Source organism: Burkholderia plantarii, from assembly GCF_001411805.1.
GTDB classification, from domain to species: Bacteria; Pseudomonadota; Gammaproteobacteria; order Burkholderiales; family Burkholderiaceae; genus Burkholderia; species Burkholderia plantarii.
In genome coordinates, this window is the sequence record NZ_CP007213.1 from 227030 (window position 1) to 342372 (window position 115343).

Genomic DNA, 115343 nt, shown 5'->3' on the forward strand with positions numbered 1-115343 from the left:
CAATGAAGATGCCGTCGCAGTGGTGATGCAGCTGGGTCGAATACGTGCGCAGCGCATCTCGTAGCGTTTCCTCTTCTCTCAACATAAGACTTACTAGTCCGTAGTCGGGAACGCCGCGGGCGATCGCGACGCGCGCGCCGAAATCGGTGCGGGCCGATGCGGCAACGGACAAATCCAGGAGCCTGATCCACGCATCTAACGGAATCAGGCTATCCGGACTTTCAGCGATGTCGCTGCTCAATCCGACCCGAGCCATGAGCGCTTTGCCGTCAATGCCGACGTCGCAGGCAGCCCGCAAATAGCCATGCAAGGTGGCGCTTCTGACAACTCGCTTGCGCATAACCGTTGTTCCTCGGAAGGGGAGGTGTGTCTCATATTGAAAAGTGTGAGGCACGGAATGTCAACTAAACAAAATCCCTAGGTTCCACAATAGTGACGGCTGACGGCGTTTCAAAGCTTTGCGCGAATTGCCGCCTCACATCGAGAAACGTCCAACATTGATGGGATTTTTAACAACAAACTGCGCGACGCGCAGATAGAGAGGCCGTGATGAGCGATCAAAATGGGATGCAACCTTGGCAATGGTCCGAGCAGGAGTGGCGACGAATCGTGACCCACGTTCGTGCGGGGCGCCGTCTGCGTCCGGACAAATGGAAAGGTGGCGCACGGGTTGCTGTCGCCCTTTCGTTCGATTCGGATCACGAAACCAACGAGCTGCGAGATGGAGGCAGTTCGGTTAACCGTCTTTCGTGGGGACAGTATGGAAATCGGGTCGGTGTACCGCGCATCCTGTCGCTCCTCGAAAAATACAGCGTTCCTGTCAGCTTCTATGTGCCTGCCGTCTCGGCGCTGCTGTACCCCGACGAGCAGCGTCGCATTGTGGACGCGGGACACGAGATCGGCGTGCACGGCTGGATTCACGAGCTCAACTCGAAGCTGGAGTTCGTCGACGAACGGGACTTGCTCGGCCGCTCGATGGACACCCTTGAAAAAATTACTGGCAAACGTCCGACGGGCTTTCGCTCGCCGTCGGGTGATTTTTCAAAAAATACGCTGCAGATTCTTCAGGAGCTCGGGTTTTCCTACGACTCATCCCTGAGCGCCGACGACGACTGCTATGAATTAGAGATGGATGGCGAGCCTACCGGGCTGGTCGAAATCCCGTTCGACTGGGTGCGCGACGATGCCGTTTATTTCCTGATGCATCGATTTCAGGGATTACGTCCCTATACGCCGCCTTCGGACGTATTCGACATTTTCCGGCGGGAACTGGACGCCGCGTATGCGGAGGGGGGACTGTTCGAGCTCACCATGCATCCGCACGTGATCACGAATCGCTCGCGCATCTGGATTGTCGAAGAACTGATCAGGTACGCGAAGAGCTTGCCTGACGGTGTATGGTTTGCCCGTCACGATGAAGTAGTGAACTATGTGCTGCAGAATGCGAAGCTTCGTTGACGACCGGAGGTGAGCTCAGGTAGCGTTGTACGTGCCGCGGCGGGGAGGCCTGCGGCACGAAGACTGAAGCGGACCGCCGATGCGACTGGGGATGCCAGTCGCTGCATCAGGGCAGTCTCCCCGGCGGGGCGACTCAGACGAACAGATCGCGCAACCGGTTGGGTTGAGAGCGGAGATACTGTTTCGGTGCCTTGATTTGAACCCCGAAGTGAGCGGCGGCATGCCAAGGCCATCGCGGGTCGTACAGCACGGCTCTCGCGAGCGCAATAAGATCGGCGTCCCCGGTGCTGAGGATAGCTTCGGCGTGCTCGAAGTCGGTGATCAGGCCAACGGCGATAACCGGCAGTGTGGTCGCCTGTTTTATCGCGCGTGCAAGAGGAACCTGATAGCCGGGTCCGATCGGGATTTGCTGTGCGGGGCTCGATCCGCCGCTCGAGACATTGATAGCGGCGCAGCCTCTCGCCTGCAATGCGTCGACAAAGGCGATCGTATCCTCGACGGACCAACCGCCTCCCACCCAATCGGTTGCGGACACCCGCATCGTCACGGGGCGGTCATGCGGAAACACATCCCGCACCGCCTCGAAGACTTCCAGCGGAAACCGCATTCTGTTTTCCAGTGAGCCGCCGTACTCGTCTGTTCTCTGATTCGAGAGAGGCGAGAGAAACTCATGGAGAAGATAGCCGTGCGCGCCAAGAATCTGGATGAAATCGAGGCCAAGCCGGGATGCGCGTCGCGCCGCGCTACCGAACGCGTTGCGTATTGCCGCGAGACCGTCGCGGTCCAGGGCGGTCGGCGGCATCTCGCCGGACGTAAACGCGAGCGGTGACGGCGCATAGGTCGTCCAGCCGTCCGGCTGCCCAGGCGGAACCTGTGCACCGCCTTCCCACGACTTTTGCCGCGACGCTTTTCGCCCGGCATGATTGAGCTGAATGCCGATCGGCATGTCTGACCAACGTCGGACGCCGCGCAGCACTCGCGCCATGGCAGCCTCGCAGTCGTCGGAATAGAGTCCTACGTCGCCACGGGTGTTGCGTCCGTCGGGCGTGACCGCTGTCGCCTCGATCGTCAGCAGTCCTGCACCCGAGCTTGCCAGTTGCCCAAGATGAATCAGGTGCCATTCGTTCATCTGCCCGTTTTCGGCCGAATATTGGGCCATCGGGGCGATCACGATGCGGTTGTCTAGTTTCAGGTTATCGATCTGGGTCGGTGTAAACAGAAGGGGGCGACTCATGAGAGCTCCGTGTGGCGCCCGCTGGGCGCCGTCCATACCCGTGGGGTAGGGTCGATTTCGAAGAAGTGCTTCAGGACGGACGGCGGCGAGACAAATCCCGTTGAACCGGAGCTCCTTGCAAGAGCGGTCGCCGCTCGACAGCCTCACGCATGCTTCAGCAATATCTCCGCAACCTCGCTTGCCTTGTCGATCATCAGATCGTGCCCGCCGTCCAATGAATAGACGTGAGTTTCAGGAAGATCGCGCTGCGCCTCGTACCAATCCGGGATAGGGCTTGGGATGCCGATGTCTTTCGAGTTGTAGATGAATACCTTCTTCGGTACTTTCTTGAAGTTGCCGGTGAGAGACAGTTGCTGCGTAAAGCAAGCCAATGGGTGCGACGTTAATTTCGAGTCGGCCCACGCCTGATGTTCCTCGCCGACACCGAATACTTTCGAAGGCCAGTTCGCAACCTGCGTACCGCCGAGCGACGCGCTGAGTTCGGTGAACGGCAATAGCAGATTGGGCAACAATGAAAAGAGCGAGTCGCCGCTTTTTTCCGGGAGCGGGCCGTCGAGATAAACGAGCGAGGCAATCCGGTCGTGCAACTGGTCGGCCACCCCGGTAATGACGAGACAACCGTATGAGTGGCCACAGAGCACGACATTATCTAGGTCTCGCCACGTGATGAGGTTGGCGATATCGAGGATGTGGGTGTCCAGATTGATCGGTCCCAACGCCGAAAGATGAGAGCGTTCCCCGACGCCCGTTAGCGTGGGTGTCAGCACACGGTGACCGGCAGCCTCCAGAGAAGGGCGGAGTTTATCGAAGCACCAACCCCCGTGGAAAGCGCCGTGAACGAAGACGAAATTTGTCATGCTGATAGACCTCTAGCGTTAACCATTCGGAACGCGCCGGTGTGCAGGCAATACATTGCGCCATGTTTCTCGGACATCCGACCCGCGTGCCACGCGGATCGGCGCCGGTACAGACTCGCGAATATGGCCAACCGGCATTGACACGACTTCACCTACGCGAAGTCCGGTGTGCCGCCAACGACGCACCTGCCCTCGGCTGTTCCGGTTCTATAGCTGTCCCGCCTGATGGGACGCGGCTCAGTCTACCGTCCCCGGTCTCTTTGGATTGATATTTTGGGACATGGATTTTGCATTCTGGGTCAACTTGACACGATGCAATCACCGATGTCACCCCGTGACGGCGAGTACGTGACCAGACCGTTCGCGATGAGCGAACTGGTCGCCCGGGTGCGCACGCTGATGCGCCGGCCGCCCACACCGGCGAAACTGGTTGTGTCGTTCGCCGACATCACCGTGGACCCGCAGCAGCGCGCGATGCGCCGCGGCGCCGAGACGGTCACGCTCGCGCAGGCCGAACTGTAGATCATGCTGTGCCTTGTCAAGGCCGGTGGCCGGACCGTGCGGCACGCGGCACTCGAGCATGCAGTCCGGGGCCTAGGCGAGGCGGTCACACCGAACGCGCTGGAAGTGACCTGCACCCGCTGCGCAAGAAGCTGACGGCGCTTGGTGCCGCAACGAGGCTCGCGAACATCCGTGGCGCGGGTTTGCGCTGCACGCCGCTAACGAAAACGGACTGGATGGTGTGCCCGACCAACCCTCTAACGCGAAAGAGGGGCGTATGAAACAACTGATTCGGTAGTCGAGCGCGATGCCGCGTGTCGCGACGCGCTGCGTATCTCATCGTATTCAAAGAGACGCTCGGCAGACTTGAAAACGGCTTCACGGTGCATGAAAAGTATCATGCTTCAGCTGCGTACGAACTGCAAACACCGATCACCTTGATCCGAGGTCAGATCGAGTTGCAACCGGGGAACGAGGGCAGGAACTGCTGTTTCGCGAGAGCGATCTGATGGCGCGCAGGTTCGGCAGTTGAGCACATCAACGCCGCGCAAGTCTCGCGATGCCCGACTTGCTGCACATCCGCCTCGAGATTAGCCTGTCAGCGGACGATGCCATCATCAAGACCCGGCCTGTGTTTACCAGCCCGCATTGGCCGCACCGACGATCGTCATCGACGTGCTCGCGCGCGGAGTTCGCATCCGAGCACCCGGGATCTCCGGGGCAGCACGGTTTTCTGTCGAAGAGAATTGTGTGAGATCCGTTAGTCTTACTGTGTCGATAAATCACTCTTGAACACTGAACAAAACGGACATCGCGGTAGCCGGCGCGCGATGTATGCAGCGATACGCCAGCGCATCTTGGCAACATGAACCATTCGTTCGAGCGTCGTGTCCGGGCCAGCGGGACAATTTTACTTCGAGCACGACCGGATTCCGTGGTAGGCGGCCGTTGTCTGCAGTGCACGCATACGCGACATCACATCGGTTGCCAGACTCGGCTTGTCGCTCTCCCCGCCGTCGCCGGTAGGATCGCCCCGCGGCGCGCGATCTCATCGACGTCGCGCGGGCTGCACGTTCCCCGGTGACCTTCCGCCCTTGCAGTCATGCCGACAGCGACACGACTGACGGAAGTTCGCAGTGCGCCGAGCCCTTTAGGCCTGCCCACCGCACTGAGAGCAACATATCCCCGTAGCCTCGCTACGCGTACAGTTCAACGATCGCCGCTGGCCGCGGCCGCCTGCTCGATGACCTTCGCGATTGCTTCGGGATGTGAAAGAAAGGCGACATGGCTCGAGTCGACTTCCGTCACTTTACTGCCGGCGCGCTTGGCCATCCAGCGCTCCAGGTCCGGATTGACAGTGCGGTCCGACGCCGCGACGACCGCCCAACTCGGCTTCGATTTCCACGCTGCCTGCATGACGGGCGCCACGAACGAGCCGACGGCGGGCATCACCTGGGAAGAAGCCATGAATGCGGCCTCTGGCTCCGGGACGTCGGATGCAAAGTCGGCATGGAACCGCGAAGGATCGATGTACAGATGACCGTCGCCCGTCTCCTTGATGCTTTTGATCGCGGCAGGCATTCTGGTGGTCAGATCCTTCAGGCTCTCACCGGCATCGGGTTCAAAGGCGGCAACGTAGACGAGTCCCGAGACGCGCGCATCGTTGCCGGCTTCTGTGATAACCGCTCCGCCGTAGCTGTGTCCGACGAGGATGCTGGGGCCGTCCTGCGCATCGACCACACGGGTGGTCGCCGCGACGTCGTCCTTGAACGACGTTTCCGGTTCCTGGACCACGGACACCTTGTAGCCGTCGCGGGTGAGAATGTTCGACACGGCCTGCCAGCCTGAACCGTCAGCAAAGAATCCATGGACCAGGACAACGTTCTTGACGGGCGCAGCGGTGGCGATCTGCGTGGAAAGTGCTGCCACGCCGAACGCGATGGCAGTGGCAAAACGGCGAACTCGGGTGGTCGTTTTCATGAAAAGCTCCAGATGGATCAGCAAAAAAGTTTGGGGTGTTGGTTGATGGATCTCGCGGTAAATCACGCGTCAACCACAGGCTCGCGGTGCATCTCGGGCCAGTCGGAATAGCCCGTCGAATCTCCCCCGTACCAGTATTCTCTTGGCGCCTCGGCGAGCGGACCACCGACTCGCACAAGCTCAGATTGATTGTGTCGATCCGGTGCTGTCAACCGTGCCCATCGGCGCCGAATCTCATGAGCCTACGCATCGGAATTGCCTCCCCCCGCAAGTCGCGGAAGGTAGGTCACGAGTGAGAGGTCTGGTCTCCCCGTCGGTGTCAGTGCAACGTATGTGAATTCGATGTGGCCGCCAGAAGGATGCCGAAGCCGTTTATCGCCCTCGTCGAATCCCTTTACGTTGGTGTCCTGCCACCAGTCGCGGAACTCGGCGCTTAGCTCCGTAAGTTCCCTCACCAGCTTGTCAAACGGAGCTTTGTCCGGTGCCTGCGCGCGCGCCGCACGAAAGGCCGAGATCATGCCCCGGGTCATCTGTTCCCAGTCGAGGATGAGCGTACGATACGGCTTGTAAAGGAATAGCAGACGCAACGTATTACGTTCGTGCGACTCGAGCGATCCGTAGTCGACAAACAGATCGCAGATCGCGTCGTTCCATGCAAGGATGTCCAGGCGCGTATTGCGAACATACGCCGGGACATTGATCGACCGTACGAGCAGTTCCAGCCCCTCGGTGACGCCGCTTCCAGTCGCGACCTGTGAAAGCTCCCGAGCGGAGAGCGCGAACAGGTGCGCGGCTTCGACGGCATCGAGCTTGAACACGGCCGACAGCCTGCGCAGCGCGTCAGCGGACGGCTGGATGTCGCGGCCCTGCTCAAGCCACGTGTACCAGCTCACGCTGACTCCGGCGAGCATGGCCACTTCTTCGCGCCGCAGACCGGGAGTGCGGCGCCCGCCTTCAGGCAGCTTGAAGTCAGCAGGCTGTAGACGGCTCCGGCGGCTAGACAGGAAAGAACCAAGCTCGCGGCGTTGGTCGGGAGAAGGTCGTCTGGACATTTTTTCAGTCAAAGTTGAGTGATTGTCAGGCGGCGCAACTTAGTGCATATCGTCTGTTAGAAGGAGCCCGGTTCGAACGATGGATGCGTTTTGGCCTCAATTGAGCGGCCAAGTGTGCCTGTCGCGCACCGCGAGTTCCCTGGCAACGCCAACTTCGCCGGTCATACTCCGCGCAGTCGCGGTCGCCAACGCGAGTCGTCGTCTGCATCCGTGAAGACTCGCTGGTGACATGACAACAACATCGCGGCGCGTCGTCGACATCAGGACACACGCAGATCAAAGCGATCGAGGTTCATAACCTTCGTCCATGCCGCAACGAAGTCGTGCACAAACTTGTCCTTGCCGTCCTCGCTTGCATACACTTCGCTGAGCGCCCGTAGCACAGAGTGTGATCCGAACACCAGATCAACACGCGTGCCCATCCACCTAAACTTGCCGGTGACGCGATCAGTACCGACAAACTCGTCGCCCGCAGCGGAGACTGGCTTCCACTGTGTGTCCATGCTGAGCAGATTAACGAAAAAATCATTGGTAAGCACGCCTGGACGGTCAGTGAACACACCGGGTGCGTCAGTGTCTGTCGAGACACCCAGCGCCCGCAAGCCACCGATCAGTGCCGTCATCTCGGGCGCAGTCAGTGTGAGCAGTTGCGCCTTGTCGATAAGCAGAGCCTCAGCGGGCACCGGCACGCCGCGCTTCCGGTAATTGCGGAATGCGTCCGCCAGGGGCTCCAGGGCGCTGAAAGACTCGACGTCTGTGTCTGCCTGCGACGCATCCGTGCGGCCCGCTACGAACGGAATCGAGACCGCGCGACCCGCCTTTTTCGCGGCCTCTTCAACGCCAACGCTTCCCGCCAGAACAATAAGGTCTGCAAACGATATCTTCCTGCCATCTTTCCCCGAGTCGTTGAAGGTGCGTTGAATGCCTCGCAAGATGTCCAACACTCGCCTTAACTGCTGTGGCCGATTTACTTCCCAATCCTTCTGGGGCGCAAGACGGATGCGTGCGCCGTTGGCACCGCCGCGCTTGTCCGACCCCCGGAACGTCGAGGCCGAAGCCCACGCAGTTGACACAAGCTCGGTCACGGAAAGCCTCGATCCGGCGATCTGCTGCTTGAGCGTGGCAATGTCCGCGTCGTTTACTAACGGATGATCGACCGGTGGAATCGGGTCTTGCCAGTCAAACTTTTCGGTGGGCACTTCCGGACCGAGGTATCGGGCGCGAGGGCCCATGTCGCGATGCGTCAGCTTGAACCAGGCGCGGGCGAACGCATCGGCGAACTGATCGGGATGCTCCAGAAAGCGGCGCGAGATTTTCTCGTATTCCGGATCGAACCGCAGGGAGAGATCCGTGGTCAGCATGCTGGGAAGGACCTTCTTCGATGAATCATGTGCATGCGGGATCGTCTCCGTAGCGTCTTTCGCAACCCACTGGTGGGCGCCGGCCGGGCTCCTGGTGAGCTCCCATTCGTGGCCGAACAGGTTTTCAAAAAATCCCATACCCCATTGGGTGGGTGTGCTGGTCCACGTCACTTCGAGCCCACTGGTGATCGTGTCGGCGCCCTTGCCAGTGCCGAACGTGCTTTGCCATCCAAGGCCCTGATTTTCAAGGCCAGCCGCTTCAGGCTCTGATCCCACGTGGTCGGCGGGGCCCGCACCATGCGTCTTGCCAAACGTGTGGCCGCCCGCGATCAGGGCGACCGTTTCTTCGTCGTTCATCGCCATGCGCGCGAACGTGTCACGAATGTCGTGCGCGGCGGCAAGTGGGTCGGGGTTGCCATCGGGGCCTTCGGGATTCACATAGATGAGGCCCATCTGCACGGCTGCAAGCGGGTTCTCAAGATCGCGGCCCGCATCCGTGCGGCTTTGCTCGACTCCGTGCAGTTCTTCATCGGCGACAATCACGCCTTCCCCGCCGTCAGCCGCCGCCTTTCCATAGCGAACATCGCCACCCAACCAGGTCTTTTCGTTGCCCCAATAGACGTCCTGATCCGGTTCCCACGTATCCTCCCGGCCTCCGGCGAAACCTAACGTCCTGAAGCCCATGCTTTCGAGCGCCACGTTGCCGGCGAGGACAAGCAGATCGGCCCACGAAATCTTCTGGCCATACTTCTGTTTGACCGGCCACAGGAGTCGGCGCGCCTTGTCGAGGCTCACATTGTCAGGCCAGCTGTTAAGCGGCGCGAATCGCTGCTGCCCTCGTCCCGCGCCGCCGCGTCCGTCACCCGTGCGGTAGGTGCCGGCGCTATGCCAGGCCATGCGAACGAAAAGCGGACCGTAGTGACCGAAGTCAGCAGGCCACCACTCCTTCGAGTCCGTCATGACGGCGGTCAGGTCCGTCTTGAGTGCAGCGAGGTCGAGCGTATTGAATGCCTGGGCATAGTTGAATTGCGGATCGAGCGGGTTCGACTTGCTGGAGTGCTGGCTCAGCAGGTCCAGTCGCAGCGCTTTGGGCCACCAGTCGCGATTGGTGGTGCCGCCGCCGGCCGTGTGATTGGCGTGATTGAATGGGCACTTCGAAGTATTAGACATCAGGTTGGTCCCGCTTTTTAAGGTTGTTTTCTATGCTGGGTCTTGCTGCCCCCGCACACTTTGCAGGAATAACAAGCATTGAAAAAAGGCAAATTCACTGCAGAGAGGCGTCGGAGACGTTGCCAGAGTCGAGCAGAACGTATCGCGCCATACCGGCTAAGGTACTCCCGTCGCCGGGCGAAGCCGCCAGGAAGCCAATGCGGGTTCAGTGTCCTTCGCTGCCAAGACTCAACCGGTTCGAGACCTCTGTCACCCCCGGAACTTGCCGCGCCCGCTGTTGTGCGAGGTCGATCTGCGATACCTCCGGCACCGTCCCAGCAAGTGTTATCGTCCCGGACTTCGCCAGAACAGACACGTGCGCCGTATCGATGCCGCCCCCCTTGACCAGCGACTTCCGTACGCTGGCGGCAAGATGGCGGTTCTCAACGCGGATCGCCTTTCTTAACGCCGCGCGCTGCACCTTTGCAGGGTCTTTCGGCGGCGCCACATACGGCTGAACCGCCGGCCGGTATGCGATATTCGCCTCGTCGGCAAATGCAACACCAGTGCCACTGACTAGCACGAGAAGCGCCATGCAGACGACGTACGGGAACGGCGCGTTCATGTTTTTCATGTGAATCTCCTGATTTGATGGCGGACACCATGTCCACCGCCGTTCGAATTTCGCTCTGCGCTCTGTGAAGAAATAGATGCGCTCACCTCGTCGCTGCCCAACTCAGCGAGCTCATATGCGACTTCACTTGCCAGGATCATTGCCTGACCGTTCGCTACTGTGCGACGAAGCGCCTGGGGCTTATAAACGACGTCACCCCGCCGGATGATTTCGCCGCGAAGAGCACAGACACCACGAACACGCGTCATGCAGCGGATCCATGTTTGATCGCTGTAATGACAGCGGGTCGCATCCTGCCAGAGGACAACGATCGTGTTTGCGCTCACGCGCTCCAAGACTCGGACGCGCGCGTGCCGTGACGACGCGTCATTCTTTTGAGTGTCGTCGTCGAACACCTGCCGGGGAAGCCCCAAAAGGTTCCGCATGACGTGATCCCAGATTGCCGAGGTCGATCGCGGCTGCTCTCTAGCCTGGAAATGGCGGTTGTTTTGCAAGGTGGTGATCCTCCGAATGACGCAGGACTTTGTACGTCAAGTCAAACGTGCGCTGCGCGCCAGAATTGCAGCGTGTCGGTGAATTGCTGGAAGCCGATAATCCTGTTGCTTCGGAGCCTCCAGACATGAACGAACTGAGCATCCAGCGGTTTCCCTGTCTTTAAATGGGTGCCGGTGGAACGACCGATCGACACGACGACGTCATGCGCAAAAAGATTCTCCGTGGCCGTAGCCCGATAGTCGAGCCATTCACTTGCAAGCCTGCCGAATACGCCTTCCGCCACCTCTACGGGAGTCAGGTATGGGTTTCGGTCCGAATAGAGAAAGCTTTCCGCCTCATTCCATTCAATCTCAGGCGCCATGTCGGCGAGCGCGGCAGTGGCATCCCGTCGCTCAAATGCGTCGTAGAGGCGTTGCACGATCGCCATGCACGCCGCTTCATTTTCGTTTGCATTGCTAACTTTATTCATGGTCACCTTTTCCTCTTTTCGACTTGGGGCATCACTCAGTAACGTTCCTGGCGCCGTAGCACCGACGGCCGTCACTCCGACTGACAAAACCCAAACTTACTTGCAATCATTGGCTATCTGGGGCTGATGGGCGTGCTCTTTTTCTCGGGACGAGACGCCACCACGGCGGAGCGGAGGACAGAATTGCGTATGCAATCTGGATCTCCATGTGATAAAACGGTTGAGTCAGAAGAATTGCGACGAGCCATCTCCTCGGGTTTGGCACGACAGCCTAGCCCGTTGCGCTATCGGTCTCGTCGTTACCAGCGACGAGGAGAACGCGCGAAACGCTGCCTTTGCGCCTGTGAGGCAGCGCAGCCTGGTACTCATGGCTACCGTACCAGGCACGCGCGGCCGACATGGTTGGAAAGGACAGAATCGCCACGCCTTCGGCTGGCGTCCCTTCAAGCACCGCGTGCTCGCCGTAGTACGCTAAAGGAGTCAAGGGATGCCTGTCTCGCGCAAGCGCTGCAAGGTTTCGATAGCGGCTGAGAGATGTTGAATCAATCGTCTGCTCCCGCACGATGACGAGATACGCCGTCATTTTCCGGCGCTCAATGCACTGATGAGGGCGCGCGCGGTTGCGGGTGAGGAACCAGGATTCTGCCCCGTGATGAGCAATCCATCCTCAACCACATAGGAGCCCCAATCAGGCCCCCGCGAATAGATGCCGCCTTTCGCCTTGAGTTCGTCTTCGACAAGAAACGGCACGATAGTGGTCAGGCCAACCGCCTCCTCCTCCGTGTTTGCAAAACCGGTAACGCGCTTGCCTTCTACCACGGGGCGACCGTCGCTGGTCTTTACATGGCGCAATACACCCGGAGCGTGACACACCAGAGCAACCGGCTTGCGGGCTGCAAGAAAAGCTTCGATCAGTGCGATGGACGCCGGATCCTCCGCGAGATCCCATAGCGGCCCGTGACCGCCAGGATAGAACAGCATGTCAAAGTCAGCCTCTTTGATATCCGCCAGACGCTCAGTGCTCGACAGGGCTCGCAACGCATATTCGTCGGTTTCGAATCGGCGGGTATCATCAGTCTGATTGGCAGGTTCGTTGCTCTTGGGGTCGAGAGGTGGCCGGCCGCCCTTGGGCGACGCCAAGGTAATCTGCGCGCCTGCTTTCTTGAATGTGTAATAAGGCGCAGCGAGTTCTTCAAGCCAGAAACCGGTCTTTCGGCCGGTGGTACCGAGTTCGTCGTGAGAAGTCAGCGCTATCAGTACTTTCATGCAACACTCCTTAAGGATTGCGGTCGAAAGGCGGCTTGGCGGAGACAAGCTTCGGTCCATAAGATCGACGATGCGCCCATGACGCCTCGCCATGTAGTCACAGGCCTTCATATTTCTTCAGCTAGCGGGAAAACGAATCAGCGACGCAAGGATTCGATGCTTGCGTTCGAAGCAGGCCGCCGAAAGAAGTACAGGCTGGAGCTCACTCTAGCGGACGACCTATCATTCAGAAAGTTAATTGTGGTAAAGCACCAGACTCGAACGACCCTGTTGCGACATCCGACTTGCGCCTACCGAGGGTCGAAGCGCCAACCTCGAACATCAGCTACATCGACGACGTGCAATGCACTCCGGCCCATGGCGGTTGTCGCTCAGCGCATGAGCCACTCAAGTATTGGCTTTCGACTTTACCCCCGGACACGACGCTCGAACGCATGGTTCATGTTGCCAAGATGCGCTGGCGTATCGAGCGGGACTATCAGGATCTCAAGCAGGAATTCGGCCTGGGACACTTCGAAGGGCGCGGTTGGCGTGGATTCCATCACCACGCATCGTTGTGTATTGCTGCCTACGGGTTTCTTGTTGCTCAACGCCTCGTTCAAGGCGACAGTAAAAAAAACTCCGCGATCCGCGACCCATTTGCCTTACCCTCGGATTGCGTGCCACGCGGGTCCCCAGTGCGCGCAACGCCACGTGGCTGATTTCATCACCACGCTGCGCTGGCGTATCGCTGCATACATCGCGCGCCGGCTACCGCGATGTCCGTTTTGTTCAGTGTTCAAGAGTGATTTATTGACACAGTAAGACTAGAAGAGACTGCTGCGCTGCCTTGCCGCGCGTCGCGGGACCCAAGCCATATCCGATATCCCAGTCGACCGAGTTGTCGCGCAGTTTCATAGCCGAACTTCCGCCTCGCGTGAGCGATACATCCGATTTCGGTGATGCCCAGCTCGAATCCGGCTTTGTACGCGCTGTAGTCGTCGCACACCAGCTTGCCGCGCCACTTGCCGAGGAACGCGCGAGCCTTTTCGCCAGCACGGCTGTCGGCAAACTCATAGATCACCGCAGGCGATAGTGCAACGCGACCGCTGCGATCGACACGTTCGGCTGCATCGCAGCGCGTATGACCTTCTCTTTGAACTCGCGGCTATGCCGACGTCGGTGCATCGGCTCGATCTGTTCCAATGCCTCAGCTTCGTTTCCGTCCATGGTGTACACGTGTCCACTAAAAATGAAGTGGACACGATCCTCCCGGTCGGGAAGCGGACGGACAAGATGACTTCACCGGGCGCTTACAAGCGAGCGCACCGCCAACGCAAAGTAACGCGCGGTTGCCTCGCGCATTTGACGCTGTGCATCGTCAGTAACATATGACACGCTGAGTGAAGACCGCCGGTAGCTTTCTCGCGTCTCTTAAATTCGTTGCAATTCCGACGGCCTCTAACCAGGCTGGATCCTTGCCTCGTGGAGGCAGCGTGGATTGCGAGGCTCCATGCGCAAAGATGGCAACCGTCGGCGCGGTCAGGATGACATTGTCACGGCTCGATCCATGTGATTGTGTGCCCCGGTAAGTTCGACAGTTCCACGCCAAATTATGATGGCCCGCCGCGTAGCCTGACAGCAGCTTCCATGAGTTTGGACACGAGCTTGGTATCAGTGTCACCCGAGGCCCATTCGATCGCCTCACGAAGGCCCTCACTACTGCTGAGAAGCTGGCAACGCCATGATTCAGGCTCGTCCCAGGGTTGTTCATTCCCTGGCCGTCGGATGAACTCAGATATCAGCCGCGCATGTATGGTGCGCGCGCGCCTGCAATCTTCCGACGCTTCCTTCAGCCGCGCTCGCGCAAAGAACCGTTCAGCGGCAAGGATACGATACGTGACAGACCCGCCGGTGATGTCGACCCACACCAGAGACTTGGAGATGAGATTGCTAAGCGCCATGAATGTCCGATGTGGGTCCCACCCAAGCGGATCGGTCATAGCAACAGCGTCTTCAAGCGAAAAACTGCCGCAGAAAACTGAAAGCGCTCTGAACAGTGCGGCTTCGTCCGACAACAATCGGCCGTATCCAAAATCTGTTTTTCCGGACATCAGGCATTGCGGGTCGTCCGGCTCTCCCGGCTGCGGGCCATGAAGGACACGCCTCGTCACAATGTCCAGCATTTCAACAAACGAAAAGTGAAACAGCAGGTTAGACAGGGCGCTCATTATCGAGCGGGGCCTGCCGTCGGTAATCTGCGTCAGGCCAATGATCGCTGGGAGGTCTTCGTCTGCCAGTTCATAGCCAGCCAGGTCGTGAGCTCGCTCAGCAAGCATAAGCACAGCTGGGTATCGAAGCGCTTCTTTCCTGGAAAGTCTCATTCTTTCCTGCTCGCCCGGGTACGGAAGCAACCCGATCCGGTGGACGCATTCTCCCGGTACACGCAGCGGTTCAAGACTGATTGCAAGGATTCTCGACCGGCTCGAAGAAGCAGCGAGGCGGGACATGAAAAGTCGCAAGGAAACGGTCACGCGCTCACAATGGTCCAGTACTAACAGCGCCTCCCGATGCTGCAGATAGTCTAGCAACGGTGCAGTCATATCTGCAGAAGATGCCCGAAGGCCCAGCGTCCCCGCGATATAATTCGCTGCGTCGCTTAGCTCAGCCATCATCGAAAAGTCGACAACCCATGAGCCCCCGCTGAATTTTGCTCCTACCGCCGCGGCTGCCGCTCGTGCAACGGAGGCTTTGCCGACCCCAACCGGTCCGACAAGCGTGACGACACGTTCGCAGTCAAGCGCACGCTTCACGCCCTGTATCTCGCTGTCACGTCCAACGATCTTCGCGCCGGGCGGAACGTCAGCCCTGTTCAAGCCGACCGTGAATTCGCCAGGCTCTCTCTCTCTCGTGATAAGAACCGGCGCCAAGAAACGATAGCCGCGGCCCGTCACCGTAGCGATGTATGTGACTTGAGAGCGGCTCTCTCCAAGAGATCGGCGCAGACTGCTGATGTGAACCTTAAGATTCGATTCGTCGACGAAGGTGCTGGGCCAGGTATGTGAAACCAACTCCTGTTTCGTAATCAGGTCGCCCGCGCGAGAGACAAGCAAATGAAGGATCGCCGCCGCGCGAGAGCCGATTCGAACTTGTTTCTGATCTTTCAGGAGCAACTGGCGATCGGGCAGAAACACGAAAGGTCCAAATACGAAAGATCCCTCATCGACAGTTTGCGATTGCATGTCGTTCACCAAGACAAGACGCCCTCATTTCGCTTTGCGTGCACGGAAATCATCCAAGCCGGAGGCCTGCCCAAGAGCGTCAGCAACCCGACGAGTCACCGATCCGCCGGGCCTGACAGAATCCTTACGGATGCAGGCGAGGCTGGATCGGCCCGCTCGGCAAGTAGATAAGGGAGACGGCGCTCATTCTACCTGTAACCCTGTCGGCGGCTAAAAATCGTCACGAGTGGTGTATGCGGGTCGGTTGGCATGATCAGGCGGCCAGCGCTTGAGGAGCCGGTGTGCTCTCTATCACCGGAGTGCCGTCCTTGAAGTGTAGAAGTCGCAACCCGATCCGACAGTTACCCGTTCCGACAGTGCGTGACTGTCAGATCAGATTCAGGTGGCTCACTTTCACGGGGGCCAACCGCCACGATTCGATGGCATTCGAGTCCACGCTCGATGCCATTCCTGCGGTACCCGGGCTGAACGGTCCGCCACGCAAGCGCCCGAGCAAACTGCACGTTGACAAAGGGTATGACTTCGGGCGTTGCCGACGTTCTCTGAGACAGCGCGGCATCAAGGCTCGTATCGCACGCCGCGGTATCGAAAGCAGCGAACGGCTGGGGAGGCATCGTTGGGTCGTCGAGCGCACGCATGCCTGGTTCGCCGGATTCGGCAAGCTTCGAATTCGCTTCGAACGACGCCTCGATATTCATACCGCTCTGCTTGTCCTGGCTGCCGCCGTCATCTGCTCCAGATTCGTGGATGACTTGTGTTGGCGACACTAATACCACAGCCGTAGATAGAACGAAGAGGGAGGTACGCCACCCCGTCGCCGGTAGCGGCATTGCTGTGCGCGATACTGGTGTCTTCGGCGCCATGTGGACCACGCCAGCACGTACTCGACGGAGTATGTGCCTCGCCATAGCAGCCGGCATAGCAGCCTACGTATCTCTTGTACGCTAAGCGGCACCGAACCTTCAGGTGTTTTTTTGCCATGTGCCCTCAGGGCTACGAGCACGGCATGCGCCAGTAGGGATAGCGTGATGTGGCGATACCAGCCATGCCACCGGCGCACCTCGTAGTGGTCAAGCCCACATTCGCCTTGGGTTGCCTCGAAGCCCGTTTCGATTTCCCAGCGCCGACCCGCGACGTTGACCAAGGTTTGCCTTGTCGCCTTGCTGCGCGGCGCGAACACGACGTAATACGCGTGTTCGCGTTTCTCATCGGGGCTGCGCCGTACCAACAGATCATGTCCGAAGCGACGCGCTTCGGCGGTGATCTGCAAACGCCACAGCGGTGTAAGTGCCCAGTCATACAGGCGCTCCCGCTTGGCACCTGCACTCGATGACAGGCGTCGCCACGCCCGTGCCGGCAGGGATTTGGCGATCTGCTCGGCACGTACGTAGTCGGGATCCTGCCACCACAGAGGTTCGTTCTTCGCGACGGCCAGCACGAATGACTGGCCTCGTGATTCGAGCCACAACCTGAGATGACGGTCGCCGCCGTAAGCTTCATCACCCGTAACCCAGCCACACGGCACGCCTGCATCCAGCGCCCGTTCAAGCATGCTGCGCGCGAGTTGCGGCTTCGTTGCAAACTCCGCCGATTCGGGAATGCCCGCTGCCTTGCAGCGCATACGGTCGTCGGTCCACGCCTTGGGCACATACAGCTCGCGATCAATACCCGAAGCGAAGAAAGGCTTCGTGCTTTTGCCACGACGCTGGGTGGTCGAGCGCAGCTTCGGCTCGCTCAATCGCTTTCGCAGGCTGGCGCGTGATTACGAGCGTCTGCCTGAAACGCTGGCCGGCTTGCACTTCGTCGTCTTTGTCTCCTTGATGCTCACTCGCGCGGCCCAGTATTTTTGAAAGTGCATAACACTCTCTAGGATCGTTTCGCACGTAATGCATTGGCCTTGTCCGAGTGCTCCAGCAGCAGCGCGCCGAATGCAAACAGGTAAAGCAGGGCTGCGACGAAAAACGGCAAGCCGAGATAGTGGGCCGGCGCCGCGCTGCGCTGCACGTAATGCAGCATGGCCGCCCCCAGCAAGGGCGCGATCGTGGCCGCAAGCTCCATCAGGCACACCATGGCGCCAAGATATTCACCCTGGCGGCTCGGTCCCGCCTCGATGGACACCAGTGCCCGAAGCGCCGGATCGTTGACGAGAGCCAGGGAGTGCATCGCGATCGCGATCGCCATCATCGTCACCGAGGCGGCGAAGCCGTATGCCATGTAGGCGCCGATAAACAGCAGATAACCAAGCAGCGCCGTGCGCCGCTCGCCGCAGCGGGCCACCACGTGGCGCATCAGGAAGGTCTGGGTGAGCGTGATGCCGAGCCCGAGCGCGCCGAGCGCGATGCCGTTCTCGCGAGAGCCCCAGCCGAAGCGCAACTCATTGCTGAGCACGAAGCAGGCGAGGAAGATCCCGTAGGCCGTCATGCCGAAGCAGGCGGCGATCACGATGCGTCTGAGCGTTGCGTTGTGTCGCAGCAGCTGCATGCTGCCGAGCGGGTTGGCCCGCGATACCGTGAACTGCACGCGCAACTCGGGCGGATGGCTTTCGGGCAGCCACAGCACGGCGCCCAGCACGTTGACGGCCGCCAACACGCTGGTGACGACAAAGGGCACGCTGGCGCCGAAGGTGCCGAGCAGGCCGCCGCAGGCGGGGCCGGCCACCAGCCCGAGCCCGACCATGCCGCCCATCAGCCCGAAACGGGCCGCGCGTCGCTCGGGCGTGGTGATGTCGGCCAGGTAGGCGGTGGCCACCGACGCGCTGGCGGCGGTCGCGCCGGCGCACAGGCGGCCGGCCAGCAGCCAGCCGAAGCCGGGTGCGAACGCCAGCATCAGATTGCTGGCGAGCGCGCCGCCCAGGGCAACCATCATGACGGGGCGCCTGCCCCATGCGTCGCTGGCGGCGCCGAGCAGCGGCGCGAACACGAACTGCATCAGCGAATAGCAGGCCACCAGCACGCCGAGAAACAGCGTGCCGGCCTCGCGCCCGCCCATCACGGCCGATACCTGGTCCGGCAGCACGGGGATCGCGATCCCGAAGCCGAGCGCATCGAGCGCCAGCGTGATCATGATCACCGAGACCGGGGCCATCTCGCGCGCGCCTTGCGCCGGCGCGGCCGGGATGGTGCGCTGCTCGACCGTCATCGCGCACCTCCCGCGTCGAGCGCCGCGCGCAGCGGCGTGGCGACGGCGCCGACCGATTGCTCCATCAGGCAGGAGAAGTGATCGCCCGGCACCGTGACGGCGCGCACCGGCTGCGTCGTGAAATGCTCCCAGCCCCAGCCTTCGGTGTCGCGCGTTTCGGGCAGGTTCATGCCCTCCGGCATCGGCTCGGCCGCCTTGAACAGCAGCACCGGCAACGGCAGCGGCAGCTTCGGCGGGTCGTACCTGGGCCCGAGGTCGGCAGCCGCGCGATACACGTTGAACAGGCCACGGATCGCCCCGCCGTCCGTCTGGGCGTGGATCACGCCATGCCGTTCGAGGCGCGCCTCGATCTCGGCGAGCTGCTGTTCGAGGCTGAGCTCGCGCAACTGCTCGGCGCTCGCGCCGGCCAGGATGTCCGGCTTGCCGGTGTAGTACGCGAAGATGCTGAGGATCACCTCGGTCACCACGCAATCATCGATGCGCGTGGTGGTGGTGTAGGGCGGTGCGGCGGAATCGAACAGCGCGAGCAGGCCGACCTGGTCGCCGGCGGCCAGCAGTTGACGCGCCATTTCATAGGCGACCTTGCCGCCCAGCGAGTGCCCGCCGAGATGATACGGCCCGTTCGCCTGGATCGATTTCATGCAGGCGATGTAGTGCGCCGCCATCTGTTCGACCGAGCCGTGAGGCTCGGCGATGCCATCGAGCCCCAGACATTGCAGCCCGATGAACGGCCGATCCTTGCCGAGCGCCTCGCTGAGCGGCAACAGCTGGGTGACGTTGCCGCCCATCCCGGGCACGCAGAAAAACGGCGGCTTCGATCCGGCGCGATTCAGCGGCACGATGCAGTAGCGGATCGCCGGGTCGTCCGAACGGGCGGGCTCCCTGGCATCCCGCGGCTGGTCCTGGGCGGCCTCGATCGACGCGGCGATGCGCGCGATGGTCGGCATGTCGAGGAACTCGGCGAGCGTGAGGCAGTGGTCGTAGCGTTCACGGATTCGCGAGATCAGCTGGGTGGCGAGCAAGGAGTGGCCGCCGAGCTCGAAGAAATCGTCGTCGGCCGTGAGGGCGTCGACGCCGAGCATGTCGCGCCAGAGCCGCGAGACAAACGCCTCGACCGTCTCGGCACCGCCGTCCTGGCGGCTCTCGCCCGCGCGTGCGCCGCTGTCCGCATGGCGTTGAGCCAGCTCACGCTCGATCAGGCGCTCGATCGAGCCATACTTGCTGACCGTGACCTGTGCCTCGCCGCCGGCGGCGGCCAGCGCGAAGAGCGCGCGGCCCTCCTGATTGGACAGCCCCCGGATCGGGGCCGCGGCGCCCTTGCCGGCCTTCGCGGCCCGCGCGGCGTAGGCCAGCGCCATGCCGGTCTCGGCCCAGGCATCCCAGTTCACCGACACGGCCCGGATGCCGCGCCGGCGCAGGTGGCGGGCGCTGGCGTCGAGGCTGGCATTGGCCGCGCTGTAGTCGGCCTGGCCGAGGCCGCCGAGCACCGAGGCGAGCGAGGAGCACAACAGCACGAAGTCAGGCCTGGTCTCGCCGAGTTGCGCGACCAGGTGCCGGGTGCCGTCGACCTTGGGGCCGAGCACGCGGCGCCATGCTTGCGGCGTGCCGCTTCCGAGCAGGCCGCTGGCTTCCAGCCCGGCCGAGTGGGCAATCCCGTTGATCTCGCCGAAACGGGCACGTACCGCGGAGAACGCCTGTGCGCTCTGCTGCGCGTCGCCGATGTCGGCCTGCAGCACCAGCACCTCGGCACCGGCCTGTTCGAGCGCGGCCACGCGCTGGCGCCGCGCATCCGTGCGGGTGTCGGTGGCGTGGCGGCCATCGAGGCCCGAGCGGCTGACGAGGCCGAGCTTCACCCCCCGTCCCGCCGTGGCGAGATGGTGGGCAATCTCGTAGCCGATCCCGTCCAGGCCCCCGGTGATCAGGTAGGTGCCGCCGTCGCGCACCGCCAGGCTTTCGCCCTCGCTCTCGATCGGCACATAGCGGAGCGTCTGACGACGCCCGGCCGCGAAGGCGAGGGTGCTCGCCGCGGCCTGCTCGCGCGGCACGGTGGCATGCGCGAGTTCGTCGGCTAGGGCCGTGAGCGTGGCGTCGCTGTCGTCGTCCCGATCCAGGTGGCGCACCAGCAGCTTCGGGAATTCCCAGTTGACGGCCTGCAACAGCCCGGCCATGGTGGCGGCGCCGTCGTCGGCGGCCTGCGCCGTGCGCCAGCCGCGCGTGACGAGCGTGAGCGTGGTCGCGAGGTGGCGCGCGCCGAGTGCCTGGACCAGCAGCGCCAGCCGTTCGAAGGCGTCGAGCGGATCGGCGGCCGACCAGCCGTAGACGATCTGCGAGGGCGCGATCGACGCTTGGCCGAGCCACTCGAGCAGACGCCGGTAGTCGTCGGCCGCATTGGCGCGCAGGGTGATGCAAGCGGCATCGGCGTGCGCGAAGCGCTCGCCCGGCACGATCGTGAGGCTGCCTGCCGGCGCGTGGGCCGCGAGTCGCCCGGCCACGGCCGTATCGTCGGCGAACACCAGCCACGGCGCATCGAGCCGCGCGCGCCCGGCGCTCGCCGCTTCGTCGCGCCAGCGCGGCACGCGGCACCAGTCCGCGAGATCGCGGCCGCGGCGCGCATCGGGGCCGCCCGGCAGCCGGCGCAGGCTATAGCCACGGACTTCGGCCAGCACCACGGGGGCGCCGTGATCGCCGTCGGCCGAGAAGATCGTCACGTCGTAGCGGCCCGGCGCGGTCTCGACCACGAAGCTGTAGCACTCGGCGGTGAGCGGCGCGTGGCACCTCAGTTCGCCATAGTGGAACGGGATCGCGCCGGCATCGGGCCGCGTGCAGACGTTCAGGAACGCGGTGGCGAGATCGAGCAGCGCCGGATGCAGGGCATGCTCGCGAAGGTCGCCGGCGAATGCCGAATCCAGGCGCAGTCGCGCCAGGCCGTGCTTCAGGCCCTGCCGCTCGCCGAGCCAGACGGCCTGCGCCGAGTGCCAGCGCGGGCCGTATTCGGCGAAGGCGGTCGCGAAGTGTTGGCGCGCCGCGTCGAGCGCGCCCATCGCGTGGCGGGCACGCAGCTCGGCGGGGCTGTCGATCGCGGCGGCAGGCGCCACCGAGGCGGCCACCGTGCCGGTGGCGTGCGGCAGCCATTCGTCGCCATGGCCATCGCCGCCTTCGTCAGGCTGGCGGCTTTCGAGCGTGAACTCGAGCGTCGCGCCGCGCGTGGCGAAGCGCACGCGCGCCTCGCGGCGGCCGCCGCGCGGCAGCACCAGCGCGGCAGGGAAATAAATGTCCGACAGCGTGAGCTCGGCCACGCCGCGCCAAGCGGCGAACGCGCGCCGTACCAGTTCGAGGCAGCCGGTGCCAGGCAGTACCGCATCGCCCTCGAAGATCCGGTGTTCGTCGAGGAACCAGAGCTGCTCGTGCAGTTCGCAGCGCATCACGCTGCTGCCGTTCGGCCCGTCGCCGCGCGTGAAGACCAGCGCGCCGTCGCGCGCCGCGCCATACATCGAGCCGCCCGCCGGGCGGTCGAGCCAGTGCCGCGTGCGTTCGAAGGGGTAGGTGGGCAACGCGATGCGTTTCGGCTCGTGACCGTCATGCAGGCGTGCCCAGTCGATCGACACGCCCTGGGTCCAGAGCGTGCCGAGACTCTTCAGGAGGACTTCTTGGTCCGTTCTGCGTTCCTGGGGGTGAGGCAGGCTGGTGAGCAGGCGCGCCGGCTCGAGGTCGGCGCGCCGCCGCAGCAGCGAACTCAGCGCGCGGCCGGGGCCGACCTCGATGAGGATCGGCTCGCGCAGGGTCGAGAGCAGGGTCTCGACGCCGCGGTGGAACTGCACCGGCTGGCGCGCGTGGTCGCCCCAGTAGCCGGCGTCGGCGCGGTCCGCCTCGTCGAACCAGCGGCCGCTGCGGTTCGAGATCAAGCGGATGCCGTTGCCCTTGGCCAGCGCCGGGCTGGCCAGGTTGATCGGCGTGATCGCCTGCTCCATCGACGCGCTGTGGAACGCGTGCGAGGTGGCGAGCCGGCGGCAGGCCAGGCCGGTGCGCGCGCAGCTGGCCTCGGCGGCCGCGATCGCGGCCTCGGGACCGGCCAGCACGTAGTATTCGACGCCGTTGACGGCGGCGATCTCGCAACCCGTCGCGAGCAGGTCGTCCAGCGCGGACTCGGGCGCTTCGACCGCCAGCATGGCGCCGGCCGGCTGGCGCTGCATCACGGCCGCTCGGCGCGCGACCAGGGCCAGCGCGTCGTCGAGATCGAGCATTTCCGCCACGCAGGCGCCCACCAGTTCGCCCAGGCTGTGGCCGATCACGGCCTTCGGCACCACGCCGTACTCGCGCAACTGGCAGGCCAGCGCGTAACTGAGCGCGAACAGGGCGGGCTGGGTATAGCGCGTTTCGTTCAATTCGCGGCGCAGCACGGCGTCGTCGGCCGGGCCGAGCACGAAATCGCGGAGGTCGCGATCGAGATGGCGCGCAAAGCCGTCCGCGCAGCGATCGAACGCGTCGCGGAACGCGCCGCCGGCGCGATAAAGATCGGCGCCCATGCCGAGGTACTGGCTGCCTTGTCCGGGGAACAGGAACACCACCGGCGGATTGGCGCGGCGCTGCGCGGCCGTGTTGCGCACCGCGAGCCGCAACGGCTCGACCAGCCGGCCGTTGCCGTCGCTCAACGCGAAGGCGCGATGCCGGTGGGCGCTGCGCCCGGTCTGCATCGTATAGGCGACATCGCGCGGCGCCGCGCCGTGGCCGCTCGCCTCGGCGGTGCTCGCCAGGTACTCGGCGAGCTGCTCGGCCTGCCGCGCGAGCGCCGCCGGGGTTCGGGCCGACAGCGGCACCAGCTGCACTGCGTCGGCGCCGGGATGCCGGCGCGCGTCGCCGGCCGGCGGCGCTTCCTCGACGATCAGGTGCGCATTGGTGCCGCCCACGCCGAACGCGCTGATCCCGGCGCGGCGCGGGCGATCCGCGCGGCGCGGCCAGGCGCGGGCCTGCGTCACCACCGAGAAGGGCGTGCGCTCGAAGCGGATTTCGGGGTTCGGCGTGCTGCAGTTGATGCTCGGCGGCAGCGTGCCGTTCTCCAGCGACAGCACGATCTTGATCAGGCCCGCCATGCCCGCGGCGGCGTCCAGATGGCCAATATTGCCCTTCACCGAGCCGAGCGCGCACGAACCCGCGGGCAGCGGCCCGTCGACGGCCAGCTCGGTGTAGGCGTCGGTCAGCGCGCGCACCTCGATCGGATCGCCGAGCCGCGTGCCGGTGCCGTGCGCCTCGACATAGTCGATCGTATCCGGCGTGACGCGCGCGGCACGCATCGCGTCGCGAATCGCGGCGGCCTGGCCGGCCACGCTCGGTGCCGTGTAGCTGACCTTGTCGGCGCCGTCGTTGTTGATCGCCGAGCCGCGGATCACGGCATGGATCGTGTCGCCGTCGCGCCGCGCGGCGGCCAGCGACTTCAGCAGCACCAGGCCGCCGCCGCTGCCGTTGGTGGTGCCGCCGGCGCTGGCGTCGAACGGGCGGCAGTGGCCGTCGGCCGACATGATGCCGCCCTCGGCATGCAGGTAGCCGATCGTATCCGGGTCGAGCGAGACCGCGCCGGCCAGCGCCATCTCGGTCTCGCCGTTGCGCACGCTCGCGCAGGCCTGGTGGATGGCGACCAGCGACGACGAGCAGGCGGTGCTGATGCTCAAGGCCGGCCCGCGCAGATTCAGCTTGTAGGCGGTGCGGGTGGCCAGGAAATCCTTGTCGTTGCCGAACTGCAGGTGGCTCGAATCGAGGTCGAGGCGGCCGAGGTTGGGCACCACGTTCTGCATCAGGTAGTGGCTGAAGCTGCAGCTCGCGAATACGCCGACCGGGCGCGAGCTGGCGTCGTTGCCGTAGCCGGCGCGTTCGAGCAGCTCGTGCGCCATTTCGAGGAACAGCCGCTGCTGCGGGTCCATCATCTGGGCTTCGCGCGGCGACAGGCCGAAATAGCCGGCGTCGAAATCGGGCGCGCCGTCGAGCGGCGAGACGTGCCGCACGAAATTCGGATTGCGCAGCAGCGCCGGGTCCACGCCCAGCGCGAGACATTCCTCCTCGCTGAGGAAACGCCCGCCCTCGTAGCCGGCGAGCAGCCCGCGCCAGAACGCGGGCAGGTCCGGCGCGCCGGGGAAGCGGCCGACCATGCCGATGATCGCGATGGCGTCATGATCGACCTCGGGCGCGGCCGCGGGTGTCGCCTCGAGTTCGTCCGGCAGCGCGTCGAGCAGCGACTCGGGCGGCAGCAGCGTGTCGATCTGCGCGGCGAGCGCCGCGATGGTCGGATACGCGAAGATGTCGGTCAGCGTGACGGCGGGACCGAATGCCTCGACCAGCTGGGCATGCAGGGCCACCGCGCGCAAGGAGTGGCCGCCCGCGTCGAAGAAGTTCTCGTCGTGCTCGATCGCGTCGCGCTCGAGCAGCTCGCACCACAGCGCGGCGACGCGTTCGGCGGTCGGCACGCGCGGGGCGCGCCGGGCGCCGGCGGCGCGAGGCGCCGGGGCGGCGGGCGTGAAGGGCGCGGCCATGGTGGACGAGCCGCCGGCGGGCGCCGCAACGGCGGCCGTGCCGGCATCATGCGACGGCCTGAGCGCGGCCAGCGCCTTCATGTCGATCTTGCCGGTGCGGCCGAGCGGCATGGCGTCGAGGAAGGTGAGACTGGAGGGCACCATCGCGGGCGGCACCTTGGCACGCAGCGCCGCCAGCAGCTCGGCCTTGCTGCAACTGGCCACCACGTAGGCCACCAGTTCCTTCTGGCCGTGCTGGTCGACGCGGGCCAGGGCCGCGGCCTGGCGAACGCCGGGGATCGCGCTCAGCGCGTCGGCCACGGCGTCGAGTTCGATCCGGTTGCCGCGGATCTTGACCTGCCGGTCGGCGCGGCCGACGAATTCGACGCGCCCGTTGGCAATGCGGCGCACGGTGTCGCCGGTGCGGTAGAGGCGCGCGCCGGGCGCGCCGAACGGATCGGCCACGAAGGTCTGCGCGGTGCGGCCCGGCAGTCCGAGATAGCCATGGCCGATACTGTCGCCGCCCAGGTACAGTTCGCCGGCGTCGCCGGGCGAGACCTCGGCCAGCGTCTCATCGAGCACGTGGAAACGCAGCCCGTCGAGCGGCGCGAGCACCATGGCCGCGTTTTCCTCCCAGTATTCGCACATCGACACGCAGATCGCGCATTCGGTCGGCCCATAACAATTCACCATCCTGCGTCCCGGCGCCCAGCGCCGCGCGGTCTCGGCAGGCGTCGCCTCGCCGGCCATCACGATGGTTTCCAGTTCGGGCAGCGACGCCTGGGGCATCAGGCCGAGCGCCGAGGGCACGATCGCGAGATGCGTGATGCGTTCGCGCGCGAGCCACTCGACCATCGCCGGCCCGGGCAGCAGTTGCATGCGCGAGCCGAACACCACCGTGCCGCCGGCCATCAGCGCGGGCAGCACCTCGGCCAGCACGCCGTCGAAGCTCGGCGCGAAGAACTGCGCGACGCGCGAGGCCGGCGTGGTGCGCATGGCCCGGCGGATGCCGACCGAGGTCGCGACCAGGTTGCGGTGCGAAAGCACGGCGCCCTTCGGTACGCCGGTCGAGCCGGAGGTGTAGATCACGCAGGCGCAGTCGTCGGGGCGCGGCGCGCGCAGGCGCGGCGCGGCCGCCGGCGCGGCGGTGTCGAGCCGGTCGAGGTCGATTACCGGCAGCCCGAGCGTGGCCGCCATCTCGGCGAGCTCGCCCCGGCTGACGACGGCCGCGAGCGCGGCGTCGGTCACGACATGCTGGTTCCAGCCGCGATCGAGCTGGGCCGGGTCCATCGGCACGAAGGCGGCGCCGGCACGCAGGATGCCGAGCATCGCGGTGACCATGTGCGGGTGGCTGCCGGTGAAGATGCCGACCCGCGCGCCGGCTGCGATGCCGAGCCCGGCGAGCCGCTGCGCCAGCGCGGCGGCCAGCGCGTCCATGCCGCGATAGCGGATCGCCATGCCGTCGCGTTCGAGCGCGACGCGCTCGGCATGTTCGGCGATGCCGGGTTCGAGCAGGCTCAGCAGGGTGAGCCCGCTGTCGGCCGGACGCAGCGAGGCGGGTAGCGTGTCGGCGTCGATCGCGAGCGCGTCCCAGTGCATGTCGGGATCGCCGACCACGGCCTGCGCGAGCGCCGCGAAATGCGCGCCGATGCGGGCCAGCTCGTCGCCGTCGCATCCCGGATGACGCGACAGCAGGCGGCACTGCACCGTGCCGCCGAGTTTCTCGACCGACATGTCGAGGTCGAGCTTGGCGTTGTCGGTGTCGATCGCGATACGGCTCGCCTGCAAGGCGGTCAGCCTTGGCGTGGCCGCATCGTCCAGGTCGCAGGTGAAGCTGGTCTGGAAGATCGGGTTGCGGCCCGGGGTGCGCGGCGGGTTCAATGCCTGCACCAGCGTCTCGAACGGCACCTCGGCATGAGCCAGCACCTCGAGGCTGAGCTGGCGAACGCGCTGCAGCAGCGCGCGGAAGTTGGGCAGCTCGTCGAAGCGCACGCGCAGCGGCAAGGTATTGACGAAGAAGCCCATCACGTGTTCGAGCGCCTCGTCATGGCGCGTCGATACCGGAATGCCGGTCACCACGTCGGTCTGCCCGCTTTCGCGTCGCAGCAGCAGCACGTATAGCGCCGTGTAGACCACGAATGGCGTGCAGCCGGCCTCGCGTGCCAGGGTTTCGATCGCCGCGGCGAGGTCGCGGCCGAGCGCGAATCGAGCCGTGCTCGACGCGGCGCGGCCCGCCTGCGCGGCCGCCAGCGCCGGCCGGCCGAGCGTGAGCGGCGCGGGTAATGCCGCCAGCCGTTCGCGCCAGAACGCGATCTGTCGCGCATGGGCGCTGCCGCCGACGAAGGCGCGCTCACGCGCCACGTGGGCCGCGTGACTGCCGCTCAACGGCGCGAGTGCCGGCGCGCGTCCGGCCGCATGCGCGTTGTAGCAGGATTCGAGATCCCGCCAGAACACCGCGAGCGACTGGCCGTCGACGGCGATGTGATGGAAGTTCATGCACAGCACGTGACGGCGCGCGCCAAGCACGAACAGCGTGGCGCGAAACACCGGCCCGGCCGTGAGATCGAACGCGCGCGCGGCTTCGGCGTGAAGCCGGCCGGTCAGTTCGTCGGGATCGATGCCGAACGCCTCGATCGTGTCGAGCGTGGCCGACATCTGCGCATGCAGCACCAGCGACGGTTCGTGGTCGATGCCGCCGCTGGCGTTCGGCAGGTTGCGCACCGACGACGAATAGGTCGTGCGCAGGATCGGGTGGCGCGCCACCACGTCCCGCAGCGCGGCGGCCAGCGCCGCGTGGTTGAGCTCGCCTTCGAGCCGCAGCGCGTCCGGCAGGTTGTAGTCGCTTGCGCCCTGGCGGCTCATCGCCACGAACCACAGGCTGCGCTGGCCGAACGACAGCAGGCTGGGGTCGGCGTTCGCCGCGAGATCGGCGGCAGGGGCGGCACCCTGGGCGGCGTCCGGCGCGGCCTCGAACTTCGCCGCCAGCATCTCCTCGATCGCCAGCGCCGCCAGCTCGGCGATGGTCGGCCGCTCGAACACCACGCTCATGTTCCAGCCGGTGCCGAACGCGCGGTTGATCTGTGAGACGAGCTTCGCGGCCGCCAGTGAATGGCCGCCGCAATGGAAGAAGTTGTCGTGCACGCCGAGCGGTGTGTCGCCGAGCACGGCCTGCCAGAGCGCCAGCATGCGCGTCTCGCCCGCGTTGCGCGGGGCGGTCCGTTCGGCCTGGGCTATCGAGAAATCGGGAATCGGCAGGCGCTTGCGGTCGATCTTGCCGCTCGGGGTGAGCGGCAGTTCGGGCAGCCGTTCGAGCGCCACCGGCACCATGTGCGCCGGCAGGCGGGCGCGCAGATAGTCCAGCAGCGCGACGGCCGACGTCGACGACACCGCGTAGCCGATCAACACCCGATCATCGGAATTGGTGCCATGCGCGATCACGGCGCTTTGCTCGACGTCGGGATGCTCGGCCAGCACGCCCTCGATCTCGCCGAGCTCGACCCGCAAACCGCGGATCTTGACCTGGTTGTCGCGACGGCCGAGGAACTCGATGGTGCCGTCGGCCAGCAAGCGGCAGACGTCGCCGGTCCGGTAGATCCGCATGCTACCCGCGCCGCTGCCCGGCACGAAGCGGCCGGCCTCGTCGAAGCCGCCCTCGATGAACTTCTCGGCGTTCAGCTCCGGGCGGTTCAGATAACCGTTGGCCACCGGCGTGCCGGCGATCAGCAACTCGCCAGGCAGGCCGACCGGCACCAGTTGCAGCAGCGAATCGGCGACATACAGCTCGCAACTGGATAGCGGCCGGCCGATCGGCACCACGCTCAAGGGCGCGAGCGCATGCTCGGCCGGGTCGAACACCGAGCTGTCGATGGCGGCTTCGGTCACGCCATAGGAGCCGAGCACGCGCGCGTGCGGGGCGCACAGGGCCTGGGCCGCCTGCAGTTCGTGGCCGAACCAGACGTCCGCGCCGCACACCAGGGTATCGAAGCTGTCGAGCCGCTTGCCGGCCTCGTTGCAATGGCGAATCAACTGGCGCAGCACGACCGGCGGGAAATCGGCGAAGGTCACGCGTTCGGTCTCGATCAGGCGATGCAGGGTCTCGGCTTCGAGCAGCCACTCGCGCGGGCACATCACGAGCCGCCCGCCGACGGCGAGCGCGCGGGCCACGTCGCCGACATACAGATCGAAGGTCGGCCCGGGCAATTGCAGCGATACCAGCTGGCCGCGCTCGCCGAAACGATAGGCGTCGCACCAGCCGAAGAACGAGGCGTGCAGGCTACCGTGGCTGACCTCCACGCCCTTGGGCTTGCCGGTCGAGCCCGAGGTGTAGATCACGTAGGCCGGGTCGTGCGCCTCGATCCGGACCGGCTCGAACACCGGCAGCGGGCCGGCATCGTCGTCGTCGATCAGCAGCACGGGCGGGGCCGGCTGGCCGGCCAGCGCCGGCGCGTCGGCGCGTCGGCTGACGATCAGGGCCGGCTGGCTGTCCGCGAGCTTGTCGGCCACGCGCTGGTCCGACGGCGCGAGTGGCAGGAACACCGCGCCCGCGCGCTCGACCGCGAGGTAGGCGATCACGTTGTCGGGCGAGTAGGACACGAAGGTCGCGACCCGCTGGCCGGGCGTGACGCCTGCCGCGCGGATGCGCGTGGCGAGCCGCTCGATGCGCGCGTCGAGTTCCCGGTAGGTGAGACGCTCGTCGACATGCACCAGCGCCACCACTTCGGGCGTGGCGCGCGCCTGGTCGCGAATGCGCTGTGGCAGCGAGACGAAGGGCACCTCGCCGAGCGGGCGGGCCGGCCTGGCATGGCGGCGAACCTCGGCTAGCTCGTCGGCCGACAGCAGCGCGGACTGCGCGATCGGCGCCTCGGGCGCACGCAGCACGCTCGCCAGCAGCCGCTCGAAATGGCCGACGAAGCGCTCGGCCGTCCCCGCGTCGAACAGGTCGGTATCGTATTCGAGCACGCCGGCGAAGCCGCTCGCGCGCTCCTCCAGCTCGAAGTTGAGATCGTATTTCGAGGTGCCGGTGTCGAGCAGGCTGGCCTCGACCTCGAGGCCGTCGAGCGCGAACGCGTGCAGCGAGCCGCCCACCATGTCGAACATCACCTGGAACAGCGGCGCGTGCGCGAGCGAGCGCGTCGGCCGGGCGCCATCGACGATTTCGTCGAACGACAGGTTGGCGTGGTCGAAGGCGTCGAGCACGGTGTCGCGCGTCTGGGCCAGCAGGGCGCTGAAGCTGGTCGCCGGCTCGAAGCTCAGGCGCAGCGGCAGCAGGTTGGAGTAGAAACCGATGCGCTCCTGGCCGAGCTTCGTGAAGCGGTTCGCGAACGGGCTGCCGATCACGATGTCGCCGGCCGACGAATAACGGTGGAGCAGGGCGCCGAACGCGGCAAGGCCCGCCATGTAGGGCGTCACGCCGGCCTCGCGGGTCAGCTTGCGAAACGGCTCGGCGAGCGCCGGATCGAGCGTGAAGCCTAGGCGCGCGCCCCGGTTGCGCGCCACGCGCGGGCGCGGCCGATCGGTCGGGATCGCGTGCAGGGCGGGCGCATCGTCCAGGCGGGCCCGCCAGTATTCGCGCTGGTAGGCGATCTCCGCCTCGTCGGGCGTCTCGTCTTCCAGCTGGTAGTCGAGCGGCGCGAATTCCGGTGCCTGGCCGAGACGGTACGCGTTGTAGGCGGTGGCCAGGTCGTCGAGAAGGATCCTCAGCGACCAGCTGTCGAAGACGACGTGGTGCACGTTCATCAGCAGCACGTGATGGACATCGTCGACCCGCATCAGCAGCGAGCGCATCGGCGCCTCGGTGCGCAGGTCGAAGGCATGCGTGGATTCGCGCTCGATCTGCTGGTCGATCGCCTGCTCGACGCCTTGCGCCGGCGTGGCCGCGAGATCCAGCCGACGCAGGGCAGGGCTGGCGTGCCCGGTCTCGATCACGAACTGCTCGCCCTCGCCGCGGAAGCGGGCACGCAGCGGGGGATGGCGCTGCGGCAGCGTCGCCAGGGCGCGTTCCAGCGCGTCGACGTCGAGCCGGCCGCGCAGGCGGATCACGAACGGCACGTTGTAGGTGGCGGAGGCGATGTCGTTGCCGGCCACCAGCCACAGACGCCGTTGCGCGTCGGTCGGCTGCAGGCGGTTGGCATGGGCCGCGCCATCAAGGGCGGTGGCGAAATGATGCTCTTCGAGGTTCATGGAAGTCTGGCGTGTCGGTCGACGGAAAACGGAGCCGCTTGCTGGCAGGCACCTGGCGCGGAATGGAAATTTTGCAGAACTACGAAACAGGCGTGAAATCGACGAGCAGGATGGTGCGCATGCCCGGCAGCGCCGGGTCGTCGCATGACACCGAGGTGACGTGGTGGCTGACCGCCTCGTCGTCGATCACGTAGCTGTCCAGTGCCTCGTGCAGGGTGAAGACCTGCAACTGATCGTCCGGCACGGCTTCGACGCGCCAGCCCGAAAACCTGGGCGGTGCGATGTAGTTGACGCCGCCTTTTGCGTTGTGGCGGCGGATCAGATGCGCGGCCGTGTAGGGCTGGCCGTCGCGATGCAAGCAGTCGGGGGTGATGCGCGCGGGCTCGGTGCCGATCGCCGTCATGCAGATCATGTGCAGGCCGCAGAGCAGCGTCTCGTGGCGTTCCGGCAGCGGCGTCAGGTCGAGGTCGTGCCAGATCAGCCGGTTGATCAGGCCGGTCTCGAGCACCTCCGAGCCCAGGCGGCGGAAACGGCGCACCACGCCGCCGTATTCGGGCTGGTAGATCTCGTCCTGCTGGTATTCGATCTCGATGCCGCCGTCCTCGGCGCGATGTCCGGGACGCCAGGCGATCTGACGGCTCGCCAGATCGACGATGCCCTCGCAGTAGGCGCGGCGACGCCCGTCGCCGCCGAAGCGGTCGAGTGGCAATGATTCGCCGTAGCGCGCGAGAAAGTCGAGTTCGTCGCGCTCATGTGCCGTCAAAGCGAAATCGTCGGCATCGAAACGCGCCCATCCAAGTTCGCTCAATCGATTCCGGATTCCAATTATCCCGAGATTATCGGTACTGAGACTTTCGTGAGAAACGACAATTTCTTGAGAAACGTTGTCCATAAAATTTTAAATTCCAAAATAAGGAACTCGGCGGGTTTTCGATCGAGGCGCATTGAATCATGGCGACAAAGTGAAGTCTGTAGAGGATTTTCGGGACATTCATGAAAAATGGATTTTGTAATTTATATGTATGCGAATTATAAAAACAACACTGTCCCGGAAATCATGGGCTGACAATGTGAATCGATATGGAGTCAAATTCGACGCAATTAGATTTAGGTTTTTTTATTTAAAAGGGAAATGCGTGATGCCGAATCCATTTGATAATGACGCTGCCGAATTCACGGTTCTGCGCAATGCCGAAGGCCAGCATTCGCTTTGGCCGGCTTTCGCCGCGCAACCGGCCGGCTGGGACCGCCGGCACGGACCGGCATCGCGTGCCGACTGCCTGCGTTTCGTCGAGACGCATTGGACCGATATCCGGCCGTTGAGCGGGCAACGCGATGCCGCCGGCGCGACCGCGCGCGGTGACAACCCGCGGAGCCGCTGACCGTGCGCGACGACCTCTCCGTGTTCTCCGGCGTCGCGACGCCGGCGCTCGCCGTTGCCGATCCGCTGGCGTTCTGGCGCGACGCGCTGGCCGGGCTGCCGGCCTGCCTGGCGCTGCCGACGGATCGCCCGCGCAGCGCGGCCAGGCCGGTGTCCGGGCAGCTAGGCTTTCATGTGGACGGCGCGCGCCATGCGAAGCTCTCGAGCTTGGCGCGAAGCCGTGACGTGACACTGTTCGACGTGGTGCATGCCGCCACGGCGATCGTCCTGGGCGCGCTCGCCGCCGAGACCGATCTGGCGATCGGCACATGCGCGAGCGATTCACGCGGCCTCGTCGAGCCGAACCTTGTCGCGCTGCGCCTGGACCTGGCCGGCAATCCGAGCGCCGTCGATCTGATCCAGCGCGCCGGTTCGGCCAATCGCCGGGCGCTCGCGCATGGCGATATCCGGTTCGATGAGGTGGTGCAGGCCGCAGGCATTGAACCCGCCGGCCACCACCCGGTATTCCAGGTCATGCTGGTCATCTCGGACAATCCGGCGCCGGAGCAGACGGCCTGGATCGAGCAGGGCGGCGACATCGCGCTCGCGCTTCACGACACGCGTCGCTCCCTGGCCGGCACCATCGCGTATGCGGCACAACTCTACGATCGCGCCACCATCGAGACGCTCGGCGAACGCCTGCTTGGCGTGCTCGACGCGATCGCGGCGAATCCCGCGGTTCGGCTTTCCGACTTGCCGCTGCTCACGCCCGCCGAACGCGATCGCTTGCGCGTCTGGGCGAACCCGGAGCGCGATCTCGGGGCGGCGACGCTGCCCGGGCTGTTCGAGGCACGGGTCGCGCTCACGCCCGTGGCCCCGGCTGTCAGCTTCGAAGGCGAGACGATCGACTATGCGCAACTGAACGCGCGCGCGAACCGGCTCGCCCACCACCTGATCGCGCAGGGCGTTGGCCCGGGCGATATCGTCGCGCTCGCCTTGCCGCGCTCGATCGCGATGATCGTCGCGATCGTTGCCGTCACCAAGACGGGCGCGGCATACCTGCCCCTCGATCCGGACTATCCGGCCGAGCGCCTGCAATACATGGTGGACGATGCGCGGCCCAAGGCCGTCGTCACCCTGTCCGGAGTCGCCGTCGCGGATGCGGCATGCGCCATCCGGATCACACTCGACGACCCGGCCACGGCAGCGGAACTCGCGAGCATGCCTCCCGACAATCCCGGCGCCGCCCGGCCCGACATCGGCCCGGTGCCGCACGACACCGCCTATGTGATCTACACCTCGGGCTCCACCGGCAAGCCCAAGGGCGTGATGGTCTCGCATCGCAACGTCGCGAGACTGTTCGCGGCGACGCACGCTGAGTTCGGCTTCGGCGCCGACGACGTCTGGACCATGTTCCACTCCTACGCGTTCGACTTCTCCGTCTGGGAGATCTGGGGAGCACTGCTGCACGGCGGGCGCCTCGTCGTGGTGCCCTATCTGCTCAGCCGTTCGCCGTCGGGCTTCCTGCAGTTGCTCGCGCAGGAGCGTGTCAGCGTGCTGAACCAGACGCCGTCGGCGTTTTACCAGCTGGCCGAGGAGATGCGCGCGCAGGGCGAACCGGCGCCGCCCGCGCTGCGCTACGTGGTGTTCGGCGGCGAGGCGCTCGAGACGGCCTTGCTGCGAGACTGGTACGAACGCCATGGCGACGGCGGCCCGCGGCTCGTCAACATGTACGGCATCACTGAAACGACCGTGCATGTGACCCACGTCGCGCTCGATGCCGGCCATCTCGATGCGGCCGGCAACAGCCCGGTGGGGCGGCCGATTGCCGACCTCAACGTGCATCTGCTCGACGCGCACCTGAATCCGGTGCCGCCCGGCACGATCGGCGAGCTGTATGTGTCCGGCGCCGGACTTGCGCATGGTTACCTGAATCGCCCGGGCATGAGCGCCGGACGCTTTATCGCCTGCCCGTTCGGCCCGGCGGGCAGCCGCATGTATCGCAGCGGCGACCTTGCCCGCTGGCGCGCCGACGGCACACTCGACTACCTTGGGCGTGCCGACGACCAGGTCAAGATTCGGGGTTTCCGCATCGAACTGGGCGAGATCGAGGCGGCGCTGGCCGGTGCGCCCGATGTTGCCCATGCGCGCGTCACGGTGCATGAGAGCGGCGACGGCGACCGGCGTCTGGTTGCCTACGTGGTGCCGAAGGACGCGGCGGTGCTCGACACGGCCGCGGTCGCTCGCCATGCCGCCGACCTGCTGCCGACGTTCATGCTGCCGGCCGCGGTGATCGGACTCGAGCGCCTGCCCCTGACCACCAATGGCAAGCTCGACCGCGCGCGTCTTCCGAAACCCGAGTTCGATGCCGGCGGCAAGCACACGCGCGAGCCGTGCGGCGAGGAGGAGCTCGCGATCGCCGCGCTGTTCTGCAAGGTGCTGGATCTGCCGCAGGTCGGTGCCGAGGTGAGTTTTTTCGACATCGGCGGCCACTCCCTGCTCGCGATGAAACTCGTCAGCCAGGTCCGGACGAGCTTGCGCAAGCGCATCTCGATGCGCGACGTATTCGACAAGCCGACGGTTGCACTGCTAGCGCCGCTGATATTCTCGTCCGGCGAGCCGGCGCGGGACAAGGCGGTGGGGCGCTGATGCAGACCGCTCATGATGTTCGCCCGCCGGACGCAGGCGCCGCCGGGCTCGGCCTCAATGACCTGTTCGATATCGAAGATGCGCTCGAGGCCGACCAGATTACCGCGGAGCAGAGCCCGAGCGTCCTGCTCGCGGCCTTGCGCGCGGTCGCGCCGAGCGTCGAATCGGTCACGCCGCTGGCGCCTTCGCAACGCGACTTGTACCTGCATGCCTGTCGCGATCCGGACAACCTGACTTACATCCTGGCTTATGCCCTTGCCTTGCGTGCCGATGTCGATGTCGACGCCTGGCGCGCGGCATTGCGTGTGGCGGAACGGCGTGCCCCGACGTTCCGCAGTCGGTATGTCGAGATCCGGCAGGCGCTGCTCCAGATCGTCGATACGCAGGCAATCGCGCCGCTCGAGGTGATCCGGGTGGCCGACGCGGCCGCGGCGGCAAGCGTGATCGAAGCCGCGCGCAGCCGGCCGTTCGAGCTGTTCGACGGGGCGGTTCGACATCTGCTGCTGCTCGGCGACGGGTTCGCGACGGCGGTGCTGGTGGCACACCATATTGCCATCGACACCATGTCGGCGGCGCTGTTCTTCGGCGAGGTGTTCGCGGCGTGGGCGGCGGCCGGGGCCGGCGGGGCAGGGAGCACCGGCGCCGTTGTCGACGAACGCTTCACCGAGTGGGCCGGGCGAGCGGCGGCGACGGTCGACAGCGCACCCGCGATAGCGGCGTGTCGCGATGCTTTTGTCGGCACGCGCGCGCTGCTGCCCGCGGCACTGGCGGGACACGAAACGCGCAACCATGTGCGGCTCGATACCGGCAGCGTCCGCGTCCTGGCGCGCTGGTGCGCGAAAAACAAGCTGCAACTGGCGGCGGGGCTGAAATATGCGGCAGCCCAGGTGCTGGCGGAGCGGTTCTCGCCGGCCGCGGATTTCGTGCTGTACGACGTGATCAGCGACCGCTCGTTGCGGCACATGACCAGCATTGGCTGCCATTACCGCATGCTGCCCCTGGTCCTGACCCGCGAGATGCTGGCCGGCACCGATCCATGCTCGGGCGCGGTCTCGTTTCAACAGTATCTGCGTGACGAGACGGCGCGATTGCCGGTATCGATGCTGGCCGTGTCGACCCTGCCGGGCGAGCGGGGCGCGCCGGTATTTTTCAACTATTTCGACTATGTCGGCATGGCGCCGCTGCTCGAATTGCCGGATACCGAGCACCCCGGCACGCGGCCGGCACGCTTCGATGTGTATGACCGCATCGATGACGGCGAGACGCATCTGCTGTTCTACCGCGAGCACGACGGCTTCGGCATCACCGTGCGCAGCCGGCATCCCGCGATGGCCGGCCAGGCGATAGCCGAGGCGATCGCGGCACGAGTCATGACCTGGGCCGGCGGCAGCGTACCCGCCTGAGACGGCCCGTTCGATCGAACCTTATAGGAATGCTATCGATGAAAGAAGCACTGAAACAGTATCTGCAGACGAACTTTCTTTTCGAGTTCGATGAGCAGGTCACCGAAGACAGCGATCTGTTCGAGGCTGGAATTCTCGATTCGTTCGGCTACATCCACCTGATCAGCCACCTTGAACGCGAGTACGGCGTGCGCTTCGACGAGGGGGAGAGCGAGATTCGCCATGCGGTATCGCTGACGCAACTGGTGACGCTTGTCGAATCGAAACGACGCGAACCGGTTCAAGGGGAGTCGTGACATGTGCGGAATTGTCGGGTTTTACCGCAGCGAGCTCTCTCCCGCGCACTATCCCCGGATCGTGCGCGACATGCTGGGACAGATCCAGCATCGCGGCCCGGATGAAGCCGGCTACTTCGTCGACGATCGCCTGGCGATGGGCACGGCCCGGCTGAGCATCATCGACCTGAAGTCGGGCACCCAGCCTATCGGCAGCGCGGACCATCGTTACTGGCTCTGCTATAACGGCGAGCTGTACAACTACCGCGAGATCCGCGACGAGCTGCACGCCGGCGGTTATTCGTTTCATACCGATTCGGATACCGAGGTCGTGCTCAATGCGTGGATCGCCTGGGGGCCGCGCTGCCTGCAGCGGTTCAACGGCGCATTCGCGTTCTCGATCTACGACAGCGCGAGCGGGCGCCTTCATCTGGTGCGCGACCGTTATGGCAAGCGCCCCCTGTTCGTCGCCCGGCGCGGCGGCGCCGTGCTGTTTGCCTCGGAGATGAAGGCGTTTCTCGCTTATCCCGAGTTTCGTTTTCAGTTCGATCGCGAGCAGCTCGCGTCGATCTTCGCCACCTGGACGCCCTTGCCGGGACAGAGCGCTTATGCCGGCATCGAGCAGTTGCCGATGGGCGAGTATCGGGTGATCGACGGCAACCAGATGGAGTCGGTATGCTGGGCCGAGCTCGAACTCGAGGGCGCGTCGCCGCCCGCCTCGCAGGACGAGGCGATCGAGCGAATCCGCGGCGAGCTCGATCGCGCGGTGGATCTTCGGCTTCGCAGCGATGTCGAGGTCGGTGTGTATGCCAGCGGCGGTCTCGATTCGTCGATCATCGCGCACATCGCGGCCGGCAAGACCACGCGCAAGCTGCGCACGTTCTCGGTGCAGTTCGAGGATGCGGAATTCGATGAATCGGCGGAGCAGCAGGCCCTGAGCGCCCATCTCGGGACGGAGCACACGGCCGTGCATATCAGGGATATCGACCTGGTCGACGCGTTCGGCGACGCGCTGCGCCACGCCGAGGTGCCGGCATTCCGTACCGCCTTCGTGCCGATGTATCTGCTGTCGCGCCGGGTGCGCGAAGCCGGCATCAAGGTGGTGCTCAGCGGCGAGGGCGCCGACGAGGCCTTCCTGGGCTACGGCATCTTCAAGGATACGCAGCTGCTTTCCAGATGGCATGAGCTCGACGATGCCACACGCATGCGCCGCATGGCCCAGCTCTATCCGTACCTCAGCCATTTCAGCGGAGACGACGGGCATCGCCGCATGATCGGGCTTTACCAGCAGTTCGCGGAGGAGCGGCTGCCGGGGCTGTTCTCGCACCAGATGCGCTACCAGAATGGGCGCTTTGCCGCGCGTCTGCTCAAGGGGCCGAGCGAGCCGTTCGCGGCACTGACCTCGCTGGTGGCCGACGAGCCGGGATATGCGCGGCTGTCGCCGGTGCAGAAGGCCCAGTGGCTCGAATTCCGTACCTTGTTGTCGGGTTATCTGCTGTCCACGCAGGGCGATCGCATGGCGCTCGCGCATGGGGTGGAAAATCGCTGCCCGTTCCTCGATCCGGCCGTGGTGGAACTGGCGGCCTCGGTCAACCTTCGCTTCGACGACGGCTTCGACGAGAAACGCTTGCTCAAGCTCGCCTACGCCGACGTGCTGCCGCCCAGCATCATCAACAAGGGGAAATTCCCCTATCGCGCGCCGGACAGCGCCGCCTTTGTGCGTTCAAGGCCGGATTATCGAGACCTGTTCGCCGACCGCGACGTGATCCAGGAAATCGACGTACTGGATCCGCGCTTCGTCGAGGGTCTGATCGCACGGATCTTCGACAGTCCGCCCGAGCAGATCGGCACCAAGGAGAATCAGGCTTTCGTGTTGCTCGCCTCGACGCTCTGGTTGCATCGATGGTTCGTGCGCGGCGAGGCGCGGGTACGGCAATGGCGCGAGATTCCCGTGCATGAAGTCGACAGGCGCAGCGTGATGGTCGAATGAGAATGCGGCAGGCGTCGGCCGGATGGGTATTGTCAGGTTCGACGTCCCCCCGCTCTTGAGTAGCACGACGCTTTAGAGTCCAATCACGTAGTCAGGAGATTGGGCATGAAGAAACGATTCACCGAAGAGCGGATCATTGGTTTCCTGCGCGAGGCGGAGGCCGGCTTGCCGATCAAGGAGCTTTGTCGGCAGCATGGCTTTTCCGAGGCAAGCTACTACCTGTGGCGCAGCAAGTTCGGCGGCATGAGCGTGTCCGACGCGAAGCGCCTGAAAGAACTGGAGGCCGAAAACAACCGGCTGAAGCAGTTGCTCGCGGAATCGATGCTGGAGAACGAAGTCACTCGCGAGGCGCTACGAAAAAAGTGGTGAGCGCACCGTCACGCCGAGACTTGGTGCGCCGGCGGCTTGAGCGAGCGACATGCGTTGCGGGTGATCGGCATGAGCGCCAGCGCTTATCGCTATCAGCCCGCGCCGGACCGCAATCTCACCTTGCGGGCGCAGATCGTCGCATTGGCGCAGCGGCACCGTCGCTATGGCTCGGGCATGATTTATCTGAAGCTGCGGCAGTCCGGCATGATCGTGAACCACAAGCGCGTGGAGCGGTTGTACGCGCAAGAGAAACTGCAGGTGCGCCGGCGCAAGCGCAAGAAGGTTCCGGTTGCGCAACGCCAGCCATTGGGCCGACCGTCGGCTGCCAATCAGGTGTGGTCAATGGATTTTGTGTTCGACCGCACGGCTGAAGGCCGCGTGATCAAGAACCTGACCGTGGTCGACGATGCCACGCACGAAGCCGTGGCCATTGTGCCGGAGCGGGCAATCGGTGGGCATGCATTGACGCGAATCCTCGATCGCGTTGCATTGCTTCGCGGCTTGCCGAAGGCGATTCGGACCGACAACGGCAAGGAGTTCTGCGGTTGGGCAATGTTGACCTGGGCGCATCGGCGAGGCGTAAAGCTGTTTCTGATCGAACCTGGCAAGCCGAACCAGAATGCCTATATCGAGTCATTCAACGGACGCTTCCGCAACGAATGCTTGAATGAGCACTGGTTTACCAGCCTGTCTCATGCCAAGGTGCTGATCGAGACATGGCGACGAGAATACAACGAAGAGCGGCCGAAGAAATCGCTGGGCGGGCTAACGCCTGCGACCTACGCTCGCCAACTGGCGGCAAAAACAGAGACTTCAACCCCGGATTCTAAAGTCGGGCGCTACTGAAAATGGGGGACGTCGGTGAAGCGGCGTCTCCGGAGCGCACACTGCCCCCGTTCCCTCGGACGTCATGCTGCCATTCAGAAGAGTGGCGACGATCGCATGGTCCCCCATCCGCTCGAACGTGAAACGGACTAGCTTCCCGGATTCGGCGCTGGAAAGGCAGGCCAAAAACTGGGCCAAACCCCACCGATCGCGCACGACCAGGGTCCAAACACCACGTCCTCGTAGACGCGAACGGCGTTCCTGTCAGTGCGATCCTGACCGGCGCGAACCGCAACGATGTCACGCAACTGCTGCCGTTGGTCGACGCGATCCCGCCGATTCGCGGCACTCGCGGCCGACCGCTTCGCAAGCCCAAGGTCATCTACGCCGACCGTGGCTACGATTCCGACTCGCATCGCCGCCGACTTCGCGAGCGCGGCATCAGACCGGTCATCGCCAGGCGCCGCACCGAACACGGCAGCGGCCTCGGCAAATTCCGTTGGGTCGTCGAACGGACTCATTCGTGGCTCCATGGTTTCCGTCGTCTTCGCACTCGCTTCGAACGCCGATCTGACATTCACGAAGCATTCCTCAAACTAGCCTGCTCGCTCGTCTACTGGAACATCTTCAGCCGATCTGAGCGGCCTTTTCGAACTGGCCTCTTAGAAGTCTTGCCGCGTGGGCCGCAACACGATCTCGTTAATGTCGACGTCGTCGGGCTGCTTGATCGCAAAAGCAATCGCACGTGCCACCGACTCGGTCGGAATTGCGAGCTTATAGAAGTCGAGCACGGTGTCCTTTGCGGTTCCGGACGTGCTGTGCTTCAGTTCACTTTCGACCGCACCGGGCTCGATCGAGGTGACTCGAACCGACCCGCCGACTTCCTGCCGAAGCCCTTCCGAGATCGCTCGCACAGCGAACTTGGTTCCCGAATACACCGTGCCGCCGGGTGCAAAGACCTTGATGCCGGCGACCGAACTCAGGTTGATGATGTGTCCGCCACCTTGCGCGGCGAAGCGCGGCAGCACGGCCGCAATGCCATACAGCGTGCCCTTGATGTTCACGTCGATCATCGCATCCCACTCGTCGGTGTTCACCTCGATCATTGGGCGAATGGGCATCAATCCCGCATTGTTCACGAGAACGTCGATTCGCCCAAAGTCAGCAACGGTGGCAGCGACCACGGCTTCAACCTCCGCTTTCGCGGTGACGTCCAGTGCATACGACCGCGCCGAGCCGCCGGACGAGACGATGCCGGCGACAAGCTGTTCGAGTCGATCTTTGCGGCGCGCCGCCACCGCGACTCGCGCACCGCGATCCGCGAGGTAGCGCGCTGTGACCGCACCGATGCCGCTGCTGGCGCCGGTGATGAGTACCACCTTGTTTTCAATATTGCTGTTCATACAGTGACCTCATCCGTTTGATTGTGAATGGTCGCAGTCGCGGCATATCTCGGATAGTCGGTGAAGCCGCGTTCCGCGCCGCCGTACAGGCTCGCGCTATCCAACGGGTTCAGTGGCCATCCGTTCGCAATGCGATCCGGCAGATCGGGATTCGCAATGAAGGGGCGGCCGAAAGCGATAAGGTCGGCCAGTCCGGACTCGACAAGCCGCGCCCCGCGTTCTGCGGTATATCGGCCCGCGTAAAGAATCCGTCCGCTGAAAGCCGCGCGGACGTCGCGGCGGAAGTCGTCCGGCAAGTCCGGCGCGTTATCCCAGTCGGCTTCAGCAATCGACAGGTACGCAACACCTTCGGCCTCAAGAATCTTGATAGCCTCCAGATACGTGCGATGCGGGTCCTCTTCGACCAGCCCGATATAAACCCGGTCCTGATCCGTACCGGTGAACAGAGGCGTGAACCGCACGCCAAGGCGACCCGGCCCGACGACTTCCATGACTGCATGCACGACTTCGCGCAGGAACCGCAGGCGATTGCTCAGCGAGCCGCCATATTCGTCGGCACGATGGTTCGAGTGTGCGGAAATGAACTGATTGATGAGATACCCGTTGGCCGCATGGATCTCGACGCCATCGAAGCCGGCTTCGAGCGCATTCCTCGCGGCCTGCGCATACAGGGCGACAAGCTCCCTGATTTCCGCCACGCGAAGTTCTCTTGGAACTGACGGTTCGATCAGGGTACCCGTATCGGGGCCAGTGGCGATGAACGCCTTGACCTTTTCGGCGCGAATCGCGGAAGGCGCAACTGGCAGGTCGCCGCCCGGTTGAAGCTCGGTGTGTGACACACGTCCAACATGCCACAGTTGCGCAAACATCACGCCGCCCGCTGCGTGCACGGCGTCGGTGACCTTGCGCCATCCCGCAATCTGCGCGCTACTGTGAATCCCTGGAGTCCATGCATAACCCTGCCCTCGGGGTTCGATCTGCGTCCCCTCGCTGACAATAAGACCTGCGCCGGCGCGCTGGCTGTAGTAGGCCGCCATCAGGTCGGTGGCAACATCGCCATCGCGGGCACTACGCTGTCGGGTGAGTGGCGGCAGGACGATGCGGTTTTTCAGCATATATTCGCCCAGCGGCACGGGTTCAAACAGTTTTTGGTGGTACATCGTAGACCTCGTTACGTGAATGTTTCCGGGCGGCTGGGTCCCCACCGTTGCGCCGCGCGCTCCTCGCACAAGCGCAGAGGCAGGACCCAGACCACGGTCATCGAATAAGGCGTTTGCCATTGCGCGCGCTTACACCTTCGCGCCCAGCGCGGGATGCTTGAGCAGGCGGGCGGCGGCAGGACCGGACGAAGCGGGGTTCTGGCCGGTGATCAGCAAGCCATCGACAACGACGTACGGTGCCCAGTCTTCCAGCTTCGAATAGCTGCCGCCATTGGCCTTCAACATGTCTTCGACGAGGAACGGTACGACGTCGGTCAGCCCGACAGCGTCTTCCTCTGAGTTGGTGAACCCGGTGACCTTCTTGCCCTCGACGAGCGGCCGCCCTTCCGCGGTGACCGTGTGCCGCAGAACGCCAGGCGCGTGGCAAACCAGCGCTGTCGGCTTGCCAGCAGCGATGAACGATTGGATCAACTGGATCGACGTCGCGTCCTCGGCCAGGTCCCACATCGGACCGTGGCCCCCGGGATAGAAGACGGCGTCGAAGTCGTCGGTCGAAACGCTGTCGAGGCGAACCGTGCTCGACAGTTCAGCCATGGCCTGTGCATCGCGCTCGAAGCGGCGTGTGAGATCCGTCTGGTTCGCCGGTTCATTGCTTTTCGGATCGAGCGGCGGCTGGCCGCCTTTGGGCGACGCCAGAACGATGTTGGCGCCCGCGTCCTTGAAGGTGTAGTAAGGCGCGGCAAGCTCTTCAAGCCAGAAGCCGGTCTTGCGGCCGGTGTTGCCGAGTTGATCGTGCGAAGTGAGAACCATCAGTACGTTCATGTCTTTCTCCGTAGGGTTGACGTATCGTCTAAAGCCAATGCAGCAGATGCGGCGATCCATTTGCAGCCTTGTTGCTGCGAGAACCGGAGCCAGTAACGCTGCAGTGGTTGTAGATTACGAAACGAGAACGAGGCTAGGAAGGCGTCTTGTGATCCTATGAGTGCGAGTCACATGTGCCAGCGCAGACGCTACATCCGCGCCCTCGCAGAAGCATGCCGATCTCCTCATTGACGTCAAACGGTCAGGCAAAACGAAAAGAAGCACGAGATAAAATGCGCCGGCGCGCAGATGTGTGAACGCGGTGAAGCGAAACGCGCAGTCAGCAGCTGGCGCACCCCGATGACCCGTCTGACCAGTTCTATGGCGTTAACATTCGCGGCTGCAACAGCTCCAAGTCGACCCTCAAAGCTGTCGTGCTCGCTTTTGCAAAGGAGCTCGCGCCACTCAGCATTAAGGTCGATGCGGTCGATCCAGGCAACACCGCCACCGATTCCAATAATCACTCGGGTTACCGCACGGTGGAACAGGCGGCCGCAGGCATGGTGTGGCTTGCGACCGAGCACTCCGCCGGTCAGTCGGGACGCTCTGACTTCGAACAGAATCAGGTCGCTTCGTGACAGGTTCTCTGCACGTCCGCTTGGCGCCTTCGCCCAACATCAGCGCCGCAGTGATCAGCAGGACTCAAGAGCACACTTGGATCGGGGATGGTCCTGGAGTTGAGAGCCGTTCCCCTCGGGGCGGGGCAAGTGCGCTAGCACTCGAAGACCAATCTCTAACCGAGCGGATCACGGCTGCGCGGAGCTTTGCAGACCGGCACGGATGCGACGATGAGGGCAACACCAATGGAAGTAAGTGCGGCAAGCATGCCTGGATTTTTCCGGGGAACGGCGCCGACCCTAACGGGTCGGTCCTTACTTAGACACGGTGCGCTCGCATGCAGCGGCCCAGTGCCTCGCAGTCTGCCGTCGACGTATGAAGCGAGGCACGCTTACTTACGCTACGTGATTGCCGATTCAGCGTTCCGTGGACTTGTCGCTCCACGGCGCCATGGCTTCGAACACGCCGTCGCGTCTCACCAGCGCGTGCAGCAACGCCGCCGCGAGATGCACCACGATCAGCGCGAAGAAACACAGCGCAAGAATTTCGTGCGCATTCCACAAAAGCGAGTGCAGGCTATTGCTGTGCGGCAGGATGGACGGCAAACGCACACCGAACACGATGACCGGATAATCAGCCGCGGACAGCATGCCCCAGCCGATCAGCGGCAAGCCAATCATCAGCAGATAGAACGCGAGATGCGACAGGCGCGCGGCGAGTTTCATCGGCTCGGGCATCGAAGCAGGCAATGGAGGTGCGCCCTTAACGAGTCTCACGACGAGACGTATCAGCGCAAGCACGAGAATCGTGATGCCCAGCGGCTTGTGAATCGATACGAGCGTCAGATAGTCCGGCCTCACCGTGGACACCATGCCCACGCCAATGAAGAGCATGGCCAGAATGCAGACGGCCATGAGCCAGTGCAGCGCGTGCTGCAGCGGAGAGAAGCGGTCGTGATCTGGCGTCATGGCGTGGCTCCTTCCACGGGATGGTGCGGATAATCTTTGTCCTCGGCGGTTCGTCGGTTGAAGGACACCGAATATGCAGCCGAACGCGCAGCCGGGAACGGATCGTCCGAAACATGCATGCCACGCGGCAGCACGGTCGGATCGAAGTTAACGTCTCGACATGGCCCGTTTGGCTCGGGTTCGATCGCGTTCACTACGAGCATGCCCGTGTCCACCTTGCGGCGATCCTCTGGCCACGCCTTGCTCGGATCCGCGGTAGGGTCGCCGGGATTCGCGACGGTGACAATCAGCCGCCAGCGTTGCGGTCCGCTTTGGACACGCTGCGTGACGTCCTGATCGAGGAAATCAGCGCCACGCTGTTTCAGCGCGTCAGGTGTAACGGCTACGGGCTTATCGACCGGCACGTACGACCAGCGCACGGTCGAATCCTGGCCCGACGCATTCGTGAAGACGAAGCTGTTCAGACTGTTGTACGGATCTTGTGTAAAGGAGCCCGTCCATGGGGCACTGCCCGCCCACTGAACGAACGCGCCTAACTCCGGATGCGCGGCAGCGAATTTCTTCATTGCGTCCCGGTCCGTCTTGTTCGCTGACGCCTCCAGCAGGCCATAAAACGCCCGTGGCGTCGCAACTGGAAACACCGGCGCGTCGATCATTGCAGAGCGCCATTCGCTGCCGTCCGGCGCAGCGATGCGCAAGCCCATGCCGCGGACGCGCACGGTAGCGTCAGGCGCATTGGGATCGGCTGTCGCAAGGTTGAAGCGGCCGACGACAGGATACGAACCCTGCGCGAACATCGGCGCTGAAGAGAGTGCGGCACCCTTCCCGTTCGATTCGAATGTACCCGTGAAGCAGATGCCTTTGGCATGGTTGCGACGGAAGCCGAGTGCCGGGCCTCCAGGTGGCGCGAGTCCGTTAACGAGCTTCGTCGGCGTGAGCCGAGCGGGCGTGAGCCAGCCCGCCGTATAGGCGAACGCCGCAACAAGCGCGACCACGACGACTGCGATAAGAACCAGAGAACGTGCTGCGGAGGTATGGGAAGTCTGTCTGCCGGCCATCGATCTCTCCCGATCAGCGATTGAGTTAATAGACATACTGTAGCGCGGCGGCAAGTGTGCCACCGATCGTCTGAACCTGCAGATTCGGTGCCGTTTGGCTACTGCCTGCATGTTCAACGCGTACCGTGGACCAGGGCCGAAGCCGCGCTCGCCGGCATCGACGCTCAGGTGCATCCGATGGACCTGCTCGACCCGGCCTCGATCGACGCGTTCGCCGCGTCGCTCGCGGCCCGCGTGCCGGCGCTGCATATGCTCGTCAACAGCGCCGGCATCATGGCCGTGCCCGAATGCACGCTCGACGCGCGAGGCCATGAACTGCAGTTCGCCACCAACCATCTCGGCCACTTCCAGCTGACCACGCGACTGCTGCCGCTGCTGCGCGCGGCGCGCGGCGGGCGGCGCGCGCGTGGTATCGGTGTCGTCGCTCGGCCACCGCTATTCGGACGTGTGGCTCGACGATCCGAACTTCGCGCGGCGCGACTATCACCCGTACACGGCCTACGGCCAGTCGAAGACGGCCAACATCCTGTTCGCGGTGGCGCTCGACCGCCGCGAGCAGATGCACGGCGTGCGCGCGTTCTCGCTGCATCCGGGCGCGATCGTGGAAACCGGGCTCGGCAAGCACGTCACGCGCGAGCAGCTGATCGAGGCCGGCGTGCTCGACGTCGACGGCAAGCCGGTACGCGATCCATCGCGGCAGTTGAAGACGGTCGAGCAGGGCGCGGCCACCCAGGTCTGGTGCGCGACGAGCCCGCGGCTCGACGGCCTGGGCGGCCTCTATTGCGAGAACGTGGATGTCGCGCCGCTGCGCGTCGAGCCGCCGGCCGGCATCGTGATGGCCGACGCGCTGCGTCTGACGGGCGTGGCGCCCTACGCGGTGGACGCGGAGCGGGCGGAGGCGCTGTGGACGCTGAGCGAGGCCATGTTGCGTGGGTGATGGCGGATTGCGCGGCGCGCGAATCCTCGGGTGATTCCCGGGAGCGAATTCCCGGGCGACTCGCGGACGGACTTCAGGGCGATTCCCGAGCACACTTCGGGACCGACTCCCGAGCGGATTTCCGGACGAACTTCCGAGCGAATTCCGAGCGAATCCCGAGCGAATCCCGAGCGAATCCCGAGTGAATCCCGAGTGAATCCCGAGCGAATCCCGAGTGAATCCCGAGTGAATCCCGAGTGAATCCCGAGTGAATCCCCGGGCGGATGCCCGGCGAAAATCCGGGCGATTTCGGAGCGATTTCGGGGCGATCCTCGGGCCAACTCCCGGGAGAATGCCCGAGCGAATTCCCGCGCGAGCTTCCAGGCAACGCCCCGACCGCCGGCGTCGCCCACACCATAACGCCGGCGCCCTTTACTTCACCGCGACCGCGCACCCGCCGCCGGTCCCGCCGCGGCATCCTGCCGGTTCGCGCGGTGCCGCGCCGTGCCGCTGCCCGCGCGCGGCCCGCCCAGCTCGTGCAGCGGCGTGCGGTAGGTTTCGCGCGCGGTCCACGCCGAGAGCGCGGCCAGCGCCGTGATCGCGAGCGTGACGGTGCCGATCAGAAGCGGGATGTGCTGCGTGCCCGGCGGCGCGATCGCCGCGAACAGCGAGGGCAGCAGCGCGGTGAGCGCCATGCCGATGTTCTGCCCGATCGACATCGCCGAGACGCGCGTGCGGGTGGGGAACAGCTCCGGCATGAAGCTCGGGAACACGGCGTTGAAGCCCTGGTAGATCACCCCCCACATCAGCACCGAGGTGACGATCGCCACCGGCGCGTCCTTCACGCTGATCGCGTAGAGATAGACGTAGGACAGCAGCCCCGCGCCGAGCGAGCCGACCACCACCGGGATGCGTCGTCCGATCCGGTCCGACAGCCGGCCGACATACGGGATCACGATCACGGCCACGATGTTGCCGATCAGCGGGATCGCCAGATAGGTGTTCGGATGGAAGCCGATGCCATACGAAGGCTGCACCGCGTAGGCCGCGCCGAAGATGGTGGCGACCATCGCGATCACGGCGGCGGTGGCCATCACGGCGATGCGGATCATGTCGCGCCAGCTCTCGCGCAGCGCGATGGTGACGGGCGAGGCGGGGATCGCGCCGTTGGCGTCCTCGTTCACGAACGCGGCCGATTCCGACACGTTGCGGCGGATCACGACGCCGGCCACCAGCACCAGCGCGCTGAGCAGGAACGGGATGCGCCAGCCCCAGGCCACCAGCGACGCGGTCGGCATCCAGTAGGCGAGCGGCATGAAGATCGCCGCCGCGAAGATCTGGCCGGCCTGCGTGCCCTGCAGCGCGAAGCTCGCGTAGTAGCCGCGCCGGCCGGGCGGTGCCTGTTCGAGGATCATCGAGCTGGCGCCCGAGATCTCGCCGGCCACCGCGAAGCCCTGGATCAGCCGCAGCAGCACCAGCAGGATCGGCGCGAGGATGCCGATCTGGTGGTAGGTGGGCAGCAGGCCCACCGCGAACGTCGAGCCGCCCATCAGGAACATGCAGAGCAGCAGCAGGTGCTTGCGGCCGTGCGTGTCGCCGCGCCGGCCCAGCAGGAAGCCGCCGATCGGGCGCGCCACGTAGCCCACCCCGTAGGTGGCGAGCGACGCCACGATCGCGAGCTTCGGGTTGCCGGCCGGGAAAAACAGCTGCGGGAACACCATCGCCGCGGCCTGCGCGTAGATGAAGAAATCGTAGTATTCGAGCGCCGAGCCGATCCAGCCGCTGGCGGTGGCGCGCCGCGTCTGCTGCGCGCTCGGGGTGGGGGTTGCCTGTCCGTCGTTCATCGATCGGGTCTCCTGAATAATATTGGAATGCCGTCCTCGCGGACGGGAACTGCCGCGCAGCGGTCCGGCCGCTGCGTCGATGCCGGTCTCCTGCACTTCTCGCTGCTCGCTTCGCGCGCGCCGTGCCTACACCTCCAGCGGCGTGACGTTCATGAACGCGCCCAGATTGCCGAACTGCGCTAACGCCATCTCGGCGCCGGTCTGGATCCGGCAGCCGGCGCTGCGCGCCAGTTCGAGGAAGCGCGTGACCTCGGGTGCCGTCACCACGTCGGCCGCGAGCGTGCCGCCGCGCAGCGTCGCGAGCATCGCCTCGGGCAGCGGCAGCGCGGCGTAGCCGGCCATGCCGGCCGGGCTCGCGTTGACCACCAGGTCGAACGGCGCGAGCGTGTCGAAATGCGGGTCGATCGCGGTGGCCGGGTAGCGCCGCGCCAGCAGCTCGCGCAGCCGCGCGGCGCGCGTGGCGTCGAGATCGGTGACGGTCAGCGCCGCGGCGCCCTGCTCGCAGAGCGCCCAGGCGATCGCGCTGCCCACGCCGCCCGCGCCCACTACCAGTGCGCGCGCGCCGGCGGCCGCGAAGCCGTGCTGGCGCGCCGCGTTCAGGAAGCCGTCGCCGTCGACGATGTCGCCCACCAGCCGGCCGTCGTGCTCGCGGCGGATCACGTTCACGCAGGCCAGCGCCTCGGCGCGTTCGCTGAGCGCGTCGAGCCGCGCGGCCATGCGCTGCTTGTAGGGCACCGTGACGACGCAGCCGCGCAGGTTGCGCCACGCGCGCAGCGCGTCGACGAACGGTTCCAGCGAATCGCCGTCGAGGTCGATCGGAATCATCGACGCGTCGCGGCCCTGGCGCTCGAACCAGTCGTTGAAGTTCTGCGGCGATTTCACCTGCGCGATGGGGGAGCCGACGATGGCCACCAGTTCGGTCGTACCGCGAATCATTGAGGCGCACCGGATGTCGTTGTGAACGTGGCCTTATGGTGCGACCGGGCCGGGCGGCGGACAACGCTAAAAAAATGAAAATGTTGCGATCAGCGGATCGGCATTGCGATAATCGCACTGCCACTGCGATTTCCGTGTTCCCCAATGATCCGATGAAAACCCCCGTCATCCACGACCGCGACCTGATCGCCGGCCTGCAGAAAGGGCTCGCGCTGATCCTGCTGTTCAACGACCAGACGCCGCGCCTGACCGTGCCCGAGGCGGCGCGGCTGGCGGGTCTCACGCCCAGCGCGGCGCGGCGCTTCCTGCTCACGCTGGTCCACGACGGCTACGCGGAGACCGACGGCCGCTACTACTGGCTGACCGCGAAGAACCTGCGGATCGGCCAGGCCTACGTGGAGTCGGCGCGGCTGCCGCGCATGATGCGGCCGATCGTCGAGAAGGTGGCGGCCGAGACGCGCGAGCATGTGTCGGTGGCCGTGCGCGACGGCGACGAGGTGGTCCACATCGTGCGCAGCCGCGTGATGAACGTGTCGTCGCTGTCGATGCGCCAGGGCTGGCGCCTGCCGATGTACTGCACGGGGAGCGGGCGGCTGTGGCTCGCCTCGCTGCCCGACGCCGAGGTGGACGCCTATCTCGCGCGGGTCGACCGCCAGGCGCTCACGCCCTACACCTGCACCGACGTGGCCGCGATCAAGGCGATCGTGGCGCGGATCCGCGAGCAGGGCTACGCGGAGCTGGATCAGGAGTACGAGGTGGGCATGCGCATCCTCGGCGTGCCGCTCACCGACCGTCACGGCCAGATGCGCGCGAGCCTGACCATCACCACGCAGGTGTCGGCGCTGTCGCTCGCCGAGATCCGCGAGCGCTACCTGCGTTTTCTCTACGAAGGCCAGGCGCTGCTGCGGCCGATCATGGATACCTAGGCGTGCGGCGCGCGCCAATGACCGGACGCATACATCGGCTGCGCGAACGGGTCTCGCGCGACGGAGCGGCGCATGACGCAGGTCGTCGATGTACGATCCGGCGCGCAGCGCAGTTTGGATGTTTACGTCAGGCCAGTGCGGTGACGTGTGACGGTAGCTCGGCGACATCGACGGTCAGATAGTCGACTACGTTCGTGAGCATTTCCGTGAGTCCAACCGATTGCTGCAACCGAGCCGTGGCAGTGCGCCGGTATTCCATGCTTGCCTGATCGTCCAACTGTCGCAACTGAGCGAGCTCGATCGTCGCCAGATTGCAGCACTTTTAGGCGTTGTCCCTATCCTCCGCGATTCAAGCTCGCGTTATGGACGATGGCGTATGAGGAGGGTGCTTCGGCATTTGTCGCGTGCTGTACCTGGTGATTCTCGTTGCGGCTCGCTGCAGTCCGGCTAACAAGGCGTTCTATCAACGTCTCAAAGTGCCCGCCCAATCGCGCAGCATTTACCGCGCGTCGATGATCACCGGTGCAATCTATTCGATCGTCTCACACCGGCGGCTGGTTGCCGCGGTGTTTGCGTGCAAAACATACTGCACGCTCCAGGATTTTCAGGAGGAAGCCTTCATTCTGGATTCGATTTCGCTGGCCTTGAAATCTCCAAAAAAAACCGAATCGATTCTATACGGGAAAAATGTGACATCGTGGCACAGATGGTGATGCAAAATAATTGAGTATTGTGATGTTGGTTTGTCTTCTTCCTGACCCGTCGCTCAAGGCTGTAATGCGGCAGATGAAAGTTCCTTGAATCAAAAAGACAGTCATGGCAGTTGATTCCGGCGTGGATTTTCTAAATTTATCAAGGCGAGTCAATAGATGATCAATTTTCATGAAGAAAAACCTAACTCCAGGCTCTCAACAACAAGGCGGGCTTTTATCAAAAACTCTGGTTTGCTACCGCTCATTGCCCTGTTGAATCCAAAAAAATCCTGGGGAGATATCAATCTGGCGCCGATCGATGTTAATGGGCAAACCAATTCATGTAATTTTTCGAACGATTGCCTTCAGTTTCCGTTTGGCATGGATCCTCTTGCCCAAGACTTACGCGTGCCAATACCAGCATTGCCGCTACTAACTGCAGGCATTACGGCCCCACTACTTCAGGTTGGCAATCTCTGGCTGGTAAATGGAGCGAAAATATTGACGGCTGCGGCGATGGACGACCCGATACAGGTACTTGTTGCATTTGCCGAAGGTTTAATCCAGGCAAGAGATGGTGCAATCCGGAGTCAAGCCATGATCTATGGAACATTCACAAGCTGGCTTGCTAACGGTGGGTATAAAACAGTAGACGGAACGGGTCCGTATGGGCTCACGGCAAGCAACCTGGGAAATATCACAAAGCTTTTTGGATTGTATGGTACCAAATATTGGTTGCAGGGTTTTTATCTTCCGGTGTCGGAATTCAAATTCTACGGGTCGCCGTTTACAACTCTATCTTCAATTTATTACTGGTTATTTGGTAATGGTGCGACAACGACTATGAATTTAAATGCAATGAATTTGGACGTGAACATCAATGATTTTGGTCCAGTCTTTGAAATTATCGGCAACCCGGATATGGGGCCGGGAACTTACAATATTAATGCAGAATTCAGCTTTAATTTATTTAATCATGCCAGTAATCTCTGGACTGCGCTCGTCAATGGGCGCGTATCAGGGCACGTCGTTGGTACCCTTGTCCTCAACGGAGATGAATCATATGCGTTCAATGGAGAGTGGACATTGAATCCGGACCGATATGAGGCATATCCATCCAATCGCACATTCACACAAGAGGTTCTCACATCCTTTCTTTCGAGAATTGGATCGCTAGGACATGTGGATTATGACATTCTGTTCACCGGCAGCAAGGAGGTGAACTTGTCCGGGCCAAGGCCTAGTAAATTTTTTGCCTCACCCGGAGCCAGGAGATCGACTGGAGGGTTATTCAGAAATCGCAACGTAGTGAATTACTGAAATTGAAGCGCAGTCAATGAAATCATTCAACGATTGGTAATATGCGCCATCTTTATTTTTTCTTTCTGCCATATCCATTTACATGTGAAATAAGATGCTGGTAGATCCATACGACGAGATGAAGCAGCGCCCCAACGCATCCCCAGATCACACCAGCAAAAACTATCAACATGGCCGACGAAGTTGTTGCTGGAAAATCTGACGCAGTTCGGATGGTCCAAATAGTAACAAGTGTTCCGCTTATAATTATAAAGAGGCATCCACCCCAAATGAGCTGCGCCATCCGAGGCTCGCTTGCGGATCGAGTCCAAAAAATCCGATAAATCGGATAGATGATGGATATTATGTAAAGAATATAATAGATTGTCATTGGCATTTGGTCTGGAAAATTAGATATCCTTTCTTCTGATTTTGGGTGTGTCGGCGATTCAAGGCGTGAGCGAGAGTAGGCGAGGAAATGGCTTCGAGGGTTTGAGGTTCCTTGGTTTTTGCCTTTAAGTGATCCTCGGTTGCTCAATCTTGCTCAATCACGCCCTAGTCTGCTGGTCTCCGGTCCGATGCTGAATGAAAAGCTGCAGGAAAAGCAAAACCAAGCGAAATATTGTGATGATCGCAGTTGCAAAATAAATCTGTATATTTGAACAGATTGTTGAGCAGATTGGCTTTCGAGTCACCTCGAGAGGAAGCTAAACTTGGAAGAGAGGCTACCTCATAATTTGAATGCTGTCCCGTGTCGAGTTTTCACAGGAGATCTGTCTGACCCAAAGCCTCCGTGGCGCGAGCGCATCGAGGTAACGCCTCAAGTGTGATCCTAGCGTGATCCTGAAATTATCGAGGCGGGCATTAGTCACGAACGCACGCGGCCCAAGAATGACAGTTCGAGCGAGGGAAGAATCTGTGCGGTCCCTCGGCAGTCGATGCAACACGCGCAGATCGATAATGGCGGTGAATTGTCTCGCCTCACTTCAGTCCGGAGTCGAGCCGCGAAACGTCGGCGCATCGACTGCTGCCACGACAAAATCAAAGAGGCGTGAGAACAGTTCCTCGGAGGCCAAAAGCAGAGGCGGAACCGCCAGCCAAACAACGGTCAACGATCATCGGGGGGGCCTGATCCAGACCGCGGCCGTCGGTCTGAAAGCTTGGAACCTTCATACATGGCCACGTGGCGCCGCTTGGTCCACGAAGACAGTCCCGGCTGTATGTTTAATCCGGGCGACAGCGGTTGCAAAGCACGTCCGAGCGTTTGCCCGCCAGTTTGCAGGCCATCATCGCCGCCATTCAGGCCCAGCTCGACGACATCGATGGTCAAATGGTCAGCCACGTTCGCGAACACTTTGGTGAACTCGACCGATTGCTGCAATCGACTCGCGGCATCGGCCAGGTATCCAGTGCCTGCCTGATTGCTCAACTGCCGGAACTGGGCAAGCTCAATCGTCGCCAGATTGCGGCACTCGTGGGCGTTGCCCCTGTCGCTTGCGATTCGGGCTCGCGCCAAGGACGACGACGTGTGCAGGGCGGGCGCTTTGAAATTCGCCGCGTGCTGTACATGGCGACGCTCACTGCAACCCGCCACAACCCGGCTATCAAGGCCTTCCATCAACGTCTCAAAGCAGCCGGCAAACTGCCCAAGGTCGCGCTGGTTGCCTGCATGCGCAAGCTCCTGACCATGCTCAATGCCATGGTCAAATCCAACACCCCCTGGGACGATTCGCTTCATCTCGCTTGACTCGAGACACGGTTACTCAGAACTGCGCGTCAATCTGCTTGCCCGGCAGCGTCGGCAGCCGCGCGAAGCTGCCGTCGAGCAGGCCCAGCGAGGCGTTCATGAAGCCGTCCCAGGCCGCGCGCGCAAGCGCCCCGCCCACGCTCACGCGGCGCACCCCGAACCCGGCAATCTCGGCCAGCGTGAATTCGCTCGGCGCGCCCACCAGCAGGTTGACCGGCTTCGGCGCGAGCGCGGCCACCACCGCCTCGATCTGCCCGCGCGTGCGGATCCCGGGCGCGTAGAGGCAGTCGGCGCCGGCCGCCGAATAGGCGCGCAGCCGCGCGATCGCGTCGTCGAGATCGGGGACGTTGGCCACGAAATTCTCGGCGCGGCCCACCAGCAGCGTGTCGCCGCCGGTCGCGTCGATCGCGCGGCGTGCGGCGGCGATCCGCTCCGCCGCCTCGTCGATCGGGTACAGCGGCGTGTCGGGGTCGCCCGTCGCGTCCTCGATCGAGAGCCCGGCGATGCCGGTCTCCACCGCCAGCCGCACGCTCTCGCCAACCTCGTCCGGGGTCGCGCCGAAGCCGTTCTCGAAATCGGCGTTCACGGGCAGATCGGTGGCACCGACGATGTCGCGCAGATGCGCGAGCACGGCGGCGCGCGACACCGTGTTGTCGGCGTGGCCGGTGGACCACGCGTAGCCCGAGCTGGTGGTGGCGAGCGCCTGGAAGCCGAGCGAGGCGAGGTAGCGCGCGCTGCCGACGTCCCACGGGTTCGGCAGCAGGAAGCAGCCGCTTTCGTGGAGCTGACGGAAGGCGGCGCGTTTTTCGGCGGGAGTGCGGGGCATGTCGTGTCCTTGGTGGTCCATGGTGGCGCGGGGCGCCGGGTTCGGGTTCGTGGGGCGAGGCATGGGCGGCAGCGCCGGCGCGCGATGCGGCGGGCACCGGAATTGCGTCCCGGCCCCGCCATGCGCCATGGCGACACCGCGCGGCGGGCCGGGACGCCGGCCGGCCCGTCAGTCTGCGGCAATTCCGGCGCGCCTGCCATCGCGGCGCGCGGGCCGGCCGGGGGCCGATGCATGGCACGTTTCGGCGCATCGCGGGCGGGCCTCGGCCGGCGGCACGGCGTGCATCGTGGTCGATGGTGCCGGCGCGGGCCGGAATGACGATGCAACCCCCGAATGATTAGAATCGAAGGCGCTCATTACCGCATGCAGAACGCAGCGTCCGGCCGGCCCGCGCAGCATGCGCGGCGTGGCAGCGTGCCATGCCGCACCGGCCGGCGATCCTCCCAGCCTCGCCAGAAAGGAACAGGTATCCGATGAGAGCGCTTTCCCTGCCCATGTCCCGCCCGGCTTCCCGCCTCACTGCCCGCCCCGCCCGCCGCGGTCTCGTCCCCGGCCTGAAGCTGGCCGCCTGCGCGCTCGCCGCCTCGGCCTGGCTGGCCGCCACGCCCGCCTGGTCGGCAACGATGACCGAGGCGCCCTACGGCACCACCCGGGACGGCAAGCCGGTAACCGAATACACGCTGAAGAACGCCCACGGCACCACCGTCAGGCTGATCAACTACGGCGGCTGCATCACCGCGATCGAGGTGCCCGACCGCCATGGCAAATTCGCCAACATCGTGCTCGGCTTCGCGTCGCTGAAGGACTACGAGACCTACAACGGCGACATTCATTTCGGCGCCCTGATCGGCCGCTACGCGAACCGCATCGCCGGCGGCAAGTTCACGCTCGACGGCAAGACCTACCAGCTGCCGGTCAACAACGCGCCGAACACGCTGCACGGCGGCCCCGACAGCTTCGATTCGAAGGTATGGAGCGCGAAGCCCGCGAGCGGCAAGGACGGCGCCGGCGTCGAGCTGACCTACGTGAGCCCCGACGGCGAGAACGGCTTTCCCGGCACGCTGACGGCGCGCGTCACCTACCTGCTGACCGACGACAACGCGCTGCACATCCGCTACGAGGCGACCACCGACAAGGACACGGTCGTCAACCTGACCAACCATACCTACTTCAACCTGGCCGGCGAGGGCAGCGGCAGCGTGGAGCAGCAGGAGATCCGGATCGCCGCCTCGCGCTACACGCCCACCGATCGCACCTCGATCCCCACCGGTGAACTGGCGCCGGTGGAAGGCACGCCGCTCGACCTGCGCCAGTTCACGCCGATCGGTAGGTACTTGCGCTCGAACTTCGAGCAGATGGTGTACGCGCGCGGCTACGACCACAACTGGGTGCTCGACCACGGCGGCCAGCGCGTGCCGGCGTTCGCGGCCAGCGTGCGCGACCCGCACGGCGGACGCGTGCTGAGCGTCGACACCACGCAGCCGGGCCTGCAGTTCTACTCGGCGAATTCGCTCGACGGCAGCGCGGTGGGCGCGAGCGGCCATGCCTACCGGCAGACCGACGCGTTCGCGCTCGAAGCCGAGCACTTCCCCGATTCGCCGAACCATCCGGCGTTCCCGACCACGGTGCTCAAGCCCGGTGACACGCTGCGCGAGGAAACCGTGCTGCGCTTCTCGGTGCGCTGAGCGAATCACCGGGCGCAGGTGCGGCGCAACGAGCGGACCCGATTCGCGAAGCCGCGCACCGGCGGCGTGGCGTTGTTCGCGCGGAACGAATTGAGATTTCATCCGTAGCCGCTGTTCAGCGCGACGTCGACCCGTTACGCTTGTCCCAACCCCTTACCTCCTCCCGTTGTTACCCCCGGGGGCCAGGGGCGCCGGCCACTTCGTGGCGGCGTCCCGCCTCTTTTTCGCCCCGCCGGCCTTCGCCTCCTCATGCCGGTTTCCGCCGTTTCCGCATGAATTCCGATATTGCCCGGGTGATATGGGTAAATCTTGACCGCCGCGATTAAAATCGTTGCGCGTGCAACCTCGAGGCGGAGGATGGGGCGTGACGTATCCGGATGAAAACGCGGCTCCATGCGATGCCCGGTTCCGCCAATGGTTGGACGGCAGGCGGATGGCGGCGAGCCTGCCCTCGACCGCACGGCATGCCCCGGCATCCGCTGCCGATATGGCGCGCTCGGCTCGTCGCGGTCGATGTGTCGGCACGAGCGCCTCCCGCCATCGCCGCGCTCAGGCCGGAAACAGCCGCCCCTGCCCCGAGATCACCGATTCGAAATCGTCCTTCAGGAACGGCAGGATCGCGTCGGCCACCGGTTGCAGCTGGCGGCTCAGGTAGAACGCGTAGTCGATCGGCGAGCGCATCGTCTCCAGCGGCTCGGGGCCGGCGGTGGTCATCACGTAGCTGATCCAGCCGCCGCGCTGGTATTGCTGCGGGCGGCCCTGCTCGCGGTTGAATTCGTCGGCGGTGCGCGCGGCGCGCACGTGCGGCGGCACGTTGCGCTGGTATTCGCTGAGCGGCCGGCGCACGCGCTTGCGGTACACCAGCAGCGCGTCGAGTTCGCCGGCCAGCGTCTTGCGCACCGTGTCGCGGATGAAGTCGCCGTAGGGTTCGCGGCGGAACACGCGCGTGTAGAGCTCGCGCTGGAACTGCTGCGCGAGCGGCGTCCAGTCGGTGCGCACCGTCTCCAGGCCCTTGAACACCACGTCGTCGCCGCCGTCGGCCGCGCGCGCAAGGCCCGCGTAGCGCTTCTTGCTGCCTTCCTCGGCGCCGCGCACGGTCGGCATCAGGAAGCGCAGGTAGTGCCGCTCGTACTGCAGCTCGAGCGCGCTGTCGAGGCCGAAGCGCTCGCGCAGGTGGGTGCGCCACCAGCCGTTGACGTGCTCGACGATGGCGCGGCCCTTGGCGGCGGCGTCCTCGTCGCGATGCGGCTCGCGCAGCCAGACGAAGGTCGAATCGGTATCGCCGTAGATCACCTCGTGGCCGAGTCCCTCGATCAGCTCGCGGGTGCGGTGCATGATCTCGTGGCCGCGCATGGTGATCGACGAGGCCAGGCGCGGATCGAAGAAGCGGCAGCCCGACGAGCCGAGCACGCCGTAGAACGCGTTCATGATGATCTTCAGCGCCTGCGAAAGCGGCGCGTTGCGCTGGCGCTTGGCGAGTTCGCGGCCTTCCCAGACGCGCCGCACGATGTCGGGCAGGCAGTGCTGCGTGCGCGAGAAGCGCGCGCCGAGGAAGCCGGGCACCGAGTGGGCGTCGTCGGGGCGCGCGAGGCCTTCGACGAGCCCGGCCGGATCGATCAGGAAGGTGCGGATGATCGACGGATAGAGGCTCTTGTAGTCGAGCACCAGCACCGAATCGTAGAGCCCCGGGCGCGAATCCATCACGAAGCCGCCGGGGCTGTTCTGGCCGGTCACGTCGCCGAGGTTCGGCGCGACGTAGCCGAGCCGGTGCATGCGCGGCAGGTACAGATGCGTGAACGCGGCCACCGAGCCGCCGGTGCGGTCGGCCGCGAGCCCGGTGACGGTCGCGCGCTCGAGCATGAACGACAGCAGGTCCGCCTTCGCGAAGATGCGCGTGACGAGCTCGCAGTCCTTCAGGTTGTAGTGCGCGAGCGCGGGCTTGTCGTGATCGAAGCGGCGCTGGATCTCGTCCATGCGTTGATACGGATTGTCGATGGCCTTGCCTTCGCCGAGCAGCGTCTGCGCCACGTATTCGAGGCTGAACGACGGAAAGCTCCAGGTGGCCGATTTCAGCGCGTCGATGCCGTCGATCACGAGCCGCCCGGCCGCGCCGGCGAAGAAGTGGTCGGGCTGCGCGCCGTGTGCGCGCCAGTCGAGCACGCTGCCGTCGCGGCCGAGCCGCAGCGGCACGCCGAGCTGCTGCGAATGCGCGTGCAGCACGCGCAGGTCGAACTGGATCAGGTTCCAGCCGATCAGCACGTCGGGATCGTGGCGCGCGAACCAGTCGTTCAGCTGCACGAGCAGCTCGGCGCGGCTTTCGCAGTAGACCAGCGTGAGGCCCGGGTCGGGCGTGCCGCCGTTGGCCGGGCCGAGCATGTAGACGTCGCGTTGGCCGCAGCCTTCGAGCGCGATCGAATAGAGTTCGCCGCGCGCGCTGGTCTCGATGTCGAGCGAGACGCAGCGCAGCGCGGGGCGGTAGGCGTCGTCGGGCTTGAGTTCGCCGTCGGTCAGGACGCCCGTGCCGGCCGGCTGGCCGCGAAAGCGCACCGGCGCCGTGATGAAGCGCTCCATCGTGTAGCGGTCGGGCGGGCTCACGTCGGCTTCGTAGACGTCGATGCCGGCCTGCGCGAGGCGCTTCTGCAGCGCCGCGAGATGGCGATGGCGGCGGCAATAGAGGCCCGCCACGGGGCGCTGGCGGAAATCGCGCAGCGCGAGCGGGCGCAGCTCGACGCCGGTTTCGCCCGCCAGCGCGCGCTCGGCGGCCTCGCGCTGCGCGGCCGGCACGAACGCGACCGATTCCTGCGGACGCAGCCGCACGCGGCGCGCGCCGGCGTCGGTCGCGAGCCAGAATTCGATCTCGACGCCGGCCGCGGTGTCCCGCCAGTGACGGGTCAGGATGAAACCCTGCTCGAAATCAGTCAAAACGTGTGCTCGCCGTGGGATGCCTCTGGCGGCGGATTTTAGCGCCTGCGCGGGGCGCGCGCCTGGTTGTCGGTGTGCCTGGTGTGATCGGGCGCGGGGGTGGAGGGCTGGTAGGGTGCAACTAACGGCGGATTGGAGCCGGGCGGTGGTGGTTCGGTTTCCTTTTGAGGGCGGTGTTGGCGGTGACGGATTGCGGGCGGCGATGCGTTGCCGATATCGCTTGCCGCGCATCCCGCCGAGCGCCGAGCGCCGAGCGCCGAGCGCCGAGCGCCGAGCGCCGAGCGCCGAGCGCCGAGCGCCGAGCGCCGAGCGCCGAGCGCCGAGCGCCGACCGCCGACCGCCGACCGCCGACCGCCGACCGCCGACCGCCGACCGCCGGGATCGATCGTTCTCCTGACTATCGGATCGCGTGCCCGGCCTGGAGTCGATCCCGCGTCAGGCCGCTTGCTGCGCCGCCAGCGCGAGCAGCGCCTCGGCGGTCTCGACGATGGTGCCTTCGATCGGCCGCGGCTGCCAGCCGAGCAGGCGCATCGCCTTCTCGCCCGACGAATCGAAGTTTTTGCCCATGTGCGGCACCAGCACCTTCACGCCCGGGTTCACGAGCGCCAGCACGCGCGCGACCCAGATCGGCAGCTCGCGCGTCGGCACGCGGCTCGCGCGCGCGCCGAGCCGCTCGCGCAGCAGCGCCGCGATCTCGCGAATCCACAGGCTGCGTCCCGATACGGCGAGGAAGCGCTCGCCGGCCGCGGCCGGATGGTCGATCGCGCGCAGATGCAGGTCGGCCACGTCGCGCACGTCGACGAAGCCGATCGCGAAGCGCGGGATGGCCGGCATCGAGCCGTCGAGCATGCGGCGGATCAGCGTCAGCGACGGCGAATAGTCCGGCCCGAGCAGCGGCCCGAGCACGCCGACCGGATTGATCGCCACCAGCTCCAGCCCGGGCGCCTCGTCGCGCACGAAGTCCCAGGCGGCGCGCTCGGCCAGCGTCTTCGACTTCTGGTACGGCGGGATGCCGGCGTCCACGTCGGTCCAGTCTGCCTCGGTGAACGGCGTCGCGCGCGGGGGATGCCCGTAGCCGACCGCGCCGAACGCCGAGGTCAGCACCACCCGGCGCACGCCGGCGCGGTGCGCGGCGCGCAGCACCCGCAGCACGCCGTCGCGCGCGGGCCGCACCATCTCGTCGTCGTCGCGCGGGATCCGCACGAGCGTGGGCGAGGCCACGTGCAGGATCGCGTCGCAGCCGGCCACGGCCGCGTCCCAGCCCGCGTCGTGTTCGAGATCGGCCGCGAAGAATCGCACCGAGCCCACGTCCGCGGCGCCGCCACGGCGTAACATCTCGCGTACCGACGGCGCGCGGGACAGATCGCGCACCGTCGTCCGCACCGTGTGACCGGCTGCGAGCAGGGCCAGCAGGCACCAGCTGCCGATGTAACCGGAACCGCCGGTCACCAGAATATTTGCCATCATTCGCCTTTAATCGGAGACATCTCCGTTTTTGGCGAACAATACGGAGAACTCTCCGTTTTGTCAACACAGGATGTCCATCGATGACCCGATCCGACGCCGCCCGCAATCGCGAGCGGCTGCTGGCGGTGGCGCGCGACGCATACGCGGCGTCCCCCGATGTCTCGCTGAACGCGATCGCGAAGGCCGCGGGCGTCGGCCCCGGCACGCTGTACCGGCATTTCCCCACGCGCGAGGCGCTGGTGCTGGCCGTCTACGAGGAACAGATCGCGCAGCTGGTGGCGCTCGCGCCGGCGCTGATCGAGGAACACGCCGACGCGCCGGTCGAGGCGATGCGCCACTGGCTCGAAGCACTCGGCCGCTACGGGCGGCTGAAGCACGGCATTGCCGAGGTGCTGCACGCGGCGATGACGGAGGCGATCTTCCGCAGCACCTATTTCCCGATGGTCGACGCGCTGCGCCGGCTGCTGCAGGCGGGCGAGCGGGCCGGCGCGTTTCGCCCCGGCACCGATCCCGACGACCTGCTGCTGCTGCTCGGTTTCCTCTGGCGCATGAAGCCGGGCGAGGCCAGCGAGGCGCAGGCCACGCGCTTGATCGGCTTCGTGCTGCGGGGGCTCGGCGCGACGGAGGCGGCCTGACCTGAACCCGATGGCCGCCGCGGCCGTTATCCGGGAATGCCCCGGGCTCGCCGAAGACGAGACCGGCGCAGGCAAGGCAACAACAAGGCCGGAACAAGGCACCAGGAATGACCAGAGGATTGCAGTGGAATTGAGACAACTACGCCATTTCGTCGCCGTCGCCGAGGAGGCGAACTTCACGCGGGCCGCCGAGCGCTGCCACATCGTGCAGTCCGCGCTGTCCACCTCGATCCGCCTGCTGGAGGAGGAACTCGGCGCGCGGCTGCTGGTGCGGACCACGCGCCGCGTGAGCCTGTCGGCGGCCGGCGCGGTGTTCCTCGACAGCGCGCGGCGCGCGCTCGACATCCTCGACCGGGCCGGGCTGGAGGTGGCCGACATCACCTCGGTGCGGCGCGGCAAGCTGTCGATCGGCACGGTGCAGAGCCTGCCGCAGTTCCTCGAACTGCCCGCGCTGCTGTCGCGTTTCTACCACGCGCATCCGGGCGTGGAGGTGCGGCTCGTACAGGGCGGCGCGACCGAACTGAACGAAAAAGTGAGCGCGCGCGAACTTGATCTGGCGATCCTGCCGATCGAGGAGCGCAACGAGCGGCTCGAATCGCATGTGATCGCCTGCGATGAGATGGTGCTCGCCTGTGGACGCGATCACCCGCTCGCCACGTCGGGGCCGGTGCCGCTGTCGCGGCTCACGAAGGAGGCGTTCGTCGATTTCGTGCCGGGGCAGGGCACGCGCCGGCTCGTCGATCGCGGCTTTGCCGAGGCCGGGCTGCAGCGGCGCGTGGCCTTCGAGATCGGCGATCTCGATACGCTGCTCGACCTGGTCTGCCAGGGGCTCGGCGTCGCGCTGCTGCCCGAGGACATCGTGGTGCGCCGCCCCGACATGCTCGCCTGCGTGCGGCTCGAACAGACCCAGCTGTGCTGGGAGCTGGTGGTCACGCACGCGGCCTCGGCGGCCGGCGACGCGCCCGATCTGCTCGACCCGGCGCCCATCGCGTTCCTCGACATGCTGATGGCGGAAACGGCCGACCAGCGCTGAGCGGCGCGGCGGCGCGGCGCCGCCGCCGGCCCGTTCCGCCCGCCCGCCGCTTGCGAAAACGGATCGCGTGGCAGCCACCTGCGGCCGGGCGGCGGGAGCGGGCCGGCCGGCCGGACATTGCAAAATGCTGTCGTAATAATTACGTAATGGTGTCAATCGTGCCGTAAGATGCCGGCGGCGTGCGCCGCCGGCGGTCCCGGTTCCCGCATCGATCCCCTTGTCAATCCCGTGAATGCTCGGCTGGTCTTTAACTGGTCGTACATCTCATGATTTGTCTGGTCAATGTTGAAAAGCCTGATTGTTGTCCGAGGACGGAGACCATCCGGTGCCGGGCACAGAAAGCTTTTGAAATTAAAACGAAAGAAATAAAATACTCATATAAATCAATAAGATGAAAAGTAGTGCCGGGCTGTCAAGGGATGGTTTCAACATAAATGACACAGAGATTTCCCTAATAATGGGCAATTGTTAATGCTGAATTTTGCAACATTGTTATAGGATGTCTGACTAGATGAGGTGCTCGGCGCGCAATACAAATCACACCTCACCTGGAGACCGGCCGGCGCGCAAAACGTCGGCTGATTGAAAACGGATCACTCATTGCCTGCGGGGTGCAGGCTTTGGAACAGGGGACGCAATGAAGAAACGCATCATGGTGGCGGCCGCCACGCTCACCGGCCTGACCGCCGGCGTCGCGAACGCACAAAGCAGCGTGACGCTGTACGGCATCGTCGATACCGGTATCGGCTACCAAAGCAGCCAGACCTCTCTCGGCTCGACCACCGGCGGCAAGTCGGTGACGAAGATGGTCAACGGCATTTGGGCCGGCAGCCGCTTCGGCCTGAAGGGCAGCGAGGATCTGGGCGGTGGCCTGAAGGCGATCTTCACGTTGGAAGAAGGCTACAACAGCTCGACCGGCGCGCAGTCGGTGTCGGGTCTGGCGTTCAACCGTCAGGCGTTCGTCGGTCTGCAGGACGCCCGCTTCGGCGCGCTGACGGCCGGCCGCCAGTACACCGCCTACTACACGCTGCTCTCACCGTACAGCCCGACCACGTGGCTGACGGGCGCCTACGGCGCGCACCCGGGTGATATCGACTCGCTGGATACGACGTACCGCGTCAACAACTCGCTGGTCTACATGTCGCCGACTTACGGCGGCTTCACGTTCGGCGGTTCGTATGCGTTCGGCGGCACGCCGGGCAGCGTCAACAACGGCTCGACCTGGAGCGTGGGCGGCCGTTACGCGGCAGGCCCGGCCGGCATCGCGGTGGGCTTCATGCGCTTGAACAACTCGACGGTGGGCGGCGGCGCGTGGGGTGCGAACTCGACGGCCTCGAACAACGGCTCGGAGCCGAGCGTGTCGGGCATCAACAACGGCTACCAGTTCGCGGCGGCGCAGCAGCGTCTCGCGACCACGGCCGGCTGGACGTTCAACTCGCAGTGGGACGTGACGGCGTCGTACTCGAACGTGCAATACATCCCGGGCACGGGTTCGAAGTTCGCGAACACGGCGATCTTCAACACGTTCGGCGGCGTGCTGCACTTCAAGCCGACCCCGACGCTGGATCTGGCGGCAGGCTACAGCTACACGCGCGCGACGCTCGCCAACGGCGTCCAGCATGCTGCGTACTACCATCAGTTCAACCTGTCGCAGTACTACAGCCTGTCGAAGCGCACCGGCCTCTACGCCCTCGAAGCGTACCAGCGCGCCGGCGGCCAGACGCTCGCGCTCGGCGGCAACATCATCAACGCCACGGCCGACATCGGCGACGGCCAGAACAGCGCACCGTCGTCGTCGCGCAGCCAGGTGGCTGTCGGCGCCGGTATCATCACGCGCTTCTGATGGCGCTTGCGGGCGCGGCGCGAGCCGCCGCCCGCACACGGTACGCGGTTCGGGCGGGTTTCACGCCGCCCGCCGCCTCGCCCCCCGCACCGCCCCTGCGGCTCGCAACGCACGGGGCGGTGTTTCGTTTACCTCCTCGCTTTTTCCCTCCTTTCCCCTTTGCCTGCCGGCACGAGCCTGCGGATTCGTCATCGCGGTGATGACGGGCGCGGCATGGTTGCGCCGGCGCGCCGCCTCGACAATCGACGGGTCGGCTGTCGGGCCGCCGCCGTGTCGTGAGGATCGTGAGGATCGCACGGCGCGTGCGGAGCGCGACAGCCTCGTTCGAATCCGGCGACGCGCCAGCGTCGCCCTGCATCGGGAGGGCATCAACATGACTTCGGAATCCACCGTACTGATCGTCGGCGCGTCGCGCGGGCTGGGGCTCGCGCTCGCCGGGGAATATTGCCGGCTCGGCTGGCGCGTGATCGCCACCGTGCGCGGCGAGTCGGCCGAGCTCGCGGCGCTGGCCGCTCGCCATCCGGGGCGGCTCGAGATCGAGACCGGCGTCGAGATCGCCGATCCGGCCGGGCTGCGCGCGCTGCACGACCGCCTCGCGGGCCGCACGCTCGACCTGCTGTTCGTGAACGCCGGCATCGCGCGCTCGATCGAACTGACGCCGGCCACGGCGCCCGAGCACGATTTCCTTGAGATGATGCGGGTCAACGCGTTCAGCCCGGTGCGGCTGGTCGAGATGTTCGAGGATCGCGTGGCGGCCGACGGCACGATCGCGATCATGTCGTCCGAACTCGCGAGCATCGCCGGCAACGAGGGCGCCTGGGACCTCTACGCGTCGAGCAAGGCGGCGCTCAACATGCTCGTCAAATGCCATCTCGCGCGCCGGCCCGACAATCGCCGCGCCGTGCTGCTGGTCGCGCCGGGCTGGGTGCGTACCGAGATGGGCGGCAGCGAGGCGAGCCTCTCGATCGAGGAGAGCATTCCGCGCGTGGTGGAGATGGTGGCGCGCCAGCAAGGCCGGGCGGGCCTGCGGTTCGTCGACCGCTTCGGCGCGACGCTGCCGTGGTGAGCGGCGGGACGAATGATTGATGCAACTAACGGTCTAGCTGGCCGGCGCCGTTGAAGATAGCGGCCGGCACGCGCGAGGCGTGCCGGCCGCTCAGCGACCAGCGCTCAGCGACCAGCGACCAGCGCTCAGTGATCCCGTGATCGATCCGCCGTCCCGCCATCCCGCCGACCTCACTCGGTCATCAGCCGGACCTTGACCTTCTTGCCCTTGATCTTGCCGCCGTTGAGGCGGCGCAGCGCGTCGCGCGCGATGCTGCGCTCCACGGCCACGTAGGTCGAGAACTCGGTCACGTTGATCTTGCCGATCTGCGTGCTCTGGAAGCCGGCGTCGCCGGTCAGCGCGCCGAGTACGTCGCCGGGGCGGATCTTCTCCTTGCGCCCGCCGAGGATCTGCAGCGTCTCCATCGGCGGCAGCAGCGGGCCGTCGCCGGTCGGCGCGAGCGCGGCGAGCGGCTGCCATTCGAGGTCGCGCCCCTGCGCCTGCTCGATCGCGCCCACCCGCCCCATCTCGTTCATGCTCGCGAGGCTCAGCGCCCAGCCTTCCTGGTCGGCGCGGCCGGTGCGGCCGATCCGGTGGACGTGGACTTCCGGGTCCGGCGTCACGTCCACGTTGATCACGGCCTCCAGCTGCGCGATGTCGAGCCCGCGCGCGGCGACGTCGGTCGCCACCAGCACCGAGCAACTGCGGTTCGCGAACTGGATCAGCACCTGGTCGCGCTCGCGCTGTTCGAGTTCGCCGTGCAGCGCGAGCGCGTGGAAGCCCTGCGCCGTCAGCACGTCGAGCAGGTCGCGGCACTGCTGCTTGGTGTTGCAGAACGCGATGGTGCTGGCCGGCCGGTAATGGTTCAGCAGCAGGCCCACCGCGTGCAGGCGCTCGTCCTCGGTCACCTCGTAGAAGCGCTGGCGGATCTTGCCGGCGTCGTGGGTTTCCTCCAGCCGGATTTCCTTCGGATTGCGCAGGAACTGGCGGCTCAGCTTCGTGATGCCTTCCGGGTAGGTGGCCGAGAACAGCATCGTGAGCCGATCGGTGGGGCACTGGCGCGCGACGGTGGCGATGTCGTCGAAGAAGCCCATGTCGAGCATGCGGTCCGCTTCGTCGAGCACCAGCGTGTTGAGCGCGCCGAGCGCGAGGCTGCCGCGTTCGAGGTGGTCCATGATGCGGCCCGGCGTGCCGACCACGATGTGCGCGCCGTGCTCGAGGCTGGCCGTCTGCGGACGCATCGGCGTGCCGCCGCAGAGCGTCAGCACCTTGACGTTTTCCTCGGCGCGCGCGAGGCGCCGGATTTCCTGCGTGACCTGGTCGGCGAGTTCGCGGGTCGGGCACAGGATCATCGCCTGCACGTCGAAGCGGCGCGCGTCGAGCCGCGCGAGCAGCGCGAGCGAGAACGCGGCGGTCTTGCCGCTGCCGGTCTTGGCCTGGGCGATCAGGTCCTGGCCGGCGAGCGCCACCGGCAGGCTGGCGGCCTGGATCGGCGTCATCTCGACATAGCCGAGCTGCGTGAGGTTGGCGAGCGCGGCGGGAGCGAGCGGCAGCGCGCTGAACGGCCGGGCGGGCGTGGGCTGGGTCATCGGGGCTCCGGGCTCAGAAGGGGCGGCCTTCGATCTGCTCGTAGACGACGTTGCCTTCGTCGTCCTCGAAGCGCTCGAGATAGTTGCGCGCGCCGCACACGGTGCAGCGGAACAGGTCGCCCTGTCCCTCGTCCTTGATGACGACTTCGCTCAGTTCCCACGGCGTGCCGCAGCTCTGGTTTTTGCAAATGAACACGTTCTTCTCCAACGGGATGGGGTGGCGCCCCGGGCCGGCCGGGGCGCTCGCGCGCCATGCGCCGCGGTGGGCGGCGTCCGGCTCGCGGCGCGGCCGGGCAGGGGGTAGGGGCGCGCAGGCGCGGGTGAGGTGGGGCGATCGGGGATCGCGCGTGACGCGATTCTAACGGATACGCGCGGCACGGCGGCGGATCGGGCGCGGAGCGGGGCCGCCATGCGGCGGCGGCGGCGGCGGGGCGCGGCACCGGGAACCCGGCACGGACGAACATCGGGCGCGAACAGGAAAAACCCCGGCCGCCGGTGTCGGCGCATGGAACAAGCCGCGGCGGCGCAGCGGCAGCTCGTGGCATGCGGCGTCGCGCATCGGCGCACGAGCGGCGTTATGCGATACGCGGCAGCGGCTGGCCGCTGCCGCGCGCGCGAACCCGCCGCCGAGTGCATAAGGTTCTGCCGAAAGCTTGGTTCGCCGCGTGTCGGCGCGCTGCTATCGTCAAAGCCGTCGATCGCGCCGTGCAAGCCGTGCCGCGCGCGATGTCAGTCAGCGCATCCGCATTCGCCATGAGCCCCACCTACGACATTCTCGATACCACGCCGCTCGATCCGATCGCGGCACCGCTGCTCGACGGGCTGGCCGTGGAGTACGCGACGCGCTACGCCGACGTGCGGCCCGGCGGCCTCGCCGAGGCGCGCGACGAGCTCGCCACCTATCCAGTCGCGCACTTCGCGCCGCCGGCGGGCGCGTTCGTGCTGCTGCTGCACGCGGGCACGGCGGTGGGCGGCGGCGCGTTCCAGCGCTACGACGCGCATACCGCCGAGCTGAAGCGGATCTGGACCCACGACGACTGGCGCCGGCGCGGCGTGGCGCGGCAGGTGCTCGACGCGCTGGAGACGCGGGCGCGCGCGCAGGGCTACCGGCGCGTCTACCTGACCACCGGCTTCCGGCAGCCCGAGGCCGCCGGGCTCTACGACGCGGCCGGTTACGCGCGGCTCTACGATCCGGCGATCCCGATCGAGGTGCATTGGCGGCTGCCGTTCGGCAAGGATCTGCTCTCGCCGCGGCGCACCGATTCGCTGGCCGACCTGCGGCGCGCCGGGCCGCTCGGCCGGCGCTGAACACGCGGCAAGGGCGGCAAGAGCGGCACGAACGGCAGGAACGGTACGAACCAGAAGGCACGGCACCCGCTGCCGGCCACCCACCGACGATGTTCACGAAACGAGAACCGATGAAATTCAGCATGACGAAACAATCGACATGGGCGGCATGGCTCCTCGCAGCCGCGGCCTGCCTTGCGACGGCGGCCCACGCGGCGGCGCCGGACCTGAACCTGAGCCCCGACCAGCACGACCGCGTGCGGGCCGCGCCGGACAGCGCGGCGATCGCGGCGATTCCGGCCAGCTATCCGTTCGTGTCGAAGGGCGAACTGGTGGTGGGCATGGCCGTGTCGTGGCCGCCGCTCGACACCTACGCCACCGACGCGAAAACACTGGTCGGCTACGACCCCGATCTCGCGCAGGTGGTGGCCGACGGGCTCGGCCGCAAGCTGCGCATCGTGCCGCTCGCCTGGGAGGACTGGCCGCTCGCGGTGGCCTCGGGCAAGGTGGACGCGGTGCTGTCGAACGTGACCGTCACCGAGGAGCGCAAGGAGAAGTTCGACTTCTCGACCTACCGCCGCGACGTGCTCGGCTTCTACGTGGCCAACGGCAGCCCGATCAAGGCGATCCGCGAGCCGAAGGACGTGGCCGGGCTGCGCGTGGTGACCGACTCGGGCACCAACCAGGAAGCGATCCTGATCGCCTGGGACAAGCAGAACGTCGCGAAAGGCCTGAAGCCCGTGAAGATCGTCTATTACGACGACATCGCGGTGCGCAACGTCGCGCTGCAATCGGGGCGCGTGGATGCGATCTTCAGCGTCAACGCGGGCCTCGCCTACCAGCAGTCGCGCACCCACGACACGCGGCTGGTGGGCACCGTGAGCGGCGGCTGGCCGGTCACCGCCGAGGTGGCGATCACCACCCGCAAGGGCAGCGGGCTCGCCGCGCCGATCACGCTGCTGCTCAACGACCTGATCCGCAACGGCAAGTACCGGCAGGTGCTCGACCGCTGGAACCTCGGCAGCGAGGCGATCGACGCGGCGCGCACCAATCCGCCGGGCCTGCCGAAGAGTTGAGCCATGCCGCGCCGATCGCCTCGCGCCCGCCGGGCGCACTGCCCCGGCCGATCTCGCCCCGCTGCCGCCCGCATCCGGCGCGTCGCCGCGCCGGGCCGCTTTCCTCACCGAGGCCCGCGCGCCGGCGCGGCCGACCGAGTCGAACCATGACCTATTCCGTTTCGCTGCTGGACAAGAGCCCCGTCGCCGACGGCACGACGGCCGCCGACGCGCTGCAGGCCACGCTGCGGCTCGCGCGCCGCGCCGAGGCGCTCGGCTACCGCCGCTTCTGGGTGGCCGAGCATCACGGCGCGCCGGGCCTCGCCAGCTCCGCGCCCGAGGTGCTGATCGCGCATCTGCTGGCCGTGACCTCGCACATCCGCGTCGGCTCGGGTGGCGTGATGCTGCAGCACTACAGCCCGTTCAAGGTGGCCGAGACGTTCCGGCTGCTCGCCGCGCTCGCGCCGGGCCGCGTCGATCTCGGCGTGGGCAAGGCGCCGGGCGGCCTGCCCGCCACGACGCGCGCCCTGCAGGCCCGCTACGCCGGCGCCGCGCAGCCGTCGTTCGACGCGCTGCTGGCCGAACTCGACGCGTTCGTCGCGCCGGCCGATGCCGCGGCGGTGACCGATGCCGCCGCGCCGCCCGCCGCGCGCGCGTTGCCCGAGCCGCCCGAGGCGCCGCAGCGCGTGCTGCTGGGCGGCAGCCCGGCGAGCGCGGCGCTGGCCGCGCGCCACGGCTGGCAGTTCTGCTACGCGGGCCACTTCAACGGCGACGTGTCGAACCTCGAGCGCTCGCTCGCGGCCTATCGCGACGCCACCGGCCGCGCGCCGCTGCTCGCGCTGTACGCGTTCGCGGCCGATTCGGCCGAGGCCGCGCGCCGCGAGGCGGGCGCGCTGCGCATCTTCCGGCTGCAACTGGCCAACGGGCAGGCCGTGAACCTCGGCAGCCCGGAGGCGGCGGCCGACTACGCGGCGCAGGTCGGCGCGACCGACTACCGGATCGAGGAGCTGCGCCCGCACGCGGTCGCGGGCAGCGGCGACGAGATCCGTGCGGAACTCGACGCGCTGCACCGGCGCTTCGGCGTCGAGGAATTCGTGATCGACACGCCGGTGGCCGACTACGCGAAACGGCTCGCCTCGATCGAGGCGATCGCCGGCGCGGCGCTCACGGAGCCGGCCTGACGCCGGTTCGAACCCGGCGCCGCGGTTGGCCGCGCCGGTCATTGCCCACTCTCTGGCGGATCTCGACATGACACGGAAAAACCTGAACTTCGGCATCATGCTGCAAGGCGCCGGCAGCCACATGAACGCCTGGCGGCACCCGGCCGGCCCGGCCGACGCGAGCGTCAACCTCGCGTTCATGACGCGCATCGCGCGCGAGGCGGAGGCGAACGGCATCGCGTTCGCGTTCGTCGCCGACGGCCTCTACATCAACGATCGCTCGATCCCGCATTTCCTGAACCGCTTCGAGCCGATCTCGCTGCTCTCGGCGCTGGCCGCGGCCACCAGCCGGATCGGCCTGGCCGGCACGCTGTCCACCTCGTACAGCCATCCGTTCACGGTGGCGCGCCAGTTCGCCTCGCTCGACCTGCTGAGCGGCGGGCGCGCCGGCTGGAACGTGGTGACCTCGCCGCTGGAGGGCTCGGCGAAGAACTACGGCGGCGCGCATCCCGAGCATGCGCTGCGCTACGAGATCGCCGACGAATACCTCGAGGTCGTGCAGGGCCTGTGGGACAGCTGGGACGACGACGCGTTCGTGCGCGACCGCGCGAGCGGCCGCTTCTTCGATCGCGACAAGCTGCACACGCTCGACCACAAGGGCCGCTTCTTCGAGGTGGCCGGCCCGCTCAACATCCAGCGTTCGCCGCAGGGCCAGCCGGTGATCTTCCAGGCCGGCTCGTCGGACGCCGGCATCGCGCTGGCCGGCAAGTATGCCGACGCGGTCTTCACGCATTCGCCGTCGCTCGACGAGACCCGCGAGTTCGCCGGGCGCGTGCGCGCGAGCGCGGTGGCGCACGGCCGCGCGCCCGACGCGGTGAAGCTGTTCCCCGGCATCGGGCCGATCGTCGGCGCCACGCGCGAGGAGGCCGAGGAGAAGTACCGCGTGATCCGCGAGCTGGTCACGATCGACGAGGCGCTCGCCTATCTCGGCCGCTTCTTCGACCATCACGATTTCCGCCAGTATCCGCTCGACGCGCCGTTTCCCGAGCTGGGCGAGATCGGCCGCAACAGCTTCCGCTCGACCACCGACCGCATCAAGGCGACCGCGAAGGCGAGCGGCGCGACGCTGCGCGAGGTGGCGCTCGACGTGACCACGCCGAAGACGCACTTCATCGGCACCGGCGAGGAGGTCGCCGACGCGCTGATCCACTGGCTCGACGTGGGCGCGGCCGACGGTTTCATCCTCGGTTTCCCGGTGCAGGCGCAGGGCTTCGACGATTTCGCCCGGTACGTGATTCCGGTGCTGGAGGCGCGCGGGCGCTACACGCGCCAGCTGGCCGGCACGACGCTGCGCGAGCACCTCGGCCTGCCGCGCCGCGAGAGCCGCCACACGCTCGCGCGCGCCGTGGCCTGAGGCGCGCCGCCCGCCGCCGGCCGGCATCGCCATGGCGATCCGGCGGGGCGTTTGGCCGCTTCATCGAGCCGCTTCATCAGTCAGCTTCGTGCAGGAGTCCAGATCATGAACGACACCACCCGTCTCGCCACCGCGCCGCTCGGCGCCGCCGGCGAGGCCGCGCCGGCCGACGACTACCGGCATCTGCGGATCGTCCCGGTCCGCCATCACGCGCGCACGGCCGGCACCGTGCTCGCGCTCGCGCTGATCGCGCTCGGGCTCGAGTCGGTGCTCGGCAACCCGCGCTGGGGCTGGGACGTGTTCGCGAAGTGGTTCCTCGCGGCGCCGGTGCTCGACGGCCTCGGCCAGACGCTGGTGCTGACGCTGCTGGGCGCCGTGTTCGGCTTCGCGCTGGCGCTGCCGGTCGCGCTCGCGCGGCTGTCGGCCTCGCCGCTGCTGCGCGCGCTCGCGTGGGGCTACATCTGGCTGTTCCGCTCGATTCCGCTGATCGTGCTGCTGCTGTTGCTGAACAACCTCGGCTATCTCTACGAGACGGTGCGGATCGGCGTGCCGTTCACGCAGCGCGTGCTGTTCGAGGCGCCCACCACGGGGCTGATCACGCCGTTCCTCGCGGCCGTGATCGGCCTGTCGCTGAGCCAGGCCGCGTTCTCGGCCGAGGCGATCCGCGGCGGGCTGCTGTCGGTCGATCACGGCCAGCGCGAGGCCGCCGCCGCGCTCGGGCTGCCACGCGGCCGGCAGATCCGCCGCATCGTGCTGCCGCAGGCAATGCGCGCGCTGCTGCCCGGCGCGTTCAACGACGTGATCGGGCTGGCCAAGAGCACCTCGGTGGTCTACATCCTCGCGATGCCGGACCTGTTCTACACGGTGCAGATCATCTATCACCGCAATCTCGAGGTGATCCCGCTGCTGATGGTCGCGACGGTCTGGTACCTGATCATCCTGACCGCGCTGTCGGCGCTGCAGGTCCACGTCGAGCGCCATTTCGCGCGCGGCGCGACGCGCGAGGGCGTCGCGCCGTCGCGGCTCGGCGCGTGGTGGCGCCGTGCGCGGCGCCGCGCGGAGGCGGACCCTGACGCGGCCCGGGACGCGGGCCCGGCCGAACCGGCGCATGCCGCCGGCGACGCGGGCTGGGCCGCTCGCCGCGCGGGCGGCGCGGTGCGGATCCACAACGTGACGAAGCGCTTCGGCGCGCACGTCGTGCTCGACCGCCTCTCGCTGGCGGCGGCGCCGGGCAGCGTGACGGTGATCCTCGGCCAGTCCGGCTCCGGCAAATCCACGCTGCTGCGCTCGATCAACCACTTCGAGCGCATCGACGACGGCTTCATCGAGGTCGACGGCGAGCTGGTCGGCTACCGTCGCGCGGGCCGCGCGCTCCACGAACTGAAGGAGGCGGAGATCCTGCGCCGGCGCGGCGACGTCGGCATGGTGTTCCAGAGCTTCAACCTGTTCCCGCACCTGACGGTGCTCGACAATCTGCTCGAGGCGCCGCTCGCGGCCGGCGTGCCGCGCGCGCGGGCGCGCGACGAGGCGCTCGCGCTGCTGGCGCGGGTGGGCCTGGCCGACAAGGCGCGGGCCTGGCCGCGCCAGCTGTCGGGCGGCCAGCAGCAGCGCGTGGCGATCGCGCGGGCGCTGGCGCTCAAGCCGAAGGTGCTGCTGTTCGACGAGCCGACTTCGGCGCTCGATCCCGAGCTCGTCAACGAGGTGCTCGACGTGATCCGCCAGCTCGCGCGCTCCGGCACCACGCTCGTGATCGTCACGCACGAGATCGGCTTCGCGCGCGAGGTGGCCGATACCATCGTGTTCATGGACCAGGGGCGTATCGTCGAATCGGGGCCGCCGTCGCGCGTGCTGGTCGATCCGGCCCATCCGCGCACGCGTGATTTCCTGTCGAAGGTGTTATGAGTTCACCGCTGTTGAAGCCGGCCGTGGCCGCCGCGCCCGACGTGTTCGTGTCGATCGTCGCCGACGATCCGCGCGCGCGTCCGCTGTTCGACGAGCTCGCGTTCGAATACCGCAGCCGCTACGCGGGCCTGATCGACGACGCCGCGCTGCGCGACGAGATGGTCCGCTATCCGGCCGCGCTGTTCGTGCCGCCCGCCGGCGCGTTCATCCTGCTGCTGCGCGGCGGCACGGCGATCGCGGGCGGCGCGTTCATGCCCCACGCAGACCCCGGCACGACCGAGTTCAAGCGCATCTGGGTGGACCGCGCGCACCGCCGGCAGGGCCTGTCGCGCCGCGTGCTGGCCGAACTGGAGCGGCGCGCGGCCGTGCAGGGCTATACGCGCGTCTATCTCGGCACCGGGCCGCGCCAGCCGGAGGCGATCTCGCTGTACCTGACGAGCGGCTATCGGCTGCTGGCCGCGCATGATTTCGGCGAGGACGCCGAGCCCGGTTATCGCTTCGACAAGCTGCTGGCGGGTGGCGCCTGAGCGTGCCGGCCCGAAAATGCCGCCGAAAATCCTCGTCCGGAATCGCTGTCCGTCGTGCTCGATGCAATCGGTGTCGGCCAATTGTTGCATTGGGAAAAATCTCAAGGTATTCTCTGCGCGATACTGATCTGTCTTGTCTCGCCGATATCAAAATGCTCCGTGAAATGACAACGGCGTGATTGATCTGGCGGCAAAAAAAGGCGGATCAAAATGATACCGATAGTCTATTGATACCGATGGTCTATCGCGGTGTACGTCCGAATTCGACATTCCGAAGGCGGGACGGATATTCAGAAAAAAATCATATCCGGTCGAATAACGAAGACCTGAGAGGCTGTCGAGCAAGGACGCGGATTCCAATATGCAAGGTATTGGAATCCGCCTGACGGCGATGTCCCCCGATTCGCGAAACTCCCCGCCCTGTCTGGCTTTCCGGCCATTTAACCCGGTTTCTTCCCTGCTCGCGAATGGATCGCTGCGGCCGCGAACGCGCCGCGAAAATCGATTGCTGCGTTTGCACATGATCGATATCCGCATTTCTATGAATGATTTTGATTGCTTCGATCATTGCGTGCGGGAAACGCGGCCCGGCAATTCGGCGCGGGTGCCGGTACACGGCCGGCGATTGCATTCGATCGGCTATTGATATGACACATGCGGGCCATGCCAATACGACAGCGATGCCCCTCCCGTATCGTCATTTCGATTATGTAGAATGCCGGCAAGTGCGTTGACGGATTCGGCGATGGGCGCCGCCGGACGCACTCCACAACGAAACAGTCAGGACAGCATGCGACACGAAATGGCAGCGGTGGCAAACGAGATCCCGTTTCGCGCGTTCGATCGCGATTCGGTCAATGAAACCCAGGTCAACGAAGCACTCGCGTCGATGCTGACGCTGCCGCTCGGGTCGGCGGTGGCGGCGCTGTGCGCCGAGCCCGAACTCGAGGCATGGCTCGACGTCGCGCCGGGCTGGAGCGAGGCGTTCCTCGCGAAGCTGCGCGAGACGGTGGCGCGCGCGTTCGGCGCGCGGGAGGCGGCGGCGCTGGCTGATGTCCACGCGGCGCTGTTCACGCTGTACGACCTGCACGTCGCCGACGGCACCGATCCGCGCGCGGTCAACCAGTTCAATCCGCTGCTCACGCAGGCGCGCCGCGTGATCGAGCGCGCCTGGCTCGGCAGCGAGCGCGAGCGGCTGTCGGTCGAGACCGGCGTGACCGACAGCGCGGCGGTGGTGAGCGCGCTGAAGGCGATCTGGTCCGGGCATCGCGCCGCGTCGCATCCGCTGTTCGATTTCCTGGAGAAGGACGCCACGCGCGAGCAGATCGTCGCGTTCTTCCGCAACGACAGCGCGCTGAACATCCGCTTCTTCGACCTGCTGCTGTATGCGCTGATCGGCTCGCGCGTCGAGGTGCGCCGCGAACTCGTGCAGAACCTGTGGGACGAATCGGGTCGCGGCAACCCGACCCTGAGCCACGTCAACCTGTTCCGCCGCCTGCTCGACGTGGCGGGCGTGGGCCAGTCGCCCGACAATCACGCGAACCAGCTCGAAGTGGACGGCCACGCGGGCTACAACCTGTTCATGCTGACGAGCCTGAACCGCACGCACTATTTCATGCTGCTGGGCGTGATGGCGATGACGGAACTGCTCGATCCCTCGCAGTACGAGAAGCTCGTGCGCGGCTGCAAGCGCGTGGGCTTCGGCGCGAGCGGCGAGCTTGCGTACTACGAGGAGCACGTGACGATCGACATCGTCCACGCGGAAGGATGGCTGGCCGACGTGATCGTGCCGGTGGTGGAGCAGACGCCGTCGGTGGGCGACGACATCCTGTTCGGCGCCGCGCTGCGCATGGCGACCTGCGAAGCGTATTACGACTCGCTTTACGCGAAGCTGACGGCGCTGCCGGCCAGCCACGCGTAAGGCGTCGACGAGTCAGCCGCGCGGCTCGCGGCTGACCGGGCCCTGCGGAGCCTGCGAGGCCGGGGGGTCAGGCCGCCGCGGCCTCGTGCTCGGCCGGCGCGCGGCGATAGGCGGCCAGCAGCCGCTCGGCCGCTTCCCATGCCTCGCCGGCCGCGTGATCGCGATCGCCGCTGGTGGCCGCGATGATCGCGCCGTCCAGGATCATCACGAGCTGCCGCGCCACCGGCTCGACCATGGTCGGCGAAACCAGGTCGCGCAGCAGGTTCTGCACGAACCCGCGCAGCCCCTGCTTCTGCGACACCGAGATGCGCACGATCTCGCCCGCGCCCGCATGAAACTCGGACAGCGCGCCGACGAACATGCAGCCGGAAAAGTCGCTCGACATGAACCAGCGGTGATGCCATTCGAACAGCTCGTGCAACTGCTCGTCGGGCGTGGGCCGCGTGGCGATCGCGTCGGCCATCGACTGCAGCGCCTGGCTGGCGCGCTGCGACAGCACTTCCGAGATCAGGTCGTTCTTGGTCGCGAAGTGACGGAACAAGGTCATCTTCGCGACGCCGGATTCCTTGATGATTCGATCGATGCCGACCGCGTGGTAGCCGTTCTCGGCGAACAGGCGTGTGGCGGTATCGACGATGTTCTGCTTCTTGGTACTCATGCGTCGGACTTCCTTTGTCCACCCGGGCCGGCGGACACCCCCCGCAATCGGAGGCCGCGTTTCATGGGCACATCTTCCGGCGGACGGGATATCCGTCGGACGATATGTCGGGATTCGGATCAGACGCACAGATTACCTTGAACCGGGCCGTTTTCGCTGATCGAATCGTGATCGTCGCAACGTCTCGTGCCGCGCGGGGCGTTGTTTTCATTGATATAACGGCGATTCCCGACGGCTGCGCACCGCGATGGGGCGCGATGGCTGCATGACGGTGCGAGTGTCAGCATTTCGTCAGCCGGCGAGGGGTGGGGGCCGCGCGCGGCGCGAGCGCGTCGTCACGGCGGCGCCGGTAGAGGAAAACATCCAGCGCGGTGCCCGAGCGGATCAATCTTCCCGTTCGGCGTTCTCGCCCTTTTTGCCCCGCCCGTCCTTCTCGTCCTTCCCGTCGTCGTCGCGCCGGGCCGTGTCGACGAACGGCGAATCGGTGTCGGATGCGCCGTTGCGCAGCGCGTGGCGCGCGCGTTCGGCCAGCGCTTCGTAATGCCTGCGAAAGCGTTCGAGTTCCTTTTCGTCGAGTTCCTCCAGATCGAGCAGCGCGTTGTGCGCGCCGTTGACGGCGCGGATCAGCTCGTCGAGCTTGATCTGCATGGCCGCGGTATCGCGGTTTTGCGTGTTCTGGATCAGGAACACCATCAGGAACGTGACGATGGTGGTGGAGGTGTTGATCACCAGCTGCCACGTGTCGCTGAAGTGGAACAGCGGGCCGGAGACGGCCCAGACGATCACGAGCGCGCCGGCGAGGATGAACGTGGCGGGACGGCCGGTGGCCGTCGACAGCATGCTGGAGAACCGCGAGAACCACTGGCCTTGCTTCATGGTGGGCGCCGCCTGTCGTGTCGGGGTGCCACGATGATGGCACAAACCCGTCGCGCGGACCGGCGGCTAGGCCACGGCCTGGGCGGGGGGCAGGTCGCCCTTCTTGTTGCGCTTGGCGTCGTACATCGCCGCGTCGGCGATGCGCAGCAGCGCGTCGATGTCGGTGTCCTCGCTCGACACGGGCGCGATGCCGACGCTCGCGCCCACATGCACGGAAATGCCGGGCGCGAGGTCGAACGGCCGCGCGATCTCGCGCGCGATCGCGTTGGCGAGTTCGCGCGCCGTCGCGCTGTCGCGGCAGTCGCCCACCACCACGAATTCGTCGCCGCCCATGCGCGCCACCAGCGCCTCGCTGCCCGCCAGCCGCAGCAGCCGCTCGGCCACCTGCACCAGCAGGCGGTCGCCGGCCTCGTGGCCGTAGGCGTCGTTGATCGGCTTGAAGCCGTCGAGATCGAGGTAGAGCAGCGTCATGCCCGCGCGGATGCGCGCGCGCGTGTCGCCGTTGGCCGCGTTGAACAGGCCCGCGCGATTGAGCAGGCCGGTCAGCATGTCGTGGCGCGCGCGATGGCTGTTCTCGCGCTCGGCCTTCATGGTCGAGATCAGCAGCGCGTTGAGCCGGCGCGCGGCGCCGCTCATCGCGAACAGGTAGAACGGGATCTGCACCAGCGTGAGCAGCAGCACGTACTCGCCCGAGAGCAGCGCGCCGATCGCGCAGGGGCCGAGCGAGAGCACGATCATCGCCGCCACCAGGCGCGGCGCCGCGAAGTTGCGAAAGCAGATGCCGCCCACCATCGCGGCGGCTGACAGGAACGACAGCGTGGCGGCCACCCAGTCGCCGCTGATCGCGCTGACGAACGCGCCGTAGCCCACCGTCGCGCCCCATAGCGGCGCGAGCGTGATGTAGAGATCGGTGGGCGTGGGGCGATGCTGCAGCGCGCGGCGGCGCGATATCACGAGCACGATCAGGCGCACGGTGCAGACCAGAATCTCGGCGATCAGCCAGAAGCGGAACATCGCCGTGGGATGGCGGGCCTCGAGCACCCAGGCCACGGCGATCGTGTTGAAGACGCCGCCGAAGAAGATCGGCAGCGTGCCGAACAGGGTGCCCACCAGCGCGACGCGAATTTCGTGCGGCGCATCCTGGCCCGGCGCGGTCAGCCACGTCGCCAGCCTGCCGCGAGGCAGCGAATAAACTTCGGTCCTGCTCTGCACTTGGCCTACCTTCGTCGAGTCGCGGCCGGCTCACGTCGCACGCCGGCGGCACTATTGGAATCGGGCAGGCATGATGCGGCGAACGGCATGGGCGGCACGCACGATGCGAGGCCCTGCGGTCGGGGCCTGTCGTCCTTGCGTTGCGGGACGGTTCCGACGTTCGCGCGGGTGCGACGCGCCTGGCCTGCGTGGCGCGGATCGCGCCGTGTGCGCAAGTCTACCAGCCTCGGGCGCGCCTAAAAATGCCTGATGGCGTTTATGTTGGCCGTGCGCGGGTCGGCCCTGCCATTTGTGGCAGTCGCGTGCCGGGGCGGGTGAATGGGCGGGTGAATGCGGCGATGCTCAGGACGGCGAACGGCGCGAGAACCGCGTCGCGTGGCAGGGCCGGTGCCGCGAGCTTGTGCGATCGCAGTCACGGGTGGCGAGGCCAGGGCGGCAAGCGCGTTGCGCCGCTTGGCGCGCACGATCGTGCGGTGTGAAGGGCGGCGTGAAGGGCGGCGTGAAGGGCGGTGTGCAGCGAGGTTTGGTCCGGGTGACCGTGACCGGGGCCGGGGTTCGCGTTGCCGCCGCCGCCGTCATTGCCATTGCCGCCGCTTGCCGAAGCGTTGCGCACTCCGGTATCCGCCGACGTGGCGTTGCGCGGTGGGCCGGCCGGCGCGTCGCGTGGCCGTTGCGCGTTCGTTTCGTGCCGGTCTCGCGGCCCGGCGCTAGAATGCCCGCTTCGATGGGCGAGCCGCCGGCGCGCCCGCTTGTCGGCCGTGCCCGACCGATTCCATGAACCGTATTCCCAAACCTCGCCGCCTGCCGCCGCTGAACGCCCTGCGCGCGTTCGAGGCCGCCGCGCGCCATCTCAACTTCCGGCTCGCCGCCGAGGAAATCGGCGTGACGCAGGGCGCGGTCGCGCAGCAGGTCCGACATCTCGAGGACATCCTGCAGCGCCCGCTGTTCGAGCGGCTGCCGCGCGGCCTCGCGCTCACGGCCGACGGCCGCGCCTACTTCCCGGCCGTGCAGCGCGCCTTCTCGATCGTTGCGGACGCAACCGACGCGCTGGACCGCCGGCCTTCCACGCTGACCATCAGCACCGCGCCGTCGTTCGCGTCGAAGTGGCTGATTCCGCGGCTCACGCAGTTGCGCGAGGCGCTGCCGCAGCTGGAGGTGCGCGTGATCGCCGACGAGCGGCTCGCGACGTTTCGCGGCGACGGCGTCGATATCGCGATCCGCTTCTGCAAGCCGCCGTTCGGCAAGGGGCTGACGGGCGAGCTGCTGTTCCCGCTCGACGTGTTCGCGGTGGCCGCGCCGGCGCTGCTCGACGGCGCGCGGCCGGTGCGCTGCGTCGCCGATCTCGCCGGGCACGCGCTGCTGCACGACGCGCACGACCTGTGGCCCGAGTTCCTGGAGGCCCTGCAGGCAGGCAGCGCCGTCGACCCGGCCAAGGGGCCGCGCTTCAACCAGTCGTCGCTGGCGATCGACGCGGCGATCGGCGGGCAGGGGATCGCGCTGATGAGCGAGCCGCTCGTCGAGCGCGACATCGCCGCCGGCCGGCTGCGTCGCGTGCTCGACTTCTCGTTTCCGCTGTCGATCGGCTATTACGTCGTGTATCCGCAGGGGGCGGTGGAGTCCGGCGCGCGGCGCACGCTGCGCGACTGGCTGTTCGCGCAGCGCGACGAGGACCGGCGCTTGCACGGGACCAGCGCGCTGCGGATGTGAGCGGCGTGACGGTCGATGCAGGGGCGGCGCGAAAGCGGAGCCGGGCAGGTTGCCGGTGTGGCTTGGCCCGCCGGTTCAGGGCGCGATCCAGCCGGCCTGCCAGCCGTTCGCGCCGAACACGAGCCGTGCGCGCTGGTGGCCCTCGCCCGAGAGATCGAGCCAGTCGATCGCGTTAACACACACGTCGATCACGGCGAAATGCGCGAAGCCGTCGAGCGGCGCGTCGTCCCCGGCGGCGGGCGGCTGCGCGTCGGCCGGGGTCGCGACCGGGGTGCCGGGCGGCAGCGGCGCACGATAGAGGATCAGCGTGCGCGGCCGGCTGGCCCGCCAGATCGCGAGGCGCCCGGCGCTGTCGGCGCGTGGTGTCGCCGTGCCTTCGACGCGGATCTGCAGGCCGTTCGCGAGATCGCAGCCCACCATCGCGATGCGTGCGTCGCGCGCCAGTTCGGCGACCTTCGCGGAGCGCGTGTCGGTATGGAACATCAGCGTGCGCGCCTGCCGGTCCGCGCCGCGCAGCACCACGGTGCGCACCTTCGGCGCGCCGTCGAGCCCGAGCGTGGCCGCTTGCAGCATCGTGAACGGCGAGCGCTCGCGGCCGGCGCCGGCGCCTTCTTCGAGCAGGGTCCAGATTCGGTCGCAGAGGTCGGTCATGGTCGCGGTCGCGGTCGATCCCGCCGGGGCCGACGGGATCGACCACGATAACGAGCGGCGTCGCGATGGTCAATCGCGCGCCCGGTGTGCGCCGGTCGCCGCGGCGCGCTCATGGCCTGCGGTCAGGCGCTCGGTGGAGCGTTGTCGAACGACTCCGGTGCGTCGTGGAAGACGTCGTCGTCGTCGTCCGTGTCGGGCGTTTCCTCCGCGCGGGGCGCGGTCGTCGTGCCGGCCGTGTCGAGCGGTGCGCGCGCGGGCGGGTTGCCGCCGCCCGGCACGGCGGATGTCGACGTGCTTCCGGTCCGGCCACGTTCCATTACCGACGCGATGCCCGGTTGCGCATCGCGCGCGAGCTGGCGATCGTCGAGCATGGCGTCGATCGAGCCGAAACGCGGCGTGCCGAGCGGCGCGCGCGGCGGCTGGCTTGCCGGTTGCGCGGGGCGCACGGGCCGACGGCCGTCGAGCGTCGTGGCAAGCGATGCGCGTTGCGGGGCCGGGGTGCGCGCGGCATCGAGCGTCGTCGGTGTTTGCCGGCCGCCGTCGAGGGCCGCGCCGAGCGAACCGAATTGCGGCGCGGGTGCCGGCTCACGCGCGGCATCGAGCGTCGTCGGTGTTTGCCGGCCGCCGTCGAGGGCCGCGCCGAGCGAGTCGAATTGCGGCGCGGGTGCCGGCTCACGCGCGGCATCGAGCGTCGTCGGTGTTTGCCGGCCGCCGTCGAGGGCCGCGCCGAGCGAGCCGAATTGTGGCGCTGGTGCCGGTTCGCGCGCGGCATCAAGCGTCGTCGTCGTTTGCCGGCCACCGTCGAGCGCCGCGCCGAGCGAGCCGAATTGCGACGCTGGTGCCGGTTCACGCAGCCTGTCGAGCGCCGCAAGGCCGCTCGCGCGCCGCGCGCCGCCGGCGGCATCGAGCGGCGTGGGCGTGGGCAACGGCAACGGTGCCCGGTCCGGCCTCGGCGGCCGGGGCTGCGGCCGGGGCCGGGGCTGAGGCGGCGGCGCGTGCGCCGTCACCGGGCGGCGCCCGTCGATCCCGGCATGGTTGCCCTCGATCGCCGCCCGGGCCGGCGGCCCGCCCGCATCGCGCACGGGCGCGGCGTCGGCCGGCATGACCGCCGTCTCCTCGTCCTCGTCGCCCACCTCCGCCTCATCCTCGACGCCAGCCGCCGCCGCGCGATCGGCCTGATACCGTTCGAGCGCGTCGAGCTGCGCGAAGTCGGCCGTCTCCGAGACGATCTCGTGCTCGCCCGACACCTGCGTGACGGCGGTCACGTGCAGCGCCACGTTGAGGCCGGCGCGCGAGGCGCTCGAATTGACTTCCTTGACCTTCAGATCCGACGCGATCCACGAGGCCGGATCCGACATGATCCGGTTGATCTCGCGCGCGACAGCCGGGTTCGGCCGTCCGCCCACCTCGCTGGCGGTGAGCGCGTTGATGCGCGTGGCCGCGTCGCCGCGCAGGCGGAACCGGTGGAAATACGTCTGGTTCGGCGCCGAGTTGCCGCGCACCTCGCCGAGCAGCCGGTCGATCTTCTCGTCGGCGCGCGCGTGCGCGGTGGCCCAATGCCCGGGGCCGGCCGTCTCGATCGTCACGCCCTGCTTCTTCAGCGAGTCGAGCGCGTAGAGATCGCGCCAGGCGCCGCGCTGCGCGTCGATCGCGCGCGTGAACATCCGCGGCGACTTGTATTCGACGTCGACGATGCACGAGCGCGGCATCAGCACGCCGTTGTCGCGTGCGATCTGCACACGCGATTCGATGCCGGTGTCGCGCAGCGCGAGATTGATGGAGGGCGTGTCCACCGACGTGGTGCCGAGCCCGACCGTGTGCGGCTTCGTGCCGATCGGCACCGAGCCGCTCAGGCCGGCGGTCAGGCGGCCCACCCACTGCGAGCCGCCGCCCGAGCGGTGCTGTTCGAGCTGCAGCGAGCCGCCGTGGTCGCGCTGCTCGCGGATGTGATGGTGGGTGGACGTGTAGCCGACGCCGACGCCCACGCCGGCCGACAGCGGCGTGTGCGGAATCCCGCCGTAGACGCCGACGTCGAAGGTCGCGCCGCTGCGCGAGGTCTTGTCGGTGCCGTCGGTCCAGCCCACCGAGATGTCCTCGTCCTCGAGGTACTGGTCGGCGAGGTGGTTCCAGGTGCCCTCGGCGCTCTTGTCGGGTGCCGCGGCCGAGCTGTCGACCAGATGCTTGAAGAGCCCGGCGTATTTCGTTTCGAGCGTCTTGTCGTCGAAGTTGCTGCCGTCTTCCTTGACGCGGCGCGTGACGCGCAGCGACACGCCGCGCGGGTTGTTGGTCTCGGACTGGTAGAGCATGCCCTGCGCGGTCACGCCGGCGCGCACGTAGGACAGGCCGACGTCGAAGTCGTAGCCCACCCGCACGCCGGCGCCGGCCTGCCAGCTGCTGCCGTCGGCGGTGCCGGCGAAGATCTCGGCGCCGTAGTTGCTGCGCGCGAACTCGACGAGCGCCGAGCGGTTCTTGTTGTAGCGCGCGTCCACGCGCGCGGTGAGCGGGATGCCGGTGGCGTTGAGCAGCTTGCCGAAGTTCGCCGACAGCCCGCGCGTGCTGATGCCGGCGCGGTTGCCGTCCTGCACGCGCAGCCGCGCGCCCGACGGCAGCTGCTTGACGACCTCGCCGAGCGCGTCCACCACGTGCTCGCGATCGGGCGTGCCGACCGCGCGCGGCAGGTTCTTCGCGCTGGCTTTCAGCGCGTCGAGTTCGGCGACGAAGGCGGGATCCTCCACCTGCGCGCGCTGCGCCCAGCCGGCCAGGCGATCGAGGTCGAACGGCACGTTGCCCACGCCCGCGAACGCGGCGTGGTCCTGCGCGTGCCGGCCGTCCCAGGCCTCGGTGTCGCGCAGGAACGCGTCGCGCGCGGGCGAGGCGGGCTGCCTGGCGATCTCGCCGCGCATCTGCCTGGCCTTCGCGACGATGGCCTTCCTCTGCGCGGCGTCGGGCTTGCCGGTCTTGAAGCCGCCGCTGTCGAACCAGACGTGCAGCGCGGCCAGCTCGACGAGCGAGTGGGCGGGCTGCGCGTGGCCGAGCGTGGCGGCCGGCTGCATCGCCGGCAGGCCGAGCAGCGCCTCGCGCCGGTCGGCGAGTTCGCCGAGCGCCTTCTTCTCCTTGGCGATGGTCAGCCGCGTGACGTCCTGCGTGCCGTTGCGCACCGCCGCGAGCGGCGAACGGTGCTTGCCGACCGCGCGCGCGGCGAAGGTCTTCCAGCGGTTCTCGCCGGCGCGATCGAGCGTCTTGCCGGTGAAGCGGTGCAGACGCTCGCGCGTCATCGCGAGCGGCGTGCCCGCGCCTTCGTCGCGGAAATGCTGGCGCCACGCGAAGAAATCGCCCTTCTGGTCGGGCCGCATCCGCGTCGCGCCGCCGGTGTTCGCGATCGCAGCCGCCGCGAACGCGCGCGCGGGCAGCTTCGCGGCGTCCGGGCCCGCCAGCAGCCGCGCCTGCACCGCGCCCGGCGCCGGATCGCCGGCGGCGGTGAGCGTGTCGTGCGGGCCGGGGTCGGCGTGGTCGGCGGCCTGCAGCATCATGCGCTGCGCCATCAGCTGGAGCGGCGGCTCGTGGCCCGGCCCGCGCAGCGTGCGCAGCGCGTCGAAGCCCTCGTCGGTGCGCGACAGCGTGCGCGCGACCAGCCAGGCCCGCGCGCGCGTGGCGTCGACTTCGCGCGCGGCGCCGGCCGGCAGCGCGCTGGTCTGCGTATCCATGCGCGCGAAGTCGAGCGCGGCGAGCGCGTCGAGCACGTCGCGCGCCTGCGCCGGATCGTGTACGCCGGCCTCGCGCAGCGCGCCGGCGGTGAGCACGCCGCGCAGCATCGCGGGCGCGCGCTCGGGCGCGCCGAGCCCCGCAAGGCGGTCGGCAAGCTGCCGGCTCGCCTGCGCGCCGGCGTGCGGATCGGGAAACCAGGTCTGTACCTGCACGCTCAGGCCGGCGCGGCTGTCGAGCGATTCGAGCTGCAGCGCGGCTTCGTCGGCGTCGGGAGGCTCGTCCTCGGGGATCGCGGGCATCGCCGCGCCGAGCGCGTCGTCCACGCGCTTGCGCTGCTTGCGCGCGAGCGCGGCCGCGTGCGAGGCCCTGGTGTCGGTGGCGTAGCGCGTGACGTCGGTGCGGTACTGCTGCGCGGAGAGCGGACGATGGCGGTCCGAGTGCTGCGAGAACGGCGTCGAGATGTCGGTGGCGGCCGCGTTGACGTGCGCGACGGCGTTGGCGAGGGTGCCCGGCGACTGGCTCGGCGGCTTCGGCGCGGTGCCGCGCGCGTCGGGCCTGGCGCGCGTGAACATCGCCTTCAGCCGGTCGGTGCCCTGCCGGCGCCGCGCCTCGGCGCCGGCCGCGCCGGTCTGGCCATGCGCCGGCGCGGGATGGGGCTGCGCGTGGCGCGTGGCGGGCGCGCCCGGATGCGTCGCGTCGCGCCGGGCCGGCAGCGGCGCCGCCGGTTGCGCGGCCGGGGCCGGCACCGCGTGCGTGACGCCGGGGATACCCCGGGCCTCGGCGGCCGGCCGCGCGTCGGCGCTGCCGCCGCCAACACGGGCGAGGACTGACTTGAACGACATCTGGGCTCCGGGATTCCGTGCGGGGCGTGCGTTTTCGGCGCACGCTCCCGACGGGCTGGACGGAGCCTCACATTAATTTCTGTGTGTGACACCCATCAGGTAAAACCCGAGGCGGTGGGCGAAGCGATGTCGTGCCATCCGAAGCGAATGGGCGGATATCGGTTCAATTGGGATCATTGCTTTCGATCGTTGCATCGAGTGCGTCGAGGTCCGCGCGAATCCGCTCGACGATGCGATAGGCGCCCTGTTGGGACGCGCAGCGCAGCGCATGCGCGAGGCCGCGCCGCGTGAACGCGGGCGGCTCGCCGCGCGCGCGCGACAGCACCCCTTGCAGGTGCAGCAGCCACGGCTTGGTCCAGCGCTCGCCGGTGCGATCGGCGCGCCGCACGGCCTGCGTGATGCCCTGCACGAGCGTGTCCGCGAGCGCGCCGTGGCGCGTGAAGTCGATCGACGGCATCAGCGTGGTCACGAACGCGAGATCGACGGGCGGCACGCGGTGCGATTCGAAGCGCTGCGCGATTTCCTCCACCAGCTGCAGGCCGGTGGCGTGGTCGCCCTGCCGGCCGAGCAGCCAGCGCTGCACGTCGAGGCCGGTGCGCAGCCAGCGGCGCGGCGCGGACGAGCTGGCCAGCTCGACCAGCGCGGCGGCGTAGGCCTCGGCGCGCGGCGCGTCGTCCTCGACCACGGCGAGCGCGCAGGCGTGGCGCAGCGCGACGCAGCACGACATCGGCTCGTTGTCGGTGGCGGCCAGCTCGGGAATCTCGCTGTCGCGCGGGGTGCCGCCCACCAGCCATTGCACGGTGGACAGCGCCGCGCTCGCGATCAGGTGCAGCGACAGGCCGTGGCGCGTGGCCAGCGCGCGCGCCTCGCGGATCACGTCGGGGTGCGTGCCGTTGGCGCCGCCGAGCAGCGGGATCGCCACGTGCAGGTCGCCGGTGTAGGCGCGCAGCAGCCCCTCGATCAGCCGCGCGTTGTGCTGCGCGGCGGGCCAGCGCGCGGCGTCGGCGATCTCGGTGTACTTGCGGGCCAGCTCGCGCGCGCGGTCGGTCTCGCCGCGGATCTGGGCGCGGAAGAACAGGTGCAGCAGCGCGCGCAGTCGCGTGGAATTGTCGGCGCAGGCGCTGGCGATCTCGTAGGCGCGCTGCCATTGCAGCGCCGCCTCGCTGGCGGCGTTGCGCTTGCAGGTGAGCGCGTTGGCGAGCGCGGCGGCCACCCGCATCTCGGGGCGGATCCGCCGGACCTCGCCGCCGTTGCCGCAGACGGCCACGCGCCGCGCCCAGCCCACGTATTCGTCGCCGAGCGAGAGCCGCACCCAGAGCGGTGCCGAGTGATCGAGCAGGTCCGCGCCGAGTTCCGGCTTGCCGGCGTCGATCGCCCATTCGAGCGCGGCGCGCAGGTCGGCCAGGTCGTGGCGCACGGTGGGCGGAGCAAGGAACGGGCCGGCGCCGAAGCGGCGCGCCACCATGCGCGCCACCAGCGCCGCGTGCAGCGCGCCGGGCGTGGCGCGCTCGGGCGTGCGCGCGAGCGTGGCCAGCGCGTAGCGGCGCACCGAGGGCGGCAGTTGCAGCCGCATCTCGCCGTCGCATTCGACGTCCTCGACGAGCCCGGCGCCGACCAACTGGCGCAGCCGCTGGCGGGTGGCCTCGGCGGGGGTGTCGTCGAGGCCGAGCGCGCGATCGAACGCCACCAGCAGCTCGGCCGCCGCGCCTTCCTCGAACGCGCCGTGGAACAGGCCGAGGCGGCGCAGCACGGTGCGGGTGCCCGCGTCGAGCCGGCCATAGACGAAATCGAGGCTGGCCAGCTGCAGGTCCGCGTGCGGCAGCAGCCGGCGCCGCGAGCCGGTGCGCTGGGCGAGGAAGCGGTCCAGCTCGGTCGCGCAGGCCACGAACGCCGCGCGCACGTCGCCGTTCGAGGCCAGCTTCGCGGCGATGTCGGCCGCCAGCAGCTCGACCGGATGCGGCATGCCGTCGAGGCTCGCGCAGATCGAGGCGGCCGCGGCCAGCGCATCGGCCGGCAGCCGCGCCGGCGCGGGGGTGCCGTCGCGGCGCTGGCGGCGCTCGAACGCCGCGAAGAACAGGGCGAGCGCGTCGCTGTTGCCGATGTCGTCGGGCTGGTGCGCGTCGGCCGACACGCCGAGCGGGGCCACCGCCATCGCGCGCTCGCCGCCGACCGCGAGCGCGGCGTCGCTGGTGATCAGCAGGTGGACGCCGGGCGTGGCGGCGGTGAGCCGCTCGGCCGCGCGCGCCACGGCGTGGCGCAGCGGCGCCGCGTGGTCGAGCAGGATCAGCAGGCGCCGTTCGCCGAGCGCCTCGGCGAGCTGGGCGGCGTCGATCTCGCCGCCGCGCGTGTCGATCTCGAGCGCGTCGGCGATCGCGTGGATCAGCCGGTCGGGCGCCGACAGCGTGGCGAGCGGCACGTAGGCCACGCCGTCCGGGAATTGCGGGGCGAGGCTGCGCGCGGCCTCGATCGCGAGCCGGGTCTTGCCGATCCCGGCCGCGCCGGTCAGCGTGAGGGTGCGCGCGGCGGGCACCGTCGCGAGCAGTTCGGCCAGCTCGGCGTGGCGGCCGACGAACGGCGCCGGGTCGTGCGGCTGGGCCTGCGCGAGCGTGTTGCGGGCGAGCGGCGCGGCGGCGGCCGGCGCGGGGTCGGGTGGGAGCGGATCGGCGGCCGGCGCGGCCGGGTCGGCGGCGTGCCCGGTGCCGTCGGCATCGGGATGCTCGACCACGCGCAGGTCGCCCGCGAAGCGGTAGCCGCGGGCCGGCACGGTCTCGATCAGGTCGCGGTCGTCGCCGAGCGCGCGGCGCAGCGCCGAGATCTGCGACTGGACGGTGTTGGCGTCGACCTCGAGCCCGGGCCAGACGGCCTCGCGCAGCGCGGCCACCGACACGGCCCGGCCGTTCGCGTCGATCAGCCGGATCAGGATCGCGAGGGGGCGCGCGCCGAGCGAGACGATCTCGCCGTCGGCGATCAGCAGGCCCGCGTCGCGCAGCAGCCAGAAGCGGGAAAAGGCGATCGTGCGGCCGCCCGGGGTGTCGGACGGCGCGGTGGCGTGCCGCCGGGTAGGCGCACGCGGAGAAGCGGATTTCGACATCGGGAACTGCGCGTGACGCCAGACTCGGGTTGATCGGCCGAGCGGCGCCTAGACGGTCATGCGCGCAGCCAGATGTATTCCCCGGAGGCGATGCCGTCGAACATGTCGTCGCTCGATTCCATGATGTTGCGCCGCCAGTAGCGGCCGTGTTCCGCGTAGTGGGCGAGCAGGTCGGCCAGTTCCGCACCGTCCACGCCGCTGTCGAACGGGATGCGCAGTATCAGTACCACGTTCCCGGTATCTGTGTCGATCCCCATTTGCGCCTGATCCTGCGCGTACACCAGCAGGTTCGCCTCCAGCATCAGGCGGAAGATCGTCAACGTACGGCCGGCCGTGACGGCGCCGTAGTGGAAATTCGCGTACATCGCGTCGATGTCGTTGTCGAAATAATCGAGGCGGACGTCGAAACCCTCGACCTCGATCGCGCGCGTGGTCAGCACGTGCTGGACGTCGGGCAGATCGATGACGGCACAGAGGTCCTCGATCAGCCAGGTATATCGGTCGGAGCTCATGCGATGCGCGGATCAAATACGAAGTGAATGAAACAGACGGGAACGGCGGCCGCCCGGGGATGGGCACGGCCCGCCGCGATGGCGCCGCGTGGCGCGACGCCGGATGGCGCCATTAGCCGCCTTGCGATGCGCTTTTGACGTTGCTCGCGCCGCTTTTCATGACGTTGGCGAGCGCCGCGGCCATGCTCTGTTGCAACTGCATCTGGGCCGATGCGAGCGTCATCTGGTTCATCTGATCGCTGATGCCTTGCATCTGCGATTGCGTCGAAGCAGCGCTCGCGCCGCCCGAAGCCGCGGCGGCCGCGCCGCCGATGGCGTTACCGGCCGTGCTGGCGATGCTGGAGGCGCCGCCCAGGACGCTGCTGGCGCTATTGACGGGATTTGTCATGCTATTACCTCGCGTTGTTTAAAAAAGCGGTTGCGATAGTCACGGATACTGCAACTGCGGATAGGTGCCGTCCCTTCCCGGGCACGTGCCCGTGGCGCGGAGCCGGCGGCTTTCGAAGGCGGCGGGCCGCCAGCGAATCGATTACGACTTGGTCGCGCGCTGCTCCTGGAGCTTCGCGATCGCGCGCGAGGTGGCCAGGAAGCCGCGATACAGCTTCGCGAGGTTGCTGCGGTCGAGTTCGTTGGTCGACGGGGTCGCGCCGATCTTTTCGGCGGTCGCGTCGAGTGCCGCGCGCAGCGCGTTCACGCGTGCCTGGCCGTCCGGCGCGTTCAGCAGCGCGCGGATGTCGTTGAAATCCTTGGCGTACGGGGCGAGCGATTCGTACATGACCTATCCCTGTGAATGACGTGCCGGGCTCAGCTCGCGATCGGCGAAGCCGGCGGCCGGGACGATGGTTCGGCCCGGCGCGCCTCGGGCGCGGCGGGAACGTTGGCCGATGCGAGCATCGGCGGATTCGGTGGTGCCGCGAACGCGTGCGGCAGCGGCACGAATTCGTCGGCGGTGTTGCGCGGCTGCGGCGCGGCGCGCTTCGCGGCGGCGCGGCTGCCGTTGCCATTCCCGTTACGGGCGCCGCCGGCCGGGTTGTCACCCGGGTTCGCCGTGGCGGCGGCGGTCGTTTCGGCGCCGCCGTTTCCGTCCGCCCCGTTCGGTGCGCTGTTCGCGGCGACGTTCGCCGGGGCCGCGACGCCGCGGTTCGCGCCGGTGCCGCCCGCGTTGTTGCCCGCCGCGGCCGCGTTCTGCGGTGCGCCGACAGCCGCCGCGCCGGAGGCGTCCGGCAGGTCCGACGCGTAGATGTGCTTCACGCCGTCGGGCGTCTGCGCGTACTGCACGCCGTCGGCCGAGAGCATTTCCGAGTAGGCGAGGCCGTCCGAGGCGTTCGCGCCGCCCGACGATTCCGACACGTCGGCGACGATGTCCTTCACGTTCGGATCGAGATCGGCGCGAATCCGCGCGATCGCCGAGTCGAGCGCGTTCTTGTTGCCCACCGAGCCCTTGATCACGAAGCGGCCCGCGCCGCCGTACTGCACGCGCGCGCCCGGCACGCCGAGCGAATCCTCGATGCTGCGCGCCACTTCGGGCGCCACGTCGTACTGGCGCGCGACCTGCGCGATCGCGAGGCGATTCAGCAGCTGGCGCACCGCCGAATCGTCGGCCGAGCTGGCCAGCATGCCGGTGACCACCACCGTGTCGCCCACCGCGTGCGCGTTCAGGCCGTCGATGTGCGCGGCGGCGAGCGCCTCGGTGACGCGGCGCGCGTGGTCGTCGCCGTTCGGCGGCAGCGCCGCGCGGCTCATCTGCGCGGTGGACAGCACCGAGATCGTGACGATCACCGCGCCGACGCAGAAGCAGGCCGCCGCGATGCCGAGATAGCGGCGGCGCAGCGGCGAGGCCTTCGCGGCCGGCTTGGCGGCCAGCAGCGTCGAGAGCAGTTCGTAGTCGGACGGCCACACGCCGTTCTCGTCGCCCACGCAGAGGATCGTGCCTTCGAACTGCATCGGCACGAAGTCCACCAGCAGGATCTGTTCGAGCGGGCCGCTGGTGGCGCCCGGGTCGACGGCGCCCGTGGGCGAGGCGACCGCCTGCGCCGACACCACGCCGGTATCGCTGACCGTCAGCCACAGATCCGCCCCGCGCCAGTCGGTCAGGCGAATGTCGGCCGCGTCGTCCGTGCCGATGCGGTGCGCGCCGGGCGCGAGCTGCAATTGCGCGCCTGCGTGGGTGCCGGTCAGAATCCGCAGCAGTTTCATGGGTCCGTCGATCTGGTCACAGCCTGAGCTTTCGTTGCGGCTACTGTAGGCGGTCGGCCCATGGCCGCGGGCGACGAATGCGAAGCGAGAACGCGGTATGCGAACGGAGATGCGGGGCGGCGGGGGAGGGGGGCGGAGCGTGGATTGGCGGGCCGTCGGACGCCGGCTGGCGGGGGCGAAGGGGGGGAAATGGGGATTGAAGTCTTGTCGAGACAGGGGGTGGGTGGGGGCAGGGGAAGGAGGCGCCGGGGACGCTCGCCCGGCACGACGGCGGGGCAAGGGCCGCCGACCCGGGCGAGATGGTGGATTCAACGGAACTCGTGGCGATCCGCCATGGCCGGAACCCGCTTCAAGCGTGATGTCCTGGCGGCGATTCATGGCGCCGCCGCCGGCCTGCATCGCGAAGGTCGTCGGCAGGACGACGAGGCGCGAATGCGACGTTTTCCATATCGGAAAGGCGCCGCAATCCGATCCGGCGGATATCGCCTGCATTCGCGAGGACGCGAACGTCAGCCGGAGCGTGTCCGCGCTTCATGTCGACACCCCCGTTTCCACGGTGCGGCGGCGGGAGCCGGGCGACGGGACACCGGGCGGCATCGCCGCGCGCATGCCGCAACCGGTACGGAAAAACAGCCTCGCGATCTGCGGGTGAGGGATCGGGGGCAGGCGGGGCCGGCCAGGCGGTCCGGCGCGACCCGGCCGCTCAAGGCTTCTTCCCCTGCGCCGCCTTCGCCATCCGCCCCGCGAGCCCCGCCCCCACGCTCTGCTGGATCGCCCCGCCGCGCTCACGCCTTGCCTTGCCGCGCAGCGGCGAGGCGCCGGGCTCCTCGCCGGGCCGCCCGCCGGCCTTGTACGAGGCGCGCAGCATCATCATCGGCAGGATCAGGTGGAACGACTCGCTGCCGCCGCCCTTGCCCAGATGCTGCAGCATCTCGCGCAGCACCTGCACGCCGCCGGCCCCCACCGGGCCGATCTTCATCTCGATCTGCTGCAGCGCCACCATCAGCGCGGAGAGGCGCATCGCCCACGGTCCGGCCTCGCTGTTGCCGGCGGTCTGGAACAGATCACGCACCATGTCGTGCCACGCGTTGCGCACGGCCTCGGCGCGCTGCGCCTCGTCGCCGGGGCCGAACTTCGCCGCGATCGCGTCGAGCTGGCTCGGCGGCGCGGCCTGCGCCGAGGCCGGCCGCACGTCCGACGCCGCGGCGTCGCCGCCCGCCGCGCCGATCTCGGGCTGATCGTTCTGCTCCTGCTGCTGGCGCCCGCCGCCACCGCCGCGGCCGCCGTTCAGCGCATCCATGTCGTCCTGCTTGACCTGCACGTCGCCGCCCTCGTCGTCCCCGGCGCCGCTCGCGGCGTTGCGCCTGGCGCGCGCCACGTTGGCGCGCTTCTTGTTGCGCGCGAGGCTCGCGAACTTGCGCTGCGCGGCCTGGTTGCCGTTCTGCGCCTGGTTGGTGTTGGTGAACAGCGTGCCGTTGTAGCTGGTGGCGCGCTGCGCCGCGCGCGCGCCTTCCTTGCCGGCGGCGTTCTGCTGCGCGTCGGCCAGGCGCGCCTGACCGGCGGCGTTGGCCTGCGCGTTGCTGCTCGGTGCGCGATTGATTGCCATCGAATCCTCCTTGCCGTTACAGCGGCACCGCGGTGCGCATCAACTGGTTCGCGAAGTGCAGCACGGCCGCGCAGCACACCGGCGCGGCGATCACGATCGTGATGGTCACGGCGATCAGCTTGAGCACCTGCGGCAGCGTCTGGTCCTGCAGCGACGTGATGGCCTGCACGAACGACACGCCGAGCCCGACCACGGCGGCGACGATCACGGGCGGCAGCGACACGGTCAGGCACAGCAGCATGCCCTCGGTGGTGAAGCGGATCAGCGAATCGACATCCATCGTCGAGGCTCCAGGTTACTTGTAGGTCATCACGAGGCCGTGGATCAGCGTCGACCAGCCGTCCATCACCACGAACAGCAGCAGCTTGAACGGGATCGCGACGTTGGTCGGCGTGACCTGGTTCAGCCCCAGCGCGAGCAGCACGTTGGCGATGATCAGGTCGACCACGATGAACGCGATGTAGAGCAGGAAGCCGATCTTGAACGCGTCGGTCAGCTCCGAGAGCGTGAACGACGGCGCGAGCACGATCAGGTCGTGCTCGGATAGCTGCTGGGCCTGCTCCTTGGGCCACACCACGGCGGCCGAGCGCAGGAAGAAGCGCTTCTCGCGCTCCTGGGTGTGTTTCTCGAGGAACGCGCGGAACGGCTCCTTGGCCGCGCCGAACGCCTGGATCAGCGCCTGCGACGGCTGCGAGGCGAGCTGCTGGCCTTCCAGCGACTTCGACGCCTGCATGCCGATCGGCGCCATCACGTACAGCGAGACCAGGATCGCGATGCCGTTGAGCACCATGTTGGGCGGCACCTGCTGCACGCCGAGCGCGTTGCGCAGCAGGCCGAGCACCACCACGATCTTCGCGTAGGAGGTGACCACCATCGCCACGAAGGGCAGCAGGCTGATCGCGATGACGACCAGCAGCAGCCCGGTAATGTCACTGAACTGAACCATGCCGATGGGCCATCCTGATGATGCGCACGCCAAGATGCTCGCCAACCGTCACGAGCTCCCCGAAACCGACCGTCTGGCCGTGTACCACGAGCCGCAGCTGCGCGTCGGCGGCCGGCACCGGCAGCTCGACCACGTAGCCCGGCCCGAGCGAGGACAGCTGGTCGAGCGGCAGCGCGACCGTGTCGATCTCGAACTGCACCGGTAGCTCGATGTTGCCGACGGTGATCGCTTCGTCGGGGCGATCCGTCGCTAGGCCGAGATCGGCGCGGGTCGAATCGAGTTCGTCGGACATGTACCACTCCTGATTTAAGGTAAGCGACCGCCCGTCGAGCACCGCCTGCGCGTGGACGCGCGCATGGCCGCGCGCGCCCCACGTCGCGACGACGCGCGGTCCCGCGCCGTCGCCGCGGCCGCCGGCCTGCAGCGACGCCGCGTCGAAGGTTGGGAACAGACAGCGCAGCAGCACGTCTCCGGGTTCGAGCGCGGCGAGCGTGTCGACCGCGAAGGTTCGCGTGCCGACGATCGCGCTGCCCGGTAGGGTCAGCGCGGGGAACGCCGTGCGCCAGGCGTCGCTCGGGGTGCGAGCGATCAGCGCGTCCACGGTGGCGAGCGCGGCGCTGCCGAGGGCCACGGTGCAATCGATGCGGGTCTCGCCGAAGCTGATCGACAGCGCCGCGGGCGGCACGTCGAAGGCGAGCTCGGCCACGCAGTCGGCCAGCGGGCGGCGCGTGACCGAGACCACGCGCGGCGCGTCGAAGCCGAGCCGCGCGAGCGCGGCGGCGAGCGGATCGAGCAGCACGCCGGCCACGGTCTGGCGCAGCGCGAGTTCGGCGCCGCCCGGCGCGAGCATGGCCGGGCCGCCCGGCGCGCCGGCGCGGTCGGGCCACGCGACGATCGCGAGCGCCGGATGCGCGTCGAGGTCGAGCTCGACGAACACCGGGCGCGGCGCGGCGCCCGGCGCGGCCACCGACAGCTCGATCACGGCCGGATCGCGCGCGGCCGGCCCCGCGCCCGGACGCCCCGCGGCGAGGCCGGCGAGCGGCGCCGCGTGCAGCACGGTGGCGCCGGTGGCGGCCAGCACCGCCGCGCCGAAGCGCGTGTCGTGCAGCGTCTGGGTCAGGCGCGCGGTGGCGCTGTCGATCCGGCGCGGCACCGCGCGCGCGATCGGCGCGCCGCCGGCGCGTGCATCGGGCACATCGGGCGCGCCGCCGGCGGGCATGGCCGGGCCCGCCGCGGGGGCGGCCGGCGCCGTCGGCACGCGGGCAGGAACTGCGCTCGCGTCGCCGTCGCGGGTCGTCGCGGTGAGAAAGTCGGCCATGCGGGAATCGGATTACCAGACGGTGAGTTCGATGTCGCGGAGTTCGCCCCACGCGCGCAGCGTGTCGGCGAGCTCGCGCTCAAGCATCGTGCTGTGGGTCAAGAGTAAGTCGCGCGAGGCCGGGTCCTGCGCGTCGAACCGAAGTCGGAGACTGAAACGCGAAAGCGACAGCGCGAGCCGCGTATGCGGCAGCAGCGCGGGATCCAGCGTCATCTGGGCTTCCCAGTTGCCGGCGTTGGCGATGGCCGGGTCGCCGCAGAACGCGGCGATCTCGCGCGTGAGCACGCCGAGCACCTTCAGGTATTGCTGCTGGTGCATGTAGACGGCCGACACCACCGGCACGGCGGCGCGCTCGACGCGCGAACTCAGGCTGTCCCGGGTGTCCTCGGACGGCGCCGGTGCCTCGGGCGGCTCGGGCGGCGCGGCGGCGCTCTCGTCGGGCGCCGTGCGCGGGTCGAAGTAGAGCGCGATCTCGGCCTGGCCGGCCGGTTCGTCGTCCGGCGCCTCGCGGCCGCCCTGCTGCGGCTGGCCGCGCGCGGGCAGGCGGTGCGGGGAACGGCGCGCGGCCAGCGACGCGTAGTCGAAGCGCCGCTCGCGCGCGCCGCCCGGCTCGTCGGCGGCGGTGCCGGGGATGATGCGCGCGGCGCGCGAATCGATGCTCGTCATGCGGTCAGCGTCACGCGGCCGACGGGCTTCAGCTCGACGTGCTCGCCGAGCTCCTGGTACGAATAGACCGACAGCCAGCCGAGCCGCGACTCGATCATGCGCCGCACGTAGCGGCGGATGTCCATCGAGGTGACCAGCACCACGCCCTCACGCGGCGCGGCGCCCGTGAACGACTGGATCCGGTCGATCAGGAACGCGGCGTCGTTGGGCGGCAGCGCGAGGAAGTTGCCGGTCGGCGTCTGCTTGATCGCGGCGCGGATGTGCTGCTCGGCCTGCATGTCGAACAGCACCGCCGAGAGCTGCCGCTCGCCCTTGGCGGCGCGATGCGCGAGGAAGCGCGAGAGGTCGCCGCGCACGTACTCGGTCAGCATCAGCATGTCCTTTTCCTTGGCGCCCCAGGCGATCAGGCTCTCCATGATCGAGCGCACGTTGCGGATCGACACCTGTTCCTCCAGCAGCCGGCGCAGCACGTCGGCGATCCGCTGCGGCGGCAGCACCTTCTGCACCTCGGCCACCAGGCCCGGCGCGTCGTGGCTCAGCTGGTCGAGGATCCACTGCACCTCCTGGATGCCGAGGAACAGCGTCGCGTGGCGCTGCATGGCGGCCACGCAGGCGTGTGCGATGACCTGCTCGGCGCGCCACACCGGCGTCTTGGCCGGCACGCCGCGCTCGTCGATCCAGCGCGTGGGGGTGCCCGCCGAGTCGAGCGACGGGCCGTCCTCGGTCTTCTCGGCCAGCGCCTGCAGCTTCTCCGCCGAGGCCGCCGCGACCTCGGCCGGCAGCAGGCGCGTGTCGGGCAGCATCGCCTTGCCGGTCGGGATCGTCACCATCAGGTGCGGCACGTCGTGGATCAGGATCTCGAAGGTGGCGATCGGCAGCGCCGCGTGGACCCACATCGTGATGCCGGGGAACGGCAGCCCGAGCGCCTCCTGCAGCGCCGCGCGCTCGGCCTCGAAGGCGGCGTCGAGGACCGGCATGGCCAGCTTCGCGGCCAGGTCCGGCGAGATCCGCACGCCCACCGCGCAGGCGAACTGCGGCGCGCGCGGCAGGATCGGCGGCACCTCGGTCTTGGCGCCCACGCGCTGCATCGAGGCGAGCGTCTCGGCGCCGCCGTGCTCGCCGTCGCGCGACGAGGGCTTCTTGACCGACAGCCGGTAGCCGGCGAACGACAGCGCCGCGGCCAGCAGCACGAACAGCAGCGACGGGAAGCCCGGCACGATCGCGAAGCCGAGCAGCAGCACCGCGGCGAAGAACAGCGCGCGGGCGCTCGAGCCGAGCTGGTGGCCGATCTCGTCGCCGAGCGAGCGCTGCTTGGTCTGGCGCTCGTCGGCCACCCGCGTGATCATCACGCCGGCGGCCACCGACAGCAGCAGCGAGGGGATCTGCGAGACCATCGCGTCACCGACCGACAGCACCGAGAAGCGGTTCGCCGCGTCGCCGGCCGACATGCCGTGGTAGGCCACGCCCACCGCGATACCGGCCAGGATGTTGATCATCGTGATGATGAGGCCGGCGATCGCGTCGCCCTTCACGAACTTCATCGCGCCGTCCATGCCGCCGTGCAGCTGGCTTTCCACCGCCAGCGTGGCGCGCTTGCGCTTGGCTTCCTCGGGCGTGAGCAGGTTCGCGCGCAGGTCGGCGTCGATGCTCATCTGCTTGCCGGGCAGCGCGTCGAGCGTGAAGCGCGCGCCCACCTCGGCCACCCGCTCCGAGCCCTTGGCGATCACGATGAACTGCACGGTGGTGATGATCGCGAACACCACGAGACCCACCACCAGGTTGCCGCCCACCACCAGCTTGCCGAAGCTCTCGATGATGTTGCCGGCCTCGGCGTGCAGCAGGATCGACTTGGTGGAGGCGATGTTCAGCGAGAGCCGGAACAGCGTGGTGAACAGCAGCAGCGACGGGAACGCCGAGAGCGCCGAGATGTCGGGCACGTACATCGTGATCATCAGCAGCGTCACGCTGATGGTGATGTTCAGGCCGAGCAGCATGTCGATCAGCAGCGGCGGCAGCGGCAGGATCATCAGCGAGATGATCGCCACCACCAGCGCGACGATTCCGATTTCGCCGCCGGCGGGGAGTTTCAGGGACTTCAGCATCGTGGCTCCGGCTCTCGGCGGTCAGTGTTGCGTGTCGCTGCGGGCCGCGCCGATCGAATCGACCCAGCGCAGGATCGCGGCGATGGTCTCGAACAGCGCGTCGGGGATCGGCTCGTCGAGCCCGACCTTGTAGAGCGCGCGCGCCACCGGCGGGTTGCCGACGATCGGCACCTCGGCCTCGGCGGCGGCGCGCCGGATCGCGGCGGCGGCCTCGTCCATGCCCTTGGCGATCACCACCGGCAGCGGGTGCTCGTCGGGCGCGTAGCGCAGCGCCACCGCGTAGTGGGTGGGGTTGACCACCACCACGTTGGCGCGCGCCATGCGCGGCGGCGGCGCGTTGGCCATCTCGCGCGCGATGCGGCGGCGCTCGCCCTTGATCATCGGGTCGCCCTCGTCGTTCTTGTGCTCGCGCTTGATCTCGTCCTTCGACATCTTCATCTGCTTCATGAACAGCATCTTCTGCAGCTTGACGTCGGCCGCGCCCACCAGCACGAAGATCACCGCGGCGATCATCATCAGCTTGAGCAGGATGCCCCAGTACATCGCCGAGATCTCGGCGAGCGGCTGGTAGATCGCGCCCGAGACGAGCGGGATCAGGCCGCGCACCACCACCCACATCACGGCGAAGATCAGCGAGGCCTTGACGACCATCTTGATCGTCTCGATCACCGTCTTCATCGAGAAGATCTTCTTGAGCCCCTCGCCCGGGTTCAGCGCGTTCAGGTTCGGCATCACCGGCTTGAACGCGATCTGCAGCCCGACCTGCATCGCCGAGCCCATCACGCCCGCGAGCGCGGCGGCCAGCGCGAGCGGCACCACCGCCAGCAGCGCGATGCCGCCGAAGCGGTAGAGCCGGTCGAACATGTCGGGCAGCGCGTGGTCGGTGGTGACGAAGTCGAGCGCGCTCACCACCAGCTGGCGCATCGAGTCGCGCAGGTGGGCGCTCGCGGCGATCACGAAGCCGATCGCGGCCAGCATCGAGATCGCGTCCGCCAGGTCCGAGCTCTTCGACGCCTGGCCGTCCTTGCGGGCGTCGCGCAGCTTCTTGTCGGTTGGCTCTTCGGTTTTTTCGTCGCTCATCGCTCGGTGCTTCGTCGCAGACGCGTCGGCCCGGGGGCGGACTGGGTGGCGGGGTGGCCGCTCGCGCGCGGCTGGGCGCGGCATGGAGCGGGCCGGTCGGACGAAGATAGCCGCGCGGGGGCGGCGGCAGGCCCCCCGACGCGAATCGGGCGCTGCGCATGCGAAGTCTCGCGCGGCGGCGCGGATGGGGGGCCCGATGGCGGGCCGCCCGGGACCGGCCGCGGCGCGGCAAAACCGTTGTCCGGCGCGGCTTTGCGCATTTCGTGCGGATTTTGTGCGGGCGGCGCGAGTGGCGCGCGCCGGCGCCCGCCCGGCGCCGCTCCTGCACCCTTCGGGAGGCTTCGTTTTCGGTGCGTTCGCTTCGCATCGCGCACCGCGCGGGTCACGGCCGGTTGCTAAGGTTCCGTCGTGCGTCCGATCGACCCCGAGCGCGGCGCGAAGAATACCGCCAGGAGAATGCGCGATGACCAACGCCACACCCGATTACCTGAACTGCAGCCCGGAGATCGTCGGAGGACTGATCGAGACGGCATCCGATGCACTGTTGCAGACCTTCCCGAAGGTGTCGGTCGATCCCTACGACATCGAGCTGATGCTCGACGCGCTGCGCGTGCTGCGCCCGAAGGTGCCGGAAATCCAGATGCTCGACGGCATCCTGCACATGGTGCGCAACCACTGGGACGACGCGATCCTGGTGCTGCGCGAGGTCAGCGAGAGCGCGCCGCGCTTCGCCTACGCGAAGGCGCTGCTGGCGTTCTGCCTGTCCACCAAGGGTGACGCGGACTGGAAGATGGTGGCCAACGAGGTGCTCGAAGGCAACCCGACGCGCGATACCGTCTCGCTGGTGAAGGCGCTGCATGCGCGCGAGGAACTCGTCAACGCGGTGCAGGCGAGCCGCAACGGCAGCACCTTCATCACGCCGGCCTCGGTCGAGGAACTGAACGAGGAACTGGCCGCCCGCGGCGACAAGCCCGACGTCGCGCCGGTCAGCCAGCCGCCGTCGGCCGGCATCGAATCGCTGCCGTTCGGCGTCGCGCTGCGCGCCTGAGCGCCTTTCCTTCCCCGCACGGAGAACGCCGATGACCGCCATCGACCATTCCGCGGCGCTGCGCGCGTCGCTCGAAGCCCTCTCGAAGCCGGAAGCCGCGAGCGGTTCGCCCGCCGCGGCCGACAAGTTCAAGGCGCTGATGGAAAAGCCGTCGATGGCGCCGCCGCATGCCGAGCAGAGCCATTCGCTGGAGGTCGCCTCGAAGCTGGTGGCGGCGCAGGACGCGGAACTGCAGCGCAGCGTCACCGACGCGGCCGAGTTCATGCAGCGCGCCCCCGAGATGAGCCTCAACGAGATGAACGCCGGTTCGATCCGCCTCACCTACGAGCTGGCCAGCACGCAGCTCGACATGGAAGCGAAGATGGGCGTCGTGAACGCGTCGAAGTCGTCGATCGAAACGCTGATGAAAAACCAGTGACCCGCGGCGCCCGCGGGCGCCGCGCGGTCACCCGCGGAAATTACGCCATGTCACAGTCACGGTCCGGATGGCGGCGCGCGTCCGTCGCGGGCGTGTTCGCGCTCTGCGCGCTGCTCGCCGGTTGCAAGAAGGAGCTGTACGGAAACCTGTCCGAGCAGGACGTCAACGAGATGGTCGTGGCGCTGCTCGAGAACGGGGTCGACGCGTCCAAGGAGACGCCCGACGCCGGCAAGACCTGGACGCTCGAGGTCGACGGCGACCAGATGGTGCGCGCGATGGAAGCGCTGCGCTCGCGCGGCCTGCCCAAGAGCCGCTTCGACAATCTCGGCGACCTGTTCAAGAAGGACGGCCTCGTCTCGACGCCGACCGAGGAGCGCGTGCGCTTCATCTACGGCATGTCGCAGGAGCTGTCGTCCACGCTCTCGAAGATCGACGGCGTGCTGGTGGCGCGCGTGCAGATCGTGCTGCCCAACAACGACCCGCTCGCGCAGACCATCAAGCCCTCGTCGGCGGCCGTGTTCATCAAGTACCGGCCCAATTCCGACGTCGGCGCGCTGGTGCCGCAGATCAAGACGCTCGTGATGCACAGCGTGGAAGGGCTCACCTACGACCAGGTCAGCGTGACGGCCGTGGCGGCCGATCCGTCCGACCTCGCGCGCCAGCCGAGCCAGCCGCAGGGCGGCCTGCCGGTGGTGTGGATCGTGAGCGGCGCGGCCGGCGTGGTGCTGATCGTCGCGGCGGCGCTGCTGGTGGTGCTGCGCCGGAAGCTGCCGCAAGGCGACGGCCAGGCCGGCGGGGCCGCGGGCGGCGACGCGCAGGAGCCGGCCGGCGGCCTGCGCGGCAAGCTCGGCGCGCTGACCTCGCGGCTGCGTCCGCGTCCCGCGAACTGAACGGCGCGCCGCGAACCGCATGGCGTCTGCCGCGTTCTATCCCCCACAGCGGGTGGCCGCCGCGTTGACCGGCTATCGCGACAACCTCGACAGCGCGGCCCTGTGGGCCGACGCGTCGTGGTCCGCGCTGCCCGACCACGGCTGGCGCGACGCGCTCGCGCGTGCCTCGGCCGCCGCGCGCCGCGCCTGCTCGCATGCGTTCGCGCGCGCGGCCGGCGTGCGCGAGCCGCCGTTCGGCGCGTTCGCCACGGCCGCCGTGCTGGGCCTGGCCGGCAGCGCGCCGGGCATCGGCCCGAAACCGAATCTGGCGCTGCTCGACGCGCTGCCGATGGCGCAGGCGCTGGCCGTGCTGCGCGTGCGCTCGCTGTCGTTCCGGCGCGCCGAGGTGCGCCGGCTGATCGACAGGCAGACGCGTTCGCGGCTGGCCGAGTGGACCGGCGTCCACCCCGACGCGATCGCGCAGGACCCGCACGCCGCCGACGCGCCCGACGTGGCGCACCTGACGATGAAGACCGGCCTGCCGCCGCTCGCGCGGCTCGACGCGACCGCGATGGCCGCCGAGGGCTGGCTGCTGCTCGCGCGTGACGCGGGCGGCGCGGCCGATACGCGTCCGCCGTCGCTGACGCGGCTCGCGCTGCCGCGCGCGTTCGCGCCGCCGGCCTCGCTGCCGGCCGCGAGCGGGCTGGACGCGGCCGGTTCCGTGCGCCTGTTCGCGCGGATGCCCGAACTGATGCCGGAGGTTGCATGGCTATTTGGTTGAGCCGTCCGCAGGACGCCCATCACCAGCCCGACGAGAGCGTGCTGCACGCGCGCCTGGGCGCGGCCGCCGACGTGCTGCCGCGCGAGATGTTCGGCGCGCTGGTGTCGCTCGAGGACGCCTACGCGGCGCTCGCCGCCGATCGCGCCGCGCTGATCGAGGCGGCCCACGACGAGGCCGAGCGGATCGTCGACGCGGGCCGCGAGCAGGCCGGCGAGATCCTCGACGCCGCCCAGCGCGAGCGTGACGACGCCGCGCGCGCCGGCTACCGCGACGGCTACGACCGCGCGCTCGGCGACTGGATGGACCGGCTCGCCGACGTCGCGCACGCGCAGAACCAGCTGCAGGTGCGCATGCGCGAGCGGCTCGCCGACATCGTCGCCTCGGCCGTCGAGCAGATCGTGCGCACCGAGAACCGCGCGGCGCTGTTCGAGCGCGCGCTGGCCTCGGTCGAGCGGATCGTGGACGGCGCGACCTACCTGCGCGTGGCCGTGCATCCCGACGATCTCGACAGCGCCAAGGACACCTTCGACCGGCTCGCCACGCGCTGGCGCGAGCTGGGCCGGCCGATCCCGATGTCGGTGGTGGGCGACAAGCGGCTCGCGCCCGGCAGCTGCATCTGCGAATCCGATTTCGGCGCCGTGGACGCGAGCCTCGACACGCAACTGCGCGCGATGCACGGCGCGGTATCGCGCGCGCTCAAGCGCACGCTGGTCGAGATCGAGGCCGCCGCGCCCGAGGACGACGCGGCTGGCGGCGATCCGTATGGCGCGCAGGGCGGCGCGTATCCGGCGGCCGGCGGCGATCCCTATGCGGCGGCGCCGGACGCCTATCCATCCGAGGGCGGCGCGGACCCGTATGCGGACCCTCATGCCGATCCGTATGCGGCGCAGGGCTACGTCCCCGACGAGCGCCACCGCGATCCGCAGCCTGCCGCGCAAGGCTACGTGCCCGACGAACGCCACCGCGATCCGCAGCCTGCCGCGCAGGGCTACGTGCCCGACGAGCGCCACCGCGATCCGCAGCCTGCCGCGCAAGGCTACGTGCCAGACGAACGCCACCGCGATCCGCAGCCGGCCCAGGCGCAAGACGATCCGTACTCGGCGCCGCGCGCGCCGGCCCACGGCGGAGGTGGCCGATGAACGTGTCCTGGCTGTCGCGCACCGACGATTTCGAGCGGCTGACCGACGCGATCGAGCGCGAGATCCTCGCCGTGCCCGCCGTGGCGCGCACCGGCAAGGTCATGGAAGTGGTCGGCACGGTGATCAAGGTGTCCGGCCTCGACGTCACGCTCGGCGAACTCTGCGAACTGCGCGCGCCCGACGGCACGCTGTTGCAGCGCGCCGAGGTGGTGGGCTTCACGCGCGACGTGGCGCTGCTCTCGCCGTTCGCGCGGCTCGAGAACGTGTCGCGCGCCACGCAGGTGATCGGCCTCGGCCGGCCGCTGTCGATCCAGGTCGGCGACCAGCTGCTCGGCCGCGTGCTCGACGGCCTCGGCGACCCGATCGACGGCGGCCCGCCGCTCGATTCCGACGACTGGCGCCCGGTGATCGTGCAGCCGCCCGACCCGATGAAGCGGCGCATGGTGGATACGCCGATGCCCACCGGCGTGCGCGTGGTCGACGCGATGATGACGCTCGGCGAAGGGCAGCGGATGGGCATCTTCGCGCCGGCCGGCGTCGGTAAATCGACGCTGATGGGCATGTTCGCGCGCGGCGCGGCGTGCGACATCAACGTGATCGCGCTAATTGGCGAACGGGGTCGCGAAGTGCGCGAATTCATCGAGCTGATCCTCGGCCCGGAGGGCATGGCGCGCTCGGTGGTGGTGTGCGCGACTTCGGACCGTTCGTCGATGGAGCGCGCCAAGGCCGCGCACACGGCCACCGCGATCGCCGAATACTTCCGCGACCGCGGCCTGCGCGTGCTGCTGATGATGGACTCGCTGACGCGTTTCGCGCGCGCGGGCCGTGAGATCGGCCTGGCCGCGGGCGAGCCGCCGGCGCGGCGCGGCTTCCCGCCCTCGGTGTTCGCCGAGCTGCCGCGCCTTCTGGAGCGCACCGGGATGGGCGCGACCGGTTCGATCACGGCGCTCTACACGGTGCTGGCCGAGGACGAGACGGGCGGCGACCCGGTGGCCGAGGAAGTGCGAGGCATCCTGGACGGCCACATGATCCTGTCGCGCGAGATCGCGGCGAAGAACCAGTATCCGGCGATCGACGTGCTCGGCAGCCTGTCGCGCGTGATGTCGCTGGTGGTACCCGACGCGCACACGCGCGCGGCCTCGCGGATTCGCGAGCTGATGGCCAAGCATCGCGAGGTGGAAGTGCTGCTGCAGGTGGGCGAATATCAGCCGGGCCAGAACCCGCTCGCCGACGAGGCGATCCAGAAGGCCGACGCGATCCGCGCCTTCCTGTGCCAGCGCACCAGCGACTACGCGCCCTACGAGGAAACCGGCGCGTATCTGCACGAGCTGTCCGGGGTGAACGCATGAGCGCCGACGCCCGCCTCGCGCGCGACCGCCGCGCGATCGCGCTGAACCGCGCGAGCGACCGCCGCCGCAAGCAGAACGACGCGCTGCGTGCGCAGCTCGTCACGCAGCGCGCCGCGCTCGCGCAGCGCGAGTCCGAACTCGTGGCCGCGCGCGAGCAGGTGGAGCGCGATCTGGCCGCCGTGCAGTCGATCAACGACCAGATCGACGCGATGATGACGGGCGCGGCGCCGTTCGTGCTCGACGATTTCAACGCCTGCCGGATCGTGCTCGGGATCGCCACCGAGCGGCTCTACGCGAGCGAGGAGCAGGTGGAGGTGGCGCGTCAGGCGGTGGACGACGCGGCCAGCGCGATCACCGAGACCAACCGCACGATCGCGCGCAATCTCGGCAGCGTGGACGCCTGCCAGCAGCGCATCGCGGTGATGCGGCGCGGCTACCAGCGCGCCGAGGACGACGCGGCCGACGACGAGGCCGAGGACGGCGTGCTGGCGCGCCGCGCGCGCGACAAGGCGGCCGCTTGAGCCCGACGCTGCAGGTCCTGCCCGACATGACCCGTCTGGTGATGGGTTACCTGACGCTGATCGGCGTCTCGTCGGTGCGTCTGTTCGTGATCATGACGATCTTCCCGCCCTCGGCCGACGGCGTGCTGCAAGGCCCGGTGCGCAACGCCATCGTGCTGCTGTTCAGCACCTTCGTGGCCTACGGCCAGCCGCTCGCGTTCGCCGACGGGCTGCACGGCGCGGCGCTCGTCGAGATCGGCCTGCGCGAGGGGATGATCGGGCTCGTGCTCGGCTTCGCGGCGTCGTCGGTGTTCTGGGTGGCCGAATGCGCGGGCTACTACATCGACGACCTGACCGGCTACAACAACGCGCAGGTGCAGAACCCGCTGCGCAACGAGCAGGCCACGCCCACCTCCACGCTGCTGCAGCAGGTGGCCACGGTGGCGTTCTGGAGCCTCGGCGGCATGACCTTCCTGCTCGGCACGCTCTACCAGTCATATCAGTGGTGGCCGCTCAATTCGCCCAGCATCGACGTGTCGAACGTGCTCGAGGCGTTCGCGATGAAGGAGACCGACACGCTGATGCAGCAGGTGGCCAAGCTCGCCGCGCCGGCCGTGATGATTCTGTTATTGATCGACTTCGCGTTCGCGTTCGCGGCGAAGTCGGCCAGCAAGCTCGAACTGATGGGCCTGAGCCAGCCCGTGAAGGGCGCGGTGGCGGTGCTGCTGCTCGCGCTGTTCGTCGGCGTGTTCGTCGACCAGGTGCGCGACCAGCTCACGCTGACCGCGTTCACCTCGCAGTTCCAGGCCTGGGCCGATGCCGCGCGCGACGGCACCGCTCACACAAAATGAGTTTTCACGCGCCAAAAATACCGCGCGCGTTCGGCACGCCGGCAAGAACTTCGCCTGAGCAATCATGAGACTCGCACGGGGCCGCGCCACGCCGTGCGCGAATCTCAAATCGGCATCATTGCTGAAGATTGCTCAGCCAAACTGAGAGTTTGAAAACGAGGCCACGACTACATTGCTCGAACTGCGCCGCGATCCGGTGCCCAGGCAACAGCAAGGAGAGTCGCTTCATGTTTTCGATGCTCTATTTCCCGGTCGTGTCCGCGCTTGCCGCGTCCGACGAGGATGCCGGTTCCGGCATCGCGGCCCGTGCGGTCGATTCGATCCTCGACGGCGAATTCGCCGCCGCCGTGCAGCAGTCGGGCCGCCGTCTCGATGATTCGGCGGCGGGCGTGAGCGCGCAGGATCTGCAGTGGCACGCCGATCTGCAACTGGTGCTCGGCTTCGATGCCGAGGCCGAGGATGCCTACCGCCGCGCGCAGCGCCGGATGCGTGCCTCGAAGGCCGAGATCCGCGTCGCGACCTGCCGCAACGCCGCGTGGCAGGCGCTGTTCCGCCATCGCATCGGCACCGCGCTGGCCTGCTTCGCACGCGCCGCCGACGAGGCCGAGGCGCACCCGGCGCGCCGCATCGAGGCGCGCATCGGCATCGCCTGCGCGTTGCACGAACTGGGCCGCACGCGGGAAGCGCTCGACGCGCTCGACGAAGTGGTGGCCACCAGCACGCGCTGGCGCGAGCTGGTCACCGCGCTGCGCTTCGACCTGGTCGCGCAGCACGAGCTGCGCTGCGCCAACGCGCTGCAGGATCACGTCTACTGGCGCTCGGCCGCGCTGGCGAGCCCGGCCGCCTACGTGCCGGCGCCGCGCATCGGCTTCGCCGAGGCGCTGCAGGCCGCGGCCGGCGTGCGCGCGCCGCTGCTGGCCGCACGCGTGGCCTACCTGCGCGACCTGCGCAACGTGACGGGCGGCGACCGCGACGCGATCGCCAACGTCTGCGCCTATCTCGAACGGATCCGCGAGCAGGGCTTCGTCGACTACCAGCGCGCGGTGCGCCTGGAGATCGCGCTGGCCACCTTCGTCGGCGACGCGCCGCACGTCGCGCAGAGCATCGTCGAGCCGCTGCACCAGGGCGTGCGCGGCTCCGACACCGGCCACCGCCAGCTCGAATATCTCTACTGCGCGGCCAAGCTGCGCGAGACCCAGGGCCGCGCGCAGGAATCGCTGCAGTGGTACAGCCGCTACGCGCTGGTGGCGATGCAGTGCCTGCGCGAGGATTCGCACGTGCGCACGCCGGCGCTCGACCGCCAGCCGAAGGCCGCCCCCGACGACGTCAGCGCGCGGCTGCCGGCCAAGTACCGGCGCGCTTATCGCTACGTGCTCGACAACCTCGACCGCGCCGACCTGTCGGTACGCGAGATCGCCACCCAGATCGGCGTGACCGAGCGCGCGCTGCAGAGCGCGTTCAAGAGCTGCCTGGGCCTCTCGCCGAGCGAGCTGATCCGCACGCGCCGCATGGAGCGCATCCGCGAGGCGCTGATCGACCACGCCGACGCGGGCGACCAGCGCGTGCTCGAAACCGCGCGCCGCTGGGGCGTGCAAAGCCGCTCGACGCTCGTCACCGGCTACCGCAAGCAATTCCGCGAAGCGCCCTCCGAGACGCTCGAGCGCTGACCCCGCTTCCCCACCTTTCTTCCTGATTCGACACCATGAGAGTGAAGCAGCTTGCTGCCGCCGCGTGCCTCGCGGCGGCGATCCTCGCCTGCCTGCCCGGCGCGGCCGACGCGGCTCCCGTGCGCTGGCGCAGCGCCACCGTCCACGTCCAGCTCGACGGCAAGGATCTGAAGGACGTGCTGCGCGATTTCGCGGCCAGCCAGGGCATCGCGGCCTCGATCGCGCAGAACGTGCAGGGCACCGTGACGGGGCGCTTCGACCTGTCGCCGCAGCGGTTCCTCGATACGCTCGCCTCGACTTTCGGCTTCATCTGGTTCTACGACGGCAACGTGCTGTCGATCAGCAGTTCCAATGACGTGACGCGGCAGGTGCTGCAGCTCGACCACAGCGAGATCGGCGCGCTGCGCTCGACGCTCAAGCAGATCGGCCTCGACGATCCGCGCTTCCCGCTCAGCTACGATTCGACCTCGGGCACCGTGCTGGTGAGCGGCCCCGCGCAATACGTGCAGATGATCGCCGACGTGGCCGCGCGGCTCGACGCCACCACCGGCCATCGCTCGGGCTCGGTGATCCGCATCTACAAGCTCAAGAACGCCTGGGCCACCGACCACAGCGTGCAGGTGGACGGCAGCAGCGTGAGCGTGCCGGGCGTGGCCACCATCCTCGCCAACATGTACAGCGTGAAGTCGGGCTCCGGCGGCGGCCAGCCGAGCAGCGCGCCGAACATGCAGCGCGTGCAGTCGATGAACGACGTGTCGGGCTCGTCGACCGGTTCGATCGGCGGCGGCGGCAACGGCTCGCAGCCGCCGCCGCTGCCGCCCTCGATGATGGGCTCGCAATCGGTGGGCAGCGCGGGCCAGGCGTTCGGCGGCGCCTATGACAACAGCGGCGGCGGCGGTTACACGCGGCGCCGGCGCGGCGGTGGCGGCGGCGGCTTCGGCGACCTGAACAGCAACGACGTGGCGGTGACCGACGGCAGCGACGGCCTGCCGGTGATCCAGCCGGACCCGATCACCAACTCGGTGCTGATCCGCGACACGCCGGACCGCGTCGGCCAGTACGAGGACCTGATCCGGCAGCTCGACGTGCGCCCGCAGATCGTCGAGATCCAGGCGCACATCATCGAGATGGACGACACCACGCTGCAGCAGATCGGGGTGGACTGGCACGCGCACAGCAGCCATCTCGACTTCCAGACCGGCAACGGGCAGACCGCGCAGAATTCGTTCTCCACCGGCCAGCTGAACCCGACCTTCGGCTCGGCGCAGCAGGCCGGCCCGGGCAACACCATCGTCAGCGCCACGCCCACCGGCGCCGCGATCTCGGCCGTGGTGGGCGGTGCCGGGCGCTACCTGCTGGCCAGCGTGAACGCGCTGCAGTCCAACTCGAAGGCGAAGATCGACGCGACCCCGCTGGTCGCGACGCTCGACAACGTCGAGGCCACCATGGACAACACCACCAAGTTCTACGTGCGGGTGCAGGGCTACACCTCGGCGGACCTCTACAGCGTGTCCACCGGCGTGTCGCTGCGCGTGCTGCCGCTGATCGTGCGTGACAAGGACGGCACGCGCATCAAGCTCAGCGTCCATATCGAGAACGGTTCGCTGACCCAGCAGCAGGTGGACAACATCCCGGTGATCACGACCAGCCAGATCAACACGCAGGCCTTCGTCGGCGAGGGCGACAGCCTGCTGATCGCCGGCTTCACGACCGACAAGACCACCAACGGCGTGACGGGCGTGCCGTTCCTGTCGAAGATCCCGCTGCTCGGCGCGCTGTTCCGCGACAACAGCAACGAGCACGATCACAACGAAACCGTGTTCCTGCTGACGCCGCGCATCATCGACGCCGGCAGCTGAGCGCGCGGCGGGGCAGGGCGGCGGGCAGGCGGCTCCGGCCCATCGAGCAGGGCCGCGCGCGCGGCCCGTGTTCGTTTCGCATCGCCGGTGCCGGCTTCGCACCGCTCGCGGGCAGCTTGCACCGGCTTCCCTATAGTGCGATGAGTCGGCAAAACCGCCGTTCCAACCAGGAGTCGCTCATGTCGGTGATGATTTCAAACGCCACCCAACCGCCGGGGCTCGACGCGCTTTCGTCGAGCGATCCGCTGGGTGGTGCGGATAGCGCCAGCAGTTCGCAGATGAACCAGATCATGCAGATGATCATGCAGATCATCCAGGAGATGGCCCAGATGGCCCAGCTGCTGAAGATGGCCGCGGATCAGGGCAATGGCTCCGGGCTTGGCAATGGTGGCGGTGGAGGCGGCGGAGGCGGCGGTTTCCCGATGGCGCAGAACCTGGCGGCGGCCCCGGCCGGTGGCGGAGGCGGCGGTGGTGGCGGCGGTATTCCGGCGGCCGCCGGCGCGGGTGCCGGCGCCGGCGCCGGTTCGCCGGTCGACGCCTCGTCGGGCACCACGGGCGCCGGCAGCGGCACGCCGATCACGAGCCTCGGCGGCGACAACGCGAACCAGATCGCCAGCGCGCTGAAGGACGCGGGCTACAACAACACCGCGATCGCCGGGATCCTCGGCAACCTGCAGCAGGAAAGCGGCCTGCAGCCCGACATCAACCAGGGCGGAGCGACCGGCGGCCCGTCGTCGAACAACGCCGACGACAACGCGCACGGCTACGGCCTCGCGCAGTGGGGCGGCTCGCGCAAGGAAGCGCTCGAGCAGTTCGCGCAGCAGCAGGGCAAGCCGGTCACCGATCTCGGCACCCAGGTGCAGTTCATGATCCAGGAAGCCAACAACATGCCGGGTCTGAAGGACGCGATGAACAGCGCCGGCTCCCCGCAGGCCGCCGCGGCGACCTGGTGCCGGCAGTTCGAAGGCGCGACCGATCCGGAAATGCAGAACCGCAACCAGTACGCGGCGCAGTTCGCGCAGCAGCTGGGCGCGTAGGTCGGACCGTAGGCGGCACGTCACCCGCCGCCGTAAACGAAAACATCCCGCCGGCGGCGGGATGCTTGCAGGCGGCGAGACGACGGGGCCGGCGGCCCCGCCCGTTGCGGACTCAACCGTCGCCGCGCGAGCCAGACAGCGTCGGCATGCGGATCTGGTGATCGGCCGCGGCGCCGTCGTCGTGAACGGCCTTCGCGATCATGGTGGCGCCGATGTGCCACGGGTTGGCATACGAGGCCCAGGGCTGCGCGAGCGAGGCCGTGAGGCTGTGGCGCGCATGCACCGTGGCCCCCGCGCCGGGCGCGACAACGTTTGCGCGATCGGCGGGCAAAGTCAGCCCCGTGCTGCGCGCTTGCGGTGCGCAGGTGGCGGGCGCTTCGGCGCGCACGCCCAGACTGTCGAGCTGCGTGTCGGCGAGCTCGTGCGGACCGGCTCCTGCGTCGATCGCCATGCCGTCGGTCTGTTCGATCCGGTAGCCGTGCGCATACATCGTGCGAAGCGCGACGCCGGACTCTCCCGTCAGTTCCAGCTTGCGGCGCAGCTTGTAGATATGCTGCTCCAGCCGCCGGCCGACGATATCCTCCGTGCTGCCCCAGATCGCGCCCGCCAGCTGGCGGCGCGTGACGTATTCACCGGCCCGCGAGAACAGCAGCCAGGCGATCGCGAACTCGCGCGTGGTCACGCGCACGGTGCGGCCCGCGATCTGCACGGTGCTGGCCTGCTGGTCGAGCGTATAGGCGCCGAGCGTGACGCGCTGCTCGTCGCGCGGGGCGGGTTCGGCCTCCACGCGGCGCATGGCGCGGAACGCGCGGGCCGCCAGCTCGTTGCGGTCGAACGGGGCGAGCACCACGTCGTCGGCGCCCGCGTCGAAGGCGCGCTCCAGGCTGTCGCGATCGGTAAACGTACCGACCACCAGCAGCGGCGCCCGTCGGCCGCCGTAGAACGCGCGGCGCGCGAATACGGTGCGCGTGCCGTCGATGCCGGTGGCGGCGTCGACCAGGATCACGCGGTAATCATCTCGGTAAAGGCCACGCGCCAATGCGACGTCATCCTCGAATTGAATGCATTCGACGGAAGCATCGAGAAAATGCTGGCGCAGTCGTTCAAACATGCTGACGTTGGGCGTTAATACGGCGAACTTCAACCTGAACCTCCTCTACTTGTCCCGACGTGAAATGAACCGGCAGGCTACTGGCACGGAGCGAAAGTACAGGCATCGAAAATCCAAGGGTGTAACTTATTGTTAACCGCCGGAAAGAAATTGCCATGATTCCGGTGCCATTGAGGCATGTTTTTCGAATCATGGAATGCAATGTTTAGTTTTTAACCTAAACAGAATGTTGCGATATGTATTTGTAAGCTTCGGGCGCGTTGCGGCAGACAAGTTTGTAAGGATTTCGTCAGATACCTGGAAACAGGTAAAAGTCGATGTCATCCAGGAACTTTTCAGTTTGTAATGTTTGCTGATATTTGGTGAGTAATGAAATGCCATTGAAGAAACGGCAATACCGATGGTCACTCACAGGCAGATGGAAATTTAAATCCGGGATTGCGCCGATTTAACCGGGAAAACAAAAAGACGTGTTATTGGGCGAGCGCGGCGCGGCGATATAACAGATAGGTCGCGAAGTACGGCACATACAGCGTGGCGCCTTCGAGGCGGCAGCGGTCGCTGGCCGGCAGGCCGCCGCGCGTGTTGATGCGCACCACCGTGCTGATGTTCGTCATGCGGCCACCGCTGCCGTCGCGCGCGTTGGTGCTGGCGTGGACCTGGTAGCGCACCCACGGCAGCGCGTTCGCGTCGACGATGGTGGCGGTCTCGGTGCCGGCGACGGCGAAGCTGCCGTCGTAGGAGAGGAAGTAGCGGCCCGGCACGATCGAGCCGACGTTGTGGCCGTGGGCATCCACCAGCGTGGCTTCGGGGCCGTAGGCGCGCCAGCGCAATGTCTGGCCGGCCGCTTCGCCCGGCGCGCCGGCGTCGAGCGCCGCCACGCGGCGGCAGCGGTAGACCTCGTCGCCGCCGGCGTTCAGCGTTTCCTGCCATTGCTCGGGCGTCGCGCCGCGCAGCGCGTCGGGCACGGCCGCGTCGGGCGGGCCGGGCGGCGGCGTGGCGCAGCCGGCCAGCGCGGCCAGCAGCGCGAGCGCGCCGGCGCCGAGCGCCGCGCGCGAACGCGGGCCACGGGGGGCTCCACCATGAAGCGCGGCATCGCGCGTCATCGGCGCGCCGCCGTCGGGCGTGCGCGCGCAAGGCGCTTTCCACCGGAAGGCAAGCCGGTCGGCGAACGAAAACACGTGCATGGCCGCGAGACGCAGAGTCGGTAAACCCACATCAGACCGTAACCGGATGGTGCCCGCGCGCAGCGATACGAAGCGCTGCGCGGCGAGGCGCAGCGACCCGGGGCGCCGCGCCGCCGATCGCGGCGCGTGGCTCGCATCCGCTTCGCATTTCCGGCAAGCGATTCGGATCGGCGAAGTTTCGAAATGCGGCGCTTGTCTAGTATTGGCAACGGCATTGCGCCTCCTATGACGGGCGGCGTATGGAGAGTCATTCGGGACGTCGTTTCTTGGAACACACCATAGGAGGCCATACATGAATTTTCCCAGCGGTCTTGGCATCAGCCAGCCGATCCAGCAAACGCTCGGCAGCCTGGGCGGGGTGTCGGGCATGGCATCGCAGATCGAGTCGTCGATGCAGCAGGTCCAGAGCCAGGTGGAGCAGGCGGTCAGCTCGCTGATGCAAGGGTACATGTCGCAGATCCAGAGCCTGATGCAGCAGCTGGAAAGCGCGTTCCCCAACACGGGCGAGCAGGCCGGCGGCGCCGGCGCGCCGACGGGCGGCGCGGGACTGCCGAACACGGCCGGCACCGGCGAGGGCGTGGCCGGCAACGGCGCGATCGGCGCGGGCGGGGTCGGCCAGATCGACACCTCGGGCATGACCACGCAATCGGCGGCGGGCGCGCTTTCGGCGTACATGCAGCAGAACGGCATCGACCCGATCACGCCGAACCAGCTCTATCAGCTGGCGGTCAACCCGCCGCCGGGTACGCCGCCGGACGTGTCGAAGGCCGCTGCCTTCATGTTGCAGAACCCCGACGTGTTCCAGGCGATCGAGACGCACGACGATCCGAGCACGGACGGCAAAGCCGGCATCGGCGACATGCAGTGGGCCGCGCAGGGCGGCCTCGACAGCATGCAGAGCGCGCAGTCCGCGCCGACCATGTCGGACGGCTCGCCGATGACGATGCAGTCGGCTGCCGGCGCGCTGTCGGCCTACTTCCAGCAACAGGGCACGCAGACCGTCGACCCGAACGCGATGTACCAGCTGGCGATGAACCCGCCGGCCGGCACGCCGCCGGATGTGCAGAACGCCGCCAAGGCGCTGCTCTCCAGCCCGGAAGCCTACAAGGCCATCGAGACCGCCGACGTGGCGGGCGCGGACGGCCTGTCCGCCGCCTCGAACTTCGGCAAGGCCGCGCAGGGCGAAGTGCAGATGCCGGCCTCGACGGCCACCGCGTCCGAGTCGCCGGTGCTCGAGGGCTTCCATCCGCAGATGCTGATGAACATGCAGGGCCTGGCCATGAACCCGTTCGGTTCGACGGGCGGCTTCGGCATGGG

At 67.4% G+C, this 115343-nt stretch carries 86 protein-coding genes and 9 pseudogenes (2 of these 95 running past the window's edge); 46 read left to right on the forward strand and 49 right to left on the reverse strand.

Annotated features, from left to right (window positions below):
• A protein-coding gene (locus bpln_RS18710) for an AraC family transcriptional regulator (protein ID WP_082465351.1) crosses the window boundary here: on the reverse strand, positions 1–340 show its beginning. The gene continues 665 nt to the left of window position 1, outside the view; only the first 340 of its 1005 coding nucleotides appear in the window; the start codon lies at positions 338–340; its stop codon lies beyond the left edge, outside the window.
• Between the two features lie 209 nt (positions 341–549).
• Between bpln_RS18710 and bpln_RS18715 the strand changes: the two genes are divergently transcribed.
• On the forward strand, positions 550–1458 hold the full coding sequence (locus bpln_RS18715; protein ID WP_055141127.1) for a polysaccharide deacetylase family protein: 909 nt from the start codon (positions 550–552) through the stop codon (positions 1456–1458).
• 133 nt (positions 1459–1591) lie between these two features.
• On the opposite strand, the gene bpln_RS18720 is transcribed toward bpln_RS18715, so the two are convergent.
• Positions 1592–2692: an NADH:flavin oxidoreductase/NADH oxidase gene (locus bpln_RS18720; protein WP_055141128.1), complete on the reverse strand. Its 1101-nt coding sequence runs from the start codon at positions 2690–2692 to the stop codon at positions 1592–1594.
• Between the two features lie 143 nt (positions 2693–2835).
• Positions 2836–3549 (reverse strand): alpha/beta fold hydrolase, encoded by a 714-nt coding sequence (locus bpln_RS18725; RefSeq protein WP_063891298.1) that lies wholly within the window; start codon positions 3547–3549, stop codon positions 2836–2838.
• Positions 3550–3873: 324 nt separating this feature from the next.
• Between bpln_RS18725 and bpln_RS37840 the strand changes: the two genes are divergently transcribed.
• Positions 3874–4071: a response regulator transcription factor gene (locus tag bpln_RS37840; RefSeq protein WP_244132045.1), complete on the forward strand. Its 198-nt coding sequence runs from the start codon at positions 3874–3876 to the stop codon at positions 4069–4071.
• Positions 4072–5259: 1188 nt separating this feature from the next.
• On the opposite strand, the gene bpln_RS18735 is transcribed toward bpln_RS37840, so the two are convergent.
• The 8 genes from bpln_RS18735 to bpln_RS18765 form a co-directional block, all read right to left on the reverse strand.
• Positions 5260–6030, reverse strand: coding sequence for an alpha/beta hydrolase (locus bpln_RS18735; RefSeq protein ID WP_055141129.1), 771 nt, complete (start codon positions 6028–6030; stop codon positions 5260–5262).
• A gap of 242 nt (positions 6031–6272) precedes the next feature.
• Positions 6273–7082 carry a helix-turn-helix transcriptional regulator gene (locus bpln_RS18740; RefSeq protein WP_055139660.1) on the reverse strand — a complete coding sequence of 270 codons (810 nt, stop codon included), beginning with the start codon at positions 7080–7082 and terminating at the stop codon, positions 6273–6275.
• A gap of 260 nt (positions 7083–7342) precedes the next feature.
• Positions 7343–9613, reverse strand: a complete 2271-nt coding sequence (gene katG, locus bpln_RS18745; RefSeq protein WP_055139661.1) for a catalase/peroxidase HPI — start codon at positions 9611–9613, stop codon at positions 7343–7345.
• 205 nt (positions 9614–9818) lie between these two features.
• Positions 9819–10226, reverse strand: a complete 408-nt coding sequence (locus bpln_RS18750; protein ID WP_244132046.1) for a BON domain-containing protein — start codon at positions 10224–10226, stop codon at positions 9819–9821.
• Positions 10223–10720 carry a DUF3331 domain-containing protein gene (locus bpln_RS34170; protein WP_148654086.1) on the reverse strand — a complete coding sequence of 166 codons (498 nt, stop codon included), beginning with the start codon at positions 10718–10720 and terminating at the stop codon, positions 10223–10225. Before bpln_RS34170 ends, bpln_RS18750 begins: the two co-directional genes overlap by 4 nt.
• 41 nt (positions 10721–10761) lie before the next feature.
• Positions 10762–11190 carry a nuclear transport factor 2 family protein gene (locus tag bpln_RS18755; RefSeq protein WP_082465353.1) on the reverse strand — a complete coding sequence of 143 codons (429 nt, stop codon included), beginning with the start codon at positions 11188–11190 and terminating at the stop codon, positions 10762–10764.
• Between the two features lie 271 nt (positions 11191–11461).
• Positions 11462–11773, reverse strand: coding sequence for a DUF1330 domain-containing protein (locus bpln_RS18760; protein WP_055139663.1), 312 nt, complete (start codon positions 11771–11773; stop codon positions 11462–11464).
• Positions 11770–12456, reverse strand: coding sequence for a type 1 glutamine amidotransferase domain-containing protein (locus tag bpln_RS18765; protein WP_055139664.1), 687 nt, complete (start codon positions 12454–12456; stop codon positions 11770–11772). The genes bpln_RS18760 and bpln_RS18765 overlap by 4 nt, the downstream gene beginning before the upstream one ends.
• 380 nt (positions 12457–12836) lie before the next feature.
• Between bpln_RS18765 and bpln_RS34175 the strand changes: the two are divergent.
• Positions 12837–13244, forward strand: a pseudogene (locus bpln_RS34175) (transposase); the annotation flags it as partial.
• A 113-nt stretch (positions 13245–13357) separates the two neighbouring features.
• Here the strand turns inward: bpln_RS34175 and bpln_RS34180 are convergent.
• The 3 genes and pseudogenes from bpln_RS34180 to bpln_RS34190 all read right to left on the reverse strand — a co-directional run.
• Positions 13358–13522 (reverse strand): annotated as a pseudogene (locus bpln_RS34180) (IS66 family transposase); the annotation flags it as partial.
• Positions 13516–13665, reverse strand: coding sequence for a hypothetical protein (locus bpln_RS34185; protein ID WP_244132047.1), 150 nt, complete (start codon positions 13663–13665; stop codon positions 13516–13518). The gene bpln_RS34185 and the pseudogene bpln_RS34180, both read right to left, overlap by 7 nt.
• 383 nt (positions 13666–14048) lie before the next feature.
• A complete protein-coding gene (locus tag bpln_RS34190) occupies positions 14049–15677 on the reverse strand; it encodes an ATP-binding protein (RefSeq protein WP_148654087.1) in 1629 nt (542 codons plus the stop codon).
• 386 nt (positions 15678–16063) lie between these two features.
• Here bpln_RS34190 and bpln_RS18770 point away from each other — a divergent pair.
• Positions 16064–16447, forward strand: a pseudogene (locus bpln_RS18770) (transposase); the annotation flags it as partial.
• A gap of 200 nt (positions 16448–16647) precedes the next feature.
• On the opposite strand, the pseudogene bpln_RS18775 reads toward bpln_RS18770, so the two are convergent.
• Positions 16648–17343, reverse strand: a pseudogene (locus tag bpln_RS18775) (IS701 family transposase); the annotation flags it as partial.
• Between the two features lies 1 nt (position 17344).
• On the opposite strand from bpln_RS18775, the pseudogene bpln_RS34195 reads away from it, so the two are divergent.
• Positions 17345–17527: pseudogene (locus bpln_RS34195) on the forward strand (transposase); the annotation flags it as partial.
• A 16-nt stretch (positions 17528–17543) separates the two neighbouring features.
• Here the strand turns inward: bpln_RS34195 and bpln_RS18780 are convergent.
• The 3 genes from bpln_RS18780 to bpln_RS18790 all read right to left on the reverse strand — a co-directional run bounded on the left by bpln_RS18780 (position 17544) and on the right by bpln_RS18790 (position 32384).
• Entirely contained in the window at positions 17544–18815 is a 1272-nt protein-coding gene (locus tag bpln_RS18780) for an MFS transporter (RefSeq protein WP_055139666.1), read from the reverse strand.
• The gene (locus tag bpln_RS18785) at positions 18812–31492 is read right to left on the reverse strand and encodes a hybrid non-ribosomal peptide synthetase/type I polyketide synthase (RefSeq protein ID WP_055139667.1); all 12681 of its coding nucleotides are present in this window, start codon (positions 31490–31492) and stop codon (positions 18812–18814) included. Before bpln_RS18785 ends, bpln_RS18780 begins: the two co-directional genes overlap by 4 nt.
• Before the next feature lie 79 nt (positions 31493–31571).
• On the reverse strand, positions 31572–32384 hold the full coding sequence (locus bpln_RS18790) for a 2OG-Fe dioxygenase family protein (protein ID WP_042624919.1): 813 nt from the start codon (positions 32382–32384) through the stop codon (positions 31572–31574).
• Positions 32385–32631: 247 nt separating this feature from the next.
• Between bpln_RS18790 and bpln_RS18795 the strand changes: the two genes are divergently transcribed.
• From bpln_RS18795 to bpln_RS34200, 7 genes and pseudogenes are all read left to right on the forward strand, one after another.
• Positions 32632–32874, forward strand: coding sequence for an MbtH family protein (locus bpln_RS18795; RefSeq protein ID WP_042624918.1), 243 nt, complete (start codon positions 32632–32634; stop codon positions 32872–32874).
• 2 nt (positions 32875–32876) lie between these two features.
• Positions 32877–35501 carry a non-ribosomal peptide synthetase gene (locus tag bpln_RS18800; RefSeq protein ID WP_055139668.1) on the forward strand — a complete coding sequence of 875 codons (2625 nt, stop codon included), beginning with the start codon at positions 32877–32879 and terminating at the stop codon, positions 35499–35501.
• Positions 35501–36904, forward strand: a complete 1404-nt coding sequence (locus bpln_RS18805; protein ID WP_055139669.1) for a condensation domain-containing protein — start codon at positions 35501–35503, stop codon at positions 36902–36904. The genes bpln_RS18800 and bpln_RS18805 overlap by 1 nt, the downstream gene beginning before the upstream one ends.
• A gap of 38 nt (positions 36905–36942) precedes the next feature.
• The gene (locus bpln_RS18810; RefSeq protein WP_042624916.1) at positions 36943–37200 is read left to right on the forward strand and encodes an acyl carrier protein; all 258 of its coding nucleotides are present in this window, start codon (positions 36943–36945) and stop codon (positions 37198–37200) included.
• Position 37201: 1 nt separating this feature from the next.
• Positions 37202–39169: an asparagine synthase (glutamine-hydrolyzing) gene (asnB, locus tag bpln_RS18815; RefSeq protein ID WP_055139670.1), complete on the forward strand. Its 1968-nt coding sequence runs from the start codon at positions 37202–37204 to the stop codon at positions 39167–39169.
• A gap of 105 nt (positions 39170–39274) precedes the next feature.
• Positions 39275–40384: pseudogene (locus tag bpln_RS18825) on the forward strand (IS3 family transposase).
• 161 nt (positions 40385–40545) lie between these two features.
• Positions 40546–41013 (forward strand): annotated as a pseudogene (locus bpln_RS34200) (IS5 family transposase); the annotation flags it as partial.
• Positions 41014–41025: 12 nt separating this feature from the next.
• Here bpln_RS34200 and bpln_RS18830 read toward each other — a convergent pair.
• The 3 genes from bpln_RS18830 to bpln_RS18840 form a co-directional block, all read right to left on the reverse strand.
• Positions 41026–41766, reverse strand: a complete 741-nt coding sequence (locus tag bpln_RS18830) for an SDR family oxidoreductase (protein WP_055139673.1) — start codon at positions 41764–41766, stop codon at positions 41026–41028.
• On the reverse strand, positions 41763–42926 hold the full coding sequence (locus tag bpln_RS18835; RefSeq protein ID WP_055139674.1) for an alkene reductase: 1164 nt from the start codon (positions 42924–42926) through the stop codon (positions 41763–41765). The genes bpln_RS18830 and bpln_RS18835 overlap by 4 nt, the downstream gene beginning before the upstream one ends.
• 129 nt (positions 42927–43055) lie before the next feature.
• Entirely contained in the window at positions 43056–43748 is a 693-nt protein-coding gene (locus tag bpln_RS18840) for a type 1 glutamine amidotransferase domain-containing protein (RefSeq protein WP_055139675.1), read from the reverse strand.
• Positions 43749–44161: 413 nt separating this feature from the next.
• Here bpln_RS18840 and bpln_RS35740 point away from each other — a divergent pair, with 413 nt between their 5' ends.
• The gene (locus bpln_RS35740; protein ID WP_148654088.1) at positions 44162–44365 is read left to right on the forward strand and encodes a Rossmann-fold NAD(P)-binding domain-containing protein; all 204 of its coding nucleotides are present in this window, start codon (positions 44162–44164) and stop codon (positions 44363–44365) included.
• A 396-nt stretch (positions 44366–44761) separates the two neighbouring features.
• On the opposite strand, the gene bpln_RS18845 is transcribed toward bpln_RS35740, so the two are convergent.
• Both bpln_RS18845 and bpln_RS34205 read right to left on the reverse strand, forming a co-directional pair.
• Positions 44762–45313 (reverse strand): cytochrome b, encoded by a 552-nt coding sequence (locus bpln_RS18845; RefSeq protein ID WP_055139676.1) that lies wholly within the window; start codon positions 45311–45313, stop codon positions 44762–44764.
• The gene (locus bpln_RS34205) at positions 45310–46371 is read right to left on the reverse strand and encodes a catalase family peroxidase (protein WP_082465355.1); all 1062 of its coding nucleotides are present in this window, start codon (positions 46369–46371) and stop codon (positions 45310–45312) included. Before bpln_RS34205 ends, bpln_RS18845 begins: the two co-directional genes overlap by 4 nt.
• A 177-nt stretch (positions 46372–46548) precedes the next feature.
• Here bpln_RS34205 and bpln_RS37845 point away from each other — a divergent pair.
• Positions 46549–46710: pseudogene (locus tag bpln_RS37845) on the forward strand (oxidoreductase); the annotation flags it as partial.
• Between the two features lie 67 nt (positions 46711–46777).
• The gene (locus tag bpln_RS18850; protein ID WP_244132048.1) at positions 46778–47308 is read left to right on the forward strand and encodes an SDR family NAD(P)-dependent oxidoreductase; all 531 of its coding nucleotides are present in this window, start codon (positions 46778–46780) and stop codon (positions 47306–47308) included.
• 416 nt (positions 47309–47724) lie between these two features.
• Here the strand turns inward: bpln_RS18850 and bpln_RS18855 are convergent, their stop codons facing one another.
• Both bpln_RS18855 and bpln_RS18860 read right to left on the reverse strand, forming a co-directional pair.
• On the reverse strand, positions 47725–49131 hold the full coding sequence (locus tag bpln_RS18855; RefSeq protein ID WP_042626944.1) for an MFS transporter: 1407 nt from the start codon (positions 49129–49131) through the stop codon (positions 47725–47727).
• Positions 49132–49257: 126 nt separating this feature from the next.
• A complete protein-coding gene (locus bpln_RS18860; protein WP_042626945.1) occupies positions 49258–50067 on the reverse strand; it encodes a shikimate dehydrogenase family protein in 810 nt (269 codons plus the stop codon).
• A 152-nt stretch (positions 50068–50219) separates the two neighbouring features.
• Here bpln_RS18860 and bpln_RS18865 point away from each other — a divergent pair, with 152 nt between their 5' ends.
• The 4 genes and pseudogenes from bpln_RS18865 to bpln_RS18870 form a co-directional block, all read left to right on the forward strand.
• Positions 50220–50993, forward strand: coding sequence for an IclR family transcriptional regulator domain-containing protein (locus bpln_RS18865; protein WP_042626946.1), 774 nt, complete (start codon positions 50220–50222; stop codon positions 50991–50993).
• A gap of 404 nt (positions 50994–51397) precedes the next feature.
• Entirely contained in the window at positions 51398–51706 is a 309-nt protein-coding gene (locus bpln_RS35745) for a hypothetical protein (RefSeq protein ID WP_148654089.1), read from the forward strand.
• A gap of 156 nt (positions 51707–51862) precedes the next feature.
• Positions 51863–53005, forward strand: a complete 1143-nt coding sequence (locus bpln_RS35750) for a lipid II-degrading bacteriocin (protein WP_148654090.1) — start codon at positions 51863–51865, stop codon at positions 53003–53005.
• A 1207-nt stretch (positions 53006–54212) separates the two neighbouring features.
• Positions 54213–54731 (forward strand): annotated as a pseudogene (locus bpln_RS18870) (transposase); the annotation flags it as partial.
• Between the two features lie 16 nt (positions 54732–54747).
• Here the strand turns inward: bpln_RS18870 and bpln_RS18875 are convergent.
• Positions 54748–55557 (reverse strand): isocitrate lyase/PEP mutase family protein, encoded by an 810-nt coding sequence (locus bpln_RS18875; protein WP_055141131.1) that lies wholly within the window; start codon positions 55555–55557, stop codon positions 54748–54750.
• 473 nt (positions 55558–56030) lie between these two features.
• Here bpln_RS18875 and bpln_RS18880 point away from each other — a divergent pair, with 473 nt between their 5' ends.
• Positions 56031–57242 (forward strand): aldose epimerase family protein, encoded by a 1212-nt coding sequence (locus bpln_RS18880; protein WP_055139677.1) that lies wholly within the window; start codon positions 56031–56033, stop codon positions 57240–57242.
• Positions 57243–57791: 549 nt separating this feature from the next.
• Here bpln_RS18880 and bpln_RS18885 read toward each other — a convergent pair.
• Complete coding sequence (locus bpln_RS18885; protein ID WP_055139678.1) at positions 57792–60164, reverse strand: DNA polymerase II; 2373 nt, start codon at positions 60162–60164, stop codon at positions 57792–57794.
• 435 nt (positions 60165–60599) lie between these two features.
• Positions 60600–61631 (reverse strand): SDR family oxidoreductase, encoded by a 1032-nt coding sequence (locus tag bpln_RS18890; protein ID WP_338025989.1) that lies wholly within the window; start codon positions 61629–61631, stop codon positions 60600–60602.
• Positions 61632–61711: 80 nt separating this feature from the next.
• Between bpln_RS18890 and bpln_RS18895 the strand changes: the two genes are divergently transcribed.
• The 4 genes from bpln_RS18895 (at position 61712) to bpln_RS18910 (ending at position 66208) form a co-directional block, all read left to right on the forward strand.
• On the forward strand, positions 61712–62266 hold the full coding sequence (locus bpln_RS18895) for a TetR/AcrR family transcriptional regulator (RefSeq protein ID WP_042626949.1): 555 nt from the start codon (positions 61712–61714) through the stop codon (positions 62264–62266).
• A 124-nt stretch (positions 62267–62390) separates the two neighbouring features.
• Positions 62391–63299, forward strand: coding sequence for a LysR family transcriptional regulator (locus bpln_RS18900; protein ID WP_042626950.1), 909 nt, complete (start codon positions 62391–62393; stop codon positions 63297–63299).
• Positions 63300–63936: 637 nt separating this feature from the next.
• On the forward strand, positions 63937–65142 hold the full coding sequence (locus bpln_RS18905; RefSeq protein ID WP_042626951.1) for a porin: 1206 nt from the start codon (positions 63937–63939) through the stop codon (positions 65140–65142).
• Between the two features lie 373 nt (positions 65143–65515).
• Complete coding sequence (locus bpln_RS18910; protein ID WP_055139679.1) at positions 65516–66208, forward strand: SDR family NAD(P)-dependent oxidoreductase; 693 nt, start codon at positions 65516–65518, stop codon at positions 66206–66208.
• Between the two features lie 170 nt (positions 66209–66378).
• Here bpln_RS18910 and dbpA read toward each other — a convergent pair whose 3' ends face one another.
• On the reverse strand, positions 66379–67776 hold the full coding sequence (gene dbpA, locus bpln_RS18915) for an ATP-dependent RNA helicase DbpA (RefSeq protein ID WP_042626953.1): 1398 nt from the start codon (positions 67774–67776) through the stop codon (positions 66379–66381).
• Positions 67777–67789: 13 nt separating this feature from the next.
• A complete protein-coding gene (locus bpln_RS18920) occupies positions 67790–67972 on the reverse strand; it encodes a hypothetical protein (RefSeq protein WP_012733074.1) in 183 nt (60 codons plus the stop codon).
• Between the two features lie 557 nt (positions 67973–68529).
• On the opposite strand from bpln_RS18920, the gene bpln_RS18925 reads away from it, so the two are divergent.
• The 8 genes from bpln_RS18925 (at position 68530) to bpln_RS18960 (ending at position 77042) form a co-directional block, all read left to right on the forward strand.
• Positions 68530–69084 (forward strand): GNAT family N-acetyltransferase, encoded by a 555-nt coding sequence (locus tag bpln_RS18925; RefSeq protein WP_042626954.1) that lies wholly within the window; start codon positions 68530–68532, stop codon positions 69082–69084.
• 110 nt (positions 69085–69194) lie between these two features.
• Entirely contained in the window at positions 69195–70139 is a 945-nt protein-coding gene (locus tag bpln_RS18930) for an ABC transporter substrate-binding protein (protein ID WP_042626955.1), read from the forward strand.
• Positions 70140–70285: 146 nt separating this feature from the next.
• Entirely contained in the window at positions 70286–71299 is a 1014-nt protein-coding gene (locus bpln_RS18935; protein ID WP_055139680.1) for an MsnO8 family LLM class oxidoreductase, read from the forward strand.
• Between the two features lie 67 nt (positions 71300–71366).
• Positions 71367–72692 (forward strand): LLM class flavin-dependent oxidoreductase, encoded by a 1326-nt coding sequence (locus tag bpln_RS18940; RefSeq protein ID WP_042626957.1) that lies wholly within the window; start codon positions 71367–71369, stop codon positions 72690–72692.
• Between the two features lie 105 nt (positions 72693–72797).
• Positions 72798–74594, forward strand: a complete 1797-nt coding sequence (locus bpln_RS38190; protein ID WP_082465356.1) for an amino acid ABC transporter permease/ATP-binding protein — start codon at positions 72798–72800, stop codon at positions 74592–74594.
• Entirely contained in the window at positions 74591–75121 is a 531-nt protein-coding gene (locus bpln_RS18955; protein WP_042626958.1) for a GNAT family N-acetyltransferase, read from the forward strand. The genes bpln_RS38190 and bpln_RS18955 overlap by 4 nt, the downstream gene beginning before the upstream one ends.
• A gap of 361 nt (positions 75122–75482) precedes the next feature.
• Positions 75483–75767 carry a hypothetical protein gene (locus bpln_RS35755; RefSeq protein ID WP_148654091.1) on the forward strand — a complete coding sequence of 95 codons (285 nt, stop codon included), beginning with the start codon at positions 75483–75485 and terminating at the stop codon, positions 75765–75767.
• A gap of 156 nt (positions 75768–75923) precedes the next feature.
• The gene (locus tag bpln_RS18960) at positions 75924–77042 is read left to right on the forward strand and encodes an iron-containing redox enzyme family protein (RefSeq protein WP_055139681.1); all 1119 of its coding nucleotides are present in this window, start codon (positions 75924–75926) and stop codon (positions 77040–77042) included.
• 67 nt (positions 77043–77109) lie between these two features.
• Here the strand turns inward: bpln_RS18960 and bpln_RS18965 are convergent, their stop codons facing one another.
• From bpln_RS18965 to bpln_RS18975, 3 genes are all read right to left on the reverse strand, one after another.
• The gene (locus bpln_RS18965) at positions 77110–77700 is read right to left on the reverse strand and encodes a TetR/AcrR family transcriptional regulator (protein ID WP_042626960.1); all 591 of its coding nucleotides are present in this window, start codon (positions 77698–77700) and stop codon (positions 77110–77112) included.
• Between the two features lie 384 nt (positions 77701–78084).
• Positions 78085–78576, reverse strand: coding sequence for a low affinity iron permease family protein (locus tag bpln_RS18970; RefSeq protein ID WP_055139682.1), 492 nt, complete (start codon positions 78574–78576; stop codon positions 78085–78087).
• A gap of 66 nt (positions 78577–78642) precedes the next feature.
• Positions 78643–79788, reverse strand: coding sequence for a GGDEF domain-containing protein (locus bpln_RS18975; RefSeq protein ID WP_042626962.1), 1146 nt, complete (start codon positions 79786–79788; stop codon positions 78643–78645).
• 774 nt (positions 79789–80562) lie between these two features.
• Here bpln_RS18975 and bpln_RS18980 point away from each other — a divergent pair.
• Positions 80563–81495: a LysR substrate-binding domain-containing protein gene (locus bpln_RS18980; protein ID WP_042626963.1), complete on the forward strand. Its 933-nt coding sequence runs from the start codon at positions 80563–80565 to the stop codon at positions 81493–81495.
• Positions 81496–81570: 75 nt separating this feature from the next.
• On the opposite strand, the gene bpln_RS18985 is transcribed toward bpln_RS18980, so the two are convergent.
• The 7 genes from bpln_RS18985 to bpln_RS19015 all read right to left on the reverse strand — a co-directional run bounded on the left by bpln_RS18985 (position 81571) and on the right by bpln_RS19015 (position 92492).
• A complete protein-coding gene (locus tag bpln_RS18985) occupies positions 81571–82146 on the reverse strand; it encodes a pyridoxamine 5'-phosphate oxidase family protein (RefSeq protein WP_055139683.1) in 576 nt (191 codons plus the stop codon).
• Between the two features lie 122 nt (positions 82147–82268).
• Entirely contained in the window at positions 82269–86693 is a 4425-nt protein-coding gene (locus bpln_RS18990; RefSeq protein WP_055139684.1) for a hypothetical protein, read from the reverse strand.
• A 163-nt stretch (positions 86694–86856) separates the two neighbouring features.
• Positions 86857–89784 (reverse strand): ATP-binding protein, encoded by a 2928-nt coding sequence (locus tag bpln_RS18995; protein ID WP_055139685.1) that lies wholly within the window; start codon positions 89782–89784, stop codon positions 86857–86859.
• A 56-nt stretch (positions 89785–89840) separates the two neighbouring features.
• Positions 89841–90296: a CesT family type III secretion system chaperone gene (locus tag bpln_RS19000; protein ID WP_042626967.1), complete on the reverse strand. Its 456-nt coding sequence runs from the start codon at positions 90294–90296 to the stop codon at positions 89841–89843.
• 112 nt (positions 90297–90408) lie between these two features.
• Positions 90409–90684 carry a hypothetical protein gene (locus tag bpln_RS19005; RefSeq protein WP_042626968.1) on the reverse strand — a complete coding sequence of 92 codons (276 nt, stop codon included), beginning with the start codon at positions 90682–90684 and terminating at the stop codon, positions 90409–90411.
• Positions 90685–90825: 141 nt separating this feature from the next.
• Positions 90826–91071 carry a hypothetical protein gene (locus bpln_RS19010; protein WP_042626969.1) on the reverse strand — a complete coding sequence of 82 codons (246 nt, stop codon included), beginning with the start codon at positions 91069–91071 and terminating at the stop codon, positions 90826–90828.
• A gap of 29 nt (positions 91072–91100) precedes the next feature.
• The gene (locus bpln_RS19015) at positions 91101–92492 is read right to left on the reverse strand and encodes a hypothetical protein (RefSeq protein ID WP_055139686.1); all 1392 of its coding nucleotides are present in this window, start codon (positions 92490–92492) and stop codon (positions 91101–91103) included.
• Between the two features lie 376 nt (positions 92493–92868).
• On the opposite strand from bpln_RS19015, the gene bpln_RS19020 reads away from it, so the two are divergent.
• Complete coding sequence (locus bpln_RS19020; RefSeq protein WP_055139687.1) at positions 92869–93144, forward strand: helix-turn-helix domain-containing protein; 276 nt, start codon at positions 92869–92871, stop codon at positions 93142–93144.
• Positions 93145–93195: 51 nt separating this feature from the next.
• Here the strand turns inward: bpln_RS19020 and bpln_RS19025 are convergent, their stop codons facing one another.
• From bpln_RS19025 to sctU, 7 genes are read right to left on the reverse strand one after another with little or no spacing between them, the layout of a single operon-like run.
• On the reverse strand, positions 93196–94098 hold the full coding sequence (locus bpln_RS19025; protein ID WP_055139688.1) for a hypothetical protein: 903 nt from the start codon (positions 94096–94098) through the stop codon (positions 93196–93198).
• A gap of 16 nt (positions 94099–94114) precedes the next feature.
• A complete protein-coding gene (sctS, locus tag bpln_RS19030) occupies positions 94115–94378 on the reverse strand; it encodes a type III secretion system export apparatus subunit SctS (protein WP_042626973.1) in 264 nt (87 codons plus the stop codon).
• A 15-nt stretch (positions 94379–94393) separates the two neighbouring features.
• A complete protein-coding gene (gene sctR / locus bpln_RS19035) occupies positions 94394–95044 on the reverse strand; it encodes a type III secretion system export apparatus subunit SctR (RefSeq protein ID WP_042626974.1) in 651 nt (216 codons plus the stop codon).
• Positions 95028–96362: a type III secretion system cytoplasmic ring protein SctQ gene (gene sctQ, locus bpln_RS19040; RefSeq protein ID WP_042626975.1), complete on the reverse strand. Its 1335-nt coding sequence runs from the start codon at positions 96360–96362 to the stop codon at positions 95028–95030. Before sctQ ends, sctR begins: the two co-directional genes overlap by 17 nt.
• 12 nt (positions 96363–96374) lie before the next feature.
• Positions 96375–97028, reverse strand: coding sequence for a type III secretion system protein SctP (gene sctP, locus bpln_RS19045; RefSeq protein WP_042626976.1), 654 nt, complete (start codon positions 97026–97028; stop codon positions 96375–96377).
• Positions 97025–99130: a type III secretion system export apparatus subunit SctV gene (sctV, locus tag bpln_RS19050; RefSeq protein ID WP_042626977.1), complete on the reverse strand. Its 2106-nt coding sequence runs from the start codon at positions 99128–99130 to the stop codon at positions 97025–97027. The genes sctP and sctV overlap by 4 nt, the downstream gene beginning before the upstream one ends.
• A 21-nt stretch (positions 99131–99151) precedes the next feature.
• Positions 99152–100210: a type III secretion system export apparatus subunit SctU gene (gene sctU, locus bpln_RS19055; protein WP_042626978.1), complete on the reverse strand. Its 1059-nt coding sequence runs from the start codon at positions 100208–100210 to the stop codon at positions 99152–99154.
• Positions 100211–100673: 463 nt separating this feature from the next.
• On the opposite strand from sctU, the gene bpln_RS19060 reads away from it, so the two are divergent.
• From bpln_RS19060 to bpln_RS35760, 11 genes are all read left to right on the forward strand, one after another.
• The gene (locus bpln_RS19060) at positions 100674–101258 is read left to right on the forward strand and encodes an HrpB1 family type III secretion system apparatus protein (RefSeq protein WP_042626979.1); all 585 of its coding nucleotides are present in this window, start codon (positions 100674–100676) and stop codon (positions 101256–101258) included.
• A 31-nt stretch (positions 101259–101289) separates the two neighbouring features.
• Entirely contained in the window at positions 101290–101676 is a 387-nt protein-coding gene (locus bpln_RS19065) for a type III secretion protein HrpB2 (protein ID WP_012733106.1), read from the forward strand.
• A gap of 47 nt (positions 101677–101723) precedes the next feature.
• Complete coding sequence (gene sctJ, locus bpln_RS19070; RefSeq protein ID WP_042626980.1) at positions 101724–102566, forward strand: type III secretion system inner membrane ring lipoprotein SctJ; 843 nt, start codon at positions 101724–101726, stop codon at positions 102564–102566.
• 19 nt (positions 102567–102585) lie between these two features.
• Positions 102586–103326, forward strand: coding sequence for a type III secretion protein HrpB4 (locus bpln_RS19075; protein ID WP_063891300.1), 741 nt, complete (start codon positions 102586–102588; stop codon positions 103324–103326).
• On the forward strand, positions 103311–104465 hold the full coding sequence (gene sctL, locus bpln_RS19080; protein ID WP_082465357.1) for a type III secretion system stator protein SctL: 1155 nt from the start codon (positions 103311–103313) through the stop codon (positions 104463–104465). Before bpln_RS19075 ends, sctL begins: the two co-directional genes overlap by 16 nt.
• Positions 104462–105814, forward strand: a complete 1353-nt coding sequence (gene sctN, locus bpln_RS19085) for a type III secretion system ATPase SctN (protein WP_042626982.1) — start codon at positions 104462–104464, stop codon at positions 105812–105814. Before sctL ends, sctN begins: the two co-directional genes overlap by 4 nt.
• Complete coding sequence (locus tag bpln_RS19090) at positions 105811–106335, forward strand: type III secretion protein (RefSeq protein WP_042626983.1); 525 nt, start codon at positions 105811–105813, stop codon at positions 106333–106335. Before sctN ends, bpln_RS19090 begins: the two co-directional genes overlap by 4 nt.
• On the forward strand, positions 106332–107165 hold the full coding sequence (sctT, locus tag bpln_RS19095; protein WP_055139689.1) for a type III secretion system export apparatus subunit SctT: 834 nt from the start codon (positions 106332–106334) through the stop codon (positions 107163–107165). Before bpln_RS19090 ends, sctT begins: the two co-directional genes overlap by 4 nt.
• 227 nt (positions 107166–107392) lie before the next feature.
• Entirely contained in the window at positions 107393–108832 is a 1440-nt protein-coding gene (locus bpln_RS19100) for a helix-turn-helix transcriptional regulator (protein ID WP_042626985.1), read from the forward strand.
• 35 nt (positions 108833–108867) lie between these two features.
• Entirely contained in the window at positions 108868–110691 is a 1824-nt protein-coding gene (gene sctC, locus bpln_RS19105) for a type III secretion system outer membrane ring subunit SctC (RefSeq protein WP_042626986.1), read from the forward strand.
• 179 nt (positions 110692–110870) lie between these two features.
• Positions 110871–111728 carry a phage tail tip lysozyme gene (locus tag bpln_RS35760; RefSeq protein ID WP_055139690.1) on the forward strand — a complete coding sequence of 286 codons (858 nt, stop codon included), beginning with the start codon at positions 110871–110873 and terminating at the stop codon, positions 111726–111728.
• 112 nt (positions 111729–111840) lie between these two features.
• Here bpln_RS35760 and bpln_RS19115 read toward each other — a convergent pair whose 3' ends face one another.
• Positions 111841–112734 (reverse strand): response regulator transcription factor, encoded by an 894-nt coding sequence (locus tag bpln_RS19115; protein ID WP_226993736.1) that lies wholly within the window; start codon positions 112732–112734, stop codon positions 111841–111843.
• A 578-nt stretch (positions 112735–113312) separates the two neighbouring features.
• Positions 113313–113945: a DUF3455 domain-containing protein gene (locus bpln_RS19120; RefSeq protein WP_244132077.1), complete on the reverse strand. Its 633-nt coding sequence runs from the start codon at positions 113943–113945 to the stop codon at positions 113313–113315.
• A gap of 373 nt (positions 113946–114318) precedes the next feature.
• Between bpln_RS19120 and bpln_RS19125 the strand changes: the two genes are divergently transcribed.
• On the forward strand, positions 114319–115343 hold the 5' portion of the coding sequence (locus bpln_RS19125; protein ID WP_055139692.1) for a hypothetical protein. It continues 55 nt past the right edge of the window; only the first 1025 of its 1080 coding nucleotides appear in the window; it begins with the start codon at positions 114319–114321; its stop codon lies beyond the right edge, outside the window.

Excerpts from the sequence above, each read along its gene's own strand:
- bpln_RS19010 (WP_042626969.1), bottom strand. The coding sequence starts at position 91,071 with ATGTACGAATCGCTCGCCCCGTACGCCAAGGATTTCAACGACATCCGC.
- bpln_RS18970 (WP_055139682.1), bottom strand. The coding sequence starts at position 78,576 with ATGAAGCAAGGCCAGTGGTTCTCGCGGTTCTCCAGCATGCTGTCGACG.
- sctV (WP_042626977.1), bottom strand. The coding sequence starts at position 99,130 with ATGCTGAAGTCCCTGAAACTCCCCGCCGGCGGCGAAATCGGAATCGTC.
- bpln_RS34185 (WP_244132047.1), bottom strand. The coding sequence starts at position 13,665 with ATGGACGGAAACGAAGCTGAGGCATTGGAACAGATCGAGCCGATGCAC.
- bpln_RS18855 (WP_042626944.1), bottom strand. The coding sequence starts at position 49,131 with ATGAACGACGGACAGGCAACCCCCACCCCGAGCGCGCAGCAGACGCGG.
- bpln_RS18810 (WP_042624916.1), top strand. The coding sequence starts at position 36,943 with ATGAAAGAAGCACTGAAACAGTATCTGCAGACGAACTTTCTTTTCGAG.
- bpln_RS18910 (WP_055139679.1), top strand. The coding sequence starts at position 65,516 with ATGACTTCGGAATCCACCGTACTGATCGTCGGCGCGTCGCGCGGGCTG.
- bpln_RS19090 (WP_042626983.1), top strand. The coding sequence starts at position 105,811 with ATGAGCGCCGACGCCCGCCTCGCGCGCGACCGCCGCGCGATCGCGCTG.
- sctJ (WP_042626980.1), top strand. The coding sequence starts at position 101,724 with ATGTCACAGTCACGGTCCGGATGGCGGCGCGCGTCCGTCGCGGGCGTG.
- bpln_RS19025 (WP_055139688.1), bottom strand. The coding sequence starts at position 94,098 with ATGGCAATCAATCGCGCACCGAGCAGCAACGCGCAGGCCAACGCCGCC.
- bpln_RS19015 (WP_055139686.1), bottom strand. The coding sequence starts at position 92,492 with ATGAAACTGCTGCGGATTCTGACCGGCACCCACGCAGGCGCGCAATTG.
- bpln_RS37840 (WP_244132045.1), top strand. The coding sequence starts at position 3,874 with ATGTCACCCCGTGACGGCGAGTACGTGACCAGACCGTTCGCGATGAGC.
- bpln_RS18780 (WP_055139666.1), bottom strand. The coding sequence starts at position 18,815 with ATGACGGTCGAGCAGCGCACCATCCCGGCCGCGCCGGCGCAAGGCGCG.
- bpln_RS18890 (WP_338025989.1), bottom strand. The coding sequence starts at position 61,631 with ATGATGGCAAATATTCTGGTGACCGGCGGTTCCGGTTACATCGGCAGC.
- bpln_RS18985 (WP_055139683.1), bottom strand. The coding sequence starts at position 82,146 with ATGACCGACCTCTGCGACCGAATCTGGACCCTGCTCGAAGAAGGCGCC.
- sctR (WP_042626974.1), bottom strand. The coding sequence starts at position 95,044 with ATGGTTCAGTTCAGTGACATTACCGGGCTGCTGCTGGTCGTCATCGCG.
- bpln_RS19060 (WP_042626979.1), top strand. The coding sequence starts at position 100,674 with ATGACCAACGCCACACCCGATTACCTGAACTGCAGCCCGGAGATCGTC.
- bpln_RS18785 (WP_055139667.1), bottom strand. The coding sequence starts at position 31,492 with ATGAACCTCGAAGAGCATCATTTCGCCACCGCCCTTGATGGCGCGGCC.
- bpln_RS18995 (WP_055139685.1), bottom strand. The coding sequence starts at position 89,784 with ATGTCGAAATCCGCTTCTCCGCGTGCGCCTACCCGGCGGCACGCCACC.
- bpln_RS35750 (WP_148654090.1), top strand. The coding sequence starts at position 51,863 with ATGATCAATTTTCATGAAGAAAAACCTAACTCCAGGCTCTCAACAACA.
- bpln_RS18895 (WP_042626949.1), top strand. The coding sequence starts at position 61,712 with ATGACCCGATCCGACGCCGCCCGCAATCGCGAGCGGCTGCTGGCGGTG.
- bpln_RS35755 (WP_148654091.1), top strand. The coding sequence starts at position 75,483 with ATGCAAGGTATTGGAATCCGCCTGACGGCGATGTCCCCCGATTCGCGA.
- bpln_RS18865 (WP_042626946.1), top strand. The coding sequence starts at position 50,220 with ATGAAAACCCCCGTCATCCACGACCGCGACCTGATCGCCGGCCTGCAG.
- bpln_RS19020 (WP_055139687.1), top strand. The coding sequence starts at position 92,869 with ATGGCGCCGCCGCCGGCCTGCATCGCGAAGGTCGTCGGCAGGACGACG.
- bpln_RS18860 (WP_042626945.1), bottom strand. The coding sequence starts at position 50,067 with ATGATTCGCGGTACGACCGAACTGGTGGCCATCGTCGGCTCCCCCATC.
- bpln_RS18940 (WP_042626957.1), top strand. The coding sequence starts at position 71,367 with ATGACACGGAAAAACCTGAACTTCGGCATCATGCTGCAAGGCGCCGGC.
- bpln_RS18750 (WP_244132046.1), bottom strand. The coding sequence starts at position 10,226 with ATGAAAAACATGAACGCGCCGTTCCCGTACGTCGTCTGCATGGCGCTT.
- bpln_RS18755 (WP_082465353.1), bottom strand. The coding sequence starts at position 11,190 with ATGAATAAAGTTAGCAATGCAAACGAAAATGAAGCGGCGTGCATGGCG.
- sctL (WP_082465357.1), top strand. The coding sequence starts at position 103,311 with ATGGCTATTTGGTTGAGCCGTCCGCAGGACGCCCATCACCAGCCCGAC.
- bpln_RS19005 (WP_042626968.1), bottom strand. The coding sequence starts at position 90,684 with ATGACAAATCCCGTCAATAGCGCCAGCAGCGTCCTGGGCGGCGCCTCC.
- bpln_RS18790 (WP_042624919.1), bottom strand. The coding sequence starts at position 32,384 with ATGGACAACGTTTCTCAAGAAATTGTCGTTTCTCACGAAAGTCTCAGT.
- bpln_RS18930 (WP_042626955.1), top strand. The coding sequence starts at position 69,195 with ATGAAATTCAGCATGACGAAACAATCGACATGGGCGGCATGGCTCCTC.
- bpln_RS18990 (WP_055139684.1), bottom strand. The coding sequence starts at position 86,693 with ATGTCGTTCAAGTCAGTCCTCGCCCGTGTTGGCGGCGGCAGCGCCGAC.
- bpln_RS18805 (WP_055139669.1), top strand. The coding sequence starts at position 35,501 with ATGCAGACCGCTCATGATGTTCGCCCGCCGGACGCAGGCGCCGCCGGG.
- sctQ (WP_042626975.1), bottom strand. The coding sequence starts at position 96,362 with ATGGCCGACTTTCTCACCGCGACGACCCGCGACGGCGACGCGAGCGCA.
- bpln_RS18830 (WP_055139673.1), bottom strand. The coding sequence starts at position 41,766 with ATGAACAGCAATATTGAAAACAAGGTGGTACTCATCACCGGCGCCAGC.
- bpln_RS18955 (WP_042626958.1), top strand. The coding sequence starts at position 74,591 with ATGAGTTCACCGCTGTTGAAGCCGGCCGTGGCCGCCGCGCCCGACGTG.
- bpln_RS19075 (WP_063891300.1), top strand. The coding sequence starts at position 102,586 with ATGGCGTCTGCCGCGTTCTATCCCCCACAGCGGGTGGCCGCCGCGTTG.
- bpln_RS18960 (WP_055139681.1), top strand. The coding sequence starts at position 75,924 with ATGGCAGCGGTGGCAAACGAGATCCCGTTTCGCGCGTTCGATCGCGAT.
- bpln_RS18880 (WP_055139677.1), top strand. The coding sequence starts at position 56,031 with ATGAGAGCGCTTTCCCTGCCCATGTCCCGCCCGGCTTCCCGCCTCACT.
- bpln_RS18925 (WP_042626954.1), top strand. The coding sequence starts at position 68,530 with ATGAGCCCCACCTACGACATTCTCGATACCACGCCGCTCGATCCGATC.
- bpln_RS19100 (WP_042626985.1), top strand. The coding sequence starts at position 107,393 with ATGTTTTCGATGCTCTATTTCCCGGTCGTGTCCGCGCTTGCCGCGTCC.
- bpln_RS18765 (WP_055139664.1), bottom strand. The coding sequence starts at position 12,456 with ATGAAAGTACTGATAGCGCTGACTTCTCACGACGAACTCGGTACCACC.
- bpln_RS18875 (WP_055141131.1), bottom strand. The coding sequence starts at position 55,557 with ATGCCCCGCACTCCCGCCGAAAAACGCGCCGCCTTCCGTCAGCTCCAC.
- sctS (WP_042626973.1), bottom strand. The coding sequence starts at position 94,378 with ATGGATGTCGATTCGCTGATCCGCTTCACCACCGAGGGCATGCTGCTG.
- bpln_RS34190 (WP_148654087.1), bottom strand. The coding sequence starts at position 15,677 with ATGCAATCGCAAACTGTCGATGAGGGATCTTTCGTATTTGGACCTTTC.
- bpln_RS18965 (WP_042626960.1), bottom strand. The coding sequence starts at position 77,700 with ATGAGTACCAAGAAGCAGAACATCGTCGATACCGCCACACGCCTGTTC.
- dbpA (WP_042626953.1), bottom strand. The coding sequence starts at position 67,776 with ATGACCCAGCCCACGCCCGCCCGGCCGTTCAGCGCGCTGCCGCTCGCT.
- sctC (WP_042626986.1), top strand. The coding sequence starts at position 108,868 with ATGAGAGTGAAGCAGCTTGCTGCCGCCGCGTGCCTCGCGGCGGCGATC.
- bpln_RS18715 (WP_055141127.1), top strand. The coding sequence starts at position 550 with ATGAGCGATCAAAATGGGATGCAACCTTGGCAATGGTCCGAGCAGGAG.
- bpln_RS19120 (WP_244132077.1), bottom strand. The coding sequence starts at position 113,945 with ATGACGCGCGATGCCGCGCTTCATGGTGGAGCCCCCCGTGGCCCGCGT.
- asnB (WP_055139670.1), top strand. The coding sequence starts at position 37,202 with ATGTGCGGAATTGTCGGGTTTTACCGCAGCGAGCTCTCTCCCGCGCAC.
- bpln_RS38190 (WP_082465356.1), top strand. The coding sequence starts at position 72,798 with ATGAACGACACCACCCGTCTCGCCACCGCGCCGCTCGGCGCCGCCGGC.
- sctU (WP_042626978.1), bottom strand. The coding sequence starts at position 100,210 with ATGAGCGACGAAAAAACCGAAGAGCCAACCGACAAGAAGCTGCGCGAC.
- bpln_RS18760 (WP_055139663.1), bottom strand. The coding sequence starts at position 11,773 with ATGACGGCGTATCTCGTCATCGTGCGGGAGCAGACGATTGATTCAACA.
- bpln_RS18735 (WP_055141129.1), bottom strand. The coding sequence starts at position 6,030 with ATGAAAACGACCACCCGAGTTCGCCGTTTTGCCACTGCCATCGCGTTC.
- katG (WP_055139661.1), bottom strand. The coding sequence starts at position 9,613 with ATGTCTAATACTTCGAAGTGCCCATTCAATCACGCCAATCACACGGCC.
- bpln_RS18905 (WP_042626951.1), top strand. The coding sequence starts at position 63,937 with ATGAAGAAACGCATCATGGTGGCGGCCGCCACGCTCACCGGCCTGACC.
- bpln_RS18935 (WP_055139680.1), top strand. The coding sequence starts at position 70,286 with ATGACCTATTCCGTTTCGCTGCTGGACAAGAGCCCCGTCGCCGACGGC.
- bpln_RS18980 (WP_042626963.1), top strand. The coding sequence starts at position 80,563 with ATGAACCGTATTCCCAAACCTCGCCGCCTGCCGCCGCTGAACGCCCTG.
- bpln_RS18840 (WP_055139675.1), bottom strand. The coding sequence starts at position 43,748 with ATGAACGTACTGATGGTTCTCACTTCGCACGATCAACTCGGCAACACC.
- bpln_RS34205 (WP_082465355.1), bottom strand. The coding sequence starts at position 46,371 with ATGGCCGGCAGACAGACTTCCCATACCTCCGCAGCACGTTCTCTGGTT.
- sctP (WP_042626976.1), bottom strand. The coding sequence starts at position 97,028 with ATGACGAGCATCGATTCGCGCGCCGCGCGCATCATCCCCGGCACCGCC.
- bpln_RS18720 (WP_055141128.1), bottom strand. The coding sequence starts at position 2,692 with ATGAGTCGCCCCCTTCTGTTTACACCGACCCAGATCGATAACCTGAAA.
- bpln_RS18795 (WP_042624918.1), top strand. The coding sequence starts at position 32,632 with ATGCCGAATCCATTTGATAATGACGCTGCCGAATTCACGGTTCTGCGC.
- sctN (WP_042626982.1), top strand. The coding sequence starts at position 104,462 with ATGAACGTGTCCTGGCTGTCGCGCACCGACGATTTCGAGCGGCTGACC.
- bpln_RS18740 (WP_055139660.1), bottom strand. The coding sequence starts at position 7,082 with ATGTCCAGACGACCTTCTCCCGACCAACGCCGCGAGCTTGGTTCTTTC.
- bpln_RS18845 (WP_055139676.1), bottom strand. The coding sequence starts at position 45,313 with ATGACGCCAGATCACGACCGCTTCTCTCCGCTGCAGCACGCGCTGCAC.
- bpln_RS19000 (WP_042626967.1), bottom strand. The coding sequence starts at position 90,296 with ATGAGCTCCGACCGATATACCTGGCTGATCGAGGACCTCTGTGCCGTC.
- bpln_RS35760 (WP_055139690.1), top strand. The coding sequence starts at position 110,871 with ATGTCGGTGATGATTTCAAACGCCACCCAACCGCCGGGGCTCGACGCG.
- bpln_RS18835 (WP_055139674.1), bottom strand. The coding sequence starts at position 42,926 with ATGTACCACCAAAAACTGTTTGAACCCGTGCCGCTGGGCGAATATATG.
- bpln_RS19065 (WP_012733106.1), top strand. The coding sequence starts at position 101,290 with ATGACCGCCATCGACCATTCCGCGGCGCTGCGCGCGTCGCTCGAAGCC.
- bpln_RS18725 (WP_063891298.1), bottom strand. The coding sequence starts at position 3,549 with ATGACAAATTTCGTCTTCGTTCACGGCGCTTTCCACGGGGGTTGGTGC.